Source organism: Acidovorax sp. Leaf191, assembly GCF_001424425.1.
Taxonomy (GTDB): Bacteria; Pseudomonadota; Gammaproteobacteria; order Burkholderiales; family Burkholderiaceae_C; genus Acidovorax.
On the sequence record NZ_LMPT01000003.1, the window covers coordinates 1 to 115,343 of the forward strand.

The window sequence follows — 115,343 nt, forward strand, 5'->3', positions numbered from 1 at the left end:
CGACCAGAAGTCTTCATCACCAACCAACCTCCTGAACTTCAACATCTCCTGCAATCTGCAGCAGCCGTCTCAGTAGCGAAGCCCTCGACTATAGCACCGTTTTGGGCAGTGACAAGGAAAAGTGCAAAAAACTTGGACCTACCTTGTCAATCCTCGTCCTAGACTCGCCACTTCTCCAGCAGCTTTTCAGGACTGAGGCTGTCGTAGCCCTCGAAGGGTTGGTGAATCCATGGGTTGGAGGGAAGAAACTCCACCGAGTAGTCAGGCGTAAAAGTCGACAGGCCCTTGGTCCAGATCACAGCGCTGCGCAATTCAGAAATGGGCGCATAGTTGGTCTTGAGCATGTTGATCACGGCATGGAGGGTGTGACCCGAGTCCGCCAGATCATCCACCAACAAGACTTTGCCTGCGATCTCGCCCTTGGGGGTGGTAATGAAGCGTGCGATGTCCAGGTGGCCCTGCACAGTTCCAGCTTCTGCCCGGTAAGAGCTTGTCGACATGATGGCCAGTGGCTTGTCGAAGATGCGACTGAGAATGTCACCAGGGCGCAGGCCGCCCCGCGCAAGACACAAGATGGTGTCGAACTCCCAACCAGACTGATGCACCTTGAGCGCCAGCTTCTCAATCAAGCTGTGGTACTCGTCGTAGCTCACGTAAAGGTGCTTGCCGTCTTCGGTCAACATGGGGATGGCTCCTGCTTATATAGCTATGGGTGAAACGACTGCAAAACTCGCGCGGCGCAACTCAACTCAAGCCGCGACGTAGGGGTGGCGCATCATGATGGTGTGATCGCGATCGGGGCTGGTCGAGATCATGTCGATCGGAACCCCGGTGACCTGCTCGATGCGCTCGAGATAGTTGCGCGCAGACTGCGGCAGCTTGGCGTAATCGGTGACGCCCACAGTGGATTCGCTCCAGCCTGGCAGGGTTTCATAGATTGGCGTGCAGCGTGCAATGTCCTCAGCGCCCATCGGCAGGAGGTCGATGCGTTCGCCGTCGAGTTCATAGCCTGTGCAGAGCAGCAACTCACTCAGGCCATCCAGTACATCCAGCTTGGTGATGCACAAGCCCGACAGGCCGTTGACCTGGGCGCTGCGCTTGAGCAATGCGGCATCAAACCAGCCGCAACGACGGCTGCGACCTGTGGTCACGCCCTTTTCGGCGCCGATGGTGCTCATGTGGTAGCCCGGCGTGCCAGGCGTTTCCCAATCGAGTTCTGTCGGGAACGGACCGCCACCCACGCGTGTGCAGTAAGCCTTGGTGATGCCGAGGATGTAGTGCAGCATGCCAGGGCCCACACCGGAGCCCGCGGCGGCATTGCCAGCCACGCAGTTGCTGGAGGTGACATACGGATAGGTTCCGTGGTCCACATCGAGCAGCGTGCCCTGCGCGCCTTCAAACAGCAGGTTCGCACCGGCCTTGTTGGCCTCGTTGAGTTCACGCGAGACGTCCGCCATCATCGGCTTGAGTAATTCCGCATGGCGCATCGCCTCGTCATACACCACGTCAAACTGCACCTTGCCGTCCTGGATATAGGGCTTCAAGGCGTCGCCGAAGACAAACGAAGCAGAACGCAGGTAGGTCGTCAGTACATGGTTGTGCAGATCGAGCAACTCGCGCAGCTTGGCTGCGAAGCGCTCGGGGTACTTCAAGTCCTGCACGCGAAGGGCACGGCGTGCAATCTTGTCCTCATAGGCGGGACCGATACCGCGACCCGTCGTACCGATCTTCTCTGTGCCACCCTGCTCACGCGCAGCTTCCCGCGCTACGTCGATCGCGGCATGGAAGGGCAGGATTAATGGACATGCCTCGCTGATGCGCAAGCGGGAGCGCACTTCAACACCCGCCTTTTCGAGGCCTTCGATCTCTTCAAACAGCTTGGCGGCCGACAGCACCACTCCATTGCCGATGTAGCACTTGACGCCAGGGCGCATGATGCCGCTGGGGATCAGGTGCAGCGCAGTCTTGACGCCGTTGATCACCAGGGTGTGACCGGCGTTGTGGCCGCCTTGAAAGCGAACGACGCCCTGGGCGCTTTCCGTCAGCCAATCGACCAGCTTGCCCTTGCCTTCGTCGCCCCACTGGGTTCCGACGACCACTACATTGCGACCTTTGGTTGCTTTCATCTCTAAACCACTTCAATTATTCAATTGCTCAAACAGCCTGCACGACCCAGCGGTCCGCAATCTGCACCAGTTCCCGGTCACAGTGGAATTCATCCACTTCGCTTTCATGCCCTGGCAGGACACAGACCACCGTCTCCCCTGCCCCGCGCAGTTGCGCAATGGCCGCATTGACATCGGCGGACTCACCCCAGGGTGCACGTATCGCGGCCTTCAAGGCGCGCGGAGATACGACACCGACCACCTGCTTGATGTCCAGGCTGAAGCCTGCTGCAGGGCGATTGCGTCCGAACACGGCGCCGACTTCGTCGTAACGCCCGCCCCGCACCAGCGCATCGCTGGCGCCTGGTGCATAGATGGCAAACCGGGCGCCACTGTAGTACGCATAACCGCGCAAATCCGCCAAGTCAAAAGTGACGGAAGCCTGATCCAGGCGAGATGCCAGCCACTTCAAATTCGATAGCAGCTGGGGCACGCCGGAAAAGCGGTGGAGTACCTTTTCCGCTTCATCCAGTACCTGGATATCGCCGTACAGGTGCGGCAGTGCCAGAAGACCTTCTCGCGAATCGCTGGGAAAGTCCCGTGTCAAGGATGCCAACTCACTGGTGTCCTTGGCCGCGAGCGCCGCATGGATCGCGCTCAGCAGCTGCGCGTTCGGCGAAACATCGGCCAGCAGACTGCGGACGATGCGGACATCCGCCAAGTCGATCGTTGTGTTCTGCACATCGGCGACTCGCAGGCACTCCCGTGCCAGTTGCAGAGCTTCCAGATCAGCCTCCAACCCGGCATGTCCGTAAATTTCCGCGCCGAACTGCAGTGGCTCGCGGGTGGCATGCGGGCGGTCTGGCCGGGTATGCAAGACCGGCCCGCAATAGCAAAGCCGCGTGATGCCCTTTCGGTTGAGCAAATGGGCGTCTATGCGCGCCACCTGCGGCGTCGTATCCGCCCGCAGGCCCATTGAACGGCCGGAGAGCTGGTCCACCAGCTTGAAGGTCTGCAGATCCAGAGCCTCCCCGGTGCCTGTCAGCAAGGACTCAAGGTGCTCCAATAGTGGTGGCATGACCAGCTCATAGCCGTAGCAACGGGCTGTATCAAGCAGCCCGCGACGCAATTCTTCGATGTGCCGCGCTTCGGACGGCAAGACATCGGCAATGTGATCCGGAAGGACCCAAGCAGACATGAGAAAAGGGGAGGCTGTTAAAACCGCGATTCTACCGGGAGCCGAGAACGGCCCCGAAAGACATCCGGCGAAGGGTGAAGCGGGAAGTCAGAACCAGAGCATCGCCAGACCGGCCAGGATGGCGAGCAAGGCAAAAAACCGGATCTGACCATCCCGCAGCTGCGCGATGTGCGCCATGGCGCGCCGCCAGCCTTGCGGTGAAAGAAAGGGCAAGGCCCCTTCAATCACGAGAACCAGTGCCAAGGCAATCCAAAGGCTCTCCGAACTCACGGCAAGGCAACAGGCAAGGGCCGACGGATCAAACTACTTGCGCGCAGCAGCAGCAGCAGCAGCAGCAGGTGCCGAGGTGGAGGTGCCTCCACGGAAGGTCTTGAAGAACTCCGACGACGAAGGGTCCAGCACCATCACGTCGCTCTTCTTGCTGAAGCTCGCCTTGTAGGCTTCCAGGCTGCGGTAGAACTGTGCGAATTGCGGGTCGCGGCCAAATGCCTCGGCGTAGATGCGCGAAGCTTCGGCATCGCCCTCACCCTTGATCTTCTGCGCATCGCGGTACGCGTTGGCCAGAGCGACTTCGCGCTGGCGGTCCGCATCGGCACGGATCTTTTCACCTTCGGCGGCACCGGTGGAGCGCAGCTCATTGGCCACGCGCTTGCGCTCCGCCTCCATGCGGCGGTACACGGATTCGGTGATGGCCTCCACATAGTCCACGCGGGTGATGCGCACATCCACCACATCGACGCCCCACGGCTTGGCACCACGGACGGTCTCCAGCACCTCGCGCTTGACGTCGGCCATGAGGGCCTCGCGCTTGAGGGACAGCAATTCCTTCACCGTTCGCTTGTTGATTTCTTCCTGGAATGCGTTGCGCACCACCCGATTGAGTTGCATGGCGCCTGCGCTTTCATCCAGACCCACATTGCGGATGTATTCGGTTGGCTCCGAAATGCGCCAGCGCACGTACCAGTCGATGACCACGCGCTGCTTTTCAGCCGTCAGCATGGGCTCGGTGTCGCTGCTGTCCAGGGTCAGGAGACGCTTGTCGATGTACGACACGTTCTGGAACGGCGGCGGCAGCTTGAAGTTGAGCCCAGGCTCGGTGATGACTTCCTTGATCTGGCCGAGTGCATACAACACGCCGAACTGGCGTTGGTCCACGACAAAAAGCATGGAGCTCATCAGGGCAAGCACCACCAGCAGGGTGGTTGCAATAAATCCGACTCTGTTCACGAGCAACTCCTAGCGAGATTCACGATCGCGGGTGCGACTGCTGTCGCGAGCCCGGGGGTCATTCGAAAAGGTGGACGATGGCACGGCAGGTGCTGCAGCCGGCGCAGCGGGGCTTGCTGTTGGCGCATCGATCGTCCCGGTGCCACTGGCCACGCCCTGCATGATCTTGTCCAGGGGCAGGTACAACAGGTTGGAACCCTGGCGCGATTCCACCAGCACCTTCGTCACGTTGCCGTAGATCTGCTGCATGGACTCGAGGTACATGCGGTCGCGGGTGACCTGAGGAGCCTTCTGGTATTCCGCCAGGATGGAGGAAAAGCGTTGCGCATCACCCTGTGCCTGCGCCACGATGCGGGCCTTGTAGGCAGCCGCCTCTTCGTTCAGGCGCGAGGCAGAGCCGACGGCACGCGGGATCACGTCATTGGCGTAAGCCTGCGCTTCGTTCTTGGCACGCTCACGCTCCTGGCCAGCCTTGAGCACGTCATCGAAAGACGCCTGCACCTGCTCCGGAGGGCGCACACCGCCTTGTTGCAGGTTGATGCCCACCACTTCCACACCCACCTTGTAACGGTCGAGGATGGTCTGCATGAGCGCACGCACGCGTGGAGCGATCTGGTCACGCTCTTCGGCCAGGGCCGTATCCATGCGCATCTTGCCCACCACCTCGCGCACGGCGGTCTCGGCCGCCTGCACTACTGCGTCGGTCGGGTTCTTGCTCTCGAACAACCAGGCACGTGCATCGCTCAGGCGGTACTGCACCGCGAACTTGATTTCAACGATGTTCTCGTCTTCCGTAAGCATGGCCGATTCGCGCAGGCCGGTGCTCTTGATGACCGTGTCGCGGCCCACGTCGGCGGAACGGATCTGCGTGACGAAAACCAGTTCGTGGCGCTCGATAGGGTACGGCAGGCGCCAGTTGAAACCCGCCCCCACGGTGCTCTTGTACTTGCCGAACTGGGTAATGACGGCTTGCTGGCCTTCCTGCACAATGAAGAAGCCCGTGCCCATCCAGATCACGAAGGCAATGCCCGCGATCAACCCGACGCCCACACCGGCATTCTTCATGTCGGGCTGGAACCCTCCGCCGGAACCATTGCCACCGCCAGTACCACGTCCGCCGCCGTTCTTGCCGCCGAACAAACCGCCCAGCTTGCGATTCAGGTCGCGCCAGAGTTCATCAAGATCCGGCGGCTGGCCATTGTTGCCAGGGCGCTGCTGATCCCCACCCCGGTGGCCGGGAGGCTGGTTGTTCGACGGGCGATCGTCAGGACGCGCGCCATCGTCGGATTTGTTGTCATCGCCTCGCCCCCAACGGGGATCGTTCAGATTGAACATGCCCCGGATACGTTCTGGAAGCGAAGCCCAGCGTAGGGTGCGATTTTGAAAAGTCATGCGCAAAGTCTCTGGTTCTCTGATGGCATTGGTAATGCGGCATTGTGCCCAATCAGGGCAAAGCCCCCGGCAATTCAATGGCGCTATCAGGGGTCATGTCCTGCCGCGCAGCCTCGATGACTTTGGACGCCAAGGCACTGCGCAGCGCATCCAGCCCCTCACCTGTTCGCGCACTGACGAACAGTCGAGGGAGCATTTCCCCGTCTACTTCATAGTGGTCCTGCAGAACGGGCGGCCGCTGCTCGGCCGGCAGCGCATCGAGCTTGTTGAACACCAGGATCTGCGGAATGTCTGCCGCCCCGATTTCGTGCAGAACCTTCTGAACCTGGGCCATCTGCTCTGGAAAGCCGGGATTGGACGCATCCACGACATGCAGCAGCAGGTCGGCATCCACGGCTTCCTGCAAGGTCGCCTGGAAAGCGTCCACCAGCCCGTGGGGCAGATCCCGGATGAATCCCACCGTATCAGACAGCGATACCGACCGCCCCGCGTCGCCAAGGTACAACTGCCGGGTCGTGGTATCCAACGTCGCAAACAGCTGGTCGGCCGCGTAGGCACGGGCTTTTACCAGCGCATTGAAAATCGTCGATTTGCCGGCATTCGTATACCCCACCAGCGATATGTTGAAGGTGTCGCGCCGCTCGCGCTGCCTGCGCTGCGTGGAACGCTGGCGCTTGACCTTGACCAACCGCTCACGGGTGCGCTTGATGGCATCGCTGATCATGCGGCGATCGAGTTCGATCTGCTTCTCGCCAGGCCCCCCACGCGCACCGATGCCGCCCGTCTGGCGCTCCAGGTGGGACCACCGGCGAACCAGCCGTGTGCTGACATAGTGCAGTTTGGCAAGCTCCACCTGCAGCTTGCCTTCGTGGCTGCGCGCGCGCTGGGCGAAGATTTCCAGGATCAAAAGCGTCCGGTCGTTGACCGGAAGCTCAAGGTGACGCTCCAGGTTGCGCTGCTGCGCCGGACTGAGTGCCTGATCGAAAAGAACTTCCACCGCGCCGTGCATCTGCGCCAACGTCCGAATTTCGTCCGCCTTGCCGCTGCCCACGAACAGCGCCGCATCGGGCGCCTTCCGTTTGCAGGTGATCCGCGCGACAGGATTCATGCCCGCGGTCTGAGACAGCAGGCCCAATTCCTCTAGATCGCCGTCGAAGTGGGGCAGACCGAAGTCCACCCCGACCAGCAGCACAGGCGTGCCGCCTGGAGAAGAAGACGTGGGAGAGCTCAAGGAAGGTGCCCCACCAGCGCCATGCGGGCCAGAAACGAAAACTCAGTCAGATGCGGGGACTCAGGCGTTGCTGCTGGTGTCTGCATCCGCAGTGTCGGCCGTCGAGAAGTTGACGGCACGACCCGGTACGATGGTGGAGATGGCGTGCTTGTACACCATCTGCGTGACCGTGTTGCGCAGCAGCACAACGTATTGGTCGAAGGATTCAATTTGCCCTTGCAGCTTGATCCCGTTCACCAAGTAAATGGAGACCGGAACGTGCTCCCGACGCAGTGCGTTCAGGAAGGGATCTTGAAGAAGTTGGCCTTTATTGCTCACGATATTCTCCGTGTTCAAAACTGTTGTTGTAAACCGTCACCTTAACACACGCCAGAGGCCACGCCAGCCACTGAACGCAAGGCCCTTCAAGGCCCCGGCTTTTGGATCAGGACTCGTCCTTGTCCGCAAAGGGATTGTGGGACGTCTTCATCTCGATGCGCAGCGGAGTGCCGACCAGGTCGAACTCCTTGCGGAACCGCCCCTCCAGAAAGCGCTTGTAGGCATCCGTCACATGCTCCAGGGAATTGCCGTGGATCACGATGACCGGAGGGTTCATGCCGCCCTGGTGCGCGTAGCGCATCTTGGGGCGGAACATCCCGGCCCGCTTGGGACTTTGGAACTGCACCGCCTCGAGCAGCAGACGCGTGAGCACCGGCGTGGACATCTTGCAGGTGGCCGCCCTGTGCGCCTGTGCCACGGATGTCCAAAGCGGCCCCAGGCCCTGGCGCTTTTTGGCAGAGATGAAATGCATCGATGCGAATTTCAGGAAGGCGAGCCGGGTTTCGATGGAACGCTCGAGCAACTGGCGCTGGTAGTCGTCCACGGCATCCCATTTGTTTACGGCCACGACCACCGCGCGGCCGCTTTCCAGGATATAGCCAGCGATGTGGGCATCCTGGTCGGTCACGCCCTGCGTGGCATCGAGCAGCAGCAGAACCACGTTGGCGGACTCGATGGCCTGCAGCGTCTTGACCACCGAGAACTTCTCGATCGCTTCAAAAACCTTGCCTTTGCGCCGCAGGCCGGCCGTGTCCACCAGTTCAAACCGCTGGCCGTTGCGCTCGAAGGGCACGGAGATGGCATCGCGTGTCGTTCCCGGCATGTCGAACGCCACCAGCCGCTCCTCACCCAGCCAGGTATTGATCAGGGTTGACTTGCCGACGTTCGGGCGCCCCGCCACGGCCAGCTTGATGACGCTCTTGTCGTGCTCGGCATCGGCCTCGTCGGGGTCCGGAAGGTTCAGCGGCTCCAGCGCCCTATCGACCAGATCACGAATCCCCTGCCCGTGGGCGGCAGACACCGGGTAAACGGGGCCAAGACCCAACTCGTAGAACTCGGCCAGTTGCACGCCTTCGAGCATGCCTTCTGCCTTGTTGGCGACCAGTATGCAAGGCTTGCTCAGCCGGCGCAGGTACTTGCCGATGTCGTGGTCCTGCGCAGACAGGCCCGCACGGGCGTCCAGCACAAACACGACCACATCCGCCTCTGCCACGGCCTGCTGGGTCTGCTTGGCCATCTCGCGGTAGATGCCGCTGGACGCATCAGGCTCGAAACCGCCGGTATCGATGACGATGTACTCGTGCTTGCCTTGCTTGCCATTGCCGTAGTGCCGGTCACGCGTCAGCCCCGCAAAGTCTGCAACGATGGCGTCGCGGGACTTCGTCAGGCGATTGAAAAGCGTGGATTTGCCGACATTCGGACGCCCCACGAGGGCGATAACTGGCTTCATTGAATAAGACCGATCAATCAATCAGGGCGGAATCCGTAGACTCCACCGTTACGCGTCACCACGACAAGGGTGTCCGCTGCCACCACGGGCGCTGCCGCAATACCGGAGCCATCTGTGGCCACCCGATTGAGCGGCGCACCGTCAGTACGGGACAGCAGATGCACCAGCCCGCTATCGTCACCCACCACCACAGAACGCCCCAGCAGCAGCGGGGCCGTCAGCTTGCGGTACTTGAGCCTGTCCGTCGCCCACAGGCGGGAGCCATCGCTGCGGCGCCATGCAATGACGGAGCCATTGCTTTCAGAACCGAACACCGCATCGCCATCACCGTGCACGCCTTCAGCGCCGCTGGCGGCCTGCGTCCAGATGGTGGACCCACGCGCGGCGTTCACACAGCCCACGGCCGTCTGGAAGGCGCGGGCGCAAATGCTGTCGCCCACACGGCTGGTGCGGCCTACCAGCTCCACCAGGCGCTCCACATCGTTGGTGCCGCGCGAACTGCCCAGGGGAGCTTCCCAGCGGACACTGCCGTTGTCAGGGTTCAAACCCACCATGCGGCCTGAAAACCCCACGACGAGGGTATCACCGACAGCCAGGAGCACCCCGGCCTGCCGCAGAACCAGGGCCTCGCCGGGCCGCTGCTGGCTCCAGAGCTTGCGCCCCGTCGCGCCATCGTAGGCCGCCACGGAACGGTCGGCCGACAGAACGAACACGCGCCCACCAGCCACCAGGGGAGGCGTGAAAACCTGCGCTGCCAGCGGCTCCCGCCACCGCTCCCGGCCAGACTCCAGCAAGACCAGCGCATTGCTGCGCAGCACCACGGCGGCAGACTTGCCATCGCTTCCCACACCCGCCGACAGAGGCTCTGCCAGCGTGGCACGCCACAGATCACCGCCGGTGCGGGCATCCACTGCAGCCACCACGCCATCGGCCGAGGCCAGCGTCACGACATTGCCAGCGGCATGCACATCCAGCGGCAAACCGCCGACGTTGCCGATGCGCGCCGTCCAGGCCTGCCGCACACCGAGAACGGCCACATTGGCCCCCAGGTCTGCAGGCACCGGCTTCGAACTGCCGCTGTTCCACAGCGAACAACCCGCCAGCGCGCCCAGCAGCAAGGCCGAGCAAACGCTGCGCACAAACAAACGATGGCCCACAGGGCTGTTGCTATGGACGAAATTCATGGTTACTTGGCCCCTTCGACAGGCGCAGCCGCTGCGGCCACCGCCACACCCTGGGGAGACACGCCCAGAGCACCCAGCTTGATCTCGACGAGACGGCGGTACTCGACGCCCTCTTCCAGCCCCTTGTAGGCCTTGGTGTACTCGGCTATCGCTTCTGCGCGCTTGCCCTGCGACACGAGGATGTCGCCCCGGCGATCCGCAAACACCGCGTCGAACTCTGCAGGAACGCTGCCCGACACCTGCTTGAGCGCGTCGTCGTAGTTCTTCTGATCCATCAGTACGCTGGCCAGGCGCAGCTTGGCAATCGCCTTCAAGCCTTCGTCGCCAGCATGCTCAGCCACCCAGCTCAGCGGTTCTTTGGCAGCCTCTGCGTTGCCCGCATCCACTGCCGTCTTGGCCAGGGTCAGACCCGCTTGTGCAGCCTGCGCAGTGCCGGCGTACTTGGACTTGAGATCGCCAAACGCCTGCGCCACTCGCGCCTGGTCGCCTGCGCGGGCCGCCACGTCCACGGCGTCGAACAGCGCCGCAGCCTGGCTGGCCTGGCGGTTTTGCCAGTACTGATAGCCCTGCCAGGCGGCCAGGGAGCCGGCCACCACCAGCAGCACCGAGCTGATCAGGGTGCCCCAGGTGTTCCAGAAGTGCTTGAGCTGGTCAAGCTGTTCTTGTTCTTCAAGGTCGAGATGTTTTGCCATGGATGTGTTCGGTTTAGCTGTTGGATTGTAGGGTGGACGCCCATTGCGAGACCGCGTCCAGGGGATGCTCGGTCTGTGCGCCGCCCGCGCCATCGCGCAGCGACTTGACCACGACCATGCCCCTGGCGAGTTCGTCCTCGCCAAAAATGAGCGCGTAGCGTGCACCGCTGGCGTCTGCCTTTTTGAATTGCGACTTCATGCTGCCCATACCCCCGCCTGCCGCAGGAGCCGCATGCATCTGCACGCTGATGCCCAGTCCGCGAAGGCGCTCGATGGTCGTGACCGCCACCGGCAACGCAGCCGTGCCCGGAATGATGGCGTAGGCGTCAGGCACCAGCGCAGGGATCGCGCCGGCCTGCTCCTTGAGCAGTTCCAACACGCGCTCCACGCCTAATGCCCAGCCCACGGCGGGCGCGGGCTTGCCGCCAATCTGCTCGATGAGATAGTCATAGCGCCCACCACCACAGATGGTGCCCTGCGAGCCCAGTTGCTCGGTGATGAACTCAAACACCGTGAGGTTGTAGTAGTCCATGCCGCGCACCAGGCGCGGGTTGACCGTCCATGCCACGCCGTTGGCATCCAGGATGGATTTCACCGCATCCAAATGGGCCAGCGATTCCGCCCCCAGGAAGTCGATGAGGCGGGGCGCCGCATTCACCAGCGCCTGCATGGCAGGGTTCTTGGTGTCCAGGATCCGCAGCGGGTTGGCGTGCAGTCGGCGGCGCGCCTCTTCATCGAGCTGGTCGGCGTTCTGCTCGAAATAGGCGATCAGGGCCGCGCGGTGCGCTTTGCGCTCCTCGGGCTGGCCCAGGCTGTTGAGCTCCAGGCGCACATTGCGCAGGCCAATGTCACGCCACAGCGCGTTGGCAAGCAAGATCAATTCGGCGTCGACCTCGGGGCCTCCGAAGCCCAGAGCCTCGGCACCCACCTGGTGGAACTGGCGGTACCGACCACGCTGCGGTTTCTCATGGCGGAACATGGGCCCCATGTAGTACAGGCGTTTGCCGCCTTCATACAGCATGTTGTGCTCGACCACCGCGCGCACCACGCCTGCGGTGGCTTCCGGGCGCAGCGTGAGGCGTTCGCCGTTGAGCTGATCGACAAAGGAGTACATCTCCTTCTCGACGATATCCGTCACTTCCCCCAGGCCGCGCACGAACAGCGGCGTAGGCTCGACGATAGGGGTGCGCATGTTGCGGTAGGCGTAGCGTGCCATCAGCTGGCGCACCTTGTCTTCCAGCCATTCCCACCGGGCAGACTCGGGTGGGAGGATGTCGTTCATGCCTTTGACCGCCACCAGCTTTTCAGGCTTGGGTGACGCGGCGATTTTTTCGTTGCTCACAACTGTTCTTTTCCGTGATCTTGCAGGGGGTAAGAATGCCGCCGCCGCGCACTCCCCCACGGGCCCGTGGGCAGGTGCGGCGCGGGGTGTCAGCTCACAGACACAGCAGCGCCGAAACGCTTCTCGATGTACTGCTCGACAATTTGATGGAACTCGTTGGCGATGTTGTCGCCACGCAGCGTCAGGGCCTTTTCGCCATCGATGAAGACGGGGGCCGCAGGGGCCTCGCCCGTGCCCGGCAGGCTGATGCCGATGTCTGCATGCTTGCTCTCGCCCGGGCCATTGACAATACAGCCCATCACCGCGACACGCAGGCCTTCGACACCGGGGTAACGCACCCGCCACACCGGCATCTGGGCACGCAGGAAATCGTCGATCTGCTTGGCGAGCTCCTGGAACGTCGTACTGGTCGTGCGGCCGCACCCAGGGCACGCGGTGACGCTGGGCACGAACACGCGCAGGCCCAGCGCCTGCAGTATCTCGGACGCCACCACCACCTCCTGGGTGCGCGCTTCGCCAGGCTGCGGCGTCAGGGACACCCGGATGGTGTCGCCGATGCCTTCTTGCAGCAGCACCGACAGCGCCGCAGCAGACGCCACCGTCCCCTTGGTGCCCATGCCGGCTTCCGTCAGGCCCAAGTGCAACGCATAGTCGCAGCGGCGTGCCAGCTCGCGGTACACCGAGATCAGGTCCTGCACACCACTGACCTTGCACGACAGGATGATCTGGTTGCCGTCCAGGCCCATGGCTTCGGCGCGGCGCGCGGACTCGATGGCGGACGTGATCAGAGCCTCGTACATGACCTGGCGTGCCTCCCAGGGGGTGGCGCGCCGGCTGTTGGTGTCCATGAGGTCCGCCAACAGTTCCTGGTCCAGGCTGCCCCAGTTCACACCGATGCGCACTGCCTTGTCCCAGCGCATGGCGGCCTCGATCATCTGGCCGAACTGCTTGTCCCGCTTGTCGCCCTTGCCGACATTGCCGGGGTTGATGCGGTACTTGGACAGGGCCTGGGCGCAATCCGGAAAGTCCGTCAGCAGTCGATGACCGTTGTAGTGGAAGTCACCCACCAGGGGAACGCTCTCGCCCATGCGGTCCAACTGCTCGCGGATGTACGGCACAGCCGCGGCCGCCTCGGGCGTGTTCACGGTAATGCGCACGAACTCCGACCCGGCCTGCGCGAGTTCCTTGACCTGGATGGCGGTGCCGATGGCATCCACCGTGTCCGTGTTGGTCATGGACTGCACGCGCACGGGGGCATCACCGCCCACGGTCACCACGCGCGAACCCCACACCACCCTGGCTTGCCGCGACCGGCGGGGCAATGCAGACGCGACCGCGATGGGTCCGAACTCAGTTGGGAGCTTTTCCACTATTTCACCTCGAAACGGGCGACGTTCTCACGCGATACACCCGCCAAATCAAAAGGCTTGCCACGCACAAAGACTTCGGTGGCGTCGGCACGGCCGATCACCACCGCCAAAGGCGCCGGAGCACTCACGGAAACAGACTCTTCTGCCGCCAGGTTGCGCTGCAGCACCACAGCACCCGCAGCATCCTTGACCTGCACCCAGGATTGGCTGCGCGCACGCAGCACCAGGGTACCGGAAGCCACCGCAGCCGCACTGGCCGGTTCACTGGCTGCCACCGCAGGCGAAGGCGTAGCAGCGGTAGCGGTAGCAGCAGCCGGCCCCGCACCCGCCACAGGAGCCGAGGCGGTCGGGCGTGCGCCGGGTGCCGTGGCGACGGGATCGCTGGCCACTGTCTGCGCAGTCACTGCCACAGGCTCTACCACCGACGCAGGCTCCGTGGGCGGCGATGCCGGCACGGGCTCGCCCGCGCTGGGCTGGGTTGCAGGCCCGGAAGAAAGGAACGGCCAGCCGCCAGGCTGGCGGGGGAAAAAGAACACAGCCACCGCCCCGACCAGCAAGGCGAGCACCACCAACGACACGGATCGCGACCGCGCATTGCCGCCGGAAGAAAACGATGCCGAGGATGACGAAGACTTTCCGGCACTTACCTTGACCGGCGCGTTCAGCCCGGCGCTGTCGGCAGACAAACGCGGACTCTGGCTCTGGGGCAAAAGGGAGAGGACAGGCCCCGGGTCCACCTTGAGCGTCCGGCACACGCTGGATGCCAGTGCCCGCACGAACACGGTGTCCGGCAGCGCCGCATAGTCGTCGGCCTCCAGGGCCTCGAGCTTGCTGACGGGCACCTTCAGTGCCACCGCCAAAGCGGCGATGTGCATTCCGCTCGCCTGGCGCGCCTCACGCAGCAACCCGCCTGCCGTTACCGTCACAGCACCCTCCACAACCTCACTCATTGAAAGCCCCGCGTTCGTATGCACCCAGTTCCCGGGATTCCGGGAAACGCTTGCGCAACTGGTCTACCAATTGCCGCATCGCCACCGTATCGCCCAGCGCTCGCTCGATCTTGATACCCAGCCAGAGCGATTCAGAATTGGCAAACTGGCCGTTGTTCAGGCGACGGATATAAAACTGGGCGCGGGTCAACTCATTGCGGCGCAACAGCAGCGACGCCAGGTGATAGCCAACGACAGGATTCGCAGCGTCCAGTTCATAGGCCTTCAGCATCGATTGCTCGGCCTCGACAAACTGGCCCGCGCCCGACTGGCACAGCCCACGGGCCATCAAGGTCTTGGCACGCGCTGGATAGGCAGGACTGGCCAAGGCACGCCCGAAATACTGATCCGCTTCTGCATATTTTTGCTGCTGGCACAGCAGCCAGCCGTAGTTGTGCTGCAGGTTGGGGTCGTTGGCCCGCAAGGCGAGCGCACGCCGAAAGCTGTCGTCGGCTTGGCCCAGATCGTTCAGCCGCATGTAGATCAGCCCACGCAGGTTGAAAGCATCTGCGTAGTTCGGGTCCGAGACAAGCGCCTGCTTGACCTCGTCCAGCGCTACGGCAGTCTGGCCATTCTCGAAATAATTGGATGCCAGCTCCAGACGTATGCGCGCGCGGCGCCGTGTTTCCGGCTCGTCGGACGGCGTGACGATGCCCGCGTTCGAATCGATGGCAGCAGCACCACCAGCAGAATTGGTTGCGCAGCCTTGAAGGACCGCCATGCAGGCGACCGACCCGCACGCCACCAGTGTCCAGCGGCACCATTGCTGCCAGCGTCCAACCAATCCCACCATGTAGCGCCTCCTTGATGTAAGCCGATATCCGTAGATCAATTCACCGGTTTGAGAACGATTGTGCGCTGCTTTGCCATGCGTTCAGCGGCACGTGTGCGGTCCTTGACGTCACCCGCCAGTTGCCCGCAGGCGGCGTCGATATCATCGCCGCGGGTCTTGCGCACTGTCGTGACAATACCGGCATCGCTCAAGACCTTGGCAAAAGCCAGCACCTGATTCTGCGGCGAACGCAACAGCCCTGATGCGGGGAACGGATTGAAGGGGATCAGGTTGAACTTGCAGCGCACGCCAGCGCCGCGCGCCGGACGCACCAACTCAATGAGTTGATGCGCATGCTCGATCTGGTCATTGACGCCGTCGAGCATGCAGTATTCGAACGTGATGAAGTCGCGTGGCGCATGCGCCAAATAGCGGTTGCAGGCCTCGAGCAGCTCCTCGATCGGATACTTGCGGTTGAGCGGTACGAGGTTGTCGCGCAGCGGATCATTGGGCGCATGCAGCGACACCGCCAGGGCCACGGGGCAGTCCTGGGACAGCCGGTCCATCATGGGCACCACACCCGATGTGGAGACCGTCACGCGCCGGCGCGACAGGCCATAGCCGTGGTCGTCCAGCATGGCGCGCAGTGCCGGCACGAGAGCGGTGTAGTTCTGCAGCGGTTCACCCATCCCCATCATCACGACGTTGGAGATCACCCGTTCGCCGGTGTGCAGGCGCTTGCGCAGCGAATGTTCGGCAAACCACAGCTGGGCGATGATTTCGCCGGTGGTCAGGTTTCTGCTGAAACCCTGGTGTCCCGTGGAGCAGAAACGGCACCCCACGGCGCAACCCGCCTGGGATGAGATGCACAGCGTGCCGCGGTCATCCTCGGGGATGAACACGGCCTCCACGGCATTGCCGTCGCCCACGTCGAACAGCCACTTCACGGTGCCATCGGACGACACGTGTTCAGAAATGACAGGCAGCGCCTCGACCCGGGCGCAGCCCTTGAGCTTGTCGCGCAAGGCCTTGGCCAGATCGCTCATGGCGTCGAAGTCACTGGCGCCGCGCTGGTGTATCCAGCGGAACAGCTGGGTGGCGCGAAAGCGCTTTTCCCCCAGCTGCTCACAGAAGGCCGCCAGGCCGTCGAGATCGAATTCGAGCAGGTTCGTGGTCATCGCACCGACCTCCCATGGGGCCGGGCGCAGTGCTCCCCATGACGCAGGCATCCCACCATGGCGGGAACAGGCATGGGGATCACCATATCAACGCGAGTAGACGTTCAGGCCGGGGAAGAAGAAAGCGACTTCTGCGGCAGCCGTTTCGGCAGCGTCGGAGCCATGCACTGCATTGGCGTCGATGCTGTCGGCGAAGTCAGCGCGGATGGTGCCGGCTTCTGCCTTCTTGGGGTCGGTGGCGCCCATCAGTTCGCGGTTCTTCAGGATGGCGTTCTCGCCTTCCAGGGCCTGGATCATCACGGGGCCGGAGATCATGAAGTCCACGAGGTCCTTGAAGAAAGGACGCTCCTTGTGCACGCCATAGAACTGCTCGGCTTCCAGGCGCGACAGGTGCACCATGCGGGCGGCCACAACCTTCAGGCCAGCAGCTTCAAAGCGGGCGTAGATCTGACCGATGACGTTCTTGGCCACTGCGTCGGGCTTGATGATGGAGAGAGTGCGTTCGATTGCCATGTTGATTTCCTGAATGAATGATTTAGCTGTGATTCGTTTGTCCAGCGGACAAAGCCCTCGATTCTAACCGGCAGCGCCGACGGGTCGGCGCGTCAACGCCCACCGCGCCGAGGGCCACCACCGCCGCTGCCACCGCCACCGGGGCGGCGCTTGTCCTGGCGATGGCGCGCAAGGCTGTCCGTGCCGATGTAGCCCACCGAGGTCTTCATCGGGTCGGGTTGCGCACTGCCCCCCGAGCCATTGCCACGGCCGCCCTGCCCCTGGCCACCGCCATCGCGGCGCGGTTTTTGTCCGCGTGCGGGCGCCTGCCCGCCAAAGGCTCCGGTCGGGCTGGGGAAACCGTCGCGGCGCGGACCATTGCCGCGCGAGGCATTGCGGCCGCCCCGCTGGCGCTTGTCACCATTGCGGGAACCCGCATCGCCATGGGCACCGGCCGGGCCCTCGGCGCGCGCTGGAGCCCCTTCGGGCGCACCAGCACTTGCGGCCCGGACCAGGGCCCGGATGTCGGTGTCGTCCAGCTCCAGCCACGCGCCCCGCTTGAGGCCGCGCGGCAAGACCATGGCGCCGTAGCGGATACGGATCAGGCGGCTCACCGCGTGACCCACGGCCTCCAGCATGCGGCGCACTTCGCGGTTACGCCCTTCGGAGATCGTGACGCGGTACCAGCAGTTGGAGCCTTCTCCGCCGCCATCTTCGATGGAACCGAAAGCGGCCATGCCGTCGTCCAGGCGCACGCCGTCCAGCAGCTTTTGCTTCTCTTCGTTGCTGAGCGCGCCCAGCACACGCACTGCGTACTCACGTTCCAGGCCAAAGCGCGGATGCATCAGCTTGTTGGCCAGCTCGCCTGAACTGGTGAACAGCAGCAGCCCTTCGGTGTTCAGATCCAGGCGACCCACGGACTGCCACTTGCCCTGCATCAGGCGCGGCAGCTTGCGGAACACGGTGGGCCTGTTTTGCGGATCGTCGTGCGTCACCACCTCGCCCACGGGCTTGTGATAAGCGATCACACGGGCTGGCGGCGGGTCGATGCGGTAGCGGATCGGCTTGCCGTTGACCTTGACCTGGTCGCCGTACTGGATGCGCTGGCCGATGTGGGCCGGCTCGTTGTTGACGGAGATGCGCCCCTCCAGGATGAGCTGCTCCATCTCCAGCCGGGAGCCCAGGCCCGCCTGCGCCAAGACCTTGTGCAGCTTGGGGGTTTCCACCTGAGGCAGCAGCACGCGCTTGGCGGGCACGGCCTCTGCAGCGGTTTCTTCGTCGTCGAAGCGGCCCGACACCACATCCGCAAACTCATAACCATCCACCGCCAGCGCAGGCTGGTTGCGCTTCTGGCCACGGCCTTCGCCGTCAGGGCGCGGCGGGCGCTGGCCGCGGGACTGCCCCTGCGGAGGACGCCGGTCGCCACGCGCAGGCACGTCGGCTGCCTCGGCGGCATCCGCGGCACTCGGATTTTCACCCTGGGGAGCCTCGTCGCCGGCGGGCGCGGAAGTCACGTCCAGCTGTGCAGGCTGCTCCGACGGCTGTGGAGCCTCGGCGGACGACGAGTCCACGCTCACCGCGTCCACCGGCGCGTCCGCCGCCACCACGGCCGGGGCGGGCTTCTTGCGGGGCGCACGCTTGGCAGCCGGCTTCTTGGCCGCTACAGCGGGCTCTGCGTCCGGCTCGGTGGCCGGGTTGTCGGGGGTCGAATCGTTCATCAAGTTTTTCCCTGGATACCACCGGGGGTATCGGCGTCGTCATCGTGGAGACCTGTCTCCACATTGTCAAAAAAATCGTCCCTGCGCAGCTCTGGCTCTGGCTCTGGCTCTGGCGAAATCTGCGGTTCCGCCTGCTCCTCTTCACGCTCAGGTGCCACGGCCACGGCTTCGGCTTCGGCTTCGGCAACCTCCACCCCCAGCCCCGGTTCCGGCGCCTGCGCGGCTTCGGGTTCAGGCTCGATCACACCTTGCGCCGCTGCCGCCATGGCCTCCAGCACGTTGGCATTGCCAGACGGGTCGTCGAGCACTGGCAACTGGTCCAGCGACTGCAGGCCCATGTCGTCCAGAAACTGCCGCGTGGTCGCAAACAGCGACGGTCGGCCCACCGTCTCCCGGTGGCCGATGACCTCGACCCAACCCCGGTCCTCCAATTGCTTGATGATCAGGCTGTTGACCGTCACGCCCCGGATGTCCTCGATATCGCCGCGGGTGACCGGCTGGCGGTACGCAATGATCGCCAGGGTCTCCATCGTGGCCCGGGTGTAGCGCGGGGGCTTTTCGGGGTGCAACCGGTCCAGGTACTCCCGCATTTCCGGGCGGCTCTGAAAGCGCCAGCCTGTGGCCACCTGCACCAGCTCCACGCCACGCTGCGCCCAGTCCAGCTGCAGATCCTGCAGCAGCAGCTTCAAGGTGTCGGACCCCAGTGCGTCGTTGAACAGCACGCGCAGCTCGCGCAAAGGCACAGGCTGCTGCGCGCAGATCAGCGCAGTTTCGAGGACCCGTTTGGCATCCACCGTGTTCATGGTTTGGCGATTCCTGGAAAAGTGGCACGCGTCGCGACGGGTGTCACATCAACAGCAGGGGGCAATCAATAGCAATGGCGCACTGTGCAAGGCGCCGGCGCGACGCAAGGGCCCGGCGGGATTCCGTCTTCGGGCTGGGGGCCTGTGGGGCCGTCAGGGCGCATTGTAGCCCAGGCCCCATGCAGCAAGGGCCTGGCGCATATCCTCGGGCACCGGGGCCATGAACTCCAGGGCCTGGCCCGTCACGGGGTGGGCGAAGGCCAAGCGGTAGGCATGCAGCGCCTGCCGCTGCATCGCCTCCACGGGCGCGCCGCCGTACAGCACATCCCCCACCAGCGGGTGTTTCAGCGATGCCATGTGCACGCGGATCTGGTGCGTGCGGCCGGTGTGCAAGGTGCACTGCACCCAGCAGCCCTGCTCCGAGCCCTCCAGCCAGCGGATGTCGGTGCGTGCCGCCTTGCCGGCATGCACCGCCAGGTCCACCACCGCCATCCGCAGGCGGTTGCGCGGGTCTCGGCCGATGGGCGCGTTGACAGCGCGGGTCGTGGGCCCGCTCCAGGCGCCGTGCGCCAAGGCGACGTACTGGCGCTTGACCTGGCGCTCGGCAATCAGCGCGACCAGGGCGTCCATGGTGGCACGATCCCGGGCCACCACCATCAGGCCGCTCGTGTCCTTGTCCAGACGGTGAACGATGCCGGCGCGCGGCACCATGAGCGCCTTTTCGTCGCGGGCCAGCAGGCCGTTGAGCAGTGTGCCGCTCCAATTGCCGGGCGCCGGGTGCACGACCAGGCCGGCAGGCTTGTTCACGACCAGCAGGTGGGCATCTTCGTAGACCACGTCGATGTCCATAGGCTCGGGCCTGAACGCCTGGCTCTGCAGGGTCGGCCGCATTTCCAGCACGATCTGATCGCCGGCCTTCACCTTGGCCGATGCCTTCAGTGCCGGCGCGCCTTGCAGGCGGACCATGCCTTGCGACAGCAGTTGCTGCAGGTAGCTGCGCGAAAACTCGGGCACCAGCTCGACCAGCGCCCGGTCGAGCCGCGCGCCGTGCTGCGCGACAGCGACGGTCATGGTGCGCAGTTCGCCGGCAGCGCCTTCGGCCAGGCCGCCGGAATCTTCGGATTCGTCGGAGTCTTCAGGCAGCAGGTCACTGTCGCCGGCCTGAACCGCCCGCGCAGCGGGGCTCATACCGCTGAGCGGCGGGGTGGCCACGGCTTCAGCGCGCTGGCAGGTAGCGAGACGGGTCGACAGGCTTGCCCTGGCGGCGGATCTCGAAGTGCAGCTTCACGCGGTCGGCGTCGGTGCTGCCCATCTCGGCGATCTTCTGGCCCTTGCGCACCGCCTGGTCTTCCTTGACCAGCAGCGTCTGGTTGTGGGCGTAGGCCGTCAGGAAGGTGTTGTTGTGCTTGAGGATCACCAGGTTGCCGTAGCCGCGCAGGCCGGCACCGGCGTACACCACGCGGCCATCGGCCGCGGCCAACACGGGGTCGCCCGCTTTGCCAGCGATGTCGTAGCCCTTGTTGCGCGCCTCGTCGAAGCCCGCGATCAGCGAGCCAGGGGCGGGCCAGATGAAGGCCAGTTCGTCGTCTCCCCCTGCAGCGGCGGGAGCGCTGGGCGCGGCAGGCACCGGTGCAGCCGCCACCATCGGGCCCGAGGCTGCAGGCGCACCGGGCTTGGCTGCGCTGGCGGGCGGCACAGGGCCGCTGGCCGGCGTGGCCGGCGTCACCGAGGACGACGCCACCGGGCGGGTGACCACCCCGGTATCGGACGCCACCGCTTGCGATGCAGCCCCGGGAGCCACCACGCGCAGCACCTGGCCGACTTCGATCAGGTTGGCGTTTTCCAGGTTGTTCCAGCGGGCGATGTCTTTCCAGCTCTGGCCGGATTCCAGGCCGATGCGAATGAGGGTATCCCCAGGCTTGACGGTGTAGTAGCCCGGCTTGCCTGCGTTTTCGGCGCCCGGCAGGGGCTTGATGGGGGTGCCCACCACCACGCCGGACTGTGCGCCGGCAGAAGGCGCGGGAGACTGGGACGCCGTGCCCCGGTCTTCCACAGGAGCCCTGTTCAGCCGGGTGCCGCAACCGGTGAGCGCAAGCCCCGCCAGCGCCACGGTAAACCCAACCACAAGACCACGCGATACGAACATAAGCATTTCCCTTTGGACCGTGTTGTGCACTCACGTGCTCACGAAAACCGGTAAAAGGCCCGGCAACAAGGCGCGCGATGCGCCAAGAGATGAAGACCGCAAGCGGGCTGCGATGCAGAAGCCGGACCTTTTCCCGGCTGTTCCCATGCGCTGGACCATGAGATCAACGCTCGCGCCGTGGCAACCGCTGACCTCATGCCCCAGGGAGGACGCGTGCCAACGCACGAGCCCTTCTAGGCAACCCCCGATTTTAGGGGGACAAAATGTACGGGCTCCAGCACGTTTTGTTTCAATCCGTGCGGGGTTTTGTCGATCACGAGCAACATCTGCTGCCCGCCCGCCACGGCCATGGGGGCCACCAGCCGTCCGCCGACGGCCAGCTGGTCGCACCACGCCTGCGGCACGGCGTCGCCGCCTGCGGCCGCGATGATGGCCGCGTAAGGCGCCCCCTTGGCATAGCCCAGCATGCCGTCGCCAAACAGCAGATGGACATTCGCCAGCCGAAACGGCCGCAGATTGCTGCGGGCCTTGTCGTGCAGCCCGCGCAGCCGCTCCAGCGTGTAGACCTCGCGCGCCAGATGGCTGAGCACCGCCGCCTGGTAGCCACAGCCGGTGCCGATCTCCAGCACCCGGCCCAGGCCGCCGGAGCGTGCAATGTCCGCGCCCAGCAGCAGCTCGCACATGCGGGCCACCACATTGGGTTTTGAAATGGTCTGGCCGAGCCCAATGGGCAGGCTGGTGTCTTCATACGCCTGGTTGACGAGCGCGCTGTCCACGAACTGGTGGCGCTGCACCGCCCCCATGGCCTGCAGCACGGCGGACGACGTGATGCCGCCCGCCGCCAGCTTTTGCACCATGCGCGCGCGCACGGCCGCGGAATCAAGCCCCACCCCCGACGGCGAAGGTGCCGGCGGCCGCCCCCCCAGCGGCGCCGCAGGGGCCGGGCGCGCTGGCGTCGGTGCCGCCGTACCCGGCAGACGGGCCGGGAATCCGGGGCGGCGCTGCTGCATCGTCACGCCTTCGGGGCGTGGGCCGCCCCTGACGCCAGTCGCGACGCCGTCTGCGCCCAATAACCCAGGTTGTCGTGGTCGGTCAGATCCACCTTCAGCGGTGTGATCGACACATGGCCTTGCACGGTGGCGTGGAAGTCGGTGCCTTCGGCATCGTCCTTGGCTGCGCCCGCGCTGCCGATCCAGTACATCGCCTCACCCCGCGGGTTTTCCTGCACGATGACACGCTCGGCCGCATGGCGGCGGCCCAGCCGGCACAGCTTGATGGGCTTGAGCACGTCCAGGGGCAGGTTGGGAATGTTCACGTTCAACAACCACGGTGTTTCATTGACGAGCTGCTGGGCGCGCATTTGCTCCACGATCTCGCGGGCCTTGGCGGCTGCGGCCTCGATCTCGCCCCAGCCCTTGTCGACCTGGGAGAACGCGATGGCCGGGACGCCGAACAGGTAGCCCTCCATCGCCGCACCCACCGTGCCCGAGTAGATGGTGTCGTCGCCCATGTTGGCGCCATTGTTGATGCCGGAGACCACCAGGTCGGGCCGGTAGCCCAGCAGCCCGGTGAGCGCGATGTGCACGCAGTCGGCCGGCGTGCCGTTCACATACCGAAAGCCGTTGTAGGCCTTGGTGACGGTCAGCGGCGAGTGCAGCGTCAGCGCATTCGACTTGGCGCTGTTGTTGTGCTCTGGCGCGACCACCTCCACCTCGACCCCGTCAAGGGTCTTAAGTGCATCGTGCAATGCCACGATGCCCGGAGCCTGGTAGCCGTCGTCGTTGGAGATCAGAATTTTCATGGGTGGCAGCAGGGGGTTGCAACCGATTGTAGGTCGCAGTGCCCCGCCCGCCCCGCCCTCGCGCGCCAGCCAAGGCGGTCGCTCGTGGGACAACGCGCGCCCGGGCCCCCCACCTATCATCCGTTCAACAAAATTGACCGGAGACCCATCCCATGCACGCTTGGCTTTGCACCAACCCCGTCGGCGTCGACGCCCTGGCCTGGACCGAACTGCCCACGCCCACGCCCCAAGCCGGCGAGGTCCTCATCGAGATCAAGGCCGCCAGCCTGAACTTTCCCGACCTGCTCATCGTGCAGAACAAGTACCAGATGAAACCGCCGCTGCCCTTCGTGCCCGGCTCCGAATATGCCGGCGTGGTAGCGGCAGTGGGTGACGGCGTGACGCACCTGAAAGTGGGCCAGAACGTGGCCTGCCTGTCCGGCACGGGCGGCTTCGGCACGCACACCATCGCGCCTGCTGCGCTGTGCATGCCGCTGCCCGAAGGCTTCTCGCACGTGGACGCAGCCGCGTTCATCATGATCTACGCCACGTCCTACCACGCGCTGGTGGACCGCGCCGCGCTCAAGGCGGGCGAGACGGTGCTGGTGCTGGGCGCTGCCGGCGGCGTGGGCACCTCGGCCATCCAGATCGCCAAGGCCATGGGCGCGCGCGTGATCGCAGCGGCCTCCAGCGACGAGAAATGCGCGCTGTGCACCTCCATCGGGGCGGACGCCACCATCAACTACACCAAGGAGAACCTGCGCGAGTCCATCAAGGCACTGACCGACGGCAAGGGCCCCGACGTGATCTACGACCCGGTGGGCGGCGACTTTGCCGAGCCCGCGTTCCGCTCCATCGCCTGGCGCGGCCGCTACCTGGTGGTGGGGTTTGCGTCCGGCCCCATCCCGGCCCTGCCCTTCAACCTGGCGCTGCTCAAGGGCGCGTCCATCGTGGGCGTGTTCTGGGGCGACTTCGCCAAGCGCGAACCCAAGGCCAACGCCGCCATGATGGGCGAGCTGGCGCAGTGGTACGCCCAGGGCAAGATCAAGCCGGTGATCGACCGCACCATGCCCATGGCCGAGCTGCCAGCCGCCTACGCGCACATGGGGTCGCGCGGCGTGATGGGCAAACTGGTCATGGTCAACTGACAGCGGTAGGGCGCATCAACCCGCGCCCGCCACCCCGGGTCACTGGCGTTTTTGCCCCCCGGGGGCGGCACCCAAACAGCGGCTGCTGTGTCACACTTGGGGACTTCGCCCCCTCAGACCCTGGTGTCAGCACATGGCCGACCGTCCACCCTCCGAAATCGCGCGCGAGACACTCAAGCAGCTGGCCATCCGCCGCTTGCAGCCCACGCCCGACAACTATCTGGCGCTGTATGACGAGATCGCCGAAACCCGCAGCCCGCAGCCCTTTCCCGAGGGGCCGCTGAGCCAGATCCTGCGGGTGCTGCCGGGGCAGACCCCAGCGCAAAAGCGCCTTTTGGGCCAATTCGAGCGGGCAATCATCCAGAAGGACTGGTCGTCGTTGCAAAGCACCATGGTCGGCTACGCCAACCTGGGGCTGAACCCCATGTCGGCCACGGCCACGCCCATCGAGACAGCCGCGGACGCCGCCCCGCCCGCCGCCATCCTGCCCGACGAATTTGCGCAGCTCTTGGCGCGCCTGGTGGACAACGTGCTGCCCGCGCTGGGCGACGACGACGCCCGCGTGATCGAGATGGCGCAGCAGCTCGTCACCTTCCTGCGCGAGCCCGCGCCCCCCATCTCCACCGCCCAGCTCATGCTGGGCAACTTCACCTACCGGCTGTCGTTCGCCACCGAAGAGCAAGGCGCCATCCGCAGCGGCCTGCTGAACCTGCTGCACATGGTGTTCGAGAACATTGCCGTGCTCAGCGCCGAAGACCGCTGGCTGCAGGGCCAGGCCCAGGCGCTGATGGCAGCATCCACCCCGCCGCTGACCCTGCGCCGGCTGGACGACGTGCAGCGCCGCCTGAAGGACGTGATCTTCAAGCAGGCCGAGGCCAAGGCCCGCACGGTGGAGGCGCAGGAGCAGATGAAGGAAATGCTCACCACCTTCATCGAGCGCCTGGCGCGGATCACCGCCTCCAGCACCACCTACCAGGGCACGATGGAGCGCTGCGCCGACCTGATCGGCAAGGCCAACACCATCGAGGAGATCGCCCCGGTGCTGCAGGAGGTGATGAGCGCGACCCGCTCCATGGCCCTGGACAGCCGCGTGACCCACGACGAACTGCAGGACCTGCGCGAGCGCACCGAAGCCAAGCGCGCCGAGGTGGCCAAGCTGCAGGAAGAGCTCGACCGCGCCAGCGCCCAGGCACGGCACGACCCGCTGACCGGATCGCTCAACCGCAAGGGCCTGGACGAGGCGATGGAGCGCGAGATCGCCCGATCGCGCCGCCTGGGCTCGCCGCTGTGCCTGGCGCTGCTCGACGTGGACAATTTCAAGACCATCAACGACCGCCTGGGCCATTCCGGCGGCGACGCGGCCCTGGTTCACCTGGCACAGGTCACGCGCGAGGTCATGCGCCCCCAGGACCTGCTGGCGCGCTATGGCGGTGAAGAATTCGTGCTGGTACTGCCCGACACCACGGTCGACAGCGGCGTGGCCGCCATGACCCGGCTGCAGCGCGAGCTGACCACCCGGTTCTTTTTGCAGGGCACCGAGAAGGTGCTCATCACCTTCAGCGCCGGCGTGGCCCAGCTGGCAGACAGCGAAAGCAGCGCCGACGCCATCCGCCGCGCGGACCAGGGCATGTACCTGGCCAAGCGGTCGGGCAAGAACCGGGTGATGCCGGCGTAGCGGCTCCCCCTGAGTCGCCTGCGGCGCCTTCCCCCAGGGGGACGCCACCCGTGGCCTGGCAGAGCCAGTTCCACGGTGGCACGGGCCTGGGGGCGCGCCGGTATCGACGTCCGCTTGATTAGGATGCTGCTCAAAGCAGCGCCTGCTCGGGCTGCTGTTGCCCATCACCTGAAACGTCACCGACCATGGACCGCCGCGCATTTCTACAACTCGCCGCCTACGCGGCCGCAGCGACTGCCCTGCCCCGCTGGGCGTGGAGCAACGCGCCTTCGCTGTCCACCCACCCGTTCGCGCTGGGCGTGGCCAGTGGCGATCCGGCGCCGGACGGGGTGGTGCTGTGGACGCGCCTGGTGCTGGCCGATGCGGCGCAGCTGCAGGCGGCCCACACCGTGCGGTGGGAGGTGGCGCACGATGCGCGCTTTGCGAAGATCGTGCAAAAGGGCGAGGCGCCTGCCCTGCCGCAGCTGGGCCACAGCGTGCATGTGGAGCTGCGCGGCCTAGCGCCGGGGCGTTGGTACCACTACCGCTTCATGCTGGGCGATGCGGTCAGCGCCGTGGGCCGCACGCGCACCGCGCCTGCGGCGGGCGACCTGCCGGATGCGCTGCGGGTGGCCTTTGCGTCGTGCCAGCGGTGGGAGCACGGCCAGTACGCCGCGTGGCGCCACCTGGCGGCCGACCAGCCCGACCTGGTGCTGTTCCTGGGCGACTACATCTACGAATATGCCACGCCCAAGAATGCATCGGACCTGGCGCGCACCCACACCCTCAAGGTGGCGACCACGCTGGCCGACTACCGCGACCGGTACGCACTGCACAAGAGCGACCCGGCCCTGCAGGCCGCCCATGCCACCTGCCCCTGGGCCGTGACCTGGGACGACCACGAAGTGCAAAACGACTACGCCGCGGGCGCAGGCCGGGGCGACACCCCGCACTTCCTGGCGATGCGCGGCGCCGCGTGGCAAGCGTTCTACGAGAACATGCCCCTGCGCGCCACGAGCCTGGCCCGGCCCTTCCCCGACACCCGGTGGGACGCGCTGCAGGTCTACCGCCGGCTGCGCTGGGGCCGCCTGGCCCACATCCACCTGCTGGACGGCCGCCAGTACCGCACCTGGCAAGCCTGCCGCACGCCCGATTCCGCCAACGCAGGCGCCGTGCGCGCCGGCGCCTGCGCCGAGCTGGCCGACCCGGCCCGCACCTACCTTGGCGCGGCGCAGGAGCAGTGGCTCGACACAGGTCTGGCCAGCGACGCGGCCGCGCCGGACGCCACCCGCTGGAGCTTGCTGGCCCAGCAGACGCTGTTCTCGCCCCGCCACTACCCATCCGGCACGGTGACCACCGACAACTGGGACGGCTACCCCGCCGGCCGCGCGCGCCTGCTGCAATCGGTGGCCCGCCACGCTCCCCGCAACACCGTGCTGCTGGGCGGCGACATCCACCAGAACTATGTATGCCGCGTGCACGCCGACGCAGACCGACCGGATTCTCCCGTCATCGCCAGCGAGTTCTGCGGCACCTCCATCAGCTCGCGCTCGGGCACCACGCAGGACAAGGTGGACGCCGTGGCCCGGCACAACCCCCACGTGCTGCTGGCCCGCTGCGACCTGCGCGGCTACGGCATTGCCGACATCACGCCCGAACGCTGGACCACCACCCTGCGCACCGTGGACGACCCGATGCGCGCGGACAGCGGCGTGAGCACCCTGGCCAAGTTCGTCGTGCAAGACGGGCGCGCCGGGCCCGTGGCGGCGTGAACGCTCCTCTTTTGATAGCTGGTCGCGCTTGTCCAGACAGCGGCAGGGCCATAAAAAGCTTCAAACCCAGCGCCTGTAGCGCAATGTAACGCCGAGCCCTTGCGCGGGCTGAGCACCGTACGATGGCCGCTTCTTGCTTGCCACGAAGGAGAAGCCCATGTCCCCCATCGTCCCGCCGGCCCCGGCATCGTCCCGGCGTTTGCGCCCTGGCCTGATCACCGGCACCGCGCTCGCCGCACTGTTGGCGGGCTGCGCTGGCACCATCAGCCCCTCGCAGTTCGCCTACACCGTGCCGGCCCAGCCGGAGGGCTCGTCGGGCTACACCGAAAAACCGGGCTGGGCCACCGAGAAGTTCGCCGTGGCCGCCGCCAACCCGCTGGCGACCGATGCGGGCTACCAGATCCTCAAGGCCGGGGGCTCGGCCGTGGACGCGGCCATTGCGGTGCAGATGGTGCTGACCCTGGTCGAGCCGCAGTCCAGCGGCATCGGCGGCGGCGCCTTCTTGCTGCACAGCAACGGCAAGGCGGTGGAGGCCTACGACGGGCGCGAGACCGCCCCCGCCGCTGCGGACGAAAAACTCTTCCTCGGCGCCGACGGCAAACCTGTGCCGTTCTACGACGGCGTGGTGGGCGGCCGCTCGGTCGGCGTGCCCGGCACCGTGCGCATGCTGGAGCTGGCGCACAAGCAGCACGGCAAGCTGCCCTGGGCCACACTGTTCCAGCCCGCCATCACCCTGGCCGAGGGCGGCTTCAAGATCAGCGCGCGGCTCAATACCCTGGTGGCGGCGGACCCGCACCTCAAAAAGGACCCGGTGGCCGCCGCCTACTTCTACAAGGCCGACGGCGATGCCCGCGACGTGGGCGTGAACCTGCGCAACCCCGAACTGGCTGCGGTGCTGCGCCGCATCGCCGCCGAAGGCAGCAAGGCCCTGCACGAGGGCGAGATCGCCCAGGCCATCGTCGACAAGGTGCAAAAGCACCCCACCAACCCCGGCAAGCTCAGCTTGGCCGACCTGGCCGGCTACCAGCCTAAAAAGCGCGAGGCGCTGTGCCACGACTACCAGGTCGCCACCAAGGACTTCCGCGTCTGCGGCTTCCCGCCGCCCAGCTCGGGCGCCATCGCCATCGGGCAGATCCTGGGCATCCTCAAGAACACCGACGCCGCCGCCAAGCCGCTTCAGGACGGCATCCCCTCGGCCGACTGGCTGCACCTGTACACCGAGGCTGCGCGCCTGGCGTTCGCCGACCGCGCGCAGTACGTCGCCGACCCCGACTTCGTGCAGCCCCCCGCGGGCAGCTGGAGCAGCCTGCTCGCACCCGCCTACCTGGCCGACCGCGCCAAGCTCATCGGCGCGCAGAGCATGAAGGTCGCGCAGCCCGGCAACCCCGGCGCGGTGAAGACCAGCTACGCGCCCATGCCCGACCAGCCCGAGTACGGCACCAGCCACATCAGCATCGTCGACGCTTTCGGCAACGCAGTGGCCATGACCACCACCATCGAAGACCAGTTCGGCGCGCGGCAGATGGTGACCACCAGCGCCGCACGCAGCGGGGGCTTCCTGCTCAACAACGAACTCACCGACTTCAGCTTCGCGCCCGCCGACGCGCAGGGCCAGCCCATTGCCAACCGCGTGCAGCCCGGCAAGCGCCCGCGCTCGTCCATGGCCCCCACGCTGGTGTTCGACAAGGCCACGGGCGAGCTCTTGATGAGCGGCGGCAGCCCCGGCGGCGCGGCCATCATCCACTACACCGCCAAGACGCTGTACGGCGTGCTCAACTGGGGCCTGATGCCGCAGCAGGCCATCAACCTGCCCAACTTCGGCTCCATGAACGGGCCCACGCTGCTGGAGGAAAAGCGCTTCCCGCCCGCTACTGTGGAAGCCCTGCGCGCCCGCGGCGCCGAAGTGCGCGAGATGAACATGACCAGCGGCCTGCAGGCCATCACCCTGGGCAACGCCCATGGCAAGAAGCTGTGGATGGGTGGCGCCGACCCACGGCGCGAGGGTGTGGTGATGGGGGACTGAGGAAGGCCCCACTTGCAATAAATAAAAAATCCACGCAATTTTCACTGATCATTAATTTACTCGCAATCCAAGAGGATTTAATTTAAGTATTTTTCACACAACTTTCTACTACCATCATAAGAACGCTTTATTCGACAAACATTTTCAATCAATGCAATCACAGGGAGAAAATTGCCATGCCTTGCACCAACCAAAAATTCCTTCAATTGCATCCCCTTAAAATCTTTAAAATCCATACCTCTTGATTTCTGATCAACCATAATATCCAACCCTTTTAAACACATCGACTCAGACTTACTTCCTGGTTTTATTTTTTTCCATCGATAGTCAAAATAGGATGCCCTCTACCCAACGAAGCATCGAATTTTATTATAGATTTCTTGCGATAACCATCCTCAACCTCAACCATTACAGAGCCACCATCAGGATATATTTCACCACCACTAAAAACGCTTGTCAAAACACAACGTCCCGCTTGAGCAAACACGGTAAATGTCATTGATATAGAAAGAAAGACTGCGGATTTCATGCTATTTTTTACCCGGCAAAAATGTAATCGGATTCGATGGAACAGCACGACCATTCTTAGGATCAAACGTTATTTTTGTCGGAAACCCTGTAACATTTACATTTACATTTAATTTTTCACTCAATTTTTTGGCGATAGAATCTTCACCTGCAGCAGTCTCGCATCCGTAGAGGATAATCGGCATTCCAGACTTCCAACGCCCACTATCCTGAATAAATTTTGCCAACTCATCTGCATTCATAGCATTTCTGCTATCAAAAAGGAAACCGCCTTTGCTATCATCTGCTATTGCACTGTTATTTGCATGCGCAAAAATTAGCAACTCCCCTTGGCGGTCAGGAAAAGTATTAGCCATCATATATAGCCCCTTTTGATTAATCAGTATGGAGTTTGGATTAAATAAATTCATTTTATCCAGGCCATACTTATCCCAATAACTCAAAGGATCGGCGCCCACATATCCAAACCGATTCCACCCACCCTCCAATCCAATAGGATCAGCCTGCGTATACCGCCCGCCGTTCTTTGGGTCATAGCTGCGGAAGTGGTTGTAGTGCAGCCCGCTCTCCTCGTCAAAGTACTGCCCCGGATACCGCAGGTTGTATTGCACCAGCGGGCTCGTGAACCGCGCGGCCGCCGTCGTCGGTGCGTCATCCCCGAACGCGCTGTACGCCCATTGCCAGCTACTTTGCAGTCTTCCTGCGTCAGGCGTCAGAGAGGGGATTGGGCACCGTAGCGATCAGCACCGAGCCATTAGCATGGACGTTACCCATGCTGAGCAACGAGGGTTAAAACAGTGGCGTGTTTGATCAGCACAAGCAAAAAATAGAGCGCCGAGTGGTCATTTCCAATAACAACATCGTCATGGGCAATTAAATCTAAAATCGGGCGCACAATCAAAAATCACTTACTCCGTAACAATTCATTTTGATAATCAGATCCACAGAGAGTTGGCTTTGCCTCAACTGGATGCACGATGCAACTCCACGTCACCCCCTCCCGATCTATAGTCGGCTCTTGCACCAAAATCACCGCAAATTTGGTATTTTTAATTATAATAACACCACCCGAAGTCACCCATCCAAAGTCAAACTTCATAGAGGCCAAGCCAGATGGCGGATCCAGTTGCAATCGACCGGCCTGTGGTACAGATTTCCCAGGAGACGCCATTAATGATTTGGCAATTTCAATCTTTAATGATGCGGTGTGAGCCACAGAAAGACTTACAAAGTTTTTGGGTGTAAATTCATCTGCGGATTTACACCCCAACAGCATCACAAGCAATATCAAAGAAAAATATGATTTAATTATCGAACGCATGAACACCCCACATCACCAGTCACCAAAGAATCCCGATACCGCCTCAAAAAATCTGGCGTAATCATAGCCTCAGCCCTTTCATCAATTAGCCGATGGAAATACCCCAAAGGATTTCCCATACGAAAACTATTACTCAGAATTCTACTCCCCACCCCTTCGTTAACATGAAGCATTTCATGAGCAATCGTTTGCAAGAATAGATCTACAGCATATTCATTATGCTGATAAATGGAAATGTCACTATTTCCATAATTTCTTGAATTTAGTTGAATATTGTTTTTCCAATCCGTCAACCCAGGGGCTTTCTCACCGAGATCAGTCATCGCAATCGAATTGGGCAACTTAGGAAAGACATCAGAATTTGCACATCTGAGTGCCAACACTGCTTTTCGAATTTCCTCATCTGTGGCCAAACCTAGCCTATCGGCATAGGAGATTGAATTACCATCTACGTAGCCAAACTTGTTAAATCCCCCATATAGTCCAATAGGATCAGCCTGCGTATACCGCCCCCCGTTCTTTGGGTCATAGCTGCGGAAGTGGTTGTAGTGCAGCCCGCTCTCCTCGTCAAAGTACTGCCCCGGATACCGCAGGTTGTATTGCACCAGCGGTTGTTTCGCTCGTGAACCGCGTGGCCGCCGTCGTCGGCGCGTCATCCCCGAACGCGCTGTACGCCCACTGCCAGGCCACCTGGCCATCTTCCTGTGTCAGCCTTCGGGGCGTGTTCAGGTGGTCCGCATGCACCGCGTACTGCCGGCCTTCACCCACCACCGCGATCGGCATCGCGCCGTTGGCTGTGGGCAGCCAGATGTGCTGTGCTCCCTTTGTCGGGGCCGTCGCCGGGTTGGCCTCCATGGGGTATTCGCCCAGCAGGCTGCCGTCTTCTGCGTACACGAACGCCCGGCCCTGGGCTTGGGTAGCGTCCGTCTCCGGACTCCACAGGCGTAGCCAGAAATCCGTAAGACTCTTTAGCACTTTGGTCGTTAAACCGACAATTTGATCTTTGTCGGGGCGGTCACTGTTGACAACGTCATCCCCTAACAAAGGTATGTCAGGCAGCGCCGGACTCGGACTCGGACTCGGACTCGGGGCCGGACTCGGACTCGGACTCGGACTCGGACTCGGACTCGGACTCGGACTCGGACTCGGACTCGGACTCGGACTCGGACTCGGGGCCGGGGCCGGGTCAGTACTGCTGTTTTCGCTGTTGGTGCCGGCGCCACCAACGACCACTGCGGTCTTGAACACCCGTAGGCCCAGCGCGTTGTGCGCGTACTGCACGCTGGAAGCTCCTGCCCCCGTGCCCAGCGTCACCCGCTCCAGCCGGCCTTCGCTGTCGTACTGGTAGCCGTGCAGGCCGTCTCCCTGCTGGTTGCCCGCCGCGTCGTAGCTGTAGGCCACGCTGGTTTTGGCGGTGCTGACCTGGCCGGTGGCAGGGTCCGTGGCGCTTTGTGTTTGCGCAAAGCCCAGCAGCCGGTTGTGGCTTGCGCTGGTGCTGTAGCTGCGGCTGGTCACCGTGGGCTTGCCCGCCAAGGTGCGCTCGCTGGTGCTGCCCGTGCGGTTGCCGTTGGCGTCGTATTGGTACGTGGTGCTGTCCGCTCCAGCTCCGGCAATGGCTTGGCGGGTAAAGCCCGTGATGCGGCCCGTGCTGCTGTATTGCACGTTCCAAGTCACGGGGGACTCTTGCACTGTCTGATCCAGCGGATTGGCGCTGGCCGGGGCCCACAGGTTCTGCGTCAGGCTGTTGATGCGGCCCGCTGCGTTGTATTGGTAGCTGCTGAAGTCGGTGGTGGTCAGCTGGCCCGCGGTGTTGTAGCTGCGCGCCACGCTCAGGCTGGTGCTGCCCTGGCTGCCTTGCAGGTTCCAGGTCCAGCCGGTGGGCTGGCCCAGCGGGTTCCAGGTGATGCCGCTGACCAGGGGCTGGTTGTTCCAGGTCAGGGCGGTGAGCTGGCCGGTGCTGTCGTACTGGTGCTGCAGTACTTTGCCGTCGGGGTAGGTGATGCTGGCCAGCAGGCCGCTCGGGGCGTAGCTGTAGCCCACGGTGCTGGTGTGCCCATTCTTCAGTTGCTGGGTCTTGCGCACGACGCGGCCGTGCCAGTCCCGCTGGTAGCTGGTGGTGCCGCTGGCGTCCACGATCTCGCTCAGCGATCCTTTGCTGGCGTTGGGCTGGCCGCTCTGGTTGTAGGCGCTGCCGGGCAGGTCGTAGCGCAGGGTGGTGGTCTGGCTGGCTACGCCTGTTCCACCTGCGCCACCGGCGTGGGTGATGCTGGTGGGCCGTCCCAGGCTGTCGCGCACGATGGTGGTGGCCCGCCCCAGGGCGTCCGTGATGCTGCTGGGCAGGCCCAGCGCGTCGTACTGGGCGCTTTGGGTGCCGGCGTCCGGGCTGGCCTCGGTCTTGGCGTTGCCCAGGGCGTCGCGCTCGTAGGTGGTGGCTACGCCCTTGAAGTCGCTGGCCTGGGTCACGCTGTCCAGTGCGTTGTAGGTCAGACTGGCTGTGGCGCTTTGCGCATCGGTGATGGCTTGCACCCGGCGGAGGACGTCCAGCCCGTATTGCGTGGTTTCACCCAAGCCATTGGTGGTACTTACAAGGCTGCCATTGGCGTCAAAACCAAAGCGGGTAGAAGTTGGCGCCGAGGCGCCGCCACCCACCGTGAGCGTATCGAGACGGTTCAGGGCATTGATGACGCGAGCGACTTTCCATGCCACCCGATTTTGTGAGTCGGTGATACTTTCGTTGACTCTGTTACCCATGTCGTCCAAAGCGTAGATTGCACTGACGCCGCGATTGTCACTCCATGCGGTAAGCCGCTGAGCGGCGTCATAGCTATAGGTGATTTGGTAGCCAGACGGCGTCTTCACCGTGGCAAGTTGTCCACTGCGTCGATAGGTATATGCCGTTACCAAATTGCCACGCTGTACGCGCGCCATGCGGCCGCTGACATGGTATTCGTAAGCACTTACCAGCCCTGTCGCAGAGACGTGCGTGAGTACGCGACCAGCCGCATCATGTGTATAAACATCAACAAGACCCGACGCGGTCGAAGACCGGGTCAAGTTGCCGGCACTGTCGTATTCATACTTAGTAGTGGCGCCATTGGGGCTGGTCTCACTGGCAACCAGACCGTTCGAGTGGTATGTCCAGCTCGTAGTGTGAGATGCGCCGCCAACTTCCGCTTCTGCAACCGTTCGGCTTAATAGGTTGCCCAAGCTATCGTAGTTGTAGTTGATGACTCGGCCCGAATCTCGCTCGGTGACGGGAAGCCGCCATTGCGGATGCCACGTGATGCTGGTTGTACGGGATTCGGGCCACCCGAAACCTTCCGTTTTGCTGAGTAACAGGCGACGATTGTTATCCCATGTGTATCGTGTTCTGCCATTCAGGTTGAAATCGATTTCAAGTTCAACCAAGCCGTTGGGCAAAAGCACTCTCTGAGAGGCATCTCGCTGCCCTGTACCGGAAGGCGCGGTACTAGAAGTAACGACAAGCTCATTGCTCTTTGAACTGTATGTGTAAGTACGCTTTTGACCCAGGGGGTCTGTGACAACGGCCTTTTTCCCCGGCTGACTGTTAAGAGCATCCCCATAAATGACGCTATATTTATTAACACCCCCGGCGAATTCGGTCGATATTGCGTAGCCTCTGGAATCATAACCAATGTTGGCATAGCGATCCCCTTGTATGCTGATGCCCGTCAAAAGTTCTGGATTTTCAGGGCTCTCGTAGTGATAGTCACGAATACTGCCATCCGGATGTTTAACCGCTTTCAACCTCGCATTCGTATCATAAGAATATGACACAACCCCATCGGGGCTAGAGACGCCAATCAACCGTCCGCCGGAGTCATAAATAAAATTCAGTAATTTTCCAAATTGATTCCGAACTTGAATTAATTTACTGGCAGCATCATAACTGTAAGAAAGCATCCAGCCATTACGTTGGACAATCGTTTGCAACCTGCCGCTCGCATCGAAATTGTAGACGCTGTCATCTGCAAGAGTAAGGAGACTCCAGCCAGAAGCAGTTCTAGCAAGCGTATCGAAACCGGAGACTGCAATCCAAGCACCTTTTGCAGGGTAAGTGTCGCGCATGAACATAAGTCGCTGCCCGGCCGGCAGTTCAACATCTACTGAATGCTCCGCACTTTGCTGCAATCGAGCAAAATGATTGTGGCGCCATCCCCGGCCCATGGCTCCCACGGTGCCCGCAGCGTCCCGAGCCCATCCACTCAAGTAGATACGAGACAGTTGCAATCCATGCGGAGAAGCATCTGAATAATCAATCTCCTTGTTCATCTCATCCCCCGACGCCGGGAGAATGGGCTTACCCTCAAAACTGCCGTCGGGGCGGCATGAGCGGGGGCCGCCAGATCGAGGCTCGTTGGGCGGTGGTTCGTTGGATCCGGGTCCGCTGGGCCCTGTCGAATATGGAGGTTTATCGGGAGGCGGAGCACTGGGTGGAGAGGGCACATCTCTGCGCTCACACCACTCCAAGGAATTGTCATCCGGCGTCCACTCATGTCGGTGCGCCCATCGATCCGTTGAACCGGGGCTGTCTGGCACAGGAATTCCAGGGCAAACAGCGATTCTCCATATAGCTCGAAGAGACGTACTCATGTAGACACCATCAAGTATGATGTCATATTTAAAATAGCGATTGAGCCCATTTACAGTGAGATCATCCGTTTGGGCTTGGAGATTATTTAAAACATAGCTTATATCTGAAGAATACCCAGCAACCCTCTGGTAAATTTCTTCATACTGCAACGCAGCATCAGGCGAATCAAAGCACACTGCAGACCCCGCACCAGGCGTGCAGAACTTATAATTTGGCAAAATTTTTATTGACTGCGCCGAAGCATCGAGAAAAACCACAAAAAAGCAAAAGCCGAATAAATAATTTTTCCTCATAAACCCTCTTAAAATACCCACATATTACCCACCGTATGAACTCTAGTTATGCACCTATCCAGCGTAAATATAACTAGCATTGGAAAGTTATGAGTGACGCCAAAGACACACAAAGTAACCAGATGTTTTATTGCGAATGACAAAGCTTAAGGGTCTATCTATCTAAAAAATTCGCAGTACATGATAAGTTCCGAGGCAAATGGAGCGCCGAGTAACAGTAGGGACTGCTGTCGCGTCGCGTACACCCTCCACTTCAGGCACCACCACCCAACGCATTTAGAGCAAAAAATAATAAAAAACCAAATTTTTCGCCATTTAACACATTACATACAGCACATCACCCGGGGGCATTCAAGAGTGATTGCGATCACGCAAGCTTTCACCCACGCACTGGACCGTTCCATCGAGGCAATGGGTATGGTGCCAGTGCCTCAATCTTTCAAACTAGGTCTCTTTGGCTGACAGAAGCCCACGGCGGCCACTGAGGCATACAGGGTCAGTATTCCAATGGCCTGCGCATAGGTCATGCCAGCCGCGCCAGCACCTTCGGCACGCTCGCCACCAGCATCGCCACCCCCGACAGCGTCAGCATGCCCAGCACGATCTGCCGGAACCGCGCGTCGCTGATGCCGTGGTACAGCCGGGCGCCCAGCAGCGTGGGCACCAGCATGGCGGGGACCACGATGGCCAGCAGGGGCAGGGCCTCGCGGTTGATCAGGCCTGTGGCCGCGTAGGTGCCGAAGGTCACCAGCAACATCGCCAGGTTGAAGTTCTGGATGATGGCGCGCTGCACGTCCTTGTCCATGCCGCGCAGGGTGCACCACAGCGTGGGCAGCACGCCGGTGAAGCCGCCCAGGCCGCCCATCACCCCGCCGGCCAGGCCCACCACCGCGTCCGCCACACGCCCGCCGCGGGTGATGCGGGGCAACTGTTTGGCCATCAGCATGGCCGGGCACCACAGCACCAGCAGCGTGCCCAGCACGAGCTTGAAGGCGTCCATGTCCAGGCGTGGCAGCACGGCCACGCCCAGCGGAATGCCCGCCAGGCCGCCCAGCACGAACGGCAGCAGCCGCGCCTTGTCAAAACCCCGGCGCACCGAGAATGCCGCCACCAGCTGGCCGGTGAGTGCGCCGCACACCGTCAGCACCGCGCCCAGGCGCGGCTCCAGCGTCCAGGCCCAGAACGACATGGCCACCATGCCAAAGCCAAAGCCCGACAGGCCCTGCACAAAGCCCGCCGCCACGGCCCCCAGGGCCACCACCCACAGCACTGATGAGTCCATCACCTTCCCCTCCGTTGTTGCCGTGCATTGTGGAGAGTTCTCATAAGCAAAGCATCAGCAATTAATATCAAACCATATTGATTTACCAATAGCCCGAAACCAGCCATGCCTGCGCATCTGCCCCTCGACCCCGACGCCATCCACGCCCGCTTGGCCTCGCGCCTGAAGATGCGCCACCTGGTGCTGCTGCAGCAGATCGAGGCGCATGGCACGCTCACCCGCGTAGCGCACCACATGGCCACGAGCCAGCCGGCCATCACCCATGCGCTGGCCGAGCTGGAGGCGATCTTCGGCGCGCCGCTGTTCGAGCGGTCCACGCGCGGCATGGTGCCCACGGCGCTGGGCACCGTGGCGCTGGCCCGTGCGCGCACCCTGCTGCAGGACCTGGGCCACTGGGCGCGCGACATGGAGGCCGCCAGCGCTGGCCGCGCGGCGCACCTGCAGGTGGGCGTGATCCCGTTCGTGCCGGGGCGCCTGCTGGCTGCGGCCATCGGCCAGACGCGGCCCCGCGGCCTGCGCGCCACGGTGAGCATCCACGAAGGCACCAGCGACCACCTGCTGCAGCGCCTGCGCGGGCACGAGCTCGACTGCGTGGTCGGCCGCACCTCCGCCGTGCTCGACATGCACGGGCTGGTGCACGAGGTGCTCTACCACCAGGAGCCGCGCCTCATCGCGCACCGCCGCCTGTCGGCGCGCTTGGCCCGCAAGCCCCTGGCCTGGGCCGAGCTGGCCGACCTGGACTGGGTGCTGGGCGCGCGGCAGACGCCCATGCGCGAGCAGATCACCGACTTCTTCCTGCGCGCGGGCGTGGTGCCGCCGCAGCCCTATGTGGAAAGCCTGTCGTCCAAAGTCATCGGCGAACTGGTGGCGGCCAGCGAACGGGCCGTGTCCATCGTGCCGGCCGACATCGCCCAGGAGCTGGTGCGCATCGCCGGCGTCGCCATCGTGCCGCACCGCTTCGGCTGGACGCTGCCGCCCATCACGCTGTTCCAGCGGCAGCGGGACGCGCAGCATGCCGAGGTGGCGCAGTTTGCGCAGGCGCTGCGCGAGGCGGCGGCTGCTTTCACGGCGGAGCACGCCTGACGCGGAAGGGGCTGGCAAGGCAGCCCCTGCTGTACCAAGCAGGCTGGCCTGCGGTCAGAACGCCGCGGTCGCGGGGTGCGGGCCGATGCGCCCCTCGGAATCGTTCAGCCCGGCTATCGCCGCCATGTCACCCGCATCCAGGGTGAAGCCGAACACGTCGGCGTTCTCTGCAATGCGGCCTGCGTTCACCGACTTGGGAATCACCACGTGCCCCATCTCGATGTGCCAGCGCACGATGACCTGGGCGGGCGTCTTGCCGTGCTTCCTGGCAATGGCCACGATGGCTGGGTCGGCCAGCAGCTGGCCCTGCCCCAGCGGGCTCCAGGCCTGCGTGGCAATGCCGTGGGCGGCGTGGTAGTCGCGCAGCGCATGCTGCTGGAACCGTGGGTGCAGCTCGATCTGGTTGAGCACGGGCTTGACGCCGGTCTCCTGCACCAGGCGGTCCAGGTGCTCGGGCTCGAAATTGGAGACCCCGATGGAGCGTACGCGGCCTTCGGCCTGCAGCCGCACGAAGGCGCGCCAGGTGTCCACATACAGGCCCCGCGCCGGGCATGGCCAGTGGATGAGGTACAGGTCCAGCTGCTCCAGGCCCAGCAGCTTCATGCTGGCATCGAAGGCGCGCAGCGTGGTGTCCAGGCCCTGCTCGGCGTTCCAGAGCTTGGTGGTGATGAAGACGTCGCCCCGCGGCACGCCACTGGCGCGCAGGCCTTCTCCCACACCCGCCTCGTTGCCATAGATAGCGGCCGTGTCGATATGCCGGTAGCCGGCGTCCAGCGCGGCTTTCACGGCCTGCGCCGTTTCGTCGGCCGGGGTGCGCCAGACGCCCAGGCCGAGTTGCGGGATGGATCGCCCGTCGTTGAGCGCAAGGGTGGGGTGCGGATGCGGCTGGGTCATCGTCTGGGTCCGTGATGTCGGTGGTTGAGGAAGAGAAGCGGCGCTGGATGCCGTGCGCAGGGCGCGCAGGGGAGTACAGGCCGGGCAAGGCATTCGCTGGGCATCTTCGCACGCAGTCCCGCTGGCTGCACCGTCTGGCAAAGAAGCCAGCATGAAGATGCGGTCACCCCCGTGCACTGCGACCCGGCCGTGGCCACATTGCATCCATATGCAACTGCCCCAAAACCGGGAGGCCCACACAGTACGCGGCTGCGCGGATGAACACGCATCCAAAAGCGATCTTTCCATGTTGCGTTTGCTCACGTTTCGCAATTAATTCACGCAAATTTGCTGCTGCGCCCGCGCAACTGCCGGGGTCAGCCCGATGGTCTGCATGCCTATGATCGATTCACAAAACGCACTGTGATGCGAGGGCGGGAAGATCATGAAACACACGATGAACAAGGGTGCGCACACCCCTGCGCGCCAGGCTGCGCACTGGTGCGCGTTGAGCGCTGTGGCGGTAGCGCTGGCGGCATGCGGCGGGGGTGACAGCACCACCGGCGGCACAGGCCAGCAGGCCGTGCAGATGTCGCAGATATCGCCCGACGCGGCGTACGTGCAGCAAAAATCCGAAGCGCAGATGCCGGCGGCAGCGCCCACCCAGCCGGGCGTGCCCATCAAGCCGGTGAAGGCCACCTCGTCGGCCGTGGAGAACCCAGGCATGTCGGCCAGCGCTGCCATCGACGGCAACCCGAACAGCCGCTGGGGCAGCACCTTCGTGGACGACGCCTGGATCCAGTTCGACTTCGGCGCCAAGGTCGATGTGGGCGCCATGAAGCTCATCTGGGAGCGCTCCTACGGCAAGGAATACGCCCTGCAGACCTCGCAGGACGGCGAAACGTGGACGCAGATCCGCTACGTCACCAACGGCAAGGGCGGCACCGAGGAATTCCTGAACCTGGGCATGAGCGCGCGCTACCTGCGCCTGCAGGGCGTGGCGCGGGCCGGTGGCTACGGCTATTCGCTCTTCGAGGTGGAATTCAAAACCCCCGGCACGGACAATACCCAGGGCGTGGCGTCCACGTCGCCCTGGCGCTACCCCACCAACGGGCAAGGGCTCGTGCCCCTGCCGGCAGCGCCCGAGGCGGCCGAAACCACGCAGTTCCGCCTGGCCGACGGCACGCTGGTGACGCGCTTCGGCGCGCGGGCCCTGGGCCGACACGGCCGCGAGCGCGGCGAAGAATGGAACGAGATCGGCTACGGCCCCAACGACACGGTGGACCCTGCCACCGGCGCCGCGGTGGACAAGGGCCCCGGCGCGCACCTGACCTTCGTCACGCAGTACTTCCAGAACCGCACCTGGGGCATGGAGATCATCGACAACAGCCGCGTGGCGGGCGTCACCAAGCCCACGCTGGTGGTCAACCGCTACACCACGGTGGATTTTTTGCCGGGCGACACGGCGTTCTTCCGGGCCTTCGACCGTCCGGGCGTGACCGGTTACGGCTGGATGAACCCGGGCGAGCTGGTCGACCGCAACGTCAAGGTCTGCCTGCCCACGCCCTACCCCGCCAACGGGCGGCTGGCCAGCCCCGACGGCGTCAACGGCCCGTGCACGCTGCGCATCCGGCAGTACCCGGGCCACGGCGGGCTGGGCGCCGATGGTCTGCCCAACGGAACCAACGTCCCCTCGCGGGCGCTGGTGGTGGGAGACTCCATCGAAGTCTCGCCCGCCATGTTCAGCACCCGTGAATCCATGGCGGCCAAGGGCGACAGCGGCGGCATCCGCTACTACTCGGCCGAATGGCTCTATGTGGTGGGCACCGGCCTCGTGCCCTGGTATGGCGTGCAACCCCGGCTCAACTCGGCGCCGCTGCCGGTGGCCGCCCTGTCGGGCGGCACGGGTTCGGTCTCGTACAACTATTCGGACAACGGCGCGTCGATGTTCCAGCAGCCGTTCAACAACGTCGGCATGCAGAACATGCAGCGCTTTGTCGAAGGGCGCCGGCTGATCCACACCCATTTCGCCACCGGCGCGCACAGCGAGTCGGGCAACGACCCGTACCTGCCCGCCGCCAAGCTGCAGGGCACGCACTTCAACCAGTCCGTCTGCGTGGCCTGCCATGTCAACAACGGGCGCAGCCCGGCCCCCATGCAGGTCAACCAGCGCCTGGACAGCATGTCGCTGCAGGCGGCCAGCCTGGGCAGCACGGGCCAGCCACAGCCGCACGCCCGCTACGGCAGCGTGCTGCAGATGAACGCCCGCGCCGCCACCGGCGAGGCGCAGGACTGGGGCAACAGCGTGCGCGTGGCCCGGTTCGAGACGCGCGATGTGCGCCTGGCCGATGGCACCGTGGTGCAGTTGCGCAGGCCCGTGCTCGGCTTTGACGGCCCCGTTCCCGCCGTGTATTCGCTGCGCGCCGCGCCGCCCATGATCGGCATGGGCCTGCTGGAGGCCGTGCCCGAAGCCGACATCCTGGCCCGTGCGCGCACCGTGCCGGATGCCGATGGCGTCAAAGGCACACCCAACTACGTGTACGACCCTGAAAGCGGTGCGGTGCGCCTGGGCCGCTTCGGTTGGAAGGCCTCGAAGGCCACGCTGCGCCAGCAGGCCGCCACGGCGCTGCTGCAGGACATGTCGGTCACCTCCAGCGTGTACCCCTCGCGCGACTGCAACTACGGCCCTGCGGCCTGCGCAGCGGGCGAGCGCAAGCCCGGCATCACCGAGGCCGACCTGACCTCGCTGGCCAACTACCTGGCGCTGGTGGCCGTGCCCGCGCAGCGCAGCCAGGCCAGCGGATTTCCGAAGGGCGTGGCACCGCTGGACGAACACCGCGTGAACCCGCAGCAGGTGGCACTGGGTGCCAGGCTGTTCGACAGCGCGCGCTGCACGGCCTGCCACACCGCGGAGATGAAAACCGGCTCCGGGCACCTGTTTGCAGAGCTGCGCGACCAGACCATCCGCCCCTACACCGACCTGCTGCTGCATGACATGGGCGCCGAACTGGCCGACAACTTCGCGCAAGGCCAGGCTGCGGGCTCGCTGTGGCGCACCGCGCCGCTCTGGGGCATCGGCTACACCGAAAAGGTGATGGGCGCCGGCCAGGCTGCCAAAGTGGGCTACCTGCACGACGGCCGCGCGCGCACGCTGACCGAGGCCGTGCTGTGGCACGGTGGGGAGGCCGATGCCGCCCGCCGCCGCTTCGAGGCCCTGCCCACGGCGGACCGTGAAGCGCTGCTGGCGTTCCTGCGGTCGCTGTAGTCGGTAGAGAGTCTCTAGTACAGGGTCTTGCGCTGCCGCTCCGGCAGCTCCCTGTCGTACGTTGCGCCGTCGAAGGCATCGTGCGTGATGGCCGCCAGGATCGCGCCCGGCGTGGGCACCGGGCGCGGGGTGCCGGCGGACACCGCGTCCCACAGGCGCGAGCGCTGGATGGCACGCGCGCACTGGAAGAACACGGTGTCCACGTCGACCACGATCACGCATTGGGGCGGCCGGCCGTTGACCACGAAGCGCGCGAGCAGCTCGGGCGCCACGCTGATGCGCGCGCGGCCGTTCACCCGCAGGGTTTCACCCACGCCGGGAATGAGAAACAGCAGCGCCATGCGCGGGTCGGTGAGGATGTTGCGCAGGCTGTCGGCGCGGTTGTTGCCGCGGCGCTCGGGCAGCAACAGGGTGCGGTCGTCCAGCAGTTGCACAAAGCCCGGCGGGTCCCCGCGCGGCGATGCGTCGAGCCCGCCGGGGCCGGTGGTGGCCAGCACGGCAAACGGCGCGGCTTCGATCATCGCGCGGTAGGTGGGGTGCACGTAGGGCACCTCTTTGTGCAGGGAGGCATCGCCGGGCTGGCCCATCAGCGCCTCCAGGGCGGCCAAGGTGTCGATGGCATGGGGGTCTGCCTGCGCAAGGGCGGGGCCTGCGGTGGCGGCGGTTTCGGTGGCGGGATGAGGTGGCATGGCGGTCTTGACCGGTAGGTGATGGCAAGGATCGGGGCCGGGGTCCATGGTGCGCGAGACGGACGCCGCTGGCAAATCACATTGGACATTGGACATTGGACATTGGACATTGGACATTGCAGCGCAGCATGCGTGACAACGTCTCCCCCATGCCGCCCGCCATGACGCCTCCAATGTCACCGCGCCTGCCTCCGCTCCACGAGTCGCCGCGTGGCTGCAGCTGCAGCAGCAACTGCACACAGCCGAAAGCCCTGAAGCCAGCGCTGACCCATGACGCCTCACTGTCAGCGCAGCGCCTCAGCGCCTCAACGCGCGGGGCGCAGCTTCACGCCCGGAAAGTCCACTGGCACCGCCAGCGCCACGTTCACGTAGTTGGTGTACAGGTTCAGCGCCACGTGGGCGACGATCTCGACGATGTGCTCGTCGTCCAGGCCCTGGTCGCGCAGCGCCTGCACATCGGCGGCGTCGACCTGCCCGCGCTCGTTGACCAGTTGCAACGCAAACCGCAGCACGGCGGCGGTGCGCGGGTCGGTCGATTCGCCCGACTGCGCGGCGGCCAGCGCGTCGCCGCTCACGCCCGCCTTGCGGCCCAGCGCGGTGTGCGCGGCCAGGCAGTAGTCGCAGGCATTGCGGTTGGCCACGGCGACGGCGATCTGTTCGCCCAGCGCGGCACCGATGACACCACCTCCTAGGGCGCCGAAAGCGCTCCACATGCTCTGCAATGCCGCTGGTGAGTGGGCCACTGCGCGGAACATGTGGGGTGTGGCGCCGAAAGCACCGTGGATCTGGTCCAGCAGCGCGCGGGCCGGGCCGGTGGCGGTGGCGCGGTCCACGAGGGGAATGCGGGGCGAGGCGGAGACAGCAGCGGTCTGGGAGGTCATGGTGGTTTCCTTGGAAGTGATGGGAAAGAGGTTGCAGGCCGGCGCCCAGGGGGTTGGAGCACCGGGTGCTTTATGAACTCAGCACCCCTGCAGTGTCTGGCCGAGAGCCGCACCATTGGGAATGAATCATCTACAATTCATACCCATTCATCCAAAACCACGGCCATGACCCAGAGCGACTCCACCCCGCAGCCCGCGCCGTTCGACCGGCTGTCGTCGCTGCTGGAGCGTTTTCGGGTGCGGGCGCATCTCTTTCACACCGGCCCGCTGTGCGGGGTGACGCACTTCGCGGCCGCGCCCGGGCGGGGGTTTTTGCATGTGCTGCGGCGCGGCGAGATGGTGGTCACCCACCAGCCGCTGGCCGGCCCGCCCGAGCGGCTGGAGGTCTGCGAGCCCAGCCTGCTGTTCTACGCCCGGCCGCTCGAACACTTCTTTCACAACGCGCCGGTGGACGGCTCGGACTTCACCTGCGCGGCGCTCGACTTTGACGGCGGCGCCAGCCACCCGCTGGCCCGCGCCCTGCCCCCGCTGGTGCTGCTGCCGCTGGCTGACGTGCCGGGACTGCAGCTGTCGCTGGACCTGCTGTTTGCCGAAACCGACCGCCTGCGCTGCGGCCACCGCGTGCTGGCCGACCGGCTCTTCGAGGTCGTGCTGCTGCAGTTGCTGCGCTGGCTGCTGGACCACCCCGACAGGGCGCAGATGCCGCCCGGCCTGCTCACCGGGCTGGCCGACCCGCAGCTTGCGCGCACGCTCACGGCCCTGCACGAAGCGCCCGGCGAGCCGTGGAGCCTGGAGCAGATGGCCGCGCAGGCCGGCATGTCGCGCAGCGCGTTTGCCGCCCGCTTCAAGGCGGTGGTGGGCGAGACGCCTGCGGACTACCTGGCCCACTGGCGGCTGACGCTGGCGCAGGCCCACCTGCGCGGCGGCCGGTCGATCAAGTCGATGGCGCAGGAGCTGGGCTACGCCAACCCGTCCGCGCTGTCGCGCGTGTTCGCGCAAAAGCTGGGGATGTCGCCACGCGCGTGGCTCGATGCCATGGGGCAGCCGTGACGGACGCCAGGGCGCGGTGATGCGGTAGGAAGGCGGTAGGAAGGCGAGACGGAGGCGTGCAGGCCTGGCGGGCGCGGGCACTGCAGCAGCGCACAGGGCGCTTTTCATGCATGAAAATGCCTCTACCGCTCTCTGGACAAGCGCGAACAGCTATCAAAACAGTAGCGCCTATCACTTTCAGCACCCGGGGACAGTGGCCCTGAGTGGCAACGCGTGTGCATCCCCCCGCACCGCTCACACGCGGCGGCGATGGCTTTGCTTGGTGCGGTACATCGCCGCATCCGCGTTGGCCAGCAGGGTGTGCGCGTCTTGCGCATCGCGCGGGAACAGGCTCACGCCGATGCTGGGGCGCACGGGCAGCGGGCGGCCCTCGATGCTCAGGGGCACGTGGAAGGCGCGCTCGAGCTTGGCAGCGATCTGCAGCGCTGCGTCTTCGGAGTCGACGTTCTCGCACAGCACCGTGAACTCATCGCCCGCCAGCCGCGCCACCGTGTCGGACTGGCGCACCGCCCCCACGATGGTGCGGGCTGCAGCCTGCAGCACCAGGTCGCCCACCGCATGGCCGTGCGCGTCGTTGATGCGCTTGAACTCATCGAGGTCCACGAACAGCAGCGCGCAGGCGCGGCCGCTGCGGCGCGACAGCTCCAGCGCCTGGGCCAGGCGCTGCTCGAACATGCGGCGGTTGGGCAGGCCGGTGAGCGCATCGTGGTGGGCCAGGTGGGCCATGGCGTCGCGGCTGGCGTTCAGCTCGGTGATCTGGCGGCCGATCTGCTGCTCCATGTCGTGAAAGCTGCGCGCCAGCTCGCCGATCTCGTCCTTGCGCTGCAGCGGCAGGTCGCTGTGGGGCCGGCCCTGCGAAAACGCCTGCGCGGCACGCACCATGGCTTGCAGCGGCTGCGTGACCAGGCGCGACACCCCTGCGGCCAGCAGCACGCCCACCGCGCTGAGCACCAGCAGGATCTTGAACACGCTGCGGCCGAGCTCCAGCACCTCGCCCTGCACCGCAGCCAGCGGCTGCGACAGCCCCACCACCATGAACCGGCCCTCACCCTCCCGCCCGAACGGCATGCGCACGAACGAGAACGCGCGCGCCTCCTCGTCGTCGGTGGCCGGCTGGCTGAACACGGCCTCCGTGCGGGCGCCGCTGATCAGCGGGGCGGCGGCCGCAAAGGTGTCCTGCACCAGAATGCGCTGCCCGCGGTCGAAGCCGAAGGCCTGGGTGGCATCCGGGTGCACCAGAAAGTCGCCCCAGCGGTTGCTCAGGAAGAAGCCATACGGCGCGGGCAGCGCTGCATGGAAGCTCTGCAAGAACCGCTGCGCCGCCACCCGCACCACCACCACGCCCCGCACCTGGCCCCCGCGCACCACCGGCGAGGCCATGCTGAAGACCGGCAGCGCCTCGGCATCGTCAGCGCCTTCGTGGTTGATGCCGAACTCCGACACATACACCTCGCCCGCGCCCAGCGCCAGGGTTTCAAACACGAAGGGGAAGTGCGCCTTCTCCTGCAGCTCGTCGTCGCCAGCGCGTATCCAGGCGTCCCCCTTGCGGTCGATGCGCACCTGCTCGAGGCCATAGTCCTGCGCCGCGATGAAGCGGATCTGCAGGTAGCTGGGGTGGGTGATCAGACTGGCGCGGAACACGTCGGCCAGCACGTTGCGGTCCTGCTCGATGCTGGCCACGCTGGCCAGGAAGGCGGCGTCCCGCGCCACTGCGCCGAAGCCCGCCTGCAGGTGCCGCGCCAGCACCTGCGTGGTGGCCAGCAGCGCCTGCTCCGCCCGCCCCTGCAGGCGCGTGCGGCTGGACTCGAAGGTGTAGTAGCCCGCCAGCAGCGCGGCCAGCACGCTGAAGGACGCGAGCAGCACGGCCAGGCGCAGCGCAATGCCCCAGGTCACGCCGCGGCTGTGGGGCGACGCCATCGTCAGAACCTCGCGGGCCGGTCGCCCGACAGGATGCGCCGCCACAGCTGCGCGCGGCGGGCTTCGTCCTCCACCGGCTCCAGCCACACGATGGCGCCGGCCGGCGCATCGCCCGACAGCGCGGGCGGCTCCTCCAGCGTGTTGGCCAGGCCCTGGCGCCGCGTGAGCTCGTGGCTTACGGCCGGCTCGAGCATGTAGTCGATCCACTGCGCCGCCAAGCCCGCCTGCCTGGAGCGGCGGGTGATGGCCCAGCAGTCGAGCCAGGCCAGCGCCCCCTCGCGCGGCACCACGTAGCCCACGTCCAGCCCCGCGTCGCGCAATTGCTTGAGCTGCTGCTGGCCGTAGTTGGCATGCATGACCGCGATGCGGTGCTTGCGAAACAGCTCCAGCGATTCTTCCGGCAGGCTGTAGAACGAGCGCACGTTGCGCCGCAGCGCCACCAGGTCCCGGGCCAGCGGGCCGAACTGGCTGGCGGCGATGTGAAACGGCGGCAGCCCCCGGTACATGGCCGCCAGCGAAAACCCGTGGCTGCTGCCGTCGAACGCCAGCACCCGGCCGCGCCAGCGCGGGTCCCACAGCACGCCGATGGACTGCGGCGGAGTCGTGAACTGCTGGCGGTCGTAGATGAGGCCCATCTCCGAATAGGTGTAGGGCATGCCATAGACATCCATGCCCTGGGCCAGGCCAGCGATGGCCTGCAGGTTGCGAAAGCGCGGCAACTGGCGCTGGGCGTTGGGGATGTTGCTCAGCGGCAACGGTGCCAGCAGGCGCCGGGCTGCCAGGCGGGCGATTTCCGCCGTGTTGGCGGCCACCAGGTCAAAGCCCGGTGCGGCCGCGCCGGCCAGCTGGGCCCGCAGGACGTCGTCGGACGCCACCGTGGTGATCTCCACCTTGACCCCGTGGCGCTTCTCGAACGTGGCCACGATGTCCGGGTCCGCGTAGCCCGGCCAGGCCAGCACGCGCAGCACCGTGGCGGCCCGCGCGGGCACGGGGTGCAGCACCGCAGCGGCCCAAGGCAGCAGCGCAGCCAGGTCCCTGCGCCGCAGCGCAGAGGTGCTGGACGCGCCGACCGCCCGCCACCGTGCCATTGCCACCATGCCCGAAAGCCTTTTTTGCAATACTTGGTAACAAACAGTTTACGCGGACAATAGGCCGGTGACGATCCCCCAGTCTTTCATCCAGGAACTGCTTGCCCGCGTCGATGTGGTCGACATCGTGGGCCGGTACGTGCAGCTCAAGAAGGGCGGGGCCAATTTCATGGGGCTGTGCCCCTTCCACGGCGAAAAGTCCCCCTCCTTCAGCGTGAGCCCCGCCAAGCAGTTCTATCACTGCTTTGGCTGCGGCAAGAACGGCAACGCCATCAGCTTTCTGATGGAGCACGCGGGCATGGGCTTCGTCGAGGCGGTGCAGGACCTGGCCCAGCAAGTGGGCCTGCAGGTGCCCGACGACGATATCTCCCCGCAAGAGAAAGAGCGCGCCGCCGCCGCCCGCCAGAAGCAGGCCACGCTGACCGACGTGCTCGAGAAAGCGGGCGACGCCTACCGCCGCCAGCTGCGCGAGTCGCAGCGGGCCATCGCCTACTTCAAGGGCCGCGGCGTCTCGGGTGCCATCGCCAAGCGCTACGGCCTGGGCTATGCGCCCGAGGGCTGGCGCAGCCTGGCCAGCGTGTTCCCCCACTACGACGACCCGCTGCTGGAAGAGAGCGGCCTGGTCATCGTGGGGGAAGACGGGCAGGACAAACGCTACGACCGCTTTCGCGACCGGGTGATGTTCCCCATCCGCAACGTCAAGGGCGAATGCATCGGCTTTGGCGGGCGCGTGCTGGGCGACGACAAGCCCAAGTACCTGAATTCGCCAGAGACCCCGGTGTTCCACAAGGGGCGCGAGCTGTACGGCCTGTTCGAGGCCCGCACGCCCATCCGCGAGCACGGCTACGCGCTGGTCACCGAGGGCTACATGGACGTGGTGGCGCTGGCGCAGCTGGGCTTTCCGAACGCGGTGGCCACGCTCGGGACGGCCTGCACGCCCGAGCATGTGCACAAGCTGCTGCGGTTTACCGAATCGGTGGTGTTCAGCTTCGACGGCGACGCCGCCGGCCGGCGCGCGGCGCGCAAGGCGCTCGATGGCGCCCTGCCCCACGCCACGGACACGCGGAGCATCAAATTCCTGTTCCTGCCGGCCGAGCACGACCCGGACAGCTTCATCCGCGAGCACGGCACCGAGGCCTTTGCCAAGCATGTGAGCGAGGCGGTGCCGCTCAGCCGCTTCCTGGTCGAGTCGGCCAGCGACGGCTGCGACCTGGCCACCGCCGAGGGCCGCGCCCACATGGCCAGCAACGCGCGCCCGCTGTGGTCGGCCCTGCCCGACGGCATCTTGAAGCGCCAGGTGCTGGGCGAGCTGGCGGACCTGACCCAACTGCGGGCGCAGGACCTGGCGGACCTGTGGGGCCAGGCCACGGCGCGCGAGGCACCGCGGTCATCGCACTCCGGCCACGGCGGCCCCACGGGCGCCGGCAGCGCGCCGCCCCGGCAGGCCCCTGCGGCCTATGACCACGAGCCGCCCTCCTGGGACGCCCCGCCCGACGCGGGGTCCTGGCCGCCCCAGGGCGAGCCGGCCGGGGGATACGACGGTGGCTACCAAGGCGGCTACGGTGGCGGTGGCGGTGGCGGCACTGGACAAGGCGGCCAGGGCGGCAGCTACGGCAACAAGCCCCCGTTTCGCAAGAGCGGCGACTGGAAGGGCAACTGGAAGAAAAGGGACAAGGACGCCCCCTGGCCGCCCCAGCCCCGCCTGCCGCGCACGCCCACCGCCAGCCGCACCGACCACGCCGCGCGCCTGCTGCTGTCGCACATGGCGTTTCTGGAAGAGCTGACGCACGACGACCACGCCACCCTGTGCGCGCTGCAGCCGCCCCACGGCCCGCTGTTCAGCTGGCTGGAGGCGCAGTTCCACGAACACGGCCCCCTGGCCTGGGCGGTGCTGCGCGAGAGCCTGCGCGAGCACGAGTGCGAGGCGCTGGCCGTGAAGGTGATGACGGGCTCGCACGCCCAGACCGAAGGCGACCTGCAGGAGCTGCGCACGGAACTGCGCGATTTACTGAACCGCATGCAGGTCGAGGACATCGAAGAGCAGCAAAAACTGCTGATGCTGCAGGCCGCCACCGACGCGACCGCCCTGGAGCGCTACCGCGAGCTGGAGCACAAACGCAGGGTTTTGCTGGGCTTGGGGCCGAAGGCCGCTTGAAATACCGCCAAGAGGTATAATGTAGGGTTAGTTAGCGGCAAGAGCGACAGCAGCACCTCCGAACCGGGCCACCGTGACAAACGCGCACAACCAGCCCAACCATCGCAAGGACTGCACACCAAATGATCGCCCAGACATCTTGCCCCTGAGGGTTCCCCCTCGACCAGCGCATGCCTTTCGGGGCTCGCTGTGCCACCCGCGCCGGGATCTGTGGCGTTTGCGTTTTCTTTGTGTCCGTTTTTGATTCTGAGGTGCCCATGCCCGCTCAAAAGTCCGCGAAGCCGCCCAAGTCTGCTCCAGCTACCGCCGCCAAGGCCGTCTCCACCCCTGCTGCCAAAGCGCCCGCGAAGGCCGCGGCCAAAAAGTCCGCCCCCGCACCCGCTAGAGCGGCCAAGAAAGTCCAACCAGTGCCCGTGAAAAGTTCTGCCGAGCTGACCAAAGCTGCCGATGAATTGCTGAAGAAGAAGCCTGCCCGTGCCAAGGCAGTTGCTGCATCCGACGAAGACGATACTCCCAAGAAGCGCCCTGGCCGTCCCGCCAAGGCCGCGGGCGACGCCGACGCCAAGGCGCCAGCCAAGCGTGGCCGCAAGCCCAAGGCCGCCGCCGGCGCCGAGGAAAGCGGTGACGACACCGACCTGTCCGACATCGAAGCGGACCTGGAAGGCGAAGTCGAGGACACGCCGGAGGCCGCAGCCACGGTCGAGAAGGTCAAGCCGCTGCGCATGAAGATCAGCAAGGCGAAGGAACGCGCCTTGATGAAGGAATTCGGCCTGGACGAGACCGTCCTGTCCGAAGAAGACATGGCCAAGCGCCGCGCGCGCCTGAAGGCACTGATCAAGCTGGGCAAGACGCGCGGCTACCTCACGCACGTTGAAATCAACGACCACTTGCCCGACAAGCTGGTCGACGCCGAAACCCTCGAAGCCGTCATCACCACGCTGAACGACCTGGGCGTGGCGGTGTACGAGCAGACGCCCGACGCCGAAGCGCTGATCATCACGGACAACGCCCCCGCTGGCGCCACCGAGGAAGAAGCCGAAGAAGCCGCCGAAGCCGCACTGTCCACCGTGGACTCGGAATTCGGCCGCACCACCGACCCGGTGCGCATGTACATGCGCGAAATGGGCACGGTCGAGCTCTTGACCCGCGAAGGCGAAATCGAAATCGCCAAGCGCATCGAAGGCGGCCTGATGGCCATGATGGAGGCGATCAGCGCATCGCCCGCCACCATCGCCGAGATCCTCAACATGGGTGAAGAGATCCGCGAAGGCAAGGTCGTCATCTCGACCATCGTGGACGGCTTCTCCAACCCCAACGAGGCCGACGACTATGTGGCCGAAGAAGACTTCGACGAATTCGACGAAGCCGACGACGACGACGGCAAGGGCGGCTCCAAGGCGCTGACCAAGAAGCTCGAAGAACTCAAGAAGCAGGCGCTGGAGCGCTTTGACAAGCTGCGCGAGCTGTTCGAAAAAGTGCACAAGGTGTACGACAAGGAAGGCTACGGCACGCCTGCGTACGTCAAGGCGCAAGCCGCCTTGTCGGCCGAGCTGATGACCATCCGCTTCACCGCCAAGACCATCGAGAAGCTGTGCGACATGGTGCGCGGCCAGGTGGATGACGTGCGCAAGAAGGAGCGCGAGCTGCGCCGCATCATCGTGGACAAGTGCGGCATGCCGCAGGAAACCTTTATCAAGGACTTCCCGCCCAACCTCTTGAACCTGCAGTGGGTCGAGAAGCAGGCCAACGCCGGCAAGCCCTGGTCGTCCATCATCGCGCGCAACATCCCGCCCATCCAGGACCTGCAGCAAAAGCTGATGGACCTGCAGTCGCGCGTGGTGGTGCCGCTGACCGAGCTCAAGGGCATCAACAAGCGCATGAACGAAGGTGAAGCCACCTCGCGCGATGCCAAGAAGGAAATGATCGAGGCCAACCTGCGCCTCGTGATCTCGATCGCCAAGAAGTACACGAACCGCGGCCTGCAGTTCCTGGACCTGATCCAGGAAGGCAACATCGGCCTGATGAAGGCGGTGGACAAGTTCGAATACCGCCGCGGCTACAAGTTCTCGACCTACGCCACGTGGTGGATCCGCCAGGCCATCACCCGCTCGATCGCCGACCAGGCGCGCACCATCCGTATCCCGGTGCACATGATCGAGACGATCAACAAGATGAACCGCATCAGCCGCCAGCACTTGCAAGAGTTCGGCTTCGAGCCCGATGCGTCCATCCTGGCGGCCAAGATGGAGATCCCGGAAGACAAGATCCGCAAGATCATGAAGATCGCCAAGGAGCCGATCTCCATGGAAACGCCGATCGGCGACGACGACGACAGCCACCTGGGCGATTTCATCGAGGACGGTGCCAACACCGCCCCGATCGAAGCCGCCATGCAGGCCGGCCTGCGCGACGTGGTCAAGGACATCCTGGATGGCCTCACGCCCCGCGAAGCCAAGGTGCTGCGCATGCGCTTCGGCATCGAGATGACCAGCGACCACACGCTGGAAGAAGTGGGCAAGCAGTTCGACGTGACCCGCGAACGCATCCGCCAGATAGAAGCCAAGGCGCTGCGCAAGCTCAAGCACCCCAGCCGCTCGGACAAGCTGCGCAGCTTTATCGACTCGCTGTAACACGGCGCACAAGACGCGGCATTCAATGCCGCGACCCCCTCCAAAAGCCCTGGCCGCATTGCGGCGCAGGGCTTTTGCCATTTTTTCTGCTGTTTCACCACAGACCCGCGTTAACCCGGACGCTCTAGACAGCAAAATGACAGCTTGTAACGCGACGATTACACACCGCTGAAGGAGACTGTCATGCAGTTCGGCAATCTCCAGGAGCAGGCCTTGTGTCCCGACCCGGATTCCGGTTCAGACACCTGCCCCCTGTGCATCCTGCGCGTGCCCGTTCAACGACCTGCCACCTTTTTGCGAGACACCGCATGACCACATCCTTCAACCGCCGCGACATCCTGGCCCGGGCTGCTGCAGCCAGCGCTGTCAGCGCCCTGGGCGCCACCCTGGCGCCCGCCGCCTGGGCCCAGGCCGCAGGGGCGGCCGCACGCAGCAGCGCCCATGCCAAGGCCACCAAGCTGGCCCCCACGCTGCGCATCGTGATCCCGGCCAACCCCGGCGGCGGCTGGGACCAGACAGGCCGTGCGCTGGGCGCCGCCCTGGTGGGCGTGGGCGCAGCGGACCAGGTCGAGTACGAAAACATCGGCGGCAAGGGCGGCACCATCGGCCTGGCCAAGTACGCTGAAAAATACGGCAACGACGCCAACACCCTGCTGATGGGCGGCATGGTGATGGTGGGCGCCGTCGCCCTGCAAAAGCCCGCCGTGGACCTGACCCAGATCCAGCCGCTGGCACGCCTGACCAGCGACTACCTGGTGGCCGCCGTGGCCGCCAAGTCCCCCATCCAGAACACCAAGGACCTGGCCGAAGCCCTGCGCGCCGACCTGCGGGCGGTGCCCGTGGCCGGCGGCTCGGCCGGCGGCGTGGACCACATCTTCGCCGGCGTGCTGGCGCGCGCGTCCAAGGCCAACCCCGAGAACCTGGTCTACAAGCCCTTCGCCGGCGGCTCCGAGGTGGTGGACGCCGTGCTGTCGGGCAGCGCGACCGTCGGCCTGTCGGGCTACAGCGAGTTCAGCGATGCGATCGCCGCCGGCAAGCTGCGCGCCATCGGGGTGTCGTCCCGGCGCAGCGTGTTCGGCCTGCCCGCCTTCCGCGAGCAGGGCCTGGACGCGACCATGGCCAACTGGCGCGGCGTGTTCACCGGCAAGGGTGTGGCAGCCGCACGCACGGCCGAAATGCTCAACGCCGTCGAGGCCGCCACCGGCCATGAATCGTGGCAGCGCACGCTCAAGAACAACCGCTGGGACGCCTCCTGGCTCTCGGGCAAGGACCTGGCGGAGTTCATGGAACTGGACCTCACCACCGCCCGCGTGATGGTCTACCTGCTCAAGCTCAAGGCCTGAACCTTGCGGCCCATGGCGAGACCCCCTGCTGATCTCTGGAACTGACCCATGAAGATGTCCAACCACTCCATCGGCGCCCGCATGGCGACGGCGCTCGGCCTGGTGCTGGCGCTGATGATCGGCGCCGCCCTCTTCGGCATCGCGGCGCTGTACCGCACGCTGGGCACCTACGACACCACGGTGCAGGAACGCGTGGCGCAGGAGCGCGCCGTGAGCCGCATGGAAAGCGACTTCAAGACGCAGGTGCTGGAGTGGAAGAACACCCTGCTGCGCGGTGAGGACTCGCGCAAGCGCGAGCTGCACTGGGCCGCCTTCCAGGCCAGCGAGAAGCGCGTGGCCGATGCCGCCCGGACGCTGGAGCCCCAGTTGGCCGACGCGCAGGAAAAGGCCGCGCTCCAAAAATTCACCCAGGCCCACACGCAGATGGCGCAGGGCTACCGCAAGGGCTTCGAAGTGTTCCAGTCGCTGGGCTTCGTGCCGTCCGCGGGCGACGCCGACGTGGCCGACATCGACCAGGGCCCGGCCAAGCTGCTGACCGAACTGAGCCAGCAGGTGGCGGCCAGCAGCGCGGCCATTGCCCAGCAGGCGGCTGCTGACGCGCGGCGGGCCCTCGTCAGCAGCCTGGTGGCGCTGGCGCTGGTGACAGCGCTGGGCGCCTGCGCCGGCTGGCTGCTCACCCGCTCGGTGGTGCGCCCGCTGGGCGTGGCCGTGTCGCTGGCCCACAAGGTGGCGGCGGGCGACCTGACCACCAGCATACGTGTCGAAGGCCGGGACGAACCCGCGAAGCTGCTCGAAGCCCTGCGCGCCATGCAGGACAACCTGGAGAACGTGGTGGCCGGCGTGCGCAGCAATGCCGAAGGCGTGGCCAGCGCCAGCGCCGAGATCGCCCAGGGCAATGCCGACCTGAGCATGCGCACCGAAGAGCAGGCCGCCTCGCTGGACGAGACCTCGTCGTCCATGCAGCAGCTGCAGGCCACGGTGCAGCAGAACGCATCGAACGCACAGCGCGCCAACGAACTTGCCCGCAACGGCGCCACCGTCGCGCAGCGCGGCGGCGACGTGGTCACGCAGATGGTGGAAGTGGTCCAGGGCATCCAGGACAGCTCGCGCCGCATCTCGGACATCATCGGCGTGATCGACGGCATTGCGTTTCAGACCAACATCCTCGCGCTCAATGCCGCGGTGGAGGCCGCACGCGCGGGCGAACAAGGCCGCGGCTTTGCCGTGGTGGCCAGCGAGGTGCGCAACCTCGCCACGCGCAGCGCCAGCGCTGCGCGCGAGATCAAGGCGCTGATCCAGACCAGCGTGGAGCGCGTGCAGGCCGGCTCCGACCTGGCGCGCGACGCGGGCACCACCATGGCGGAAGTGGTGTCCTCCATCCGCGAGGTGAGCAGCCTCATGGAAGAGATCAGCCAGGCCAGCGCCGCGCAGACCTCGGACATGCAGCGCGTGACCCAGGCCATCGTGCGCATGGACGACGTGACGCAGCAGAACGCCGCGCTGGTGGAAGAAAGCGCCGCCGCCGCCGGCAGCCTGAGCGGCCAGGCCCGCCAGATGGTGGAGGCCGTGGCGGTGTTCCGGGTGCGGCAGCACCACGCGGCGCTGCCAGGTCCAAAGGCTTGATATCCGCACGCCGGACCTTTGATACGGTATTGGCAAGGGTGTGGTTGGGGCCTGAGATAGGCCAAGTGTCCTGCCCGCCCGCCCCCACCCGTTCGGGCTGAGCGTGTCGAAGCCGGGGCAAGACCTCAGCGCAGCCCTTCGACAAGCTCAGGGTGATCGGTTCAGGGGCTGGGGACGGGCTGGGATTCACATCCACATCCACCCGTTCGGGCTGAGCCTGTCGAAGCCGGGGCAAGACCTCAGTGCAGCCCTTCGACAAGCTCAGGGTGAACGGTTCAGGGGCTGNATCCACATCCACATCCACCCGTTCGGGCTGAGCCTGTCGAAGCCGGGGCAAGACCTCAGTGCAGCCCTTCGACAAGCTCAGGGTGAACGGTTCAGGGGCTGGTGACGGACTGGGATCCACATCCACATCCAAATCCACCCGTTCGGGCTGAGCCTGTCGAAGCCGGGGCACGACCTCAGCGCAGCCCTTCGACAAGCTCAGGGTGAACGGTTCAGGGGCGGGGACGGGCTGGGATCCACATCCACATCCACATCCACATCCACATCCACCCGTTCGGGCTGAGCCTGTCGAAGCCGGGGCAAGACCTCAGTGCAGCCCTTCGACAAGCTCAGGGTGAACGGTTCAGGGGCTGNATCCACATCCACATCCACCCGTTCGGGCTGAGCCTGTCGAAGCCGGGGCAAGACCTCAGTGCAGCCCTTCGACAAGCTCAGGGTGAACGGTTCAGGGGCTGGGGACGGGCTGGGATCCACATCCACATCCACATTCACCCGTTCACCCGTTCACCCGCAAATACAACTACGGCGACACCGCCCAGGACGCAGCCTCTTCAATCTACCTTCACATTCGCGTTCTTCACCACCTGCGCCATGCGCGCGGCCTCGCTCTTGAAGAACGCCGCGGCCTGCTCGGGCGGCGTGAGCTTGATCTCATAGCCCTGTGCGATCAGCGCATCGTGTGCCTCGGGCATCTCCATGGCGGCCTTGAAGCCGTTGTACAGCCGCGCCAGTTCGGCCTTGGACAGCCCAGCCGGTCCCACCGGGGCGATCCAGCCGTCCAGTTCGAAGCCGGGGAGCCCCTGCTCCGCAATCGTGGGCACGCCGGGCAGCGACGCCACGCGGCTGCCCGTGGTCACACCCAGCGCGCGCAAGGCGCCCGACTTGATGTGCGCCGCCGCAGGCGCCACCGCCACCACGCCCAGTTGCACCTGGCCGCCCAGGATGTCGTTCATGAGCGGGCCCATGCCGCGGTATGGGATGTGTTTGATGTCCAGCCTGGCCTGGTCCACGAACATCGCAGCCCCCAGGTGCAGGATGGTGCCGTTGCCCGACGAGCCGTAGTTCAGCACGCCGGGCTTGGACTTCGCATAGGCGATCAGCTCCTGCACGGTCTTGGCGGGCACCCCGGGGTGCGCCACCAGCACGAAGGGCGTGGCGCCGAGGATGGTGATGGGCGTGATGTCGGCGAGCGAGTCGAACGGAATATTCTTGTAGACGCTGGGGTTGACCACGTGGTTGTTGGACACCACGCCGATCACCGAGCCGTCCTTGGGTGCGCGCACGATCTGCGTGGTGCCGGTGATGCCGCCCGCGCCTGGCAGGTTCTCGATGACCACCGGCTGGCCCAGCGCCTTGGACAGGCTGTTGCTGATGGCACGGATGGCGCCGTCCGCCCCCGAACCCGCCGACAGCGGCAGGATCACACGCAGCGGCTTGCCGTCGCCCTGGGCGCGGGCGGTGCGCGGCAGGCACCAGGCGGCGGCACCCAACGCAGCGGCGCTGGCGGCCAAAGCCTGGCGACGTGTGAGTAGGCTGCGGGACAAGGAAATGGCGGGGGCAGTGGTGGGCATGGGTTTGTCTCCAGTCGTTGTCATGCAATCCGGGGGCTGCGGTCTGCGCCGCGTGGGTGCCCCGGGTCGTCGAGAAATAAATCAGGCAATCGCGCCCGCGGCGTGCAGCGCTGCCACGGCCTCGGGCGTGTAGCCCAGGCTGTGCAGCAGCTCGGCCGTGTGCTGGCCCAGGCGGGGTGGGTCGCAGCGCACATCCAGGCGCTGTCCGTCCATGCGCAGCGGCATCAGCGTGACCTGCGCGGTGTGGCCCGCGCACTCGCCATCGGGCAGCGTGATGTCGGCGAGACCCCCCGTGGCTTGGAGGTGCGGGTCGTCGAACAGTTCTTCGGGCCGGCGGATGGGTGCAAAAGGCAGGCCGTGGCGCTCGAAGATCGTGGCCAGCGCGTCGGCCGGGTGCTGCGCCAGGCGCTCGCGCAGCACCGGCATCAGCGTGGGCCGCGCGCGCACGCGGTCGTTGTTGGTGGCCAGCTGCGGGTCGACCTTCAGGTCGGCATAGCCCATGGCGTCGCAAAAAGTCTGCCACTGCGCGTCGCTCACCGCGGCCAGGAAGATCTGCCCGCCGTCCTTCACGCTGAACACGTCGTACACGGCCCAGGACGAGATGCGGTCGGGCATGGGCGCGGCAGGCTGGCCGGTGACGGCGTACTGCATCATGTGCTGGCCCACCAGGAAGACGTTGTTCTCGAACAGGGCCGAGTCCACCTCCTGCCCGCGCCCGGTGATGCCGCGCTGCATCAGCGCGGCCATGGCGCCGATGGCACCGAACATGCCGCCCATGATGTCGTTCACGCTGGTGCCCGCGCGCAGCGGGTCACCGGGCCGGCCGGTCATGTAGGCCAGGCCGCCCATCATCTGCACCACCTCGTCGAGCGCGGTGCGGTGCTCGTACGGGCCGGGCAGAAAGCCCGTGTGGTTGACGTAGATGAGGCGCGGGTTGAGCTGGCTCAGCGCCGCGTAGTCCAGGCCGTATTTGGTCATCACGCCGGGCTTGAAGTTCTGCGCCACCACGTCGGCCGACGCCGCGAGCTTGCGCGCGGCCGCCAGGCCCTCGGGGCTGCGCAGGTCGATGGCGATGCTCTTCTTGTTGCGGTTGAACATGGGGAAGAAGCCCGCGCCCGCGCCCAGCAGGTGGCGGGTGCGGTCGCCGTCCACCGGCTCGACCTTGATGACCTCGGCCCCCAGGTCGGCCAGCACCATGCCGCAGGTGGGGCCCATGACCATGTGGGTGAACTCGACCACGCGCAGGCCCTGCAGGGGCAAGGCGCGGGGGGCCGGAGTGTCGGGCGGCGTGGGCGGGGCAAAGGAAGAATCGGTGTGGGAAGTCATGGTCAGACGATACGGGATGGAAGGACGCGCGGCGGTGGATCAGGTCAGTGGGTGGCGGCCAGGGAGGTGGCTCCCGCGCCGGTGCCCGGTACTCCTGCCTGCCAGAGCGTGCCGTGCAGCGTCTCGCCAGCCAGCCAGCCCGCCACGCGCTCGCGCAGTGCCAGCAGCGCGGCCACGTCGATGCCGGTTGCCACACCCATGCGTTCGAGCATGAACACCAGGTCTTCGGTGGTGACGTTACCGCTGGCGCCGGGCGCGTGCGGGCAGCCGCCGATGCCGGCCAGGCAGGCGTCGAAGCGGGTAATGCCTGTCTGCCACGCGGCATACACATTGGCCATCCCCATGCCGCGCGTGTCGTGAAAATGCGCGCAGGCCAGCCGGTCGCCCACCAGCGCCCGGGCCTTGCCGAACAGCCGGGCGACCGAGGCCGGGTCGGCGTAGCCCACGGTGTCGGCCAGGCTCACGCGGTCGGCGCCCGCGTCGAGCAGGGCCTGCATCAGGCGCAGCACCTCGCTCTCGGCCACCTCGCCCTGCAGCGTGCAGCCGAACGCCGTGCCCACGCCCCCTTCGATGAGCGTGCGGCTGCCGCTGGCATCGCGCAGCGCGCGGATGCGCGCCACCTCCGCCACCACCTCGTCCGGCGTCTTGCGCAGGTTGGCCAGGCTGTGGGCGTGGCTGGCCGACAGGGGCACGACCATGAGGTCGGCGCCACATTCCAGCGCACGTTCCGCCCCCTTGTAGTTGGGCACCAGCACCGAGGCGACGAGCCCCGGCAGCGTCTTGGCGTGGGCCAGCACCTCGGCGGTGTCGGCCAGCTGCGGCAGCAGACGGGCGGGCACGAAGGAGCCGACCTCGATCTCGCGCTGGCCCGCCGCGTAGGCCGCGTCCACCCACTCGATCTTGCGGGCCGTGGAGACGATGGTGGCAATGCTCTGCAGGCCATCGCGCAGGCCGACTTCGCGCACCAGGGCGGCGGCTGCGGGGCGCGGTGCCCGCGGCAGTTCGAGAGAGGCGCCTGTCGATAGGGGGCTGCTCACGGGTGTCTCCATTTCTTGTGTCTGCGACCTAGCGTGGATTCTAGGAATTCCCATTTGAATCAGAAAATACATTGTGGAAGCTCTATGATTCCCAAACGGAATACCTCAGCATCCATGCGCGACCTCGACCTTCAGACCCTGCGCCTCTTCGCCGCCGTGTGCGAGCACCGCAGCATTGCGCGCGCGGCCGAGCAGGAGGCCATCGTGGGCTCGGCCATCAGCAAGCGGCTGGCGCAGCTGGAGGACACGGTGGGCACGCCGCTCTTGGTGCGCAAGCGGCGCGGCGTCATCCCCACCCCGGCGGGCGAGACGCTGCTGGAGCACGCGCGCACCATGCTGGCCAGCGTGGGCCAGATCGAGCGGGACATGGCCGCCTACGCCACCGGCACGCGCGGCCACGTGCGCATGCTGGTCACGGCCTCGGTCATGGCCGAGTCGCTGGCCGACGATGTGGCGGCGTTCTTGCAAGACCCGGCGCACCGCGACATCCAGGTGAGCCTGGAAGAGCGCGTGAGCCCGGACGTGGTGCAGGGCATCCGCGACGGCAGCGCCTCCATCGGCATCTGCTGGGATGCGGCCGACCTGTCGGGCCTTGCGGTGTGCGGCTACCGCCACGACCACCTGGCGGTGGTGGCCCACGCCTCGCACCCGGTGGCGCAGCGCCAGAGCGTGCGTTTTGCCGACGTGCTGGACCATGAATTCGTCAGCATGCCCGCCCTGAGCGCCGTGCAGGTGCTGCTGGCGCGCGCGGCGGCGGTCGAGGGAAAGATGCTCGCCCACCGCGTGCTGGTGTCCAACTTCGACGCTGCGCTGCGGGTGGTGCGCGCCAACCTGGCCATCAGCGTGGTACCGCAGGAAGTGGCCCAGCCGTTTGCCGACATCGCCCCGGTGCGGGTGATTCCGCTGTCCGACCCGTGGGCCCGCCGGCGCTTCGCCATCTGCTTTCGCAGCGCCCAGATGCTCACCCCGGCGGCGCGTCTGCTGGTGGACCATCTGGCCCGGCTGGGAGCCGGCGGTCCGGACTCCGGCGGCGTGGCCGCTCCGCAACAGTTTGATATGTAACGCCGTATTTTTGGTGTTTAGCGCATATGTGCTGTGCGTTCTGAGCTACCAAACTTGTAGCAAATTAGGTTCCGAGCTATAGTCAACGCACATCGTCGGGCCGGTCTCGCATCCGCCCAGAACGAACTTTCGAACCAACACTTGCGCGAGGAGAAGCGTCCATGAGCTCCAAAGAAAATGCCGCCATCAACCAGTTGTTCGAGCGGCTCGAATGCCGTTACGCACTGCGCGTGCTGTGGGCCCTGAAGGACGGCCACCCCCAAACCTTCCGCCTGCTGCAGGACAGCGTGGGGGGCATCACTCCCAACACGCTCAACACCCGCATCAAGGAACTGCGCGAAGCCGGCTTCGTGGACCACGGCAGCGACGGCTACACCGTCACCCCCTCCGGCGCCGACCTGCTCAAGCGCCTGTCGGACGTGCAGGCCTTCGCCACCCGCTGGGTGGCCGGCCGCGCCAAGAAGCAGACGCCCTGAGCCCCGGGGCTGCCAACTCCCCCTGCCCCGCACCAGCCCTGCCGCTCTGCAGGGCCTCCAGGCAGGCCCACCCGGGGCAGCCGTTAAAATGACAGTCTGAATAGCTTCTAGCGCCCATCCACCAAGCGCCAGGAGCTATATTTTTAATAGCACTCAAGGAATCACCATGGCATTGACCACCACCGCATCCGGCCTGCAGTACGAAGACACCACCGTGGGCGAAGGCGCCGAGGCCACCAAGGGCCAGAACGTGTCGGTGCACTACACCGGCTGGCTGTACAACAACGGCGAGCAAGGCGCCAAGTTCGACTCCAGCCGTGACCGTAACGACCCCTTCGAGTTCTCGCTGGGCGCCGGCATGGTCATCAAGGGCTGGGACGAAGGCGTGCAGGGCATGAAGATCGGCGGCCAGCGCACCCTGATCATCCCCGCATCCCTGGGCTACGGCGCCCGCGGCGCCGGCGGCGTGATCCCCCCGAACGCCACGCTCAAGTTCGACGTCGAACTGCTCAAGGTCGGCCGCTGATCCAGCCCCCTCCTGTCCCTTGTGGCAAAAACAAAAGCGGCCTGCGGGCCGCTTTTGTTTTTATCGATCCCGCCGTCCAAAACCGGCGCGCCCCCAACGCCAGTGCATCCGTGCATCTGGCTTCGCCAGGCCACCAGGTGCGTCCCCCTCCGGGGGAAGCCGCAGAGCGGCTCAGGGGGGGCTTTCAATCAAACAGTGCCTTGTCCAGCCGCTCGAACTTGGCATCGCCCACGGCTTCGCGGATCTTCGGCGCCAGCGCCGCCAGGTCGTCGAAGCTGCCGGCGCTTTCGACCGCCAGGTTCAGCCGAAAGCCACGCAGGCCCAGGCCGGCGGTGATTTCCGTGGCAATCGGGTAGGCCGCCTGGTAGCGCTCCATGGGGCTGCGGCCCGAGCCTTCCCCGGCGGCGGCCACGGTGCCCAGGTCCATGGCGTCCGCCAGCGGCGCGGGCGCGGGCGCGACCGGCAGGCCTGCGGCCACGGCGGCGACCGCGGCGGACTTGCCCGCCAGCGGCTCCAGCAGGCCCTGGGCGATCATGGCCTGCACGTCGTCCTGGGTGATGCCCATGGCAGCGGTGGCGGCCAGGATCTCACCCGTGGTGCGCTTGCCGTCAAAAAGTATGAAGGCCGAACGCTGGCGTGAACTGAGGCTGCCGCGCCGGTCCTTGAGTGCTTCCTGCCCTGCCTGGGTCTTGACGAGAACCATGAATCTCCTTGAATGGAGCACGCGGCCGCCCTCCGGCCCGGCATGCTGGGTTCCAGACTCTCACGTTTTGACACAGTTGAATATCGGGGTTTTCACATAACCCACGGCATGTCGTGCGCTCCGGGCGCCCTGATGCAGGACTACATCTCGGAGCGTATGCGGGGCAGCTCGGGCCCGGGGCGGGTGATCCAGCTCACCACCACCGCCACCGCCGCGCCGGCGGGCACGCCGAACACGCCCGCGGAAATCGGCTGGATGCCGAACCACAGCCCGTCGGCCAGCAGCCAGGGCGGCAGGGCTGCGCGCATGGCCGGCACGTGCGACAGCATGTAGTACACCGCCACGCCCAGCCCGGCCAGCATGCCGGCCACCGCGCCCTGGCGCGTGGTGCCGCGCCAGAAGATGCCCAGCACCATGGTGGGCACAAAGGCCGAAGCGGCCAGCGAGAACGATGCCGACACCATGGGCAATATCTCGGACGGCTTGAGCGCCGCCACGAAGGCCGCCGACAAGGCCACCGCCAGCAGGGTGAACTTGGTCAGGATCACGCGCTGCTCGGGCGAGGCCTTGCGCTGCGCATCCGGGAAGTACAGGTCGCGCACCAGCGCATTGCTGATGGTGAGCAGCAGCCCGTCGGCGGTGGACAGCGCAGCGGCCAGCCCGCCCGCCGCCACCAGGCCCGACACCACGTACGGCAGCCCGCCCAGTTCGGGCGTGGCCAGCATGATCAGGTCGGCCCCCAGGCGAATCTCGCCGAACTGCACGATGCCGTCGCCGTTGACGTCCTCGATGGAGAGCAGCGAGCTGTCCACCCGCGCCCACTGGGCCATCCAGTTGGGCAGCGCCTCGAAGCTGCTGCCCACCAGGTTCTGCATCACCTCGAACTTCACCAGCACCGCCAGCGCGGGCGCGCTCAAGTACAGCAGCGCAATGAAGAACAGCGACCACGCCACCGACGCCCGCGCGCCGCCCACCGTGGGCGAGGTGTAGTAGCGCGTGAGCAGGTGCGGCAGCCCGGCCGTGCCCACCATCAGGCAGAACATCAGCGCGAGGAAGTTGCGCCGCGTGAGCTCATAGTCGCGCTGCTCATCGGGGGTGCCGTCCGGGTCGCCCACATAGGCCTGGCTGTGCAGCGGCAGCCCGCCCAGGGGCCGGGCACGCTCGTAGTTCTCGCGCATCTCGCGCGTCCAGCGCTCGCGGGCCGCGGCGGCATCGCGCGGGAGCGCGGCCAGCTCGCGGCTGGCGCTGACGATGAGCCCCACGTCGGCGTTCTGGGTGCGCAGCGTGCGGATGCGCTCGCGGCCCTTTTCGCGCTCGCGCTCCAGCGCGCCCTCGACGTCCTGCAGGCGCGCCTCGTAGTCCTTGGCGCGCTGCAGGTAGGTCTGCACCACCTGGTGCTCGGCCGGGGAGTCGAGCAACTGGGCTTCCAGGTCCGCGATCTTGCTGATCTGCGTGCCGTAGACCAGCGGCGCGAGCGGGCTGCCCAGCTGCTTGTAGGCCAGCCAGGACACGGGTATCAAAAAGGCCAGCAGCAGCACCACGTACTGCGCCACTTGCGTCCAGGTGATGGCGCGCATGCCGCCCAGGAAAGAGCACAGCAGCACACCGCCCAGGCCCAGCATGATGCCGATCTCGAACTGCACACCGGTCAGGCGCGATGCGATCAGCCCCACGCCGTAGATCTGCGCCACGACATAGGTGAACGAGCACAGCACCGCCGCCAGCGCCGCGATCACGCGCGGCCAGCGGCCGCCGAACCGCACGTGAAAGAAGTCGGGCACGGTGTACAGGCCCATGGCCCTGAGGTGCGGGGCAATGAGCATCGCCACCAGGCAAAAGCCCCCCGTCCACCCCAGCAGGTAGGCCAGGCCCCCTGCCTGCCCCGGCGTGCCGGAGAAGCCCTGCAGGTACAGGGCGCCCGAGAGGCTGATGAACGACGCGGCACTCATCCAGTCGGCCGCCGCCGCCATGCCGTTGTACATGGGCGGAATGCGCCGCCCGGCCACGTAGTATTCCTCGGGGTCGCTCGTGCGGCCGTACACGCCGATGCCGGCGTAGGCCATGACGGTGATGAACAGGAAGATCGGCCCGATCCAGTGGCGCGACAGGCCCTGGTGCTCGGCCCAGGTCATCAGCGCCAGAAAGGCCAGCACACCCACCACATACAGCGCCAGGATGCGGTGCAGCCGCCACAGGTAGGCCGACCCGGAGGTCGCCCGCCCGCGGCTGTCGGTGCCGGGGGACCCGGCGCCCTTGTCAGCCATGGGGTCCATGGAGCCCACCCGCTGGTGCTGGGTCTTGCGCCGCCAGCTCACCCTGCGCTGCGGCCAGGCGCTCGGCGTCCTGCCGCTCGAAGCGGTTCATGGCCCAGCAGTACGCCACGACGATGCCGATGAACACCACCACCGCACCCTGCGCGGCGATCCAGTAGCCGAGCGGCCAGCCGCCCACCACGAGCGCCTGCAGGTCGCGGGCGAAGTACGTGGCCACGAAGGACACCAGCGCCCACAGCAGCAGCAGGCCCGCCTTGAGCTTCAGGTGGCGCACGTCGTGCAGGTCGGGCGGGAACGGGCCCGCCATCTCGGCGTCCGCAGGCCGGGCGGGCCCCGGCTGCGTGAACTGCATCACAGACACCGCAGTGCAGGCACTGCGGCAGGTGGTGCAGACAGTGCGCGCATACCGCAGTCCCCCGGGGTCTGGGCGTTCAGCCCGCCAATTGCTGCCAGGTCGCGATCACGCTGTCAGGATTGAGCGAGATCGACGAGATGCCTTCCTTGGACAGCCACTGCGCAAAGTCAGGATGGTCGCTGGGGCCCTGGCCGCAGATGCCGATGTACTTGCCCTGGGCCAGGCAGGCCTTGATGGCCTTTTCCACCAGCGCCAGCACGGCAGGGTCACGCTCGTCGAAGTCCTGCGCCAGCAGCTCCAGGCCCGAATCGCGGTCCAGCCCCAGCGTGAGCTGGGTCAGGTCGTTGGAGCCGATGGAAAAACCGTCGAAGAACTCCAGGAAGCGCTCGGCCAGGATGGCGTTGCTCGGCACCTCGCACATCATGATGACCTTGAGGTCGTCCTTGCCACGCGAGAGGCCGTGGGTGGCCAGCAGCTTGGTCACGCGCTCGGCCTGGCCCAGCGTGCGGACAAAGGGCACCATCACCTGCACGTTGGTCAGGCCCATGTCGTTGCGCACGCGCTTCAAAGCCTCGCACTCCATCGCAAAGGCTTCACCGAAGTCTTCGCTGATGTAGCGCGCCGCACCGCGAAAGCCCAGCATCGGGTTTTCTTCCTCGGGCTCGTAGCGGCTGCCGCCAATCAGCTTGCGGTACTCGTTGGACTTGAAGTCCGACAGGCGCACGATCACGGGCTTGGGGTAGAACGCGGCGGCGATGGTGGCCACGCCTTCGGCGACCTTGTCGACGTAGAAGGCGCGCGGGCTGGCGTGGCCGCGGGCCACCGACTCCACGGCCTTCTTCAGGTCGGCATCGATCTGAGGGTAGTCCAGGATGGCCTTGGGGTGCACGCCGATGTTGTTGTTGATGATGAACTCGAGCCGCGCCAGGCCCACGCCTTCGTTGGGCAGCTGGCAGAAGTCGAAGGCGAGCTGGGGGTTGCCCACGTTCATCATGATCTTGGTCTTGATGGCGGGCATCTCGCCGCGCTGCACCTCGGTGACCTCGGTCTCGAGCAGGCCGTCGTAGATGTGGCCGGTGTCGCCCTCGGCGCAGCTCACGGTGACGAGCGTGCCGTCTTTGAGCAGCTCGGTCGCGTCACCGCAGCCCACCACGGCCGGAATGCCCAGCTCGCGCGCAATGATGGCCGCGTGGCAGGTGCGCCCGCCGCGGTTGGTGACGATGGCGCTCGCGCGCTTCATCACAGGCTCCCAGTTGGGGTCGGTCATGTCGGTGACCAGCACGTCGCCGGGCTGCACCTTGTCCATCTCACTGATGCTGTGCACCAGGCGCACGGGGCCGGTACCGATCTTCTGGCCGATGGCGCGGCCCTCGGCCAGCACGGTGCCGGAACCCTTGAGCTTGAAGCGCTGCTCGGCCTGGCCCTTGGACTGGCTTTTCACCGTCTCGGGGCGGGCCTGCAGGATGTAGAGCAGGCCGTCGGTGCCGTCCTTGCCCCATTCGATGTCCATGGGGCGGCCATAGTGCTGCTCGATCACCAGCGCGTAGTGCGCCAGCTGCTGCACGTCGGCGTCGCTCAGCGAATAGCGGTTGCGCTGCTCGGTGGCCACGTCGATGGTCTTCACGAGCTTGCCGCTGGCCTTCTTTTCGTCGGCCGAGGCAAACACCATCTGCAGGAGCTTGCTGCCCAGGTTGCGGCGGATCACGGCCTGCTTGCCCGCCTTGAGCATGGGCTTGTGCACGTAGAACTCGTCGGGGTTCACGGCGCCTTGCACCACGGTCTCGCCCAGGCCGTAGCTGCTGGTGATGAACACGACGTCTTCGAAGCCCGATTCGGTGTCGATGGTGAACATCACGCCAGCGGCGCCCAGGTCGGAGCGCACCATGCGCTGCACGCCGGCCGACAGGGCCACCACGTCGTGCTCGAAGCCCTTGTGCACGCGGTAGGAGATGGCGCGGTCGTTGTACAGCGACGCGAACACTTCCTTCATCTTGTGCAGGACGTCGTCGATGCCCACCACGTTCAGGAAGGTCTCCTGCTGGCCCGCGAACGATGCGTCGGGCAGGTCTTCGGCCGTGGCGGACGAGCGCACGGCGAACGATGCGGCCGGGTTGCCGGCGCTCAGCGTGGCGAAGGCTTCGGCAATGGCGGCCTGCAGGTCGGCCGGGAAGGGCTGGGCCTCGACCATGGCGCGGATCTCGGCGCCCACCGTGGCCAGGGCGCGCACATCTTCGGTGTCCAGGCTCTTGAGCTTGGCGCTGATCTTGTCGGCCAGGCCGTCGTGGGCCAGGAACTGGCGAAACGCGTGCGCCGTGGTGGCAAAGCCCGTGGGCACCCGCACACCCAGGGGCAATTGGGAGATCATCTCGCCGAGGGAGGCGTTTTTACCGCCTACGGCCTCGACATCGGTCATTCTCAGGTTTTCAAACGGTACGACCAGGGCGGTCGGGCTGAAAAGTGCAGACATGGGAAAGCTCCAGAAGTTGAAACCGGGTCTGCGCGCCCGCCCCTTGCTGTACCTGGGAGCGATGGGCGAGCTGCCATGCACGGCGGGTGGCTTTGTCGTTGTGGTTGTAGGCCGACGAAGTGCATGGTGAGAATTTGGATAATTGTCACAATTGTAGGCCTGCGGCACTGGCGGCAGGCTGACGCACTGAAAGGCCCCCTGCTCCATGCACACGCGCACCGTATTTTTCGTCTCTGACGGCACCGGCATCACGGCCGAGACTTTTGGCAATGCCATTTTGGCCCAGTTCGAGATGAAGCCGCGCCACGTGCGCCTGCCCTTCATCGACAGCGTGGACAAGGCCCACCAGACGGTCCGCCAGATCAACCACACGGCCGAGATGGAGGGCAAGAAGCCCATCGTCTTCACCACGCTGGTGAACATGGAGGTCCTGAAGGTCATCCAGGAAGGCTGCAAGGGCATGCTGCTCGACATGTTCGGCACCTTCGTGCACCCGCTGGAGGAAGAGCTGGGCATCAAGTCGCACCACCGCGTCGGCCGCTTCAGCGACGTGAGCCGCAGCAAGGAATACACCGACCGCATCGAGGCCATCAACTTCAGCCTGGCCCACGACGACGGCCAGAGCAACCGCGACCTGGCCGGTGCCGACGTGATCCTGGTCGGAGTGAGCCGCAGTGGCAAGACACCCACCAGCCTGTACCTGGCCATGCAGTGCGGCCTGAAAGCCGCCAACTACCCGCTGATCCCCGAAGACTTCGAGCGCCGCCAGTTGCCGCCCGCGCTGGTGCCGCACCGCGCCAAGATCTTCGGGCTGACCATCCAGCCCGAGCGCCTGTCCGAGATCCGCAACGAACGCCGCCCCGGCTCCAAGTACGCCGACCTGGTGAACTGCCGCCACGAGGTGGCCGAGGCCGAGGCGATGATGCGGCGATCGGGCATCCGGTGGCTGTCGACCACGACCAAGTCGATCGAAGAGATTGCGACGACGATCCTGCAGGAGATCCGGCCGGAGCGGCTGGTGTATTGACGGGCCAACCCACCGAGCGCGCGCGTCAAATCTGCCGCGCAGCCGTCATTTGAGTGAAAAACAAGGCTCTACCGCTTGTCCAGCAAGCGCTAGCAGCTATCAATTAATGAGCAACCGCACACCACACACCTTGCCCGCCTGAAAGCACGCGGACAAGGCGGCGCTGTGCCGCTGCGCCTGGAGCACCCTTTTGAAAAAATCCACCGTCCTTCGCGCTGTTCTGATGACCTTGGCATTCGCCGTGGTGGTCACCCTGTTCATCGGCAAGCGCTGGTACGACTACGTGAGCAGCGCCAGCTCGCCCTACGACGAAGTAGGGATCGAGCTGAACTCCCGCGCGCCCGGTCCCATCAACCGGTGGGGCTGCGCCAAGCTGCAGGAACGCTTTGCCCGGGCGACGCCGCCGTACGGGTGTTCGGCGGGCAACGGACGGCAGTGGAAGTAAGCGAGGCGGTTACTTCACCGCAAACCGCACGTTCGCCGGCTTCTTGCCCGGCAAGGTCACCAGCGCCACCACCTTGGTGCCCGCGGCCACTTTGAACGAGCCCTTGGCTTCGAGCTTGCCCTCGCCCGCGGGCACCAGCACGGCCTCGGATTTCTCCGTGCCGTTGAGCAGGGTGAGCTTGGCGGTCACCCCCTCGGAGCTGGCCGCCTTGCCGTGGTCGCGCAGGTGCAGCGTGATGGCGTCCGGCTTGGCAACCAGTTCGTAGTCCATATCGTGGGTACCGGCCACGATGCCGCCGTGCTGGGGCTTGTGGTCGTCGCCATGGGCATGGTTGCCGGCGGCAAACGCAGCGCCGCTCACGGCCAGTGCGAGCGTGGCGATGAAGTATTTGGTGTTCATGAAAGTCCTTTCAAAGGGTGGTCAAAGGCTGGTCAAAAGCTGGTCAAACGCTGGTTGAGGCAGCGGCAAAAAATCAAAAAGCCTCGGCGTTCTTGTCGTCCAGCAGGCGCTCGGCATCGCGGCGGCCGAACAGCCAGAACAGGGCCGGGGTCAGGAAGGTGTCGAGCAGGGTCGAGCTGATCAGGCCCGAGAAGATCACCACCGCCACCGGGTGCAATATCTCGGTGCCGGGGCGTTCGGCCTCCAGCAGCAGCGGGGCCAGCGCAAAGGCGGTGACCAGGGCCGTCATGAGCACAGGGGACAGGCGCTCCAGCGAGCCGCGCACGATCATCGCGGTGTCGAAGTTCTCGCCCTCCACGCGCATCAGGTTCAGGTAGTGGCTCACCTTCAGGATGCCGTTGCGCACCGAGATGCCCGCCAGCGTGATGAAGCCGATCAGCGCCGCCACCGACAGCGGCTGGCCCGAGATCCACAGCCCCAGCACGGCGCCCACCAGCGCCAGCGGGATGTTGGCCATGATCAGCGCCGACAGCGTGGCCGAGCGGTAGCGCGTGTACAGCACCACGAACATCAGCACCAGCGAGACCACGGCCAGCATGCCCACCAGGCGGCTGGCCTCTTCCTGCGCCTGGAACTGGCCGCCCAGGGTGATGAAGTAGCCATCCGGCAAACGCGTCTCGCCCACCACCTTGCGGATGTCGGCCACCACGTCGGACAGCGCCCGGCCCTGCGCGTTGGCCGAGAGCACGATGCGCCGCTTGCCATCGTCGCGGCTGATCTGGTTGGGGCCGTCGCCGTCCTCGATGCTGGCCAGGCGCGACAGCGGCACGCGCCCGCGCGGGGTCTCGATCATGATCTGCGCCAGGCCGTCCAGCGAGCGCGCGCTCTCGGGCAGGCGCACCACCAGCGCAAAGCGCCGGCTGCCCTCCACGATCTGCGTCACCTTTTCGCCCTCCACCAGGCCCTGCAAGGTGGCCAGCACCTGCGCGGCCGGCACCCCGTACTGGGCGGCCGCGGCATGGTCCACGCGCACGGTGATCTGCGGCGCCAGCACCTGCTTTTCCACCTCCAGGTCGGCCAGCCCGTCGATGCTGGCCAGGCGCCCACGCAGCGCATCGGCCTGCCCGCGCAGGGTATCGAGGTCCTCGCCGAAGAGCTTGATCGCGATCTGCGAGCGCACGCCCGAAAGCATGTGGTCGATGCGGTGCGAGATCGGCTGGCCGATGGCAATCGCCGCCGGCATCTGCGCCAGCCGGCTGCGGATGTCGGCCTGCACCTCGGCCATGCTGCGCTTGAGCTCGGCCGCGGGCAGCAGACCCACGTCGAGCTCGCTCACGTGCACGCCCTCGGCATGCTCGTCCAGCTCGGCCCGGCCGCTGCGCCGGCCCACGTGCGTGACCTCGGGCACTTGGCGCACCAGCACCTCGGCCTGGCTGGCCAGCGCGGCCGATTCCGCCAGCGTCACGCCCGGGTTCAGGCGCATGCCGATGAGCAGCGTGCCCTCGTTGAACGGCGGCAAGAAGGTGGTCGGAAAGAACGGCACCGCCGCCACCGACAGCACCACCGCCACGGCACTCACCGCCATGGCGACGCGCGGATGCGCCAGCACCCGGGTGAGCCCGCCGCGGTAACGCGCCTTGAGCCAGGCCACTACGCGGGTATCGCCATGGTCCAGGTTCTTCATGCGCGGCAGCAGATAGAAGGCCAGCACCGGCGTGACCGTGACCGACACCAGCAGCGAGGCCACGGTGGAGACGATGAAGGCGATGCCCAGCGGCACGAACAACCGCCCCTCGATGCCCGGCAGCGCGAACAACGGCAGGAACACCAGCACGATGATGGCCGTGGCGTAGAGGATGCCCGAGCGCACTTCCATCGACGCGAGCTTGACCACCTCGATGGGATGCAAGCGGTGGTTCGGGTGCTTCGCGCGGTCCATCTTCAGGCGGCGCAGCACGTTCTCCACGTCCACCACCGCATCGTCCACCAGGCCGCCGATGGCAATCGCCAGTCCGCCCAGCGTCATGGTATTGATCGACAGGCCGAAGTACTTGAACACCAGCGCCGTGATGAAGATCGACACCGGGATGGCTGTGAGCGCAATGACCGTGGGGCGCAGCGTGCCCAGGAACACGAACAGGATCACCGCCACGAACACCGAGGCGCCCATGAGCTTGCCCTGCAAAGTGGTGACCGAGGCCTCGATGAAGCTGGCCTGGCGGAAGGTGACGCGCGGCGCTTCCATGCCTTCGGGCAGCGACTTCTTCAGATCACCCAGCGCAGACTCGATGCTGCGCGTGAGCGCGATGGTATCGGCCGTGGGCTGCTTTTGGATGCCCAGGATCACGGCCGGCTTGCCCTCGAAGCCCGCATCGCCGCGCTTCAGGGCCGCAGCAAACGTGACCTCGGCCACCTGGCGCAGCAGCACGGGCTGGCCGTTCTTCGCGGCGAGCGCCAGGTTCTGCAGATCCTCCAGGCGCGACGTGCGGCCCAGGTGGCGGATCAGGTACTCGCGCCCGTTGAGCGCCAGGAAGCCCCCCGAGGTGTTGGCCGAGAAGCCCTTGAGCGCCCCCGTGAGCTGGTCGTGCGTGATGCCCAGCTCGGCCATGCGCGCCGTGTTGGGCTGCACCTGGAACTGGCGCACTTCGCCGCCGATGGGAATCACCTGCGCCACGCCGGCGATCGCCAGCAGGCGCGGGCGCAACACCCAGTCGGCGTACTCGCGCACGGCCATGGGCGTGGTGCGCTGCACGTCGATGGGGATCGCCACCTGCATGATCTCGCCCATGATGGAGCTGATGGGCCCCATGCGCGGCGTCACGCCCGCGGGCAGGCCCTCCTCCATGGACGACAGGCGTTCGGACACCATCTGCCGGGCGCGGAAGATGTCCATGCTCCAGTCGAAGGTGACGTAGATGAAGGACAGGCCCGCGCTGGAGGTGGAGCGCACGCTCTCCACGCCGGGCAGGCCGTTCATGGTCGTCTCCAGCGGAAAGGTGATGAGCTGCTCCACCTCTTCGGCGGCCATGCCGCCAGCCTCCGTCATCAGCGTGACGGTCGGCTTGTTGAGGTCGGGGAACACATCCACCGGAGTGCGCGACAGCGTGAAGGCTCCGTAGGCCATGAGCACGCCCGCCGCGATGAGCACCAGCAGCCGGTTGGCCAGGCTGCTTTCGAGTAGCCACTTGAACATTGCGTGGTTCCCTTCAGCGGACCTGGTTGATCAGCGTGGCGCCCTGCGTGGCCACGCGGTCACCGGCCTTCAGGCCCGAGGTCACGGCCACCGAGGCACCGTCCAGCGGCACGAAGGTGACCACCCGGGGTACGAAACGCTCGGGCGACTCCTTGACCCAGACGATGGTCTGGTTGGCGGGGTTGCGCAGCAGCGAAGCCACCGGCACCTGCACGCCCGCGGCCTGCTCGGTGGACTGCACGAACACGCGCACCGGCTGGCCCAGTGCGAGGGTGCCCAGCACCGCCGAGTCGCCCGCGAACTGCAGCGGCAACGCCTGGTCGCGCAGGCTGCGCGCGGCGCCCAGAAAGCGCAGCGGCACACGCTGGCCACCCACGGCCAGCGCGGCACCGGCCACGCTCTGGGCCTGGGCGGTGTCGTAAGCCAGGGCTTCGACGCGCAGGCGCGTGGGGTCCACCACCTCGAACACCAGCTCGCGCGCATCCACCACCTGCCCTGCCACGGCGTTGGCCGAGGCGATGACACCCGAGACGGGCGCCACCAGTGCATCGCGGGTCGAAAGGCCCGCCCCCACCGCGCCCAGGCGCTGGGTGACGCTTTGCAGCTCGCTTTCGGCCGCCTCGATCTCCTTGCGCGGCACGGTGTCCGACAGGTCCTTCAACCGCGCCACGCGGCGTACCGCCAGGTCGCGTGCCGCACGCAGCTCGGCCTGCTGGGCCAGCTGGTTGGAGCGCTCGATGGCGTCCACCGTGGGCACCACGTAGGCCAGCACCTCGCCCTTGCGCACTGCCTGGCCCACACCTGGCAGTCCCTTGGGCCCGGACTCCAGCCGGCCGGCCAGCGCGGCCTGCACCTTGCCGCCAGCATTGGGGTCCATCACCACCGTGCCGGCCAACTCGAAGGCCTTGGGGTGCTGCCCCTCCGCCGCCACGAGGGTGCGCACACCCAGTTGGCGCTGCGCCGGCTTGGGCAAAAACACGCTGCCATCAGGCTGGCGCTTGGGGCCGTTGCCATCGGCGGCTGCGGGGGCGTCGCCGTGGTCATGGCCTTCTCCGGCGCGCGACATCAGCGGGGCGCACAGGGCGGCGGCCATCGCCACGGCCAGCACGGAATGCAGGGAGATCAAGCGCTTCATGCGGCACCTCCCTGGTGCCGGGTGCGCGCCGCGCGGCCACGCCGCACGCCCCACACCGCTGCCAAGGCCAGCAGCACGGCGGCCACAGCACCGGCCACCAGCGCGTTGCGCCGGCCTGCAGGTTCGCCATGGGCGTGCGCTGCCGCATGGATGTCGATCTCGCCAGCCAGCAGATCGGTGTCGTTGCCGGCCACCACGGTGGCGGTGACGGGGCTTGCGCCCTCGGCCAGCGGAGCGGCCAGCGCGGCCTGGAATTCGCCGTCGGCCACGCGGGTCACCGGCACGCGCGAGCCGGCAATGTCGAGCTCCAGCTGCGCCTCCTTCACCGGGCTGTTGTCGCCCGCATGGTCGAGGTAGAGCGCGAGCTTTTGTCCTTCGATCACGCCCACCAGCTCGAACAGGTCGGAGGTGGCGGCAAAGCGCGGCAGCGCGGCGCCTGCCGCTGCAGCGGGAGCTTCGCCATGGTCATGGCCGGCGTCGGCGAGCGCGGCCGGGGGCACAAGGCCCAGCACCAGGGCCAGGCCCAGTGCATGAATCAGTGAAAGGAATTGCATGGTGGTTCGGAAATGAGGGATGAAAAAGCGGGGCGCTCACTGCGGCAACAGGCCCAGGGCCTGGCGCAGGGTGGAGATGGCGGCCGCGGCATCGATGCGGGCCCGCGCCAGCTGGCGCTCGGCCTGCACGGCTTCGAGCTCCACGCGCAGGCGTGTGGGCCAGTCGGCCTCGCCCAAGCGAAAGGCCTTGTCGATGAAGCCGCGCGTGTCGCGGGCCAGCGCCGCATGGCGGGCCATGGCCTCGCGCTGGGCCTGGCTGGCCTTCACGCGGGCCGTGGCCGCGGCCAGGTCGGCGGCGAGGCGGTCCTGCTCGGCGCGGGCGCGCACTTCGGCATCGAGCGCGTCGGCTCGGGCCGCTGTCTCCTTGGCGCGCGCCCGGTCGCCGCCGCCCAGGGGTATGCGCACGCCGACCGTGAAGCTTTGGAGGTAGCGCTCGCCGGCCTGCTCGCGCCCGCGCGTGGCGGCCACGGTCAGCTCCGGGTTGGCACGGGTCTGCACAGCGGCCAGGTCGGCGGCGCGGCGCGCCACCGCGGCCTGGTCGTTCCAGTCCGCCACCGACGGGTGGTCGGCAGGCAGGCCGGCTGCTGGCAGCGCTTCGGCCTCGGGCTCGGCGCCGTCGGCCAGCACCACGCTGCCGCCCCATGCCGCCAGGGCTGCCTGTGCGACATCGCGTGCGCCCGTGGCCTCGGCCACCGCGGCCTCGGCCTGGGCCACGGCACTATCGGCCTGCGCCTGGTCGGCCCGCGACATGTCGCCGGCCTGAAAGCGCCGCGCCACGTCGGCCGCCAGGCGCTGCGCGTTCTGCAGCCGGTCCTGGGCCAAGCCCAGTTCTGCCTGCGCACGCTGCAGGGTCCACCAGGCTTCTCGCACAGTGGCGGCCAGTTGCAGCTGCGCAGCCAGGCGGCGGCTTTCCACGGCCTTGATCTCGGCGTCGCCCAGTGCGGCCTTGCGCGCGCGCTCGCCGTGCAGCCACAGCGGGAGGGCCACGCCCACTTCGTATTCCCTGCTGCCCTGGTTGCTGCCGGGGCGGTCGCTCTTGCGGGACAGCTCCAGCGCAGCGGGCTCGGCCAAGAGGGACGATGCGCCGCTGCGCGCGGCCTGCGCCGACTCGCGCCGCAGCGCCGCGGACTGCGCCTCGGGCTGGCGCTCCCAGGCGCGCTCGAACAGGGATTTCAGGGTAAGTGGTGCTACTGCTGCCGGTTCAGCCGGTTCAGCCGTTAATTGGGCTTGCGCACCGCCCACGGCCAGTGCGCACCCCAGCGCCACGGCGGCCAGCAGCGGCCGTGGCAGGTGGTTCTTTGTCGTCGTTGTTGGCATCCGATTCCTCTGCAGTGGCCCAGGGCCACGGGGTTGAAATCGGCGAGGCACGATGGCCGGCGCATGCGCTCGCGCGCAGGCACTGCAGCAGCCCGCTAGGGCCGCTTCACATCGTCAGGACAGGGGTTGCCCGCAACCCGCCTCGCCGCTCAGGCGAGGACGGACCACTTGGGGCGTTCGGGGCGGGTGAGCGGGGGATGGACCCAGGCCGGTGCCACGAGGGCGGCAGGCGCAGCGACCGCGACCACGATGGCCTGACCACTCGCACTCAAGGCCATGCCGCTGCCCACGCCGTGGCAGGCATGGCAGTCCATGTCGGCCGTGGCGGCGGTGGCCAGTGCCTTGTGGCCAGGGGTCTCGCTGGCGGCGGACGGCTGCGCTTGCGCGGCTGGCGCATCACCGTGGTGATCGTGCGCATGGTGGCCGAAGTGCGATGCCTGCGGCGCCGTCTCGTGCTTGCAGTACGGCGATGCAGCCGCCCAGATGGACTGGAGCGGCATGAACAGCAGCAGGAAGACGAGGAGCAGGCGGCGCATGGTGTGCGCGCATTCTAGTGACAAGATGGCGCGGTGCAGCATCCGCCCACGCCCATGTCCCCACGCGGCCAAGGGCAAGGCTTGGAGGGATGACCGCGTCGTCATCTGCGCATCATCCCGCTGCCACCAGAAACTGCGCCACGCCGTCGCTGGCGCGCACTTCGGAACACTCTACGCCCCACACGCGTGCAATCGCCGCGGCGTCCAGCGTCTGCTCCATGGGCCCCACATCACAGCGCCCCGCGCCCATCAGCACCACGTCGTGCGCGTACCGCAGCGCCAGGTTCAGGTCGTGCAGCACCGCGACCACGCCGATGCCCTGCTCCGCTGCCCAGCGGCGCACCAGGGCCATGGCCTGGTGCTGGTGCGACAGGTCGAGCGCGGCGGTGGGTTCATCGAGCAGCAGCCAGCGCGTGGCACCGTCGGGCCGGGGCTCCCAGATCTGCGCCAGGGCACGGGCCAGGTGGGCGCGGGCGCGCTCGCCACCCGACAGGGTGTTGACGCCGCGCTGCGCCAGGTGGGCCACGCCGGTGGCCTCCATCGCATCGCGGGCGATGCGCGCCTCGCTCCGGCTGGGCGACTGGCGGTGCGGAAAGCGCCCCATCTCCACGACCTCCTGCACCGTGAAGTCGAAGGCCACCGCCGTCTCTTGCGGCAGCACGGCACGCAGGCGCGCCAGTTCCAATGCGCCCAACGCAGAGAGCGCCCTGCCCCCCAGGCTGACCGAGCCCGAGCGCGGCGCGCGCTGGCCCGACAGCATGGACAGCAGCGTCGACTTGCCTGCGCCATTGGGCCCGAGGATGGCGGTGAATCGGCCAGGTGCCAGGCGTGCATGCACGGTGGCCAGCAAGGGCCGGCCCGGCAGGCCCACACCCAACTGATCGCACACCAGCGGATCGCCGGCATGGAGCGAGGCGGCGTTCATACCTTGCTCCGGAACTGGCGCAGCATGGCCAGGAACAGCGGCACGCCGATAAAGGCCGTGAGCACGCCCAGCGGCAGCTCCGCCGGCTTGACGATGGTGCGCGCCACCACGTCGGCCGCCAGCACCAGCGCCGCACCCAGCAGGGCCGAGCCCGGCAGCACCACGCGATGGTCGGGCCCGGCCACCAGGCGCACCCAGTGCGGCGCCACCAGGCCGATGAAACCGATGATGCCCGTGGCGGCTGTCACCGCGCCCACCGCCAGCGCGGTGACCAGCACCGCCAGGCGCTTGGTGCGCTCCACCGGCACGCCCAGCAGCGCGGCCTGGGCCTCGCCCAGGGCAATCGCATTGAGCGGGCGCGCGAGCGCCAGGCCCAGCCCGCAGGCCACGGCCACGATGGTGCCGACCAAGGCCACGGCGCTCCAGCGCGCGCCGCCCAGGCTGCCCAGCAGCCACATCTGGATGTTGCGCAACTGCTCGTCGGTGGAGATGAAGTTGAGGTAGCCCAGCCCCGCCAGCGCCAGCGCGTTGACCGCCACGCCGGCCAGCAGCATCAGCCCCATGCGCGTGCCGCCATCGGCCTGCGCCAGGCCATAGATGAGCGCCGTGACCAGCAGGCCGCCGCCAAAGGCCATGCCCACCAGTGTCCAGCTGCCCAGCGTGCGCGGCAGGTCGGGCAGCCAGTGGCTGCCCAGCACGATGGTGAGCGCAGCGGCCAGCGCGGCCCCGCTGCTGACCCCGATCAGGCCCGGGTCGGCCAGCGGGTTGCGAAACAGGCCCTGCATCAGCGCACCGGCCAGCCCCAGGCCTGCACCGGCCGCCACGCCCATCAGCAGGCGCGGCAGGCGGATGTTGATGAACACCAGATATTCAGGCGCCTGCTCGGCCGACGGCGCCGCGCCCACGGCCTGCAGCAACACCTGCCACAGCTGGGCTGGCGCAATGGCGTACGCGCCTTGCGTGCTGGCCCAGACAAAAGTCAGCACCACCAGCGCCGCGCCGATGGCCAGCGCGGTGCGGGGCGACAGGCGCCCCACGTTCCAGCGCGCGCCGGGCTGCGCCAACGACATATCTGTCACGCCGTGATCGCCTGCGTGCGGGTGTGCAGCTCGCGCACGGCCCCGGGCAGGCGCGGGCCAAAGCCCAGCAGGTGGCTGGCCTCCATGGCGACCAGCGCCTTGCGGCGGAACGCGGGCGTGAGGGCCAGTTCAGGCCGCTGCCAGAAGGCTGCCTCGCCGCCCAGCGCCTCGATACCCTGTGTGCTGTTGAGCAGCACCTCCGGCGCCGCGCTGGCCATGGCTTCGGCCGTGAGCGGCCGGTAGCCTGCGAACTGGGTGATGGCATTGGTCGCGCCCGCAAAGCGGATCAGCGCATCGGCCGCCGTGCCGGTGCCCGCCACCATGGGGCTGCCGCCGTGCGACAGGATGAAGATCGCGCGCGGGCGCCGCGACGACGCGGCCACCAGCTTTTGCACCGCCGACCACTGCGCATCCAGGTCGGCCTGCAAGGCCTGCGCCTCGCGCTCACGGCCGGCCACGCGGCCCACGGTGGCGACCTTGCGCTGCACCTCGTCCCAGGTGTGGTCGGCCTTGACCAGCTCCACCCGCACCCCGGCGCTGCGCACCTGGTCCAGCACCACCGGCGGGCCGGCTTCGGTGGTGCCCACCACGGCGTCGGGCCTGAGGGACAGCAGCCCCTCGGCCGAGAGCTGGCGCATGTAGCCGACCTTGGCAGTCTTGAGCGCGGCCTCGGGGAACAGGCTGGTGGTGTCGGTGCCCACCAGCTGGCCCTGCGCGCCCAGCAGGTAGACCACCTCGGTCAGCGCGCCGCCCAGCGAGACGATGCGCGCCGGGCTGGCTGCCAGTGCGCGCTCGGCACCCAGGGCGGACAGCAGTGGCAGCGCGCCCATGCCGCGCAGCAGCTGCCTGCGCCCCGTGTCGGTCAGGCCGTCACGCAGCATGGGCCACCTCGTCCTGCCGCGCCTGCGGCAGCCGCGCCACCAGGTCGCGCCAGCCCTGCAGCTCGGGCTTGCCGGGCTTGCGCGCGCCGAAGAACATGGCCATCAGCTCGCCCGCGTGGTCGAACGCCTCGACGGAGGTGACCACGCCATCGGCCGTGGGTTTTTCGACCACCCACACGCTGGCCACCATGTCGGTGCGCAGGTGCAGGTTGAAGCCCGCGTCCAGCACGTTGATCCACTGCGCGTGCGGCGTATCGAGCGGCTTTATGTTGCGCACCGGCCCGGTGTGGATCTGGATGCAGCCGCCGCTGCCCACGAACACCATGATGGGCAGGCCGTCCAGCGCGGCCTCGTCCAGCAGGCGCTGCACGGCCTGCGGCGTGGCACGCCAGGCGAACTGGCCCTCGACCAGGCGAAAGCTTTGCTGGCGCTCCACGCCGAATTTCTTGGTGATGCCGAAGAATTCGTGCGTGTCTTTCATGGCACCCCAGGCCTCGCGCAGGCCGTCGGCGTCGATGTCGGCGTCGGGCCGCACCGCCTCCGGCGCGGGCGCCTTGCCGAACACGTAGCCGGCGCTCGGCTGTGCAAAGCGGCTCACCACCGCGTCGAACGCGGCCAGGTCGGTGGCATCGCGCGTGAAGACCTTGTGCACTGCGCGGCCCTGCGCGTTGTAGAACTGCAGGCTGCGCGACGGCGGCTTGGCGGGGTCGTTGGCCAGCTCCGTCACCGCAAAGCCGGCATGCCACTGTGCAAAGAACAAGCGCAGGTCGATGTCTTCGCCCAACGCAATGCCCACCGGCCCGGTGGCCGAGACGTGCGTGTAGACGCCGGTCTTCTCGTGCACCGTACCTTCGTTGCGCGTCAGCGCCATCAAGGGGCCGCAGGCTTCGAGCGCCTGCAGAAGGTGCAGCCACGAGCCCTGCAGCGGCACGGCTTTGAGCGGGTGCGCGTGCTCACCCGCGTGGGCAGCGACAGCGGCGCCTTCCGAGAGCCCGATGCTCTCGGCCGCATCCTTGGCGCGCTTGCCCGTGGCACGTGCAGCGGCGAATTGCGCGCGGATGTCCGGCGCAGCGATCGGCGCTGCCACTGCCACTGCCGCACCTTGGGAGGTCGTCACGGCGGCGATCATTGCATGGCCTCCGGCGCGGTGTGCCACAGCACGCGGCGCTGCTCGGCGGCCACCATGGCCGCCGTGGCAGCGGTGTCCTGGCGGGCCTTGCACTGCTCTTCCCAGCGGCCTTGCAGGCTCCAGACCACCGTGCGGAAGTGTGCGGTGAAGCCGTCGGCATCGGCCAGCATCTGCAGGTTGGCCGATATCTTGCGGCCCATGGCGTCGCGGTGGCTGTCGCAGCAGGCCTGCACGTAGCCCGTCATCAGGGCGAGCGTGCCGGCCAGCAGCGCCTCGGCGCACGGCAGGCTGTATTCCTCATCGGTGTGGCTGCCGGCATCGGGCAGGTCGGGAGCGTGGCTCATGGTGGTCTCCTGGGGTGGGTGCCTGGGGGATGAAAGCGGAACTCAGAAATCGGCCACCAGCGACACGCGCACGGAGCGGCCGGGCTGGCTGTAGGCGTCGATGAAGTTGGCGTTGGCGGCCAGGCCGCGCACGTCGGCCCAGCGCCAGTGCTTCTTGTCGGTCAGGTTGTAGATGCCGAGGTTCAGGCGCAGGTCCTTGCGGATGCGCCACTGGCCCGACAGGTCGAGCACCGTGTACGACGGCGTGAGGTACTGCGTGCTGCCCGTGGCCAAAGCCACGTCGCTCGGCTTCTTGGCGGCGGCGTGGGTGGCATCCAGGCGCGCCATCCAGCCGCCGGTGTCGTAGCGCAGGCCGGCCGACAGGCGCGATGGGTCCACCGTGTTCACCGGCCTGCCGGTGGCGGTGTCGCGCCCGCGCGTCTGGCCGTAGCTGAAGGGCGATGTCCATTGCCCGCCTGCCCACTGGCCCCAGCGCATGTCGCCCTTGACCTCGAAGCCGTTGAGCTTGACGCGGCCGATGTTGACCGACTGGAACACCAGCGGGTTGCCCGGCGCACCGGTGCCGCCGACCTGGCGCAGGTCTTCGATGAAGTCCTTGTAGCGGCCCGTGAACGCTGCAGCCTCGACCGACAGCGCGTCCAGCCGGCCGCGCACGCCCAGCTCGAAGTTCTGGCTCTTTTCGGGCTTGAGGTGGGCGTTGGGCACCGTGCGGTAGTTGCTGACCGGGTTCTCGAAGAAGGCGTTGACCTGGCCCGCGTTGGGCGCACGGAAGCCCGCCGCGTAGTTGCCGAACACGCTCCACTGCTCGCTGGCGCGGTACAGCACGCCGAACTTGGGCGAGGTGGCGTTGCCCGAGAGGGACACGGCCTGCGCGCCGAAGCCCGCCTGGTCGGCCTTGATGCGGAAGGTGTCGAAGCGCACGCCCGGGGTGATGCTCCAGGGGCCGGTCACGAACTCGTCCTGCACGTACAGCGCGGCGCTGGTCTCGGTGGTGTCCGGAAAGCGCTTGAGCGGGAAGGTTTCCCCCACCGGCGGGGTCACGCCGGTCTGCAGGTTCTCGACCTTGGCAGACGTGTAGTCAAAACCGTAGGTGATCTTCTGCACCAGGCCGCCAGGGCCCGCGCGCAGCACCTTGCTGCCCTGCAGGTTGGCCTGCCAGGTGCGCTCGTCGTAGGTCACGTCGCGCACACGGTCGGCAGCGGTGTTGCGGTCTTCGGTGACGTATTCGCGCGAATGCGAGTCCTGAAAACTCAGCGTTGCCTTCAGGTCGTCGGCCAGCGCCGAGTTCACGCGCCACGCGCCCTCCCACGTCGCACGGCTGCGCTGCATGTCGGTGAACGAGGTGGAGCCCAGCACGGACGTGGCGGCCAGCGGCGGCTTGGAGCGCGCGGTCAGCAGCTCGTAGTCGGAGGTCTTGTCCACATGCTCCAGCGTGAACACATGGCGCTGGCCGCCGCCCGGCGTGAGGATGACCTTGCCCAGCAGCGCGCCGCTTTTATCCTTTTGCGGATTGGGGCGGGTGCGGTCGGCATTGGCCGCGCTGTTGGTGCCCATGTTGTCCAGCTCGCTGGCGCGCGTGACGTTGCCGCCCAGCAGCCACTGCACCGTGTCGCCCGCCTTGCCCGCCACCGTGGCGCCCACGCGCTTGCCGTGGTCGTCGCCGTCGTAGCCCAGGCTCACACGCCCGCCGATGCGCTTGTCGCCGTCGAGGAAGGCCGATGGTTCGGCCGTGATGAAGTTGACCAGGCCCGCCATGCCGTCCGACCCGTACAGCGCCGACGTGGCGCCACGCACGACCTCGATGCGCTGCAGCAGGCCGATGTCCAGGTAGTCGCGCCCGAAGGCATTGGCGCTGAAGACGTAGCTGCGCGGCAGGCGGATGCCGTCCACCATCATCAGCACGCGGTTGCCGTCCAGGCCGCGGATGTTGAAGCCCGCGTTCTGCTCGCGCCCCGTGGATCCGCTGGCCAGCGTGAAGCGCGCGGGCGAGCGCGTGACCGACACGTTGGGCAGCTCGCGCGCCACATCGCGGATGTCGCGCACCTGGCCTTCTTCGATGGCCTGCGCGTTGATCACGTCGATGCTCATGGGCAGCTCGCCCGGGTCCTGCTCGCTGCGCGAGCCGCTGATGACGACCTCCTTGAGCGCCGGGCCGGCAGCGATCAACTGCCCTGCGCCCAGCGGGCCTGGCGCGCCCTGGGCCTGGGCGTTCCAGGCGGTGCAGAGCGCACAGGCCACGAGCCAGGCCACGGGGTGGAGGTTGAACGTGCGGGAGCGGAATGCGGATGCGGATGCGTGCGCCACGGGGGAGCCCTTCTTCTCTGGTCGGAGTCAATGACAGGAAGCTGGCTCTGCGCGCCCTCTCACCGCTCGGGTGCTGGCACGTCCGCTGGCAACGAAGCGGCTATTCTATATGAGAATAATTATCAATACACATGTTGCAAACTATTCCTTGTGGCGGCTTGGGGTTTGCGGGACCTCTCAGAGCGCAGCAGGTTGCGCCCGGGATCCATCAATTGTTCGCACCATGAAAAAGGGAGCCCACAGGCTCCCTGGATCTGCATGGCGATGCCTAGCAGTTTGCTATGCAATCAATAGCTGCTAGCGTTTATCCATCAAGCGGTAGCGGCATTTTTATGCCTGTTGTCACACTGTTTCTGCCACTGCCGCGGCTGCTGGCGCCGTAACCACAGGCTGGGCCACCACCGGCATGCGGATCAGGTGGTCGAAAGCGCTCAGCGCGGCCTTGGACCCATCGCCCGCTGCGATCACGATCTGCTTGAACGGCACCGTCGTGCAGTCACCCGCCGCGAACACGCCGGGGATGTTGGTACGGCCGTGCGAGTCGACGATGACCTCGCCGAACTTGGACAGCTCCACCGTGCCCTTGAGCCATTCGGTGTTGGGCACGAGGCCGATCTGCACGAACACGCCTTCGAGCTGCACCAGGTGCTCCACATTGGTCGCGCGGTCCTTGTACTTGAGGCCATTGACCTTGCCGTCAGCGCCAGTGATCTCGGTGGTCTGCGCGTTGGTGTGGATGGTCACGTTGTGCAGGCTCTTGAGCTTGTTGACCAGCACGGCGTCGGCTTTCAGCTGGTCGGCAAACTCGATCAGCGTGACATGGGCCACGATGCCGGCCAGGTCGATGGCGGCCTCGACACCGGAGTTGCCGCCGCCGATGACCGACACGCGCTTGCCCTTGAACAGCGGGCCGTCGCAGTGCGGGCAGTAGGCCACGCCTTTGTTCTTGTACTCGGCTTCGCCGGGCACGTTGACATTGCGCCAGCGCGCGCCGGTGGACAGGATCACCGTCTTCGATTGCAGCGTGGCGCCATTGGCCAGCTTCACACCGATCAGGCCACCGGGCTCAGCCGCCGGGATCAGCTGGTCGGCGCGCTGCAGGTTCATGATGTCCACGTCGTAGGCACGGGTGTGGGCTTCGAGCGCGGCAGCGAACTTGGGTCCGTCGGTCTCCAGCACAGAGATGTAGTTCTCGATGGCGAGCGTGTCGTTGACCTGGCCGCCGAAGCGCTCGGCCGCCACGCCGGTGCGGATGCCCTTGCGGGCGGCATACACCGCGGCTGCGGCGCCGGCAGGGCCGCCACCGACGATGAGCACGTCGTACGGTGCCTTGGCCGACAGCTTGGCCGCGTCACGGGCGGCGGCGCCGGTGTCGAGCTTGGCGACGATCTCTTCGACCGACATGCGGCCGGACGCAAACACCTGGCCGTTCATGAACACCATGGGCACGGCCATGATCTCGCGGTCGGCCACTTCCTGCTGGAAGGCGCCGCCCTCGATCACGGTCGTCTTGATCTTGGGGTTGACGATGGCCATGAGCGACAGCGCCTGCACCACGTCCGGGCAGTTGTGGCAGGTCAGGCTCATGTAGACGTCGAAGCTGAAGTCACCGTCGAGCGCGGCGATCTGCTCGATCACCTCGGGCTCGATCTTGGGCGGGTGGCCGCCGGTCCACAGCAGGGCCAGCACCAGCGAGGTGAACTCGTGGCCCAGGGGCAGGCCGGCAAAGCGCAGGCTGTTGGTGGCTCCCACGCGCTGCAGGGTAAACGACGGCTTGCGCGCGTCGTTGCCGTCGGTACGGAGCGTGATCTTGTCGCTGCGCAGGGACTGGATGGTCGTCAGCAGCTCCAGCATGTCGCGGGCGGTCTCGCTGTCGTCCAGGGACGCCACCAGTTCGAACGGCTGCTGCACGCGCTCCAGGTAGGCGGAAAGCTGGGTCTTGAGTTGTTCGTCGAGCATGGTGGTGTCCTTTGCTTTGAGTTCTTGGGTTGTCGTCTATCTAGGGTGTGGCAAACACTGGCATTTGCAATGCCTGTCGCCGCGGCCCGCATAAAAAGTACGAGCGAAAAGTACGGGCGAAAAAAAGCCGGACGGCATGGCGCACACGCGCCATGACGCTGTCCGGCTCAGGAGCGCCCGGGCTGGGGCGCTCTGCCGAATCGGTGGCGGCTTAGATCTTGCCGACCAGGTCCAGCGATGGGGCCAGGGTCTTGGCGCCTTCGTTCCACTTGGCGGGGCACACCTGGCCGGGGTTGGCGGCGGTGTACTGGGCAGCCTTGAGCTTGCGCACGGTTTCCTTGACGTCGCGGGCGATTTCGTTGGAGTGGATTTCGGCCGTCTTGATCACGCCATCGGGGTTGATCACGAAGGTGCCGCGCAGTGCCAGGCCTTCTTCAGGGATGTGCACGCCGAAAGCGTTGGTCAGCTGGTGCGTTGGGTCGCCGACCAGGGGGAACTTGGCCTTGCCCACGGCGGGGGAGGTTTCGTGCCATACCTTGTGCGAGAAATGCGTGTCGGTGGTGACGATGTAGACCTCGGTGCCAGCCTTCTGGAACTCTGGGTAGTTGTCGGCAGCGTCTTCGATTTCGGTGGGGCAGTTGAAGGTGAAGGCTGCAGGCATGAAGATCAGCACAGACCATTTGCCCTTCAGGTCGGCTTCGGTCAGATCGATGAATTCACCCTTGCCGTTGCGGTTGACGAAGGCGGTGGTCTTGAAGGGCTGAACTGCGGTGTTGATCAGGGACATTGCTGTTTCCTTAATGGTGGGTTGAGTGAACAAGGCTGAAGTCTAGGCCCATCGAGCCCATGAATCCAATTAATTGATTGCATGGAATCAATTGCCTGTGACTATACAGAGTCGGCATTGCAGCATCATGAAAATCCGATGGCCCCACCCGCCCGGGTGCGCGCGCTGGAGCATCGACCTGTAGATTGCGACAGACCCCGGGTTGGATGCACGCCCGGCACCAGCGACAGCCTGGGCTCCGCTGCGTGACCATGCTTTTGGCCCTGCAGATGCGAACACAACTCAGCATCACACGCAGACAGAGCAAAGACACAGGGGTTTGGCTTGCGGTGTTTGATCGAGGTCACGACAATCGGCCCCGAATCCACAGAACACACAAGGAGTCCCCATGAAAGGTGACGCACAGGTCATTGGCCATCTGCAGGCCCAGCTGAAGAACGAACTCACGGCCATCAACCAGTACTTCCTGCACTACCGCATGCTCAAGCACTGGGGCTTCGACAAGCTGGCCAAGAAGGAGTATTCGGAATCCATCGGCGAGATGAAGCATGCCGACTGGCTCATGGACCGCATCTTCACGCTCGACGGCCTGCCCAACCTGCAGGACCTCGCCAAGCTCCAGGTCGGCGAAGACGTGCCGGAGATCCTGGCCTGCGACCTGCGCTCCGAACAAGGCGCCCAGGCGACGATCAAGGAAGGCATCGCCCACTGCGAAACGGTGCGCGACTATGTCTCCCGCGACCTGCTGCAAAAGATCCTGGACGACACGGAAGAGCACATCGACTTCCTGGAAACCCAGATCGACCTGATCGACAAGGTCGGCCTGCAAAACTACCTGCAATCCCAGATGGGCGAGGCAGAGTAAGCAAGACCTCAAAGACTTCAGTTTCTCAGAGCGCTCCACGAAAAAAGCAAAGAAGAAATCAAGAAAACGGGCTTCGGCCCGTTTTTTTGTGCCTGTTCAACCAAGTTTTTTCGTTAGGCTCCTGACTTATGCAAGCATCGCACCAGCTCGTAGCACAACGCATACGCAACCGCCTGTTCGAATGGCTGGGAGCGGCTGCGCAAGCAGACAAAGACGAGGATCTGGCAGAGCTTGTCAATCAATGGAGCGATTGGACCAACGACGCGCCTGTGGCTGAAAGTTTCGGCACCCCGGCTTTTACGCTGCGTGAGTTGCACGCACTGTCTCGGGTTCAAGCCGATGTAGACGAGTTTTGCAAAGTTACGCCTCAAATTTTGCGGCCCGAAGATGGGGTGAGGTGGTCCAGCGTCAAAGCTTCAGCAGCTGCCGCATTTTCCGTTTTCGGTGACAGAGGCTTGCTGCCGGAGAACGAGCCTGTCGCCTGACATTGGGCCCCAATAGATTGCTAAGGGGCTGGCCATGCCCCAAGACAGGCGACCGCGTCACAGAATGTTGCAACCGCACATCAAGACGGCAAAAGTCTGGATTCAATGAATGCGAATGCTTCTCAACAAAAGTAGAATGCGTTCTTACGACCAGCGTTGACCCCTGCGACGCCCGCCTGACGCTCAGGCCATGGGCCACCAGCGATCGCCGCACGCTGGCCTGAATCTCCTGAACACCAGCCAGCCAGTCAGCCGGGGCCTTGCCGCCCCGCCGCTGCAGCCAGCGTTTGACCGTTTTCGCCTGCAAACCTGCCTGGAGCCATCTCTGATGCTGCGCCGCACCGCCAGCCCCTGCCTGCCCGGGGCCTCCCCTTCGTCGCCTTCGTCCCCACCGATGGGGTCACCGCTGGCCCGCTGCCGACCTGCGGCAGGCACGCCATGAAGGCCGCGCGCGTCGATTGGCGCTACCGGCTGGCCATCACCTCCCGCGCCGTGGCGGCCATTGGCGGCGGCTATGCGCTGGCGGCGGGGTTCGCGGCGGCGTTGTCGCTGGGGCTGGCGCAGTTCATGCCACGGGTGGAAGCCGTGCTCACGGCCACCATGCTGGCCTGGCTGGCCTACGCCATCGCCGCGGGCTGGGCGTTCTATGCCCGCACCGCCCTGGGAGCCTGGGCGGGCACGCTGCTGCCGGCGCTGGTACTGGGTGCCTGCGCCATGGCGCCGCAATGGATGAAGGCCGCCGCATGAACACCACCACACTGACACCCGACGCGTCCGCAGACATCGCAGCGGGCACGCCCACGGCGGCTACTGTGAACGCCAAGACCAAAGCCGCCAGGACACCCAACGACCGCGAGGGCTTTCGCCAGGCGATGTCGTGGCTGCACACCTGGGCCGGGCTGATCCTGGGCTGGTTGCTGTTCGCGATCTTCCTCACCGGCACGCTGTCGTTCTTCAAGAACGAGTTCAACCTGTGGATGCGCCCCGAGATGCACGGCCTGCCCGCGGCGGATGCGCAGGTGGCCCAGAAGTCGCTCGATGCCCTGGTGCGCAAGTCGCCCGAGGTCACGCAGTGGATCATGCATCTGCCCGACGAGCGCGACCCCGCCGTCAACCTGCTGTGGCGCGGTACCGGCAACGGCCGGTTCGAGACGCTGCGCATGAACCCGCAGACCGGCGAGGCCATCGAGGCGCGCCAGACCATGGGCGGGGACTTCTTCTACCGCTTCCACTTCGAGCTGCGCACGGCCCAGAAGGGCCGCTGGACCCTCGAAGGCCGCTGGGTGGTGGGCGTGGCGACGATGCTGATGTTCGTCGCGCTGATCACGGGCGTGATCACGCACCGCCGCGTCTTCAAGGACTTCTTCACCTTCCGCCCCACCAAGGGCGGGCAGCGCGCCTGGCTGGATGCGCACAACGTCACCGGCGTGCTGGTGCTGCCGTTCTACTTGATGATCACCTTCAGCGGGCTGATGATCTTCCACACGCTGTACATGCCCGCCGGCATCGCCACCACGTACAAGAATGAAAAGGGCGTGGACTCCAACGCGTACTTTGCCGACCTGCAGGGCGAGAAGGCCGAGAGCCGACCCCGCCGTGGCGCAAGCGACAAGGTGGAGCCCCTGCCCGCCATCGCGCTGCAGCCCATCCTGACCGAAGCACGCACCCGCTGGGACGGCGGGCGCATCGGCAGCGTGCAGGCGCGCCGCGATGCCAAGGGCCGCGCCGTGGTCGAGGTCACGCGCCACGAGGGCGACCGACTGCAGTACCGTCCGCCGCGCCTGTTGTTCGACGCCACCACCGGCCAGTGGCTGGACCAGGCCGACCCCACCGGCCCCGCCGCCAAGACCTATGGCGTGCTGTACGGGCTGCACCTGGCGCGCTTTGCCGATGCTGGCATGCGCTGGGCCCTGTTCGGCTTTGGCGTGCTGGGCAGCCTGATGATCGCCACGGGCATGGTGCTGTGGACCGTCAAGCGCAGCGCCCTGTCGCAAACCAAAGCCGGCCGCCAGGGCGCAGCCACCGCTGCAGCGCGCACCCAGGCGCCCTTTGGCGAGCGCCTGGTGGCCGCCATCAACATCGCCACGCTCGCGGGCCTGCCGCTGGCCTGCGGCGTGTACGTGGCCTCCAACCGGCTGATCCCGGTGGGCATCGAGGGCCGGGCCGATGCCGAGCTGGCCTGGTTCTTCAGCGCCTGGGGCGTCGCGCTGCTGTGGGCGCTGGCGTGCGCCGTGGTGCGGCCCAGCCGCATGGGCTGGTCGGTACCGCTGGGTGCTGCGGGTGCCGTGTGGACGGCCCTGCCGCTGATCAACGCACTGACCACCCACACCCACCTGGGCGTCACGCTGCCCGCGGGCGAATGGATCTGGGCCAGCATGGACCTGTCGTTCCTGGCCACGGGCCTGCTGCTGTGCTGGCTGTCCTGGCGGCTGCGCCCGGGGCGCGTGCCCAAGGGCCGGGCGGCGGTGTCCCAGGCACCGCGCCACGCCGCAACCGCCAACGCAACCGCCCACGCATCGGCCCCGCAGCCCGCGGCACCGGCGCTGTCGGCCACGCCCGACGTCTCCACGACGGGAGCCTGATCCATGTCCGCTTTTCTGCTGTGTTTTGCCGCATGGTCGGCCATCGCGCTGGGCATGGACCGCCACCACGAAGACGCGCTGGGCCGCGAGGGCACGGCGCGGCGCCAGATGCACCTGCGCCGCGCCGGCTGGCTGGTGCTGGCGCTCTCGCTGTGGCTGGCGGCGCGGCCGTCGGGCGAGGTGCCTGCATCGCTGGGCGTGACGGCCTGGACGGTCGCCCTGTCGGTCGCGGCCCTGGCGGTGACCGCCATGGTGACCTGGCAGCCGCGGCGCACACCGGTCGCGGCCGGCGTCGCGCTGGCTGCCGGGCTGCTGGCGTGGGCCGGCGGCTGGTGATGGCGCCCAGCGCCGCACGGGCTGGCTGAACGCCGCTGCGGCGCAGCGGCAGCGCTGCGCACGCCCGGGCCACACCGCGTCCTGCCCCCTGCCCCGTCCACCCCAACGCATTCGTTTCGCTTCACCGCTCCGCACACCTCCCAGCCAGGGCCGACCACCGGCCCGCGCCAGGCCCGGTGTGCGGGTTGTCTTCACCTGCGCTGCGCACATACCAAAGGAAAAACCATGCACGCATTCCGCCAGTACCACAGGCTCAGGCCCCTGTCGGCCGCCCTGCTCGCCGCGCTTTGCAGCGCTGCGTGGGCGCAGCAGAGCCCGCCGGCCACCGCACCGCAGACGCTGGGTGAGGTCACGGTGCAGTCCACCACGGGCGACGACGGCTACTCGCCCGCCGCCAGCACCTCGGCCACCAAGGGCAGCGCGCCGCTGCGCGACGTGCCCCAGGCCGTGAACGTGGTGCCCGAGCAGCTCATGCGCGACCAGGGAGCGCGGTCGATGGAAGACGTGCTGCGCAACGTGCCCGGCGTGGCCATGAGCCACGGCGACGGCCAGCGCGACCAGGTGGTGATCCGCGGCTTCACGGCCATCGCCGACCAGTTTGTCGACGGCGTGCGCGACGATGCGCTGTACTTCCGCGACCTGGCCGACATCGAGCGGGTGGAAGTCCTCAAGGGCCCCGCCGCCGTGCTGTACGGGCGCGGATCGTCGGGCGGCCTGATCAACCGCGTGACCAAGAAGCCCAGGTTCGGCGAGACCTCGGGCGAGGCGTCGCTGGGCCTGGGCAGCTTCGATTACCGCCGCGCCACGGCCGATGTGAATGTGGGCATCAGCGACACCGCGGCCTTTCGCATCAACGCCGCGGTGGAGGACTCGGGCAGCTACCGCGACCAGCAGTTCGTCAAGCGCCACAACTTCGCGCCGTCGCTTGCGCTCAAGCTCGCGGCGCAGACCGACCTGCTGCTGCAGTACACCAACGCCCGCGACCAGCGCCTGACGGACTTCGGCATTCCGGCGCTCAACGGCCGGCCCGTCAACGTGTCGCCGCGCACGTACTACGGCTCCAGCAACGCCGCGCAGGACGACACCACCACCAGCACCATGCAATCGTTCGCGGCCACGCTGAACCACCGCTTCAACGACGACTGGTCGGTGCGCAACGTCACGCGCCTGTACGACTACGCGCTCGACCGCTACAACACCCTGCCCGGCGGCACCACCGACCCGGTGAACCTGACCGTGGGCCGCACGCGCTCGTTCGTCCTGCGCGACGAAAAAGGCTTCTTCAACCAGACCGACGTCACCTGGCGCAACCGGCTGGGCGGCTTCCAGCAGGAATGGCTGATGGGCGTGGAGCTGGGCCAGCAAAAGAAGCGCGCCGAGTCCGTCTCGGGCGGCGCCGACCGCGTGCCGATCTTCAACCCCGGCAACCGCCCCGCCCCCGCCATCCCGGCCGCCAGCTTTGCGGCCGACGGCGCCATCCCCAGCCACACCACACAGGACACGGCCGCGCTGTACTGGCAAAACCAGATCACGCTGGCGCCCCAGTGGAAGGCGCTGGTGGGCGCCCGCTACGACGTGTTCGGGCAGGAGACCACGTTCGACCGCAAGCTCGCGGGCCTGTCGCGCACCGACAAGAAGTTCAGCCCCCGCGCGGGCCTGGTGTGGCAGCCCAGCGAGGCGCTGTCGTACTACGTGTCGTACAGCAAGTCGTTCCAGCCCTCGGCCGAGACCTTCGCACTGGCTGCCAACAACACCGGCGCCGAGCCCGAGATCACCGAGAACAAGGAGATCGGCGTGAAGCTCGACGTGCTGGACGGCCGGCTGAACTTCACCGGCGCGCTCTTCAACCTTGAACGCACCAACATCAAGAACACCGACCCGACCAACCCGTCGCGCCAGATCAACGTGGGCACGCAGCGCACCAACGGCCTGGAGCTGACCGCCAATGGCCGCCTGCCCGACCGCTGGGACGTGAGCGCGGGCTACGCGTGGCTGGATGGCCGCATGACCCGGTCGCTGGCCACCACGGGCTCGCTGCAGCTGCCCACAGCGGCCATCGCCGCACAGGGCAAGGTGGCTGCACTCACGCCGCGCAACTCCGCGTTCCTGTGGGCCATGAAGGACCTGGGCCACGGCCTGCGCGCGGGCGGCGGCGTGAACTACGTGGGTGCGCGCTTCACCTCGCTGACCAACCTGGTCACCCTGCCCGGCTACACCACGCTCGACGTGGCGCTGCAGTACACGCTGGGCCAGTGGGACCTGGACGTGAACATCAAGAACCTGGCCAACCGCAAGTACTACGTGTCCGCCCACGGCAGCAACGACAACCTGATCCTGCCCGGCTCGCCCCGCGCACTGCAGGTGACGCTGCGCACGCGGTTCTGACCCGCCAGGCCATCTGCCTGCTGCGAATTTTCAATGGAAATGACTGCTACCGCTTGATAGACAAGCGGTAGCAGCTACCAAAACCATAGCGTTTTACACACCGAGGAGGAGAAGCACCATGCGCATGCACCCATTGGCCCTGGCGGCCTCGCTGCTGGCCACGCTGGCCACAGCCCAGGCCCAGACCACCGCCACCACCGCCACCACCGCCGCCACCGCCGCCCTGCCCGAGGTCAAAGTGACCGACGGCGCGGACGGCGCCACCACCGAGGGCAGCGGCCAGTACACCGCCCGCGAAGTCAGCGTGGGCAAGCTGCAGCAGACGCCGCGCGAGACGCCCCAGTCCATCAGCGTGGTCACGCGCCAGCAGCTTGACGACCGCAACCTGACCAAGGTCGAGGACGCGATCAAGCTGAGCACTGGCATGACCATCACGCGGCTGGACGGCGCGGGCAACTACAACTCGTTCCAGTCGCGCGGGTTCGATCTGGGCGCGATCCAGCTCGACGGCGTGCCCATCCCGCAAGGCAACTACAGCACGCTCGATACGGCCATGTACGACCGCATCGAAGTGCTGCGCGGCCCGGCCGGCCTGCTGCAGGGCGCGAGCGAGCCCGGCGGCACGGTGAACCTGGTGCGCAAGCGCGCCCCGGCCAAGCTGGCCATCGGCGCCGATGCGGCGGTGGGCTCGTTCGGCCTGCGCCGGGGCACGGTGGACGTGGGCGGCGGCCTGAACGCCGAAGGCACGATCCGCGCGCGCGCCGTGGCCGTGGTGGAAGACCGTGACAGCCACATCGACACGCTGTTCAACAACAAGCGCCTGGGCTACGGCACGCTGGAATGGGACATCGCCCCGTCCACCACCGTGTCGGTGGGGGCTGCGCAGCAGCGCGTGCGCGCCGCCATCGACCAGGGCCTGCCCACCTATGCCGACGGCCGCCTGGCCGACCTGCCCCGCAGTTCCTTTGCCGGCCTGCGTGCCAACCGGCAAGACCTGGAGACCACCGACGTCTTCGCGGAGCTGGAGCACCGCCTGGCCGGCGGCGGCGTGGTGCGCCTGTCCGCGCGGGACATCGACCGCACCGCGTTCTACCGCTCGGCCCGCGCCAACAGCGCGCTGGCCGCCAACGGCAGCTTCACCATGGAAACGGTGGACGGCGACTTCCACGTGCGCACCCGCAACTACGACGCCTTCCTGGCCACGCCGGTGCAGGTGGCAGGCCGCACCCACAAGCTGCTGGTGGGCGCGAGCCACAACGAGGGCAAGACCTGGGACGGCAACTACGCCTACGGCCAGCCCCGGCCCTTCAATTTGCTGCGGCCCAACTACGACCTGGCCTATCCCGACATCCCGCTGCCGGGCTTCACCTCCCTCATCACCCGCCGCGAGAACGCGCTGTACGGCCAGGCCCAGGTCAGCCTGGCCGACACCGTCAAGCTGCTGGCCGGCGGGCGCCTGTCGTGGGCCGAGGTGGTGACGCGCAGCACCAGCACCGGCGCAGTCACCGCCGCCGCAGACCCCGGCCGCCAGTTCGTGCCGTCGCTGGCGCTGATGTGGGACTTCCACCCGCAGTACACCGCCTACGCCAGCTACGCCGAGACCTTCGTCGTGCAAAGCCAGCTCACCACCGCCAAGCAGCTGATCGAGCCGCGCACGGGCAAGCAGGTCGAACTGGGGTTGAAGGGCGAGTTCCTGCAAAAGCGCCTGCAGGCCCATGCAGCGCTCTTTCGCATCATCGACGAGAACCGCGCCATCCCCGACCCGGTGGTGACCAACGCATCGATCGCCGGCGGCAAGGTCCGCGCGCAGGGCTTCGAGGCCGAGGTCAGCGGCCAGCCGCAGCCCGGCTGGGACCTCGTGGCGGGCTACGCCTACAACGACACCCGCTACCTCAAGGCCCCCGTGGCCCAGCAGGGCCAGGTGTTCAGCCCCATCACCCCGCGCCACAGCGTGAACCTGTTCACCCGCTATGCCTTCACCCACCCCGCCCTGCGCGGCTTCAGCGTGGGCGGCGGCATGTCCTGGCGCAGTGAGTTCTTCGCGCAAAGCGGAGCGCTGCGCATCAACGCACCCGGCTACGCGGTGTTCAATGCGCAGCTGAGCTACCAGATCAACGACCACCTGTCGGTGAACCTGTCGGTGGACAACCTGCTGGACAAGACCTACTACGAGAAAGTGTCGGGCGTTTCGCGCCAGAACTTCTATGGCGAGCCGCGGCGGGTGACGGTGGCGCTGAAGGCGCGGTATTGAGCGCCCAGGCATGCATGCACCCCGCCGTAGCTGCGGCGCACAGGCATCGGACTCGCCCGGTGCCTGTGCACGGCGAGGTTACATCGACTGCAAATGCTGGCGCGCATGCCAGCCAGACAGGTAGCGCATCACGGCTTCGTGCATGGCGTCCATGTCCATGCCCTTCGCCTTCGACATGCCCACCAGCAGCTTGTTCTTGGCCGGCCGGTAAGTGATGCGGCGCAGGTTGGAATGCGGCGCCTGCAGCCGCGGGGCCGCGGGGTCCAGGTCGAAGGTCATCACCATGTTGGAGCCGTTGACCACCGTGCACGAGTAGTCGCTGACCGAAGACCAGGGCACGATCTGCGGCCAGCCGGGCACGACCATGCCTTCGGCGGTGAGCTGCATCACCATGACGACAGAACGCCGCCAGAACCACCAGGTGATGCCGATCAGCATGACCGTCAGACCCGCCGTCATCAGGATCAGCGTCTGAAACCCGGCAAACGATTTACCCGGTGAGAAGCTGTGCACGACCAGTGCGGCGCAGGCAGCAAAAGCGATGGCGGTAAAGCCGGCAAAAAGCCAGACGTTTGACTTGCGCTCGAACAAGTCGACAGAGCCTTGGGCCTGCTCCACCGTATCGGCCAGATTCTTGCGCACCTGCTCGTTCTGCTCACGCGCCAGGCCCTTGAAGTCGGCCAGCAACCGCGCCTGCAGGCCCTGGCTGTCGGCAAACAGCGAGCGCACCCACACCATGGCCTGGTCGTCAGGCAGCACCAGCACGCCTTGCACCATGGCATCGGTCACCGGGGCGTTCACGGCCTTGGCGCGCTCCAGCGTGGGCGGATGGGTGTCGCTGGGGTGCATCGTCGCCACTTCGGTCGCAAAGTCGGGGGCCTTCAAGCCCGCTTCCCGCACGGCATCGTGCAGCATCTGCACCAGATCGCTGCCCGCTTCTTGCGGGCGGCGGCCGATCTCGTTGAGCACGGTGTTCACGACGTCGTGCAGCGCGGTGACGCGCACCAGCGATCGTGCGACTGCCTCGCCGCTGACCAGCCGGGCGGCCACCTGGTCGGCCGCGAATTCGCGCACACGGCTCCAATGCTTGACCGCCAGGTCGAAGCGCTCCAGCAGGTATTCGATGAAGGTGGTGGCAGGCAGATCCGCCCACGAGCCGCTGTTGTTGCGGCCGTAGATGGCGTGCAGGCTGGCCACCAGCCGCTGGTAGATGGGCGAGAACTGCAGGCTGTACGCCGTGTCGGCGCCTGCGAAGTGCCCCAGTTCGTGCGCGAGGATGGCGCTGATCTCGTCACGCTGCAGCAGCGTGAGATAGGTCAGCGGCAGGTACATGGTCTCGCCTGTCAGCTGCTGGCCGCTGGGCACCAGTTGCATGGCGTGGCCGGTGACGTAGAAGCCATCGGTCAAGCCCACTACCAGATGGGCGGGCGCTGCAGCCCCGGCGGCCTGGGCCAGCGTGTCCACATAGGCCCACAAGGCGGGCGCTTCTTGCCGCGACACCGACACGCCCATGACTTCGTTGGGTTCGTCATGCAGCACCTGCAGCGATGTGTACAGCGCACGCAACAGCGTCGCGCCCCACCACAGCACCAGGCCTGCGACCAGCAGGATGACCATCTGGAACTTGGCCTCGCCCGATCCCGCGCGCTCCAGGATCACCACCTGGTACGCCACCCCCAGGCGCGCCACCAGCAGGCCGGCCACCGTGATCATCAGCAGCCCCATGTGCATGGTGAGGTAGGTGGGCAGCAGGTTGCGCCAGCGGACAAAAAGCCGCATCAGCGCATCGCGCGACTGCAGTGCCTGGCGGCCCGCTGCGCTGACCCCGTACAGCCCCGCCAGCGCCACCAGGGCGGTCAGCACGCCGGCCACCATGGCCGCGATACTGGCCGGGCGCACCACCGCTGCCACCTGGGCGCGGGTTGCCGAGTCGCCCCGAATGCTCTTGGCGATCTGCTGCAGCCTGAGCGATGCAGAAAACCCGCTGTGCTGTTGTCCGTCGATGGTGATCACCGTGCGAGGGTTCTCGCGCACGGCCTCCAGCGCATCCGTCACCTCGGCCAGCATTTGCTGCTGCTCTGCAGACAGCCCCGTCTGGGCGTACTGACGGTATTCCCAATAGCCGATGCCCGAGAGCAGCAAGGGAATGCACACCGCCCACAGCACCAGCCTCGCACTGGTGGGCAGGGCCTGCAAGGCACTGGATATTTTTTGACCGAACGAAGACGCCATGATGGTTGGAATGGTTGATTTTTTGATGGATCCGCGTGCGGGCCCCACGCAGGGTGCTGCCGCAGCAGCCACGGGCCACTGCCTCCGCGTCAGTGACCGCGCCCGAGTGAAGCCCACCCAAGGCCCTGCAGCCTCCGACGTGAACCGGGGTGCTGCGCAACGGGCTGACAGGGCGTTGTTTCAGGCGGTGCGATTCTGCCGCCGCCACACCGCACAACGCGATGGCAGCGCTACCAAGAAGCAACCGTTTGTGTTTTTGGCTCCGCCGGTGCCGCGCCGCGGTGCTGTGAACCACGACCGCCACAGCATGTGCTGTTGCAAAAACGCACGCGCACAAGAAAAAGAACCATTCTCATTTAGAATGTAACCATTCCTACCGCAAGCCAGTCGCGGGGAGCATCCCTCCTTCGGACCAGCCAGCACTCGCTGTCGCCTCCTTTTCACTGTTGAAGAGGACGACCGTCTGGACCCAAGCCCATCTGGCTCGCTGTAGCGGCCGCCGTGGCCGCTGACCACAGCGGCCTGTCGGCAGGCATGCCCGCGAGAGGGCCGAGGCCAGGATCACCTGCTGACCACCACCCGCCATGCTTTCGCCCACCGCCCTGCGCCGCTGGTCATGGACCCACAAGTGGTCCAGCCTGGTCTGCACCGTCTTCATGCTGCTGCTGTGCCTGACCGGCCTGCCGCTCATCTTTCACCACGAGATCGGCCACCTGCTGGGCACCGAGGTCGAAGCGCCCCCCATGCCCGCCCACACGCCGCGCGCCAGCCTGGACACGGTGCTGGCCGCCGCGCAGGCGCTGCACCCCGACCGCGTGGTGCAGTTCGCTTCGCAGCCCGAGGACGACGACGCCCTGTGGTTCGTGACCCTCACGCCCACGCCCGCGCCGACCGAGGATTTCAAGTCCATCGCGGTGGACGCGCGCACTGCGGCCGTGTTGTCGCAGCGGCCGGTGGACCAGGGTTTCATGTACATCATGTTCCGCCTGCATGTGGACCTGTTCGCGGGCCTGGCGGGCAAGCTGTTCCTGGGGTTCATGGGCTTGCTGCTGCTGGTGGCCATCGTCACCGGCGTGGTGCTGTACGCGCCGTTCATGCGCAAGCTCGCGTTCGGCGAGGTGCGCCGGGACCGGTCCACCCGCGTGAAGTGGCTCGACCTGCACAACCTGCTGGGCATCGTCACGCTGGTGTGGGCCTTCGTGGTGGGCGGCACGGGCATGATCAACACCTGGGCCGACCTGATGATCAAGTACTGGCAGTACGACCAGCTGTCGACCCTGCTCAAGCCGTACGAAGGCCAGCCCACCGTGCCCGTGGCCGAGCGCGGGCCGCTGCAACAGGCGCTGCAGGCCGCGCAGGCGCATGCGCCGGGCATGAAGCTGTCGTTCATCGCCTTCCCGGGCACGGCGTTTTCCAGCCCGCACCACAACACGTTCTTCCTGAAGGGCAACGAGCCGCTGACCTCGCGCCTGCTGCAGCCCGTGATGGTGGACGCGCGCACCGCAGAGGTCACCGCCGCACCAAAGCTGCCGTGGTACCTGACGGCGCTGCTGGTGTCGCAGCCGCTGCACTTTGGCGACTACGGCGGCATGCCGATGAAGATCATCTGGGCGCTGCTCGACATCGCGACCATCGTCGTGCTGGGCAGCGGGCTGTACCTGTGGCTGCGCAAGGGCGTGCAGGCGGGCAGCACCACTGCGGCGGCCACCGCGCCCGCGCCTACCGGCCTGCCCACTGCCTCTACCGCCATCCCAGCCGCACGCACCGGCACGCCGCTGCCCCGCACGGAGGGCCGCGCATGAAGCCGAACCCGTTCTGGTCGCTCTGGGGCTGGCCCATCGTGATGGGCGTGCTGACCACCACGGGCCTGATCACCGCCCTGGTGTCCGACACCTGGGGCGACTGGTGGTCGTGGGTGGGCCTGGGCGTTCCGGTGGCGGTGATGGGCTGGTTCTCATGGCCTTTTTCACAGCAGGCACACCATGCACGCCGCGCCCTCCGTGACACCCCGGCACCGCAGGCCACCCCGGGCCGCGCCGGCGACCCCGTCGACACCGACATCCACAGCAGCGGCACCGATTCGGCGCCGCGCTGACACCTCCTTCAACTTCATTTTTCACACCACGACCATGCGCCCAGCCACATCGTTCCAGCCAGCCCCGCTGCGCCCCGTTTTTGCCGCCACGCCGGTGGCCATTGCCGCCGCCGTGATGTTCGCGCTGGCAGCGCCTGCCGTACTGGCCCAGCAGGCTGCGCCAGCCGCCCCCGCGGACGGCAAGGCGCTGTCCACCGTCACGGTGAACGCCAGTGCCGACGCATCGGCGCAAGGCCTGTCGCCGGCCTACGCTGGCGGCCAGGTGGCCCGCGGCGGCCGTGCCGGCGTGCTGGGCACCAAGGACGCGATGGACACGCCGTTTTCCATCACCAGCTACACCAACGAGTTCATCCAGGACCGCCATGCCCGCAGCGTGGGCGACGTGCTGCAGAACGATCCCACGGTGCGCGTGGCGCGCGGCTTCGGCAATTTTCAAGAGGCGTACTTCATCCGCGGCTTCATCCTGGACTCGGACGACACGGCCTACAACGGCCTGTACAGCCTGCTGCCGCGCCAGTACATCGCCACCGAGCTGTTCGAGCGCGTGGAAGTGCTGCGCGGCGCATCGGCCTTCTTGAGCGGTGCCAGCCCCAATGGCGGCGGCATCGGCGGATCGATCAACCTGCTGCCCAAGCGCGCGCCCAACGAGCCCTTGAACCGCGTCACATTCGGCGTCTCCAGCGGCGGGCAGACGCAGCTGGCGGCCGACATCGCGCGCCGATTCGGTCCCGACGGCAACACGGGCATCCGCGTGAATGCGGCCACCCACAACGGCGGCACGGCCGTGGACCATGAAGACGTCAAGCTCGGCCTGGCAGCCGTGGGGCTGGACTGGCGCAGCCGCGACGTGCGCCTGTCGGGCGACATCGGCTGGCAGGACCACAAGCTCAAGAGCACCCGCACCAACGTGACGCTGGGCGCCACCGCCATGCAGATGCCCACGGCACCCGACGGCGGCACCAACTTCGCCCAGCCCTGGACGTATTCGAACGAGCGCGACACCTTCGGCACGCTGCGCGGCGAGTGGGACATCACGCAGGACATCACTGGCTGGGCCGCAGCCGGCGCACGCCGCAGCTCCGAGGCCAACTCCCTGGCCAACCTGACGGTGAGCGACAGCAGCACGGGCGCGGGCTCTACCTACCGCTTCGACAACACCCGCAAGGACAGCGTCAACACCGGCGAGCTGGGCCTGCGCGGCAAGCTGCAGACCGGCAGCGTGGGCCACGAGTGGGTGGTGGTGGCTTCGCACTTCAGCGCGGACAAGAAGAACGCGTACGCGATGGACTTTGCCAACACGCAGTCCACCAACCTCTACAACCCCGTGTACAGCCCGCTGCCAGGCTTCAGCGCAGGTGCCTTCCGCGGCGGCGACCTGGCCGACCCGCGCCTGACCGGCAGCACGCGCCTGACCAGCTTTGCCATCGGCGACACCCTCTCGCTGCTGGACAAGCGCCTGCTGCTCACCGGCGGCCTGCGCCACCAGACCATCGAGATCGCCAACTACGCCTACGGCACAGCCGCCGAGACCGACCGCTACGACCAGAACCGCACCAGCCCGCTGCTGGCGGCCGTCTACAAGCTCGACAAGAGCCTGTCGCTGTACGGCAACTACGTGGAAGGCCTGAGCCAGGGCGCGACCGCGCCCTCCACCGCCGCCAACCGCGGCGAGATGCTGTCGCCCTACGTCGCCAAGCAAAAGGAAGTGGGCGTGAAGTTCGACGGCGGCCGCTTTGGCGGCAGCGTGGCGCTGTTCTCCACCACCAAGCCGCGTGCCTACGTGGGCAGCGACAACATCTTCCGCAGCAACGGCAAGGACCGCCACCAGGGCATCGAGCTGGCCGTGCAGGGCGAGGCGACCAAGGGCCTGCGCCTGCTGGGCGGCCTGACCTGGCTCGAAGCCAAGCAACTGAACACGGGCACCGCCAGCACCGACGGCCGCCGCGTGATCGGCGTGCCCAAGCTGCAGGCCAACATCGGCGCCGAGTGGGATGTGCCGGGCGTGAACGGCCTGGCGCTGGACGGCCGCCTGGTGCACACCGGCTCGGTGTATGCCAACGCCACCAACACCATCAGCGTGCCCGGCTGGAACCGCCTGGACGTGGGCGTGCGCTACCTGACCGAGGTGCAAGGCCGCCTCGTGACGCTGCGCGCCCGCGTGGACAACCTCACCAACCGCAACTACTGGGCATCGTCGGGCGGCTACCCCGGCGCGGGCTACCTGGTTGTGGGTGCGCCGCGCACGCTGTCGGTCAGCGTGGGCGTGGACTTCTGACGCCACCGGCTCTCCCCACTCTGCACCACAGCCCCTTGCCCCAGCGGCGCGTTCATCCGGACGCTGCACCCTGCACATCGCCGCACAGCCACCCAGCGCCTGACCACCGGGCGTAGGCAGCCACTCCCTTTCGCACCGCGTTTCGCCCCCTCGTCCAGGGGCGCGCAGCGCTGCGCGCTCGCCGATTTTTGTTGAAACCACCGAAAGGAAACTGCCATGTCCTCGTCCCTGCGCCACAAGGCCCCCGTGCTTGCCGCCCTGCTCGCCTGTGCATCCCTCACCGCCGTCACCGCCGCCCACGCCCACCAGGTGTGGCTGGAAAACGCGGGCGGCCAGGCCCGCCTGCACTTTGGCGAGTTCAACGAGAACCTGCGCGAGACCTCGCCAGGCTCGCTAGACAAATTCAAGGGCGTGCCCGCACTCGAGCAGCGCACCGGCACCGCCGCGCAGCGCGTGGACGGCCAGCTGGGCAAGGACGGCTTCAACTACACCGTGGCCGGCACGCCCGACACACTGTTCGCCGCCGCCACCTACCCGCTGATCGACCGCAGCAAGCGCAACCTGCCCGCGATGTACTGGCAGCCCTCGGCCCGCTGGGTGGCGGGCCTGACGCAAGCCGTGGCGCCCACCGCGCCGCTGGACCTGGTGCCCACCGGCAAGCCTGGCGAGTTCAAGGTGGTCTACAAGGGCGCGCCACTGCCCAAGGCCAAGGTGCAGCTGGCAGCCCCCTCGGGCTGGACGCGCGAGGCCGAGGCGGCTGAAGACGGCACCGTGACCTTCGTCACCCCCTGGAAGGGCCAGTACGTGGCCGAGGTCAAGCACAGCGACAAGACCCCCGGCGAAGCCCAGGGCGAGAAATACGGCGAAGCCAGCTACGTGACCACGCTGACCTTCGTGCTGGCCGACGGCATGGTGTCGCCCGCCCTGCCCGCCCCACCCAAGGCCCACTGAGAGCGGCTCACAAAACGCTTCTGGCGTTGTTGCCACGTCTTGTCGTACTGCGCGTACTGCTTGCGACGTGGCGCCTGGCCAGAACCGTTTCGCTGAGTTTTGTGATCCGCTCTGAGCCTTAGCGACCGCCGCGGCGCCGCCCGCAAGGCGCCACCGCGACTGGACCCACGCCATGCGCAGTCCCTGCAGCGCGGGCCGACGCACCACCGGCAACAGCCAGTCGCTCACGCCAGCGGTGTCGTGCAGGGTGCGGCTTCTGCATCCAGCGTCTGGTGGGGTGCTTGCCGCAAATCCACCGTTCGCCCTGAGTCTGTCGAAGGGCCCTTCGCAGAAAGCGCCTTGGCTTCGACAGGCTCGGCCCGAACGGACCAGAGCGTGGATGAGGCATGCAGCCAACCCAATCCAATCCGACCCAATCCAATTGCCGCCTACCGCTTGATGGACAAGCGCCAGCAGCTATTAAAACCATAGCATCATGATCCAACCGAACTTTTTGCGCACCGCCGTGGCCCACGCCGCCCTGCTGGCCGTGTGCAGTACAGCCCTGGCACAAACCAGCGCGGCGCCAGACCCTGCCGACCCGCCCGCAGCGGCGCCATCGTTGCGCCAGGTGGATGTGGTCGATTCGACCGCCGGCGCGGCAGCGACATCCGCACGGCGCGCGCAGAGCAGCTCGCGCCTGGGCCTGTCGGTGCTGGAGACGCCCCGCTCGGTCAGCGTGATCGACAACGCGCTGCTGGAGCAGCAGATGGCCACGACCGAGCGCGACGTGCTGCGCAACGCTTCGGGCGTGTCGATGCGCAGCGAGTACTACGGCTCGTACTCGCAGTTCTCCATCCGCGGGCTGTGGGCCAACAACACCTTCAACTTCCTGCGCGACGGCGCCAAGTTCGTCCACCTGCTGGACCCGCCACTGTTCAACATCGAGCGGGTCGAGGTCATCAAGGGCCCCGCCGCGCTGGAGTTCGGCCAGGTCGCGCCCGGCGGCCTCGTCAACTACGTGAGCAAGCGGCCCCAGGCCGAGGCGCTGCGCAACGTGAAGGTCGGCGTGGGCAGCGACGGCTGGCGCAACGCGGAGTTCGACCTCACCGGCCCGCTCAACGCCGACGGCACGCTGCGCTACCGGCTCGATGGCGGCGCCAGCCGGGGCGGCAGCTTCGTGGACGGCAACACCCCGCGCAAGCAGGGCATCGCCGGCAGCCTGGAGTGGCAGATCACGCCCGACACCGTCTGGCGCGCGCAGGCCGAATACCAGGGCATCGACGGCGTCTCCACCGTGGGCCTGGCGGTGCCCGACCCCAAGAACCCGCGCAGTGCCGACGTGCTGCCGGTGGGCGCGTTCTACGGCGAGCCGTGGCTGACCACCGACGGCCGCATGCGCTTTTACTCCACCGAACTGGAGCACCGCTTCACCGATGTGCTGCAGGGCCGCGTGCACCTGTCGCGCAACGAGACGAACCGCAACGTGAACCTGCCCTCGCCCATGGGCCCTGCCGCCAACGGCCGGGTCCCGCGCGGCTACTGGCTGGCACCCGGGCAGGAATACACGTCGGACACCGCGCTGGCCGAGCTGCGCGCCAAGGTGCAGACCGGCCCGGTGCAACACACCCTGCTGGCCGGCATGGACTGGCGCACCATCCAGGGCGTGTACGGCGCGCGCGCCACCGGCAACCTGGGTGCCGTCGACCTGTACAACCCGGTGACGGGCCTCGTGCCGGCGGCAGCGTCCACCGGCGTGTCCCGGCTGTCCTCGGACGCGCGCAACACCGGTGTGTTCCTGCAGGACCGCCTGGTGCTGGGCGACTTCGGCCTGCTGCTGGGCCTGCGCCACGACCGCTTCAAGGACGCGTACTCCACGCCCGTCACCGACCTGAGCAAGACCCAGCCGAGTGCGGCGATCAGCTGGGAGCCGCGCCCTGGCACCATGCTCTACGCGAGCCACGCGCGCTCGTTCCAGGCCAACACCGGCACGCTGCTGTGGGGCGACCGCGGCGCGCCGCCGTCGGAGGGCAAACAGCTGGAAGTGGGCTGGAAGCAGGAATGGCTGGACAAGCGCCTGATGACCACCGTGTCGGCCTTCGAGCTGGAGCTGACCAACGCGCCCGCCACCGACCCGCAGCACGCGGGCTACTCGGTGCTGACCGCGCGCCAGCGCATCCAGGGCGTGGAGCTGGAGCTGCAAGGCCGTATCACCCCCGGCTGGACGGTGACGGCCCAGGCCAGCTTCCAAAACCCCAAGGTGCTGGCCGACACCACCGCCGGGGCCAACGTGGGCAACCGCGTCGCGCTGGCCACGCGCCGCAACGCATCGCTGTGGACGCAGTACCGCCTGCCGCAACTGCCCGGCCTGTGGGTCGGCGGCGGCCTGGTGCACCAGGGCGACAAGTTCACCGCCAACGACAACAAGTGGCGCCTGCCGGGCTTCACCACGGTCGACCTGGCCGTGGGCTACCAGTTCGCAGGCGGCGTGCGGCTGCAGGCCAACCTGAAGAACGCGGGCAACCGCCGCTACTACCTGGACGGCACGGCCACGGCGGCCGGCTTTGGCACCGTGGTGCCCGGCCAGCCGCGCACGGTGCAGGTGTCGCTGGATTACACGTTCTGACGGCAAGCGATTCCCCCACCCCGCCCGACCCACCACCCGCCCGCAGGCCAGCGCTTGCCCACGCAAGCCTGGCGCCTCGGGCCGGACAAGTTTTCAACCATCGGAGAAACAGCACCATGAGATCTGGCACCATGAGATCTGGCACCACCGCCTGCCGCACCGCCATCGCGCAGGCCGCATTGCTCGCCCTGTGCGGCGCCGCCCACGCCCAGCAGGCCGCCACCGAAGGCACGGCCGCGCCCACGGCCGACAAGGCCCTGGCCCCCGTCACCGTGAGTGCGGGCAGCGAACAGGAAAGCCCCACCGCCCCAGTCACCGGCTTCGTCGCCAAACGGGCGCTGAGCGCCACCAAGACCGACACGCCCCTCATCGAAACCCCGCAGGCCATCAGCGTGATCACCCGCGACCAGATCGAGGCGCAGGGCGTGCAGACGCTGCGCCAGGTCACCGCGTACACGGCCGGGGCGGTGTCGAACTACTTCGACAGCCGCGTGGACAGCTTCGCCGCACGCGGCGGCACCGTGTCGCAGTACCAGGACGGCCTGCTGCGCACCTACGGCACCTACAACACCAGCCGGCCCGACCCCTACACGCTGGAGCGGGTGGAGTTTCTGCGCGGGCCGACCTCGGTGCTGTACGGCCAGGGCAGCGTGGGTGGCGTGCTCAACCTCACCAGCAAGCGCCCGCAGGCCGAAACGCAGCGCGAGGTGCAGCTGCAGCTGGGCAACAACGCCCGCAAGCAGATCGCCGCCGACCTGACGGGTGCGCTCGACCAGGACGGTCAGTGGCTCTACCGCCTGGTGGCCGTGGGCCGCGACAGCGGCAGCCAGGTGGACCATGTGGACGACGACCGCCTGGTGTTCGCGCCCTCGCTCACCTGGAAGCCCAACGCCGACACCTCGCTCACGCTGCAGGCCCTGCACCAGAAGGACAAAAGCGGGTCGCTGATCGGCTTCTTCCCGTGGCAGGGCACGCAGCTGGCCAGCCGCTACGGCCAGATCCCGCGCAACACCTTCATCGGCGAGCCGGGCTGGGACGCCTTCGACACCACCAACAACTCCTGGGGCTACCTCTTCAGCCACCGCCTGAACGCGGACTGGACGGTGCGCCAGAACCTGCGCCGCACCGTGAGCGAGGTGGACTACCGCACCATCTACACCAGCTTCACCGCCAACGCCGCCACAGGCCGCCCCGCGCGCCCCGTGTTCAACAGCGACGCCCGCACCGTCGTGCGCGACGCGGTGTGGAACATCAACACCGGCCGCATGCTGCTGATCGACACCCAGCTCGAAGGCAAGCTCAAGACCGGCAGCGCGGACCACACCCTGCTCGCAGGCCTGGACGTGCAGCGCAACCACACCGGCCAGCAGGCCTGGCGCGCCGTGGCACCGGCCATCGACGTGTACAACCCGGTGTACGGCAACTTCACGCCGCCCACCACGGCGCAGCTGGTGCGGCAACCGAACGTGGTGCAAAAGCAGCTGGGCTTTTACCTGCAGGACCAGATCAAGTGGGACCGCTGGACCGCCACGCTGGGCCTTCGCCACGACAGCGCCCAGACCGACACCGTGGGGCGCCCTGCAGCCGCGGTCGATGACAAGGCCTGGACCAAGCGTGCAGGCTTCACCTACCAGATGGACGGCGGCTGGGCACCGTACGCGGGCTATTCCGAGTCCTTCCAGCCGCTGGGCGGCGTGGACGCGTACGGCACGGCCTTCAAGCCACAGCGCGGCGAGCAGTGGGAGGCCGGCGTGAAATGGCAACCCGCCGGCCAGGGCATCAGCGCCTTCGCGGCGGTCTACCAGCTGCGCGAGAAGAACCGCAAGACCAACGACCCCGGCAATCCGCTCAACAGCCTGCAGATCGGCGAAGTCAAGGTGCGGGGGTTCGAAGCCGAAGTGCAGGCCAGCCTGGCCCGCCAGTGGGACTTCACCCTGGGCTACGCCTTCACCGACGCGAAGATCAGCCGCAGCAACGCAGGCGACCAGGGCACCCCCGTGGCCAGCGTGCCCAAGCACACCGCATCGGCCTGGCTGAGCCACCGCTTCGCCAGCGAAGGCCGCGGTGGCTGGACGGTGGGCGCCGGCGTGCGCTACACCGGCTCCCAGTGGAGCGGCACCAGCGCCATCAGCACCCCGGCCGCAACCCTGGCCGATGCGATGGTCGCGTACGACGCCGGCGACTGGCGCGTGGCCTTCAACGTGGTGAACCTGGCGGACAAGGTGCACATCACGCAGTGCCTGGCGCGGGGGGACTGCTTCTATGGGCAGGCGAGGACGTACACGTTGACGTCGACGTACCGGTTCTGAGGATTCGATACATCCCGGTTTGAAATGGCCCCTCACGCAAAACCGGGCCTGCGCGCCCGATGAAAGGGCAGCTGCAGCTATATAAAAGATAGCAAGATGGAAACCCCTGCGCAACCGGCGCGTTGGGGTTTTCTGCTGAAAGACAAAACCCTTTGATTTGACAAGCTTGCTTGGGGTGCTCACAATTAAACCAGTCATCTGACTAGTCTGATTAAATACCATGCACACTTGGCCAGTTCAAGACGCGAAAGCGCGGTTCAGCGAATTTCTCGATGCCTGTCTTACGGAAGGGCCTCAATTGGTGACCCGCAGAGGTGCCGAAGCTGCGGTCCTCGTGCCGGTAGGCGAGTGGCGCCGACTGCAAGCAACTGCGCGACCCTCACTCAAACAACTGCTGCTGTCCGACGAGGCGCGCGGGGACCTGCCGTTGCCCTCGCGCGGCCGCGCGCAGCGACGCTCTGTGGAGCCGTTCGCATGACGCAGGGCTATCTGCTGGACACCAACATAGTGTCCGAGTTGCGCAGGCAGCGGCCTCACGGTGCGGTGGTCGCTTGGCTGCAATCACTGGACGACACGCAACTGTTCCTGTCGGCCGTCACGCTGGGAGAGATCCAGTCCGGCGTCGAGTTGACGCGCGATCAAGCCCCGCAGAAAGCTGCCGATATCGAGTCTTGGCTGGAACGCGTGGCCGAGACCTACAACATTCTGCCCATGGACGCGGCCGCCTTCCGTGCCTGGGCCCGGCTGATGCACCGGAAATCGAACACCTTGTACGAAGACGCCATGATTGCCGCTACGGCGGGCGTGAACGGGCTCACAGTGGCGACGAGGAACGTGGCGGATTTTGCTGCGTTAGGTGTCCAGGTGTTCAACCCTTTCGAAGCGACAGCGAACTAGGCGAAAGGCCGAGGCGCTCGGCACCAGCACCAGCAGCATCGGCTTTGGCGGTGGCTGGTGCGCATATCCTCGATGAAAAAAGCCTGGATATGGCTGCGAAAACTCCGCAACACATACCCAGGCTTCGTGGCAGCACGACGCGGCGCCACAGGGACGCCACCCAGCGAAACTGCGAACGCGCTCCTACACGTTCATGATCGACACGAGGCGCGTGTTCAGATGCGCTTCGATGGCTTCGGGGCCGCCTTCGGAGCCGTAGCCCGAATCTTTGAGGCCGCCGAACGGCAGCTCTGCGGCAGGGGCTGCTGCCTGGTTGATCCAGAGCATGCCCACTTCCAGGCGCTGGGCCAGCAGGTGGGCGTTCTTCAGCGACGTGGTGAAGGCGTAGCCGGCCAGGCCGAACGGCAGGCGATTGGCTTCGGCAATCGCGTCCTCGATCTTCTCGAAGCCGCGCACGGCGGCCACGGGGCCGAAGGGCTCTTCGTTGAAGATGCGGGCCGACAGGGGCACGTCGTTGAGCACCGTGGGCTGGAAGAAGTTGCCTTCGGTGCCGATGCGCTCGCCGCCCGTGGCCACCTGCGCGCCCTGCTGCACGGCGTCGGCCAGCAGGTCGGCCATGGCGGTGATGCGGCGGGGGTTGGCCAGCGGGCCCATCTGCGTACCGGCCGTGAGGCCATCGCCCACCTTCAGGCCCTGCGCGTACTTGGCGAACGCCGCCACGAAGTCGGCGCGGATGCTCTCGTGCACCAGATAGCGGGTGGGGGAGATGCAGACCTGGCCCGCGTTGCGGAACTTGGCGCCGCTGCTGATCTTGATGGCCAGTTCCAGGTCGGCGTCTTGCGCCACGATGACCGGTGCATGGCCGCCCAGCTCCATGGTCACGCGCTTCATGTGCTTGCCGGCGAGGGCCGCCAGCTGCTTGCCCACGGGCGTGGAGCCGGTGAACGTGACCTTGCGGATGATGGGGTGCGGGATCAGATAGTTGGAGATTTCAGCCGGGTCGCCATAGACCAGGCCCACGGTGCCGGCAGGCACACCCGCATCGGCAAACGCGCGGATCAGCTCTGCGGGGCTGGCCGGGGTTTCTTCGGGCGCCTTGACCAGGATGGAGCAGCCTGCGCCCAGCGCGGCGGCGAGCTTGCGCACGACCTGGTTGATGGGGAAGTTCCACGGCGTGAAGGCCGCCACGGGGCCCACGGGGTCCTTGAGCACCATCTGCGTGGCCTTCAGGTTGCGCGAGGGCACGATGCGGCCATACACGCGCAGGGACTCGTCGGCAAACCATTCGATGATGTCGGCCGACGCCATGGTCTCGACCTTGGCTTCGGCCAGGGGCTTGCCTTGCTCCTGCACCATGATGGCGGCGATCGCATCGGCGCGCTCACGCATCAGCGCAGCGGCGCGGCGCATGGTCTTGGCGCGCTCGGCGGCGGGGATGTCGCGCCAGGCTTCGAAGCCCTTTTGCGCAGCGTCCAGGGCGCGGTCCAGGTCGGCCTTGCTGGCATGGGCCACGCGGCCGATTTCCTTGCCGGTGGACGGGTTGAACACGCCGATGGTCTTGCCGTCGGCGGCGTCCTGCCACTGGCCGGCGATGAAGAGTTGGGTACTGGGGTAGCTCATGCAAAGGCTCCTGATGACGAAACGGTGGGACGGAAAGCGCTGGACCTGCCCCGGGGGCCTTGCCGCGCGCGAAACCAGACACTATAGGCGCCAGCGCGGCGCCCCGCAGAAGGAGCGCGGGAACCCCGCCCTGCGGGGCTGGCTATTGGACAGGCACAGCTGCAGAGACTACTGGGACACCGCGGCCAACCTGGCCTGCGCGTCGTCACCCCAGCCCCCACCCAGCGCGCGGATCAGGCCCACCGTGGCCACGTACTGTGCGGTGCGCACCTGCAGCTCCTGGCGGCGGTTGCGCAGTTCGCTGCGGCGCGCGTCCAGCAGCTCCAGCTGGCTCACCAGGCCGTTGCGGTAGCGCGCGTCGGACAGCTGCGTCGCACGGCGTGCGGCCGTCACGGCGCGGGCCTGCGCCTCGGCCTGGCCCGACAGCAGGCGCAGCGAGCTGAGCTGGTCTTCCACGTCGCGGAAGGCGTTGAGCACCTGGCCACGGTGGTCCGCCAGCGCGGCCTCCAGGCGGGCCTTGGCGCCCTGCACCTGCGCATCGCGCTGGCCGCCGTCGAAGATGGGCAGCGACAGCAGCGCGCTCACGCCCCACGCGCGAGCCGACCACTTGAACAGGTCACCGAGCTCGGGCGATGCATGCCCCGCATTGCCGGTGAGCGTGACCGCCGGGAACCACGCGGTCTGCGCCACGCCCACGCGGGCCTGCGCGGCCAGCACGGCGGACTGCGCGGCCGACACGTCGGGGCGCCGCGCCAGCACGGTGCCGGGCACACCGGGCGGGATGACGGGCAAGGCGGCATCGGTGGCCGCCGCCGGCAGCGTGAAGCCGCTGGCCACATCGCCCACCAGCACGGCCAGCGCGTTGGTCAGCAAGGCTTGCTGGCGCTGCAGTGCCAGCGACTCGGACTCGGTGGAAGACACCTCGGCCTGCACGCGGGCCACGTCCAGCTCGGCCACATCGCCGGCCTGCAGGCGGCGCTGCGTGAGGCGCAGGGTGTCCTGGTAGGCAGCCAGGCTCTCGTTCACCAGGATCTGCTCGGCCTGCACCGAGCGCAGCTGCAGGTACGTCTGCGCCACATCGGCCTGCACCAGGAGGCGCGTGCTCTGCAGCAGGGCGTCGCGGGCATCGGCATCCAGGCGCGCGGCATCGCTGGTCTGCGACAGGCGGCCGAACAGGTCCAGTTCATACGATGCGTTGAGGCCTGCCGTGCCCAGCGTGGACGGCGATGAGCTGCCCGTGCTGCTGGCACCGGCCTGGCGCGACACGCCCGCCGACGCGCCGATCTGCACGGACCGTGCTGCGTCGGCCGAGCGCAGCAGCGAGCGCGCTTCGGCCAGCCGCGCAGCCGCCTGCTGGATGCTGGTGTTGGCCGTGCCTGCGCGCTGCACCAGGTCGGCCAGCACCGGGTCTTGAAAGCCCAGCCACCATTCGCCGCGCGGCTGCGCCTCGGCGGGTGGGGCCACGGTCCAGGGTGCGACGGGCAGGGCCGCGCCGCCGGCGCTGAAGCTCTCGGGCACGGCCACGCCGGCATGGGGTGCGGGTGCCACGGGCTGGGTCATGCACCCGGCCAGCACCAGGGCCGCGGCCAGGGGGGCCAGCAGGCTGAGCCTGCGCGAAGGCGCTGGCGCTGCCGCCGTTACCGCGTTGGCGGCATCAGCGTTCTTGTTCGACAAAAAATCCATCATGGTCGGTCTCCTGCCCGCCCTGCTGCCAGGGGCAGCGCGGCGCGGACGGTGGTATTGAAAATGGCCAGGGAGCCCATCACTCGTGCTCTTGGCGGGGCGCTGCCAGCACGGGGTGGGCGCTGCCGCCGCCGTGCGGGTTGTGCGATATGGGCGCCACGTGCGTGCCGTGCTCCACCAGCGGGCGGTTGCCAGCCAGCTTGCGCAGCAGCACGTAGAAGACGGGCGTGAGGAACAGGCCGAAGGCCGTCACCCCAATCATTCCGGAGAACACGGCCACGCCCATGGCGCTGCGCATCTCGGCGCCGGCACCGGTGGAGAGCACCAGGGGCAGCACACCCATCACGAAGGCCAGCGAGGTCATCAGGATGGGGCGCAGCCGCAGGCGGCTGGCCTCGATGGCGGCCTGCACGGGGGTGCGCCCGGCAAACTCCAACTCGCGCGCAAACTCCACGATCAGGATGGCGTTCTTGGCCGACAGCCCCACCAGCACGATGAGCCCGATCTGCGTGAACACGTTGTTGTCGCCCTTGCTCAGCCACACCCCGGTCATGGCCGCCAGGATGCCCATGGGCACGATCAGGATGATGGCAATGGGCAGCGTCAGGCTTTCGTACTGCGCGGCCAGCACCAGGAACACCAGCAGGATGGCCAGCGGGAACACCAGCACGGCGGAGTTGCCGGCCAGGATTTCCTGGTAGGTGAGCTCGGTCCACTCGAAGGTGATGCCCTGGGGCAGCGTCTCTGCGGCAATGCGCTCGATGGCGGCCTGGGCCTGGCCCGACGAGTAGCCGGGTGCAGGGCCGCCGTTGATGTCCGCGGCCAGGTAGCCGTTGTAGCGCATGGCACGCTCGGGGCCGAAGCTCGGCTCCATCTTCATCAGCGCCGACAGAGGCACCATCTCGCCGGTGCCAGAGCGCACCTTGAGCAGGCCCACGTCTTCAGCCCGCGCGCGGTAGGCCGCATCGGCCTGCACGCGCACGCTGTAGGTGCGGCCAAACTGGTTGAAGTCGTTGGCGTACAGGCTGCCCAGGTAGATCTGCAGCGTGTCGAAGATGTCCGTCACCGGCACACCCAGCTGGCGGGCCTTGGTGCGGTCGATGTTGGCGTACAGCTGCGGCACGTTGACCTGCCAGCTGGTGAACAGGCCGGCCAGCTCGGGCGTCTGGTAGGCCTTGGCCATGAAGGCCTTCACGGCGCCGTCCATGGCCTGGAAGCCCAGCGATGCGCGGTCTTCGATCTGCAGCTTGAAACCGCCGGTGGTGCCCAGGCCCGCCACGGGTGGCGGCGGGAACATGGCGATGAACGCATCCTGGATGCTGCCGAACGACTGGTTCAGCTGGCCTGCCACGGCGCCGCCGCTCTGGTCGGCGCGGGTGCGCTCGGCAAAGGGCTTGAGCGTGGCGAACACGATGCCCGAGTTGGAGCTGTTGGTGAAGCCGTTGATCGACAGGCCGGGGAAGGCGATCGCGTCTTCGACGTTGGGGTTCTCCTTCATGATCTCGCCCATGCGGCGGATCACGTTCTCGGTGCGGTCCAGCGTGGCGCCGTCGGGCAGCTGGGCAAAGCCGATCAGGTACTGCTTGTCCTGCGCGGGCACGAAGCCGCCGGGCACGATCTTGAACAGGCCCACCGTGGCACCCACCAGCGCGAGGTAGATCACGAACATCAGTGCCTTGCGGCCGATGACGCGCTTGACGCCGCCGCTGTAGGCCTCGGAGCCGCGGTGGAACAGGCGGTTGAAGCCGCGGAACAGTCCACCCAACACCTTGTCCATGCCGCGCGTGAGCGCGTCCTTGGGCTCGTTGTGGCCCTTGAGCAAAAGTGCCGACAGCGCGGGCGACAGCGTCAGCGAGTTGATCGCCGAGATCACCGTGGAGATCGCGATCGTCACTGCGAACTGCTTGTAGAACTGCCCCGTGAGCCCGCTGATGAAAGCCAGCGGCACGAACACCGCCACCAGCACCAGGGCGATGGCGATGATGGGGCCGGACACTTCCCGCATGGCGCGGTAGGTGGCCTCGCGCGGGGTCAGGCCCGCCTCGATATTGCGCTCGACGTTCTCCACCACCACGATGGCGTCGTCCACCACGATGCCGATGGCCAGCACCAGGCCGAACAGGGAGAGCGCGTTGATCGAAAAACCCAGCAGGTGCAGCACCGCAAACGTGCCCACCACCGACACCGGCACGGCCAGCAGCGGGATGATGGACGCGCGCCAGGTCTGCAGGAACAGGATCACCACCAGTACCACGAGGGCGATGGCTTCTAGCAGCGTGTGGATCACGGACTTGATCGATGCACGCACGAACTGCGTGGGGTCGTACGCAATGCGGTACTCCACGCCTTCGGGCATGTTCTTCTGGATCTCGTCCATGGTCTTGCGCACGTTGGACGAGATGTCCAGCGCGTTGGAGCCCGGCGCCTGGAACACGCCCATGCCCACGGCGGGGTCGTTGTTGAGCAGCGAGCGCAGCGAGTAGTCGGCCGCGCCCAGCTCCAGGCGGGCGATGTCGCGCAGGCGCGTCACGGCGCCGTCCGCACCGGTCTTGACGATGATGTCGCCGAACTCTTCCTCGGTCTGCAGACGGCCCTGGGCGTTGATGGACAACTGCAGGTCCACGCCGGGCAGGCCGGGCGATGCGCCCACCACGCCGGCGGCGGCCTGCACGTTCTGGCCGCGGATGGCGGTCACCACGTCGCTGGCCGACAGGCCGCGCTGCGCGACCTTTTGCGGGTCGAGCCACACACGCATGGAGTAGTCGCCGCCGCCGAAGATCTGCACCTGGCCCACACCGCCGATGCGGGCGAGACGGTCCTTCACATTGAGCACCGCGTAGTTGCGCAGGTAGTCGATGTCGTAGCGGTTGTTGGGCGAGACCAGGTGGACCACCATGGTCAGGTCCGGCGCGCTCTTGACGGTGGTGACGCCCAGGCGGCGCACTTCCTCGGGCAGGCGCGGCTCGGCCTGCGACACGCGGTTTTGCACCAGCTGCTGGGCCTTGTCGGGGTCGGTGCCCAAGGCAAAGGTCACGGTCAGCGTCATGACGCCGTCGG

At 66.7% G+C, this 115,343-nt stretch carries 90 protein-coding genes and 1 pseudogene (1 of these 91 running past the window's edge); 31 read left to right on the forward strand and 60 right to left on the reverse strand.

The genetic code is table 11. The annotated features are described in order from the left end of the window. Positions 1 to 158: 158 nt before the first annotated feature. The 23 genes from ASG27_RS04540 to surE form a co-directional block, all read right to left on the reverse strand. Entirely contained in the window at positions 159 to 683 is a 525-nt protein-coding gene (locus ASG27_RS04540) for a phosphoribosyltransferase (RefSeq protein WP_056411678.1), read from the reverse strand. 66 nt (positions 684 to 749) lie between these two features. After that, positions 750 to 2,126 carry an adenylosuccinate synthase gene (locus ASG27_RS04545; RefSeq protein ID WP_056411679.1) on the reverse strand — a complete coding sequence of 459 codons (1,377 nt, stop codon included), beginning with the start codon at positions 2,124 to 2,126 and terminating at the stop codon, positions 750 to 752. 28 nt (positions 2,127 to 2,154) lie between these two features. Continuing rightward, on the reverse strand, positions 2,155 to 3,303 hold the full coding sequence (locus ASG27_RS04550) for an ATP phosphoribosyltransferase regulatory subunit (protein WP_056411681.1): 1,149 nt from the start codon (positions 3,301 to 3,303) through the stop codon (positions 2,155 to 2,157). A gap of 87 nt (positions 3,304 to 3,390) precedes the next feature. After that, on the reverse strand, positions 3,391 to 3,573 hold the full coding sequence (locus ASG27_RS04555) for a DUF2065 domain-containing protein (RefSeq protein ID WP_056411682.1): 183 nt from the start codon (positions 3,571 to 3,573) through the stop codon (positions 3,391 to 3,393). Positions 3,574 to 3,606: 33 nt separating this feature from the next. Then, on the reverse strand, positions 3,607 to 4,530 hold the full coding sequence (gene hflC, locus ASG27_RS04560; RefSeq protein ID WP_056411900.1) for a protease modulator HflC: 924 nt from the start codon (positions 4,528 to 4,530) through the stop codon (positions 3,607 to 3,609). A gap of 9 nt (positions 4,531 to 4,539) precedes the next feature. After that, a complete protein-coding gene (gene hflK, locus ASG27_RS04565) occupies positions 4,540 to 5,922 on the reverse strand; it encodes an FtsH protease activity modulator HflK (RefSeq protein ID WP_056411684.1) in 1,383 nt (460 codons plus the stop codon). A gap of 52 nt (positions 5,923 to 5,974) precedes the next feature. Then, positions 5,975 to 7,153 carry a GTPase HflX gene (gene hflX / locus ASG27_RS04570; RefSeq protein ID WP_056411686.1) on the reverse strand — a complete coding sequence of 393 codons (1,179 nt, stop codon included), beginning with the start codon at positions 7,151 to 7,153 and terminating at the stop codon, positions 5,975 to 5,977. 60 nt (positions 7,154 to 7,213) lie between these two features. Further along, positions 7,214 to 7,471 carry an RNA chaperone Hfq gene (gene hfq / locus ASG27_RS04575; RefSeq protein ID WP_056411903.1) on the reverse strand — a complete coding sequence of 86 codons (258 nt, stop codon included), beginning with the start codon at positions 7,469 to 7,471 and terminating at the stop codon, positions 7,214 to 7,216. 106 nt (positions 7,472 to 7,577) lie between these two features. Next, the gene (gene der, locus ASG27_RS04580; RefSeq protein ID WP_056411688.1) at positions 7,578 to 8,921 is read right to left on the reverse strand and encodes a ribosome biogenesis GTPase Der; all 1,344 of its coding nucleotides are present in this window, start codon (positions 8,919 to 8,921) and stop codon (positions 7,578 to 7,580) included. A gap of 17 nt (positions 8,922 to 8,938) precedes the next feature. Then, positions 8,939 to 10,105, reverse strand: coding sequence for an outer membrane protein assembly factor BamB (bamB, locus tag ASG27_RS04585; protein ID WP_056411690.1), 1,167 nt, complete (start codon positions 10,103 to 10,105; stop codon positions 8,939 to 8,941). A 2-nt stretch (positions 10,106 to 10,107) separates the two neighbouring features. Next, positions 10,108 to 10,797 (reverse strand): YfgM family protein, encoded by a 690-nt coding sequence (locus tag ASG27_RS04590; RefSeq protein WP_056411693.1) that lies wholly within the window; start codon positions 10,795 to 10,797, stop codon positions 10,108 to 10,110. A 13-nt stretch (positions 10,798 to 10,810) separates the two neighbouring features. After that, the gene (gene hisS, locus ASG27_RS04595; protein ID WP_056411905.1) at positions 10,811 to 12,079 is read right to left on the reverse strand and encodes a histidine--tRNA ligase; all 1,269 of its coding nucleotides are present in this window, start codon (positions 12,077 to 12,079) and stop codon (positions 10,811 to 10,813) included. Positions 12,080 to 12,228: 149 nt separating this feature from the next. Beyond that, entirely contained in the window at positions 12,229 to 13,509 is a 1,281-nt protein-coding gene (gene ispG / locus ASG27_RS04600) for a flavodoxin-dependent (E)-4-hydroxy-3-methylbut-2-enyl-diphosphate synthase (RefSeq protein ID WP_056411694.1), read from the reverse strand. Then, positions 13,509 to 14,459, reverse strand: a complete 951-nt coding sequence (locus ASG27_RS04605; RefSeq protein WP_056411696.1) for a helix-turn-helix domain-containing protein — start codon at positions 14,457 to 14,459, stop codon at positions 13,509 to 13,511. Before ASG27_RS04605 ends, ispG begins: the two co-directional genes overlap by 1 nt. Further along, positions 14,452 to 15,291: a type IV pilus biogenesis/stability protein PilW gene (gene pilW / locus ASG27_RS04610; protein WP_056411698.1), complete on the reverse strand. Its 840-nt coding sequence runs from the start codon at positions 15,289 to 15,291 to the stop codon at positions 14,452 to 14,454. Before pilW ends, ASG27_RS04605 begins: the two co-directional genes overlap by 8 nt. 35 nt (positions 15,292 to 15,326) lie before the next feature. Next, positions 15,327 to 16,448, reverse strand: a complete 1,122-nt coding sequence (rlmN, locus tag ASG27_RS04615) for a 23S rRNA (adenine(2503)-C(2))-methyltransferase RlmN (RefSeq protein ID WP_056411700.1) — start codon at positions 16,446 to 16,448, stop codon at positions 15,327 to 15,329. Between the two features lie 87 nt (positions 16,449 to 16,535). Beyond that, positions 16,536 to 16,961 carry a nucleoside-diphosphate kinase gene (gene ndk, locus ASG27_RS04620; RefSeq protein WP_056173919.1) on the reverse strand — a complete coding sequence of 142 codons (426 nt, stop codon included), beginning with the start codon at positions 16,959 to 16,961 and terminating at the stop codon, positions 16,536 to 16,538. A 92-nt stretch (positions 16,962 to 17,053) separates the two neighbouring features. Then, the gene (locus ASG27_RS04625; protein WP_056411703.1) at positions 17,054 to 18,658 is read right to left on the reverse strand and encodes a pseudouridine synthase; all 1,605 of its coding nucleotides are present in this window, start codon (positions 18,656 to 18,658) and stop codon (positions 17,054 to 17,056) included. After that, on the reverse strand, positions 18,658 to 19,461 hold the full coding sequence (gene scpB, locus ASG27_RS04630) for an SMC-Scp complex subunit ScpB (protein ID WP_056411705.1): 804 nt from the start codon (positions 19,459 to 19,461) through the stop codon (positions 18,658 to 18,660). Before scpB ends, ASG27_RS04625 begins: the two co-directional genes overlap by 1 nt. Positions 19,462 to 19,614: 153 nt before the next feature. Continuing rightward, positions 19,615 to 20,649 carry an RluA family pseudouridine synthase gene (locus ASG27_RS04635; protein ID WP_056411707.1) on the reverse strand — a complete coding sequence of 345 codons (1,035 nt, stop codon included), beginning with the start codon at positions 20,647 to 20,649 and terminating at the stop codon, positions 19,615 to 19,617. Positions 20,650 to 20,677: 28 nt separating this feature from the next. Beyond that, entirely contained in the window at positions 20,678 to 21,607 is a 930-nt protein-coding gene (locus ASG27_RS04640; protein WP_056411709.1) for a peptidoglycan DD-metalloendopeptidase family protein, read from the reverse strand. 233 nt (positions 21,608 to 21,840) lie between these two features. After that, on the reverse strand, positions 21,841 to 22,617 hold the full coding sequence (locus ASG27_RS04645) for a protein-L-isoaspartate(D-aspartate) O-methyltransferase (RefSeq protein ID WP_056411711.1): 777 nt from the start codon (positions 22,615 to 22,617) through the stop codon (positions 21,841 to 21,843). A gap of 2 nt (positions 22,618 to 22,619) precedes the next feature. Next, positions 22,620 to 23,408, reverse strand: a complete 789-nt coding sequence (gene surE / locus ASG27_RS04650) for a 5'/3'-nucleotidase SurE (RefSeq protein WP_056411712.1) — start codon at positions 23,406 to 23,408, stop codon at positions 22,620 to 22,622. A 152-nt stretch (positions 23,409 to 23,560) separates the two neighbouring features. Between surE and ASG27_RS04655 the strand changes: the two genes are divergently transcribed. The 4 genes from ASG27_RS04655 (at position 23,561) to ASG27_RS04670 (ending at position 29,984) form a co-directional block, all read left to right on the forward strand. Further along, the gene (locus ASG27_RS04655; protein ID WP_056411718.1) at positions 23,561 to 24,535 is read left to right on the forward strand and encodes an NADPH:quinone oxidoreductase family protein; all 975 of its coding nucleotides are present in this window, start codon (positions 23,561 to 23,563) and stop codon (positions 24,533 to 24,535) included. A gap of 133 nt (positions 24,536 to 24,668) precedes the next feature. Then, positions 24,669 to 26,210: a GGDEF domain-containing protein gene (locus tag ASG27_RS04660; protein ID WP_056173897.1), complete on the forward strand. Its 1,542-nt coding sequence runs from the start codon at positions 24,669 to 24,671 to the stop codon at positions 26,208 to 26,210. Positions 26,211 to 26,395: 185 nt separating this feature from the next. Then, positions 26,396 to 27,961, forward strand: coding sequence for an alkaline phosphatase D family protein (locus ASG27_RS04665; protein ID WP_056411720.1), 1,566 nt, complete (start codon positions 26,396 to 26,398; stop codon positions 27,959 to 27,961). A gap of 157 nt (positions 27,962 to 28,118) precedes the next feature. Continuing rightward, positions 28,119 to 29,984: a gamma-glutamyltransferase family protein gene (locus ASG27_RS04670; protein WP_156370968.1), complete on the forward strand. Its 1,866-nt coding sequence runs from the start codon at positions 28,119 to 28,121 to the stop codon at positions 29,982 to 29,984. Between the two features lie 307 nt (positions 29,985 to 30,291). Here ASG27_RS04670 and ASG27_RS26475 read toward each other — a convergent pair whose 3' ends face one another. From ASG27_RS26475 to ASG27_RS04680, 7 genes and pseudogenes are all read right to left on the reverse strand, one after another. Next, on the reverse strand, positions 30,292 to 30,513 hold the full coding sequence (locus ASG27_RS26475; RefSeq protein ID WP_156370970.1) for a hypothetical protein: 222 nt from the start codon (positions 30,511 to 30,513) through the stop codon (positions 30,292 to 30,294). Between the two features lies 1 nt (position 30,514). Continuing rightward, entirely contained in the window at positions 30,515 to 31,237 is a 723-nt protein-coding gene (locus ASG27_RS25730; protein WP_082508986.1) for an RHS repeat-associated core domain-containing protein, read from the reverse strand. 179 nt (positions 31,238 to 31,416) lie between these two features. Beyond that, on the reverse strand, positions 31,417 to 31,839 hold the full coding sequence (locus ASG27_RS26480) for a hypothetical protein (protein WP_156371488.1): 423 nt from the start codon (positions 31,837 to 31,839) through the stop codon (positions 31,417 to 31,419). Continuing rightward, positions 31,821 to 32,438 (reverse strand): RHS repeat-associated core domain-containing protein, encoded by a 618-nt coding sequence (locus tag ASG27_RS27845; RefSeq protein ID WP_327019743.1) that lies wholly within the window; start codon positions 32,436 to 32,438, stop codon positions 31,821 to 31,823. Before ASG27_RS27845 ends, ASG27_RS26480 begins: the two co-directional genes overlap by 19 nt. Beyond that, on the reverse strand, positions 32,401 to 34,359 hold the full coding sequence (locus ASG27_RS27850) for a hypothetical protein (protein WP_327019744.1): 1,959 nt from the start codon (positions 34,357 to 34,359) through the stop codon (positions 32,401 to 32,403). The genes ASG27_RS27845 and ASG27_RS27850 overlap by 38 nt, the downstream gene beginning before the upstream one ends. A gap of 1,575 nt (positions 34,360 to 35,934) precedes the next feature. Then, positions 35,935 to 36,741: pseudogene (locus ASG27_RS27960) on the reverse strand (DUF6531 domain-containing protein); the annotation flags it as partial. A gap of 523 nt (positions 36,742 to 37,264) precedes the next feature. Beyond that, complete coding sequence (locus ASG27_RS04680) at positions 37,265 to 38,023, reverse strand: sulfite exporter TauE/SafE family protein (protein WP_056411724.1); 759 nt, start codon at positions 38,021 to 38,023, stop codon at positions 37,265 to 37,267. A 105-nt stretch (positions 38,024 to 38,128) separates the two neighbouring features. Between ASG27_RS04680 and ASG27_RS04685 the strand changes: the two genes are divergently transcribed. Then, positions 38,129 to 39,106, forward strand: a complete 978-nt coding sequence (locus ASG27_RS04685) for a LysR substrate-binding domain-containing protein (protein ID WP_056411726.1) — start codon at positions 38,129 to 38,131, stop codon at positions 39,104 to 39,106. A 54-nt stretch (positions 39,107 to 39,160) separates the two neighbouring features. On the opposite strand, the gene ASG27_RS04690 is transcribed toward ASG27_RS04685, so the two are convergent. Continuing rightward, positions 39,161 to 40,000, reverse strand: a complete 840-nt coding sequence (locus ASG27_RS04690; RefSeq protein ID WP_056411728.1) for an aldo/keto reductase — start codon at positions 39,998 to 40,000, stop codon at positions 39,161 to 39,163. 424 nt (positions 40,001 to 40,424) lie between these two features. Here ASG27_RS04690 and ASG27_RS04695 point away from each other — a divergent pair, with 424 nt between their 5' ends. Then, positions 40,425 to 43,244, forward strand: coding sequence for a di-heme oxidoredictase family protein (locus ASG27_RS04695; protein ID WP_056411730.1), 2,820 nt, complete (start codon positions 40,425 to 40,427; stop codon positions 43,242 to 43,244). Between the two features lie 14 nt (positions 43,245 to 43,258). On the opposite strand, the gene ASG27_RS04700 is transcribed toward ASG27_RS04695, so the two are convergent. Both ASG27_RS04700 and ASG27_RS04705 read right to left on the reverse strand, forming a co-directional pair. Then, the gene (locus tag ASG27_RS04700) at positions 43,259 to 43,933 is read right to left on the reverse strand and encodes a pyridoxamine 5'-phosphate oxidase family protein (protein ID WP_082486157.1); all 675 of its coding nucleotides are present in this window, start codon (positions 43,931 to 43,933) and stop codon (positions 43,259 to 43,261) included. A 305-nt stretch (positions 43,934 to 44,238) separates the two neighbouring features. Then, entirely contained in the window at positions 44,239 to 44,814 is a 576-nt protein-coding gene (locus tag ASG27_RS04705; RefSeq protein ID WP_056411732.1) for a carboxymuconolactone decarboxylase family protein, read from the reverse strand. A 165-nt stretch (positions 44,815 to 44,979) separates the two neighbouring features. On the opposite strand from ASG27_RS04705, the gene ASG27_RS04710 reads away from it, so the two are divergent. Continuing rightward, entirely contained in the window at positions 44,980 to 45,864 is an 885-nt protein-coding gene (locus ASG27_RS04710) for a helix-turn-helix transcriptional regulator (protein ID WP_056411734.1), read from the forward strand. Positions 45,865 to 46,098: 234 nt separating this feature from the next. Here the strand turns inward: ASG27_RS04710 and ASG27_RS04715 are convergent, their stop codons facing one another. Together ASG27_RS04715 and ASG27_RS04720 are read right to left on the reverse strand one after the other, a co-directional pair. Then, on the reverse strand, positions 46,099 to 47,781 hold the full coding sequence (locus ASG27_RS04715) for a GGDEF domain-containing protein (RefSeq protein WP_235503897.1): 1,683 nt from the start codon (positions 47,779 to 47,781) through the stop codon (positions 46,099 to 46,101). 2 nt (positions 47,782 to 47,783) lie between these two features. Beyond that, positions 47,784 to 48,878, reverse strand: a complete 1,095-nt coding sequence (locus ASG27_RS04720) for an ABC transporter substrate-binding protein (protein ID WP_082486158.1) — start codon at positions 48,876 to 48,878, stop codon at positions 47,784 to 47,786. 58 nt (positions 48,879 to 48,936) lie between these two features. Between ASG27_RS04720 and dnaG the strand changes: the two genes are divergently transcribed. The 4 genes from dnaG to ASG27_RS04740 all read left to right on the forward strand — a co-directional run bounded on the left by dnaG (position 48,937) and on the right by ASG27_RS04740 (position 56,620). After that, positions 48,937 to 51,024: a DNA primase gene (gene dnaG / locus ASG27_RS04725; protein WP_056411736.1), complete on the forward strand. Its 2,088-nt coding sequence runs from the start codon at positions 48,937 to 48,939 to the stop codon at positions 51,022 to 51,024. Between the two features lie 257 nt (positions 51,025 to 51,281). Beyond that, entirely contained in the window at positions 51,282 to 53,654 is a 2,373-nt protein-coding gene (gene rpoD, locus ASG27_RS04730) for an RNA polymerase sigma factor RpoD (protein ID WP_056411739.1), read from the forward strand. 308 nt (positions 53,655 to 53,962) lie between these two features. Further along, positions 53,963 to 54,997, forward strand: coding sequence for a tripartite tricarboxylate transporter substrate binding protein (locus ASG27_RS04735; protein WP_056411740.1), 1,035 nt, complete (start codon positions 53,963 to 53,965; stop codon positions 54,995 to 54,997). Positions 54,998 to 55,045: 48 nt separating this feature from the next. Beyond that, entirely contained in the window at positions 55,046 to 56,620 is a 1,575-nt protein-coding gene (locus ASG27_RS04740) for a methyl-accepting chemotaxis protein (RefSeq protein ID WP_056411741.1), read from the forward strand. An 836-nt stretch (positions 56,621 to 57,456) separates the two neighbouring features. Here ASG27_RS04740 and ASG27_RS04745 read toward each other — a convergent pair. The 3 genes from ASG27_RS04745 to ASG27_RS04755 form a co-directional block, all read right to left on the reverse strand. Beyond that, positions 57,457 to 58,476 carry a Bug family tripartite tricarboxylate transporter substrate binding protein gene (locus ASG27_RS04745; protein WP_056411742.1) on the reverse strand — a complete coding sequence of 340 codons (1,020 nt, stop codon included), beginning with the start codon at positions 58,474 to 58,476 and terminating at the stop codon, positions 57,457 to 57,459. An 81-nt stretch (positions 58,477 to 58,557) separates the two neighbouring features. After that, positions 58,558 to 59,802 (reverse strand): CaiB/BaiF CoA transferase family protein, encoded by a 1,245-nt coding sequence (locus ASG27_RS04750; RefSeq protein ID WP_082486159.1) that lies wholly within the window; start codon positions 59,800 to 59,802, stop codon positions 58,558 to 58,560. 44 nt (positions 59,803 to 59,846) lie between these two features. Further along, the gene (locus ASG27_RS04755) at positions 59,847 to 60,851 is read right to left on the reverse strand and encodes a hydroxymethylglutaryl-CoA lyase (protein ID WP_235503898.1); all 1,005 of its coding nucleotides are present in this window, start codon (positions 60,849 to 60,851) and stop codon (positions 59,847 to 59,849) included. A 102-nt stretch (positions 60,852 to 60,953) separates the two neighbouring features. Between ASG27_RS04755 and ASG27_RS04760 the strand changes: the two genes are divergently transcribed. The 3 genes from ASG27_RS04760 to ASG27_RS04770 all read left to right on the forward strand — a co-directional run bounded on the left by ASG27_RS04760 (position 60,954) and on the right by ASG27_RS04770 (position 62,903). Then, positions 60,954 to 61,901: a LysR family transcriptional regulator gene (locus ASG27_RS04760; protein WP_056411743.1), complete on the forward strand. Its 948-nt coding sequence runs from the start codon at positions 60,954 to 60,956 to the stop codon at positions 61,899 to 61,901. 161 nt (positions 61,902 to 62,062) lie between these two features. Next, positions 62,063 to 62,377: a winged helix-turn-helix transcriptional regulator gene (locus tag ASG27_RS04765; RefSeq protein WP_056173851.1), complete on the forward strand. Its 315-nt coding sequence runs from the start codon at positions 62,063 to 62,065 to the stop codon at positions 62,375 to 62,377. A gap of 166 nt (positions 62,378 to 62,543) precedes the next feature. Continuing rightward, positions 62,544 to 62,903 (forward strand): FKBP-type peptidyl-prolyl cis-trans isomerase, encoded by a 360-nt coding sequence (locus ASG27_RS04770; RefSeq protein WP_056411744.1) that lies wholly within the window; start codon positions 62,544 to 62,546, stop codon positions 62,901 to 62,903. 184 nt (positions 62,904 to 63,087) lie between these two features. Here the strand turns inward: ASG27_RS04770 and ASG27_RS04775 are convergent, their stop codons facing one another. From ASG27_RS04775 to ppsA, 4 genes are all read right to left on the reverse strand, one after another. Then, positions 63,088 to 63,606 carry a hypothetical protein gene (locus tag ASG27_RS04775; RefSeq protein WP_056411745.1) on the reverse strand — a complete coding sequence of 173 codons (519 nt, stop codon included), beginning with the start codon at positions 63,604 to 63,606 and terminating at the stop codon, positions 63,088 to 63,090. Positions 63,607 to 63,746: 140 nt separating this feature from the next. Next, positions 63,747 to 65,870 (reverse strand): VC_2705 family sodium/solute symporter, encoded by a 2,124-nt coding sequence (locus ASG27_RS04780; protein ID WP_056411923.1) that lies wholly within the window; start codon positions 65,868 to 65,870, stop codon positions 63,747 to 63,749. Continuing rightward, a complete protein-coding gene (locus tag ASG27_RS04785) occupies positions 65,863 to 66,231 on the reverse strand; it encodes a DUF4212 domain-containing protein (RefSeq protein ID WP_056411746.1) in 369 nt (122 codons plus the stop codon). Before ASG27_RS04785 ends, ASG27_RS04780 begins: the two co-directional genes overlap by 8 nt. Positions 66,232 to 66,310: 79 nt before the next feature. After that, the gene (ppsA, locus tag ASG27_RS04790; protein ID WP_056411748.1) at positions 66,311 to 68,701 is read right to left on the reverse strand and encodes a phosphoenolpyruvate synthase; all 2,391 of its coding nucleotides are present in this window, start codon (positions 68,699 to 68,701) and stop codon (positions 66,311 to 66,313) included. 205 nt (positions 68,702 to 68,906) lie between these two features. Between ppsA and ppsR the strand changes: the two genes are divergently transcribed. Beyond that, positions 68,907 to 69,728: a posphoenolpyruvate synthetase regulatory kinase/phosphorylase PpsR gene (gene ppsR / locus ASG27_RS04795; RefSeq protein ID WP_056411749.1), complete on the forward strand. Its 822-nt coding sequence runs from the start codon at positions 68,907 to 68,909 to the stop codon at positions 69,726 to 69,728. A gap of 223 nt (positions 69,729 to 69,951) precedes the next feature. Continuing rightward, positions 69,952 to 70,173 carry a hypothetical protein gene (locus ASG27_RS04800; RefSeq protein ID WP_156370974.1) on the forward strand — a complete coding sequence of 74 codons (222 nt, stop codon included), beginning with the start codon at positions 69,952 to 69,954 and terminating at the stop codon, positions 70,171 to 70,173. A gap of 9 nt (positions 70,174 to 70,182) precedes the next feature. Here the strand turns inward: ASG27_RS04800 and ASG27_RS04805 are convergent, their stop codons facing one another. From ASG27_RS04805 to ahpC, 14 genes are all read right to left on the reverse strand, one after another. Beyond that, positions 70,183 to 70,572 (reverse strand): hypothetical protein, encoded by a 390-nt coding sequence (locus ASG27_RS04805; protein ID WP_056411751.1) that lies wholly within the window; start codon positions 70,570 to 70,572, stop codon positions 70,183 to 70,185. A gap of 73 nt (positions 70,573 to 70,645) precedes the next feature. Continuing rightward, positions 70,646 to 73,765 (reverse strand): efflux RND transporter permease subunit, encoded by a 3,120-nt coding sequence (locus ASG27_RS04810; RefSeq protein WP_056411752.1) that lies wholly within the window; start codon positions 73,763 to 73,765, stop codon positions 70,646 to 70,648. A gap of 13 nt (positions 73,766 to 73,778) precedes the next feature. Next, complete coding sequence (locus tag ASG27_RS04815; protein ID WP_056411753.1) at positions 73,779 to 74,900, reverse strand: efflux RND transporter periplasmic adaptor subunit; 1,122 nt, start codon at positions 74,898 to 74,900, stop codon at positions 73,779 to 73,781. Next, on the reverse strand, positions 74,897 to 75,454 hold the full coding sequence (locus ASG27_RS04820; RefSeq protein ID WP_056411754.1) for a hypothetical protein: 558 nt from the start codon (positions 75,452 to 75,454) through the stop codon (positions 74,897 to 74,899). Before ASG27_RS04820 ends, ASG27_RS04815 begins: the two co-directional genes overlap by 4 nt. A 36-nt stretch (positions 75,455 to 75,490) precedes the next feature. After that, positions 75,491 to 76,771, reverse strand: coding sequence for a TolC family protein (locus ASG27_RS04825; RefSeq protein ID WP_056411757.1), 1,281 nt, complete (start codon positions 76,769 to 76,771; stop codon positions 75,491 to 75,493). Positions 76,772 to 76,920: 149 nt separating this feature from the next. After that, positions 76,921 to 77,307 (reverse strand): hypothetical protein, encoded by a 387-nt coding sequence (locus tag ASG27_RS04830; protein WP_235503899.1) that lies wholly within the window; start codon positions 77,305 to 77,307, stop codon positions 76,921 to 76,923. Between the two features lie 112 nt (positions 77,308 to 77,419). Further along, a complete protein-coding gene (locus ASG27_RS04835) occupies positions 77,420 to 78,232 on the reverse strand; it encodes a heme ABC transporter ATP-binding protein (RefSeq protein WP_056411761.1) in 813 nt (270 codons plus the stop codon). Continuing rightward, entirely contained in the window at positions 78,229 to 79,302 is a 1,074-nt protein-coding gene (locus tag ASG27_RS04840) for a FecCD family ABC transporter permease (protein WP_056411764.1), read from the reverse strand. The genes ASG27_RS04835 and ASG27_RS04840 overlap by 4 nt, the downstream gene beginning before the upstream one ends. A gap of 5 nt (positions 79,303 to 79,307) precedes the next feature. Continuing rightward, complete coding sequence (locus ASG27_RS04845) at positions 79,308 to 80,192, reverse strand: heme/hemin ABC transporter substrate-binding protein (protein WP_056411765.1); 885 nt, start codon at positions 80,190 to 80,192, stop codon at positions 79,308 to 79,310. Beyond that, positions 80,182 to 81,321: a hemin-degrading factor gene (locus ASG27_RS04850; protein ID WP_056411766.1), complete on the reverse strand. Its 1,140-nt coding sequence runs from the start codon at positions 81,319 to 81,321 to the stop codon at positions 80,182 to 80,184. The genes ASG27_RS04845 and ASG27_RS04850 overlap by 11 nt, the downstream gene beginning before the upstream one ends. After that, a complete protein-coding gene (locus tag ASG27_RS04855; protein ID WP_056173802.1) occupies positions 81,318 to 81,665 on the reverse strand; it encodes a hypothetical protein in 348 nt (115 codons plus the stop codon). The genes ASG27_RS04850 and ASG27_RS04855 overlap by 4 nt, the downstream gene beginning before the upstream one ends. A 42-nt stretch (positions 81,666 to 81,707) precedes the next feature. Continuing rightward, on the reverse strand, positions 81,708 to 83,969 hold the full coding sequence (locus ASG27_RS04860) for a TonB-dependent hemoglobin/transferrin/lactoferrin family receptor (protein WP_056411767.1): 2,262 nt from the start codon (positions 83,967 to 83,969) through the stop codon (positions 81,708 to 81,710). Positions 83,970 to 84,311: 342 nt separating this feature from the next. Further along, positions 84,312 to 85,928: an alkyl hydroperoxide reductase subunit F gene (gene ahpF, locus ASG27_RS04865; protein ID WP_056411773.1), complete on the reverse strand. Its 1,617-nt coding sequence runs from the start codon at positions 85,926 to 85,928 to the stop codon at positions 84,312 to 84,314. A 211-nt stretch (positions 85,929 to 86,139) separates the two neighbouring features. Next, complete coding sequence (gene ahpC, locus ASG27_RS04870; RefSeq protein ID WP_056173794.1) at positions 86,140 to 86,715, reverse strand: alkyl hydroperoxide reductase subunit C; 576 nt, start codon at positions 86,713 to 86,715, stop codon at positions 86,140 to 86,142. Positions 86,716 to 87,103: 388 nt separating this feature from the next. Here ahpC and bfr point away from each other — a divergent pair, with 388 nt between their 5' ends. The 7 genes from bfr to ASG27_RS04900 all read left to right on the forward strand — a co-directional run bounded on the left by bfr (position 87,104) and on the right by ASG27_RS04900 (position 95,619). After that, positions 87,104 to 87,580, forward strand: a complete 477-nt coding sequence (bfr, locus tag ASG27_RS04875) for a bacterioferritin (protein WP_056173789.1) — start codon at positions 87,104 to 87,106, stop codon at positions 87,578 to 87,580. A 128-nt stretch (positions 87,581 to 87,708) separates the two neighbouring features. Next, positions 87,709 to 88,065: a hypothetical protein gene (locus ASG27_RS26490; RefSeq protein ID WP_156370978.1), complete on the forward strand. Its 357-nt coding sequence runs from the start codon at positions 87,709 to 87,711 to the stop codon at positions 88,063 to 88,065. A 438-nt stretch (positions 88,066 to 88,503) separates the two neighbouring features. Beyond that, a complete protein-coding gene (locus ASG27_RS04880) occupies positions 88,504 to 88,812 on the forward strand; it encodes a hypothetical protein (protein WP_056411775.1) in 309 nt (102 codons plus the stop codon). Beyond that, complete coding sequence (locus tag ASG27_RS04885; RefSeq protein WP_442854068.1) at positions 88,809 to 90,647, forward strand: PepSY-associated TM helix domain-containing protein; 1,839 nt, start codon at positions 88,809 to 88,811, stop codon at positions 90,645 to 90,647. Before ASG27_RS04880 ends, ASG27_RS04885 begins: the two co-directional genes overlap by 4 nt. A gap of 3 nt (positions 90,648 to 90,650) precedes the next feature. Next, complete coding sequence (locus ASG27_RS04890) at positions 90,651 to 90,983, forward strand: DUF3325 domain-containing protein (RefSeq protein WP_056411776.1); 333 nt, start codon at positions 90,651 to 90,653, stop codon at positions 90,981 to 90,983. A gap of 225 nt (positions 90,984 to 91,208) precedes the next feature. Continuing rightward, positions 91,209 to 93,368, forward strand: coding sequence for a TonB-dependent receptor (locus ASG27_RS04895; RefSeq protein ID WP_056411783.1), 2,160 nt, complete (start codon positions 91,209 to 91,211; stop codon positions 93,366 to 93,368). A gap of 118 nt (positions 93,369 to 93,486) precedes the next feature. Next, a complete protein-coding gene (locus ASG27_RS04900; protein ID WP_056411784.1) occupies positions 93,487 to 95,619 on the forward strand; it encodes a TonB-dependent siderophore receptor in 2,133 nt (710 codons plus the stop codon). A 78-nt stretch (positions 95,620 to 95,697) separates the two neighbouring features. Here ASG27_RS04900 and ASG27_RS04905 read toward each other — a convergent pair whose 3' ends face one another. Beyond that, positions 95,698 to 97,851, reverse strand: a complete 2,154-nt coding sequence (locus ASG27_RS04905; protein ID WP_156370980.1) for a M48 family metallopeptidase — start codon at positions 97,849 to 97,851, stop codon at positions 95,698 to 95,700. 584 nt (positions 97,852 to 98,435) lie between these two features. On the opposite strand from ASG27_RS04905, the gene ASG27_RS04910 reads away from it, so the two are divergent. The 8 genes from ASG27_RS04910 to ASG27_RS04940 all read left to right on the forward strand — a co-directional run bounded on the left by ASG27_RS04910 (position 98,436) and on the right by ASG27_RS04940 (position 108,983). Beyond that, positions 98,436 to 99,653 (forward strand): PepSY-associated TM helix domain-containing protein, encoded by a 1,218-nt coding sequence (locus ASG27_RS04910; RefSeq protein WP_056411787.1) that lies wholly within the window; start codon positions 98,436 to 98,438, stop codon positions 99,651 to 99,653. Next, the gene (locus ASG27_RS27250; protein ID WP_056411788.1) at positions 99,650 to 99,946 is read left to right on the forward strand and encodes a hypothetical protein; all 297 of its coding nucleotides are present in this window, start codon (positions 99,650 to 99,652) and stop codon (positions 99,944 to 99,946) included. The genes ASG27_RS04910 and ASG27_RS27250 overlap by 4 nt, the downstream gene beginning before the upstream one ends. Before the next feature lie 34 nt (positions 99,947 to 99,980). Next, on the forward strand, positions 99,981 to 102,221 hold the full coding sequence (locus tag ASG27_RS04920) for a TonB-dependent receptor (RefSeq protein WP_056411789.1): 2,241 nt from the start codon (positions 99,981 to 99,983) through the stop codon (positions 102,219 to 102,221). A 216-nt stretch (positions 102,222 to 102,437) separates the two neighbouring features. After that, positions 102,438 to 103,172: a TonB-dependent receptor gene (locus ASG27_RS04925; RefSeq protein ID WP_056411790.1), complete on the forward strand. Its 735-nt coding sequence runs from the start codon at positions 102,438 to 102,440 to the stop codon at positions 103,170 to 103,172. Positions 103,173 to 103,647: 475 nt separating this feature from the next. Continuing rightward, on the forward strand, positions 103,648 to 105,777 hold the full coding sequence (locus ASG27_RS04930) for a TonB-dependent siderophore receptor (RefSeq protein ID WP_056411791.1): 2,130 nt from the start codon (positions 103,648 to 103,650) through the stop codon (positions 105,775 to 105,777). A gap of 131 nt (positions 105,778 to 105,908) precedes the next feature. Continuing rightward, the gene (locus ASG27_RS04935) at positions 105,909 to 108,086 is read left to right on the forward strand and encodes a TonB-dependent siderophore receptor (protein WP_056411792.1); all 2,178 of its coding nucleotides are present in this window, start codon (positions 105,909 to 105,911) and stop codon (positions 108,084 to 108,086) included. A 220-nt stretch (positions 108,087 to 108,306) separates the two neighbouring features. Beyond that, positions 108,307 to 108,564: a type II toxin-antitoxin system Phd/YefM family antitoxin gene (locus ASG27_RS25745; RefSeq protein ID WP_082486160.1), complete on the forward strand. Its 258-nt coding sequence runs from the start codon at positions 108,307 to 108,309 to the stop codon at positions 108,562 to 108,564. Next, positions 108,561 to 108,983 carry a type II toxin-antitoxin system VapC family toxin gene (locus ASG27_RS04940; RefSeq protein WP_056411793.1) on the forward strand — a complete coding sequence of 141 codons (423 nt, stop codon included), beginning with the start codon at positions 108,561 to 108,563 and terminating at the stop codon, positions 108,981 to 108,983. Before ASG27_RS25745 ends, ASG27_RS04940 begins: the two co-directional genes overlap by 4 nt. Before the next feature lie 183 nt (positions 108,984 to 109,166). Here the strand turns inward: ASG27_RS04940 and ASG27_RS04945 are convergent, their stop codons facing one another. The 3 genes from ASG27_RS04945 to ASG27_RS04955 form a co-directional block, all read right to left on the reverse strand. After that, positions 109,167 to 110,603, reverse strand: a complete 1,437-nt coding sequence (locus ASG27_RS04945; protein ID WP_056411794.1) for an NAD-dependent succinate-semialdehyde dehydrogenase — start codon at positions 110,601 to 110,603, stop codon at positions 109,167 to 109,169. 168 nt (positions 110,604 to 110,771) lie between these two features. Next, the gene (locus ASG27_RS04950; RefSeq protein ID WP_056411796.1) at positions 110,772 to 112,289 is read right to left on the reverse strand and encodes an efflux transporter outer membrane subunit; all 1,518 of its coding nucleotides are present in this window, start codon (positions 112,287 to 112,289) and stop codon (positions 110,772 to 110,774) included. Positions 112,290 to 112,365: 76 nt separating this feature from the next. Continuing rightward, positions 112,366 to 115,343 carry the 3' portion of an efflux RND transporter permease subunit gene (locus tag ASG27_RS04955; protein ID WP_056411798.1) on the reverse strand. The gene runs 256 nt beyond the window's last position, so only the last 2,978 of its 3,234 coding nucleotides appear in the window; the start codon falls outside the window, past its right edge; its stop codon occupies positions 112,366 to 112,368.

Coding starts and splice junctions, on each gene's coding strand:
- ASG27_RS04780 (WP_056411923.1), bottom strand. CDS start 65,870: ATGGCTGACAAGGGCGCCGGGTCCCCCGGCACCGACAGCCGCGGGCGG.
- ASG27_RS04690 (WP_056411728.1), bottom strand. CDS start 40,000: ATGACCCAGCCGCATCCGCACCCCACCCTTGCGCTCAACGACGGGCGA.
- ppsA (WP_056411748.1), bottom strand. CDS start 68,701: ATGTCTGCACTTTTCAGCCCGACCGCCCTGGTCGTACCGTTTGAAAAC.
- ASG27_RS04820 (WP_056411754.1), bottom strand. CDS start 75,454: ATGCAATTCCTTTCACTGATTCATGCACTGGGCCTGGCCCTGGTGCTG.
- hisS (WP_056411905.1), bottom strand. CDS start 12,079: ATGAACGACATCCTCCCACCCGAGTCTGCCCGGTGGGAATGGCTGGAA.
- ASG27_RS04935 (WP_056411792.1), top strand. CDS start 105,909: ATGAGATCTGGCACCACCGCCTGCCGCACCGCCATCGCGCAGGCCGCA.
- ppsR (WP_056411749.1), top strand. CDS start 68,907: ATGCACACGCGCACCGTATTTTTCGTCTCTGACGGCACCGGCATCACG.
- ASG27_RS04810 (WP_056411752.1), bottom strand. CDS start 73,765: ATGTTCAAGTGGCTACTCGAAAGCAGCCTGGCCAACCGGCTGCTGGTG.
- ASG27_RS04825 (WP_056411757.1), bottom strand. CDS start 76,771: ATGCCAACAACGACGACAAAGAACCACCTGCCACGGCCGCTGCTGGCC.
- ASG27_RS25745 (WP_082486160.1), top strand. CDS start 108,307: ATGCACACTTGGCCAGTTCAAGACGCGAAAGCGCGGTTCAGCGAATTT.
- ndk (WP_056173919.1), bottom strand. CDS start 16,961: ATGGCAATCGAACGCACTCTCTCCATCATCAAGCCCGACGCAGTGGCC.
- ASG27_RS04710 (WP_056411734.1), top strand. CDS start 44,980: ATGACCCAGAGCGACTCCACCCCGCAGCCCGCGCCGTTCGACCGGCTG.
- bfr (WP_056173789.1), top strand. CDS start 87,104: ATGAAAGGTGACGCACAGGTCATTGGCCATCTGCAGGCCCAGCTGAAG.
- ASG27_RS26490 (WP_156370978.1), top strand. CDS start 87,709: ATGCAAGCATCGCACCAGCTCGTAGCACAACGCATACGCAACCGCCTG.
- ASG27_RS04835 (WP_056411761.1), bottom strand. CDS start 78,232: ATGAACGCCGCCTCGCTCCATGCCGGCGATCCGCTGGTGTGCGATCAG.
- ASG27_RS04920 (WP_056411789.1), top strand. CDS start 99,981: ATGCGCCCAGCCACATCGTTCCAGCCAGCCCCGCTGCGCCCCGTTTTT.
- ASG27_RS04770 (WP_056411744.1), top strand. CDS start 62,544: ATGGCATTGACCACCACCGCATCCGGCCTGCAGTACGAAGACACCACC.
- ASG27_RS04605 (WP_056411696.1), bottom strand. CDS start 14,459: ATGAGTGAGGTTGTGGAGGGTGCTGTGACGGTAACGGCAGGCGGGTTG.
- ASG27_RS04550 (WP_056411681.1), bottom strand. CDS start 3,303: ATGTCTGCTTGGGTCCTTCCGGATCACATTGCCGATGTCTTGCCGTCC.
- ASG27_RS04720 (WP_082486158.1), bottom strand. CDS start 48,878: ATGGTGGCAATGGCACGGTGGCGGGCGGTCGGCGCGTCCAGCACCTCT.
- ASG27_RS04640 (WP_056411709.1), bottom strand. CDS start 21,607: ATGTTCGTATCGCGTGGTCTTGTGGTTGGGTTTACCGTGGCGCTGGCG.
- rlmN (WP_056411700.1), bottom strand. CDS start 16,448: ATGACCACGAACCTGCTCGAATTCGATCTCGACGGCCTGGCGGCCTTC.
- ASG27_RS04890 (WP_056411776.1), top strand. CDS start 90,651: ATGTCCGCTTTTCTGCTGTGTTTTGCCGCATGGTCGGCCATCGCGCTG.
- ASG27_RS27250 (WP_056411788.1), top strand. CDS start 99,650: ATGAAGCCGAACCCGTTCTGGTCGCTCTGGGGCTGGCCCATCGTGATG.
- ASG27_RS04845 (WP_056411765.1), bottom strand. CDS start 80,192: ATGCTGCGTGACGGCCTGACCGACACGGGGCGCAGGCAGCTGCTGCGC.
- ASG27_RS04885 (WP_442854068.1), top strand. CDS start 88,809: ATGAACACCACCACACTGACACCCGACGCGTCCGCAGACATCGCAGCG.
- ahpC (WP_056173794.1), bottom strand. CDS start 86,715: ATGTCCCTGATCAACACCGCAGTTCAGCCCTTCAAGACCACCGCCTTC.
- ASG27_RS04805 (WP_056411751.1), bottom strand. CDS start 70,572: ATGAACACCAAATACTTCATCGCCACGCTCGCACTGGCCGTGAGCGGC.
- ASG27_RS04760 (WP_056411743.1), top strand. CDS start 60,954: ATGCGCGACCTCGACCTTCAGACCCTGCGCCTCTTCGCCGCCGTGTGC.
- ASG27_RS04930 (WP_056411791.1), top strand. CDS start 103,648: ATGATCCAACCGAACTTTTTGCGCACCGCCGTGGCCCACGCCGCCCTG.
- ASG27_RS04655 (WP_056411718.1), top strand. CDS start 23,561: ATGCACGCTTGGCTTTGCACCAACCCCGTCGGCGTCGACGCCCTGGCC.
- ASG27_RS04895 (WP_056411783.1), top strand. CDS start 91,209: ATGCACGCATTCCGCCAGTACCACAGGCTCAGGCCCCTGTCGGCCGCC.
- hflK (WP_056411684.1), bottom strand. CDS start 5,922: ATGACTTTTCAAAATCGCACCCTACGCTGGGCTTCGCTTCCAGAACGT.
- ASG27_RS04855 (WP_056173802.1), bottom strand. CDS start 81,665: ATGAGCCACGCTCCCGACCTGCCCGATGCCGGCAGCCACACCGATGAG.
- ASG27_RS04785 (WP_056411746.1), bottom strand. CDS start 66,231: ATGCAGTTCACGCAGCCGGGGCCCGCCCGGCCTGCGGACGCCGAGATG.
- ASG27_RS04910 (WP_056411787.1), top strand. CDS start 98,436: ATGCTTTCGCCCACCGCCCTGCGCCGCTGGTCATGGACCCACAAGTGG.
- ASG27_RS04670 (WP_156370968.1), top strand. CDS start 28,119: ATGTCCCCCATCGTCCCGCCGGCCCCGGCATCGTCCCGGCGTTTGCGC.
- ASG27_RS04755 (WP_235503898.1), bottom strand. CDS start 60,851: ATGGAGACACCCGTGAGCAGCCCCCTATCGACAGGCGCCTCTCTCGAA.
- bamB (WP_056411690.1), bottom strand. CDS start 10,105: ATGAATTTCGTCCATAGCAACAGCCCTGTGGGCCATCGTTTGTTTGTG.
- ASG27_RS04775 (WP_056411745.1), bottom strand. CDS start 63,606: ATGGTTCTCGTCAAGACCCAGGCAGGGCAGGAAGCACTCAAGGACCGG.
- ASG27_RS04590 (WP_056411693.1), bottom strand. CDS start 10,797: ATGGCAAAACATCTCGACCTTGAAGAACAAGAACAGCTTGACCAGCTC.
- ASG27_RS04900 (WP_056411784.1), top strand. CDS start 93,487: ATGCGCATGCACCCATTGGCCCTGGCGGCCTCGCTGCTGGCCACGCTG.
- ASG27_RS04635 (WP_056411707.1), bottom strand. CDS start 20,649: ATGAGCCCCGCTGCGCGGGCGGTTCAGGCCGGCGACAGTGACCTGCTG.
- ASG27_RS04665 (WP_056411720.1), top strand. CDS start 26,396: ATGGACCGCCGCGCATTTCTACAACTCGCCGCCTACGCGGCCGCAGCG.
- ASG27_RS04830 (WP_235503899.1), bottom strand. CDS start 77,307: ATGCGCCGCCTGCTCCTCGTCTTCCTGCTGCTGTTCATGCCGCTCCAG.
- ASG27_RS04815 (WP_056411753.1), bottom strand. CDS start 74,900: ATGAAGCGCTTGATCTCCCTGCATTCCGTGCTGGCCGTGGCGATGGCC.
- ASG27_RS04660 (WP_056173897.1), top strand. CDS start 24,669: ATGGCCGACCGTCCACCCTCCGAAATCGCGCGCGAGACACTCAAGCAG.
- ASG27_RS04685 (WP_056411726.1), top strand. CDS start 38,129: ATGCCTGCGCATCTGCCCCTCGACCCCGACGCCATCCACGCCCGCTTG.
- surE (WP_056411712.1), bottom strand. CDS start 23,408: ATGAAAATTCTGATCTCCAACGACGACGGCTACCAGGCTCCGGGCATC.
- ASG27_RS04680 (WP_056411724.1), bottom strand. CDS start 38,023: ATGGACTCATCAGTGCTGTGGGTGGTGGCCCTGGGGGCCGTGGCGGCG.
- ASG27_RS04925 (WP_056411790.1), top strand. CDS start 102,438: ATGTCCTCGTCCCTGCGCCACAAGGCCCCCGTGCTTGCCGCCCTGCTC.
- ASG27_RS04800 (WP_156370974.1), top strand. CDS start 69,952: ATGACCTTGGCATTCGCCGTGGTGGTCACCCTGTTCATCGGCAAGCGC.
- ASG27_RS04540 (WP_056411678.1), bottom strand. CDS start 683: ATGTTGACCGAAGACGGCAAGCACCTTTACGTGAGCTACGACGAGTAC.
- pilW (WP_056411698.1), bottom strand. CDS start 15,291: ATGGTGGGATTGGTTGGACGCTGGCAGCAATGGTGCCGCTGGACACTG.
- ASG27_RS04850 (WP_056411766.1), bottom strand. CDS start 81,321: ATGATCGCCGCCGTGACGACCTCCCAAGGTGCGGCAGTGGCAGTGGCA.
- ASG27_RS04645 (WP_056411711.1), bottom strand. CDS start 22,617: ATGCAGCAGCGCCGCCCCGGATTCCCGGCCCGTCTGCCGGGTACGGCG.
- ASG27_RS04940 (WP_056411793.1), top strand. CDS start 108,561: ATGACGCAGGGCTATCTGCTGGACACCAACATAGTGTCCGAGTTGCGC.
- ASG27_RS04905 (WP_156370980.1), bottom strand. CDS start 97,851: ATGGCGTCTTCGTTCGGTCAAAAAATATCCAGTGCCTTGCAGGCCCTG.
- ASG27_RS04695 (WP_056411730.1), top strand. CDS start 40,425: ATGAAACACACGATGAACAAGGGTGCGCACACCCCTGCGCGCCAGGCT.
- ASG27_RS04750 (WP_082486159.1), bottom strand. CDS start 59,802: ATGACTTCCCACACCGATTCTTCCTTTGCCCCGCCCACGCCGCCCGAC.
- ASG27_RS04715 (WP_235503897.1), bottom strand. CDS start 47,781: ATGGCGTCGCCCCACAGCCGCGGCGTGACCTGGGGCATTGCGCTGCGC.
- ASG27_RS04950 (WP_056411796.1), bottom strand. CDS start 112,289: ATGATGGATTTTTTGTCGAACAAGAACGCTGATGCCGCCAACGCGGTA.
- ASG27_RS04745 (WP_056411742.1), bottom strand. CDS start 58,476: ATGCCCACCACTGCCCCCGCCATTTCCTTGTCCCGCAGCCTACTCACA.
- ASG27_RS04705 (WP_056411732.1), bottom strand. CDS start 44,814: ATGACCTCCCAGACCGCTGCTGTCTCCGCCTCGCCCCGCATTCCCCTC.
- ASG27_RS04545 (WP_056411679.1), bottom strand. CDS start 2,126: ATGAAAGCAACCAAAGGTCGCAATGTAGTGGTCGTCGGAACCCAGTGG.
- ASG27_RS04840 (WP_056411764.1), bottom strand. CDS start 79,302: ATGTCGTTGGCGCAGCCCGGCGCGCGCTGGAACGTGGGGCGCCTGTCG.
- ASG27_RS04700 (WP_082486157.1), bottom strand. CDS start 43,933: ATGCCACCTCATCCCGCCACCGAAACCGCCGCCACCGCAGGCCCCGCC.
- ASG27_RS04880 (WP_056411775.1), top strand. CDS start 88,504: ATGAAGGCCGCGCGCGTCGATTGGCGCTACCGGCTGGCCATCACCTCC.
- ahpF (WP_056411773.1), bottom strand. CDS start 85,928: ATGCTCGACGAACAACTCAAGACCCAGCTTTCCGCCTACCTGGAGCGC.
- rpoD (WP_056411739.1), top strand. CDS start 51,282: ATGCCCGCTCAAAAGTCCGCGAAGCCGCCCAAGTCTGCTCCAGCTACC.
- der (WP_056411688.1), bottom strand. CDS start 8,921: ATGAAGCCAGTTATCGCCCTCGTGGGGCGTCCGAATGTCGGCAAATCC.
- ASG27_RS04625 (WP_056411703.1), bottom strand. CDS start 18,658: ATGAACGATTCGACCCCCGACAACCCGGCCACCGAGCCGGACGCAGAG.
- scpB (WP_056411705.1), bottom strand. CDS start 19,461: ATGAACACGGTGGATGCCAAACGGGTCCTCGAAACTGCGCTGATCTGC.
- ASG27_RS04945 (WP_056411794.1), bottom strand. CDS start 110,603: ATGAGCTACCCCAGTACCCAACTCTTCATCGCCGGCCAGTGGCAGGAC.
- ASG27_RS04765 (WP_056173851.1), top strand. CDS start 62,063: ATGAGCTCCAAAGAAAATGCCGCCATCAACCAGTTGTTCGAGCGGCTC.
- ASG27_RS04735 (WP_056411740.1), top strand. CDS start 53,963: ATGACCACATCCTTCAACCGCCGCGACATCCTGGCCCGGGCTGCTGCA.
- ASG27_RS26475 (WP_156370970.1), bottom strand. CDS start 30,513: ATGAAATCCGCAGTCTTTCTTTCTATATCAATGACATTTACCGTGTTT.
- ASG27_RS04740 (WP_056411741.1), top strand. CDS start 55,046: ATGAAGATGTCCAACCACTCCATCGGCGCCCGCATGGCGACGGCGCTC.